105 protein-coding genes, 4 tRNA genes and 2 pseudogenes are annotated in these 107,428 nt (G+C 71.4%); 83 read left to right on the plus strand and 28 right to left on the minus strand.

Features of this window, described 5'->3' with window-relative positions:
• Nucleotides 1-53: 53 nt before the first annotated feature.
• Nucleotides 54-923: an HAD family hydrolase gene (locus VGE38_RS06115; protein WP_331141648.1), complete on the minus strand. Its 870-nt coding sequence runs from the start codon at nt 921-923 to the stop codon at nt 54-56.
• Nucleotides 924-1,030: 107 nt separating this feature from the next.
• Between VGE38_RS06115 and VGE38_RS06120 the strand changes: the two genes are divergently transcribed.
• The 7 genes from VGE38_RS06120 to hemB all read left to right on the plus strand — a co-directional run bounded on the left by VGE38_RS06120 (nt 1,031) and on the right by hemB (nt 8,771).
• Nucleotides 1,031-2,647, plus strand: a complete 1,617-nt coding sequence (locus tag VGE38_RS06120) for a class I adenylate-forming enzyme family protein (protein ID WP_331141649.1) — start codon at nt 1,031-1,033, stop codon at nt 2,645-2,647.
• Nucleotides 2,644-2,889: a glutaredoxin family protein gene (locus tag VGE38_RS06125; protein WP_331141650.1), complete on the plus strand. Its 246-nt coding sequence runs from the start codon at nt 2,644-2,646 to the stop codon at nt 2,887-2,889. The genes VGE38_RS06120 and VGE38_RS06125 overlap by 4 nt, the downstream gene beginning before the upstream one ends.
• 122 nt (nt 2,890-3,011) lie before the next feature.
• Nucleotides 3,012-3,677 carry a redox-sensing transcriptional repressor Rex gene (locus VGE38_RS06130; RefSeq protein ID WP_331141651.1) on the plus strand — a complete coding sequence of 222 codons (666 nt, stop codon included), beginning with the start codon at nt 3,012-3,014 and terminating at the stop codon, nt 3,675-3,677.
• A 67-nt stretch (nt 3,678-3,744) separates the two neighbouring features.
• On the plus strand, nt 3,745-5,046 hold the full coding sequence (locus VGE38_RS06135) for a glutamyl-tRNA reductase (RefSeq protein WP_331141652.1): 1,302 nt from the start codon (nt 3,745-3,747) through the stop codon (nt 5,044-5,046).
• Nucleotides 5,043-6,071, plus strand: coding sequence for a hydroxymethylbilane synthase (hemC, locus tag VGE38_RS06140; protein WP_331141653.1), 1,029 nt, complete (start codon nt 5,043-5,045; stop codon nt 6,069-6,071). Before VGE38_RS06135 ends, hemC begins: the two co-directional genes overlap by 4 nt.
• 3 nt (nt 6,072-6,074) lie before the next feature.
• Nucleotides 6,075-7,718: a bifunctional uroporphyrinogen-III C-methyltransferase/uroporphyrinogen-III synthase gene (locus VGE38_RS06145; protein ID WP_331141654.1), complete on the plus strand. Its 1,644-nt coding sequence runs from the start codon at nt 6,075-6,077 to the stop codon at nt 7,716-7,718.
• Nucleotides 7,719-7,793: 75 nt separating this feature from the next.
• The gene (gene hemB, locus VGE38_RS06150; RefSeq protein ID WP_414690894.1) at nt 7,794-8,771 is read left to right on the plus strand and encodes a porphobilinogen synthase; all 978 of its coding nucleotides are present in this window, start codon (nt 7,794-7,796) and stop codon (nt 8,769-8,771) included.
• A 216-nt stretch (nt 8,772-8,987) separates the two neighbouring features.
• Here hemB and VGE38_RS06155 read toward each other — a convergent pair whose 3' ends face one another.
• Nucleotides 8,988-10,256, minus strand: coding sequence for a lytic transglycosylase domain-containing protein (locus VGE38_RS06155; RefSeq protein ID WP_331141656.1), 1,269 nt, complete (start codon nt 10,254-10,256; stop codon nt 8,988-8,990).
• 182 nt (nt 10,257-10,438) lie between these two features.
• On the opposite strand from VGE38_RS06155, the gene hemL reads away from it, so the two are divergent.
• The 6 genes from hemL to ccsB are packed head-to-tail and all read left to right on the plus strand — an operon-like array spanning nt 10,439 to nt 16,432.
• Nucleotides 10,439-11,803 (plus strand): glutamate-1-semialdehyde 2,1-aminomutase, encoded by a 1,365-nt coding sequence (hemL, locus tag VGE38_RS06160; RefSeq protein WP_331141657.1) that lies wholly within the window; start codon nt 10,439-10,441, stop codon nt 11,801-11,803.
• Nucleotides 11,800-12,471, plus strand: a complete 672-nt coding sequence (locus tag VGE38_RS06165) for a histidine phosphatase family protein (RefSeq protein ID WP_331141658.1) — start codon at nt 11,800-11,802, stop codon at nt 12,469-12,471. The genes hemL and VGE38_RS06165 overlap by 4 nt, the downstream gene beginning before the upstream one ends.
• Nucleotides 12,472-12,473: 2 nt before the next feature.
• A complete protein-coding gene (locus tag VGE38_RS06170; protein ID WP_331141659.1) occupies nt 12,474-13,070 on the plus strand; it encodes a TlpA family protein disulfide reductase in 597 nt (198 codons plus the stop codon).
• Nucleotides 13,063-13,818: a cytochrome c biogenesis CcdA family protein gene (locus VGE38_RS06175; RefSeq protein WP_331141660.1), complete on the plus strand. Its 756-nt coding sequence runs from the start codon at nt 13,063-13,065 to the stop codon at nt 13,816-13,818. The genes VGE38_RS06170 and VGE38_RS06175 overlap by 8 nt, the downstream gene beginning before the upstream one ends.
• The gene (gene resB, locus VGE38_RS06180) at nt 13,815-15,440 is read left to right on the plus strand and encodes a cytochrome c biogenesis protein ResB (protein WP_331141661.1); all 1,626 of its coding nucleotides are present in this window, start codon (nt 13,815-13,817) and stop codon (nt 15,438-15,440) included. Before VGE38_RS06175 ends, resB begins: the two co-directional genes overlap by 4 nt.
• Complete coding sequence (gene ccsB / locus VGE38_RS06185; RefSeq protein ID WP_331141662.1) at nt 15,437-16,432, plus strand: c-type cytochrome biogenesis protein CcsB; 996 nt, start codon at nt 15,437-15,439, stop codon at nt 16,430-16,432. Before resB ends, ccsB begins: the two co-directional genes overlap by 4 nt.
• Before the next feature lie 81 nt (nt 16,433-16,513).
• Here ccsB and VGE38_RS06190 read toward each other — a convergent pair whose 3' ends face one another.
• Nucleotides 16,514-16,750, minus strand: a complete 237-nt coding sequence (locus VGE38_RS06190) for a hypothetical protein (RefSeq protein WP_331141663.1) — start codon at nt 16,748-16,750, stop codon at nt 16,514-16,516.
• Nucleotides 16,751-16,798: 48 nt separating this feature from the next.
• On the opposite strand from VGE38_RS06190, the gene VGE38_RS06195 reads away from it, so the two are divergent.
• The 3 genes and pseudogenes from VGE38_RS06195 (at nt 16,799) to VGE38_RS06205 (ending at nt 18,954) form a co-directional block, all read left to right on the plus strand.
• On the plus strand, nt 16,799-17,053 hold the full coding sequence (locus tag VGE38_RS06195; protein ID WP_331141664.1) for a DUF4229 domain-containing protein: 255 nt from the start codon (nt 16,799-16,801) through the stop codon (nt 17,051-17,053).
• 70 nt (nt 17,054-17,123) lie between these two features.
• Nucleotides 17,124-17,375, plus strand: a pseudogene (locus tag VGE38_RS06200) (Na+/H+ antiporter NhaA); the annotation flags it as partial.
• A gap of 73 nt (nt 17,376-17,448) precedes the next feature.
• Complete coding sequence (locus tag VGE38_RS06205) at nt 17,449-18,954, plus strand: Na+/H+ antiporter NhaA (RefSeq protein WP_331141665.1); 1,506 nt, start codon at nt 17,449-17,451, stop codon at nt 18,952-18,954.
• Between the two features lie 114 nt (nt 18,955-19,068).
• Here the strand turns inward: VGE38_RS06205 and VGE38_RS06210 are convergent, their stop codons facing one another.
• The 3 genes from VGE38_RS06210 to VGE38_RS06220 form a co-directional block, all read right to left on the minus strand.
• Nucleotides 19,069-19,941, minus strand: coding sequence for a 1,4-dihydroxy-2-naphthoate polyprenyltransferase (locus VGE38_RS06210; protein WP_331141666.1), 873 nt, complete (start codon nt 19,939-19,941; stop codon nt 19,069-19,071).
• 79 nt (nt 19,942-20,020) lie between these two features.
• Nucleotides 20,021-21,274 (minus strand): MFS transporter, encoded by a 1,254-nt coding sequence (locus VGE38_RS06215; RefSeq protein WP_331141667.1) that lies wholly within the window; start codon nt 21,272-21,274, stop codon nt 20,021-20,023.
• Between the two features lie 66 nt (nt 21,275-21,340).
• Complete coding sequence (locus VGE38_RS06220; protein ID WP_331141668.1) at nt 21,341-22,705, minus strand: MFS transporter; 1,365 nt, start codon at nt 22,703-22,705, stop codon at nt 21,341-21,343.
• A 37-nt stretch (nt 22,706-22,742) separates the two neighbouring features.
• Here VGE38_RS06220 and VGE38_RS06225 point away from each other — a divergent pair, with 37 nt between their 5' ends.
• The 3 genes from VGE38_RS06225 to menD are packed head-to-tail and all read left to right on the plus strand — an operon-like array spanning nt 22,743 to nt 26,397.
• Nucleotides 22,743-23,837: an AMP-binding protein gene (locus tag VGE38_RS06225; protein ID WP_331141669.1), complete on the plus strand. Its 1,095-nt coding sequence runs from the start codon at nt 22,743-22,745 to the stop codon at nt 23,835-23,837.
• Nucleotides 23,834-24,799 carry an o-succinylbenzoate synthase gene (locus tag VGE38_RS06230; protein WP_331141670.1) on the plus strand — a complete coding sequence of 322 codons (966 nt, stop codon included), beginning with the start codon at nt 23,834-23,836 and terminating at the stop codon, nt 24,797-24,799. The genes VGE38_RS06225 and VGE38_RS06230 overlap by 4 nt, the downstream gene beginning before the upstream one ends.
• Nucleotides 24,796-26,397, plus strand: a complete 1,602-nt coding sequence (gene menD, locus VGE38_RS06235; protein WP_331141671.1) for a 2-succinyl-5-enolpyruvyl-6-hydroxy-3-cyclohexene-1-carboxylic-acid synthase — start codon at nt 24,796-24,798, stop codon at nt 26,395-26,397. Before VGE38_RS06230 ends, menD begins: the two co-directional genes overlap by 4 nt.
• Before the next feature lie 12 nt (nt 26,398-26,409).
• On the opposite strand, the gene VGE38_RS06240 is transcribed toward menD, so the two are convergent.
• The 3 genes from VGE38_RS06240 to VGE38_RS06250 are packed head-to-tail and all read right to left on the minus strand — an operon-like array spanning nt 26,410 to nt 27,838.
• Nucleotides 26,410-26,961: a TIGR03086 family metal-binding protein gene (locus VGE38_RS06240; RefSeq protein WP_331141672.1), complete on the minus strand. Its 552-nt coding sequence runs from the start codon at nt 26,959-26,961 to the stop codon at nt 26,410-26,412.
• On the minus strand, nt 26,958-27,458 hold the full coding sequence (locus tag VGE38_RS06245; RefSeq protein ID WP_331141673.1) for an SRPBCC family protein: 501 nt from the start codon (nt 27,456-27,458) through the stop codon (nt 26,958-26,960). The genes VGE38_RS06240 and VGE38_RS06245 overlap by 4 nt, the downstream gene beginning before the upstream one ends.
• Entirely contained in the window at nt 27,455-27,838 is a 384-nt protein-coding gene (locus VGE38_RS06250; protein WP_331141674.1) for an ArsR/SmtB family transcription factor, read from the minus strand. The genes VGE38_RS06245 and VGE38_RS06250 overlap by 4 nt, the downstream gene beginning before the upstream one ends.
• Nucleotides 27,839-28,037: 199 nt before the next feature.
• Between VGE38_RS06250 and VGE38_RS06255 the strand changes: the two genes are divergently transcribed.
• Nucleotides 28,038-28,676: an MBL fold metallo-hydrolase gene (locus VGE38_RS06255; protein WP_331141675.1), complete on the plus strand. Its 639-nt coding sequence runs from the start codon at nt 28,038-28,040 to the stop codon at nt 28,674-28,676.
• Nucleotides 28,676-28,957 carry a YciI family protein gene (locus tag VGE38_RS06260; protein WP_331141676.1) on the plus strand — a complete coding sequence of 94 codons (282 nt, stop codon included), beginning with the start codon at nt 28,676-28,678 and terminating at the stop codon, nt 28,955-28,957. Before VGE38_RS06255 ends, VGE38_RS06260 begins: the two co-directional genes overlap by 1 nt.
• Nucleotides 28,958-28,971: 14 nt before the next feature.
• Here the strand turns inward: VGE38_RS06260 and VGE38_RS06265 are convergent, their stop codons facing one another.
• Entirely contained in the window at nt 28,972-30,213 is a 1,242-nt protein-coding gene (locus tag VGE38_RS06265; protein ID WP_331141677.1) for an isochorismate synthase, read from the minus strand.
• Nucleotides 30,214-30,285: 72 nt separating this feature from the next.
• On the opposite strand from VGE38_RS06265, the gene VGE38_RS06270 reads away from it, so the two are divergent.
• Complete coding sequence (locus VGE38_RS06270; protein WP_331141678.1) at nt 30,286-30,897, plus strand: hypothetical protein; 612 nt, start codon at nt 30,286-30,288, stop codon at nt 30,895-30,897.
• A 5-nt stretch (nt 30,898-30,902) separates the two neighbouring features.
• Nucleotides 30,903-31,592 carry a demethylmenaquinone methyltransferase gene (locus VGE38_RS06275; protein WP_331141679.1) on the plus strand — a complete coding sequence of 230 codons (690 nt, stop codon included), beginning with the start codon at nt 30,903-30,905 and terminating at the stop codon, nt 31,590-31,592.
• A 128-nt stretch (nt 31,593-31,720) separates the two neighbouring features.
• Here the strand turns inward: VGE38_RS06275 and VGE38_RS06280 are convergent, their stop codons facing one another.
• Nucleotides 31,721-33,913 (minus strand): Ig-like domain-containing protein, encoded by a 2,193-nt coding sequence (locus VGE38_RS06280; protein WP_331141680.1) that lies wholly within the window; start codon nt 33,911-33,913, stop codon nt 31,721-31,723.
• A 393-nt stretch (nt 33,914-34,306) separates the two neighbouring features.
• On the opposite strand from VGE38_RS06280, the gene VGE38_RS06285 reads away from it, so the two are divergent.
• The 16 genes from VGE38_RS06285 (at nt 34,307) to rarD (ending at nt 51,996) form a co-directional block, all read left to right on the plus strand.
• Complete coding sequence (locus tag VGE38_RS06285; protein ID WP_331141681.1) at nt 34,307-34,666, plus strand: NADH-quinone oxidoreductase subunit A; 360 nt, start codon at nt 34,307-34,309, stop codon at nt 34,664-34,666.
• A 10-nt stretch (nt 34,667-34,676) separates the two neighbouring features.
• Nucleotides 34,677-35,231 (plus strand): NuoB/complex I 20 kDa subunit family protein, encoded by a 555-nt coding sequence (locus VGE38_RS06290; RefSeq protein WP_331141682.1) that lies wholly within the window; start codon nt 34,677-34,679, stop codon nt 35,229-35,231.
• The gene (locus tag VGE38_RS06295; protein WP_331141683.1) at nt 35,228-35,941 is read left to right on the plus strand and encodes an NADH-quinone oxidoreductase subunit C; all 714 of its coding nucleotides are present in this window, start codon (nt 35,228-35,230) and stop codon (nt 35,939-35,941) included. Before VGE38_RS06290 ends, VGE38_RS06295 begins: the two co-directional genes overlap by 4 nt.
• The gene (locus tag VGE38_RS06300; RefSeq protein ID WP_331141684.1) at nt 35,938-37,284 is read left to right on the plus strand and encodes an NADH-quinone oxidoreductase subunit D; all 1,347 of its coding nucleotides are present in this window, start codon (nt 35,938-35,940) and stop codon (nt 37,282-37,284) included. The genes VGE38_RS06295 and VGE38_RS06300 overlap by 4 nt, the downstream gene beginning before the upstream one ends.
• Nucleotides 37,281-38,105: an NADH-quinone oxidoreductase subunit NuoE gene (gene nuoE / locus VGE38_RS06305; RefSeq protein ID WP_331141685.1), complete on the plus strand. Its 825-nt coding sequence runs from the start codon at nt 37,281-37,283 to the stop codon at nt 38,103-38,105. The genes VGE38_RS06300 and nuoE overlap by 4 nt, the downstream gene beginning before the upstream one ends.
• Nucleotides 38,106-38,113: 8 nt before the next feature.
• The gene (gene nuoF / locus VGE38_RS06310) at nt 38,114-39,439 is read left to right on the plus strand and encodes an NADH-quinone oxidoreductase subunit NuoF (protein WP_331141751.1); all 1,326 of its coding nucleotides are present in this window, start codon (nt 38,114-38,116) and stop codon (nt 39,437-39,439) included.
• Nucleotides 39,436-41,754, plus strand: coding sequence for an NADH-quinone oxidoreductase subunit G (locus VGE38_RS06315; protein ID WP_331141686.1), 2,319 nt, complete (start codon nt 39,436-39,438; stop codon nt 41,752-41,754). The genes nuoF and VGE38_RS06315 overlap by 4 nt, the downstream gene beginning before the upstream one ends.
• Nucleotides 41,747-43,051 (plus strand): NADH-quinone oxidoreductase subunit NuoH, encoded by a 1,305-nt coding sequence (nuoH, locus tag VGE38_RS06320; protein ID WP_331141687.1) that lies wholly within the window; start codon nt 41,747-41,749, stop codon nt 43,049-43,051. Before VGE38_RS06315 ends, nuoH begins: the two co-directional genes overlap by 8 nt.
• Entirely contained in the window at nt 43,048-43,674 is a 627-nt protein-coding gene (nuoI, locus tag VGE38_RS06325; RefSeq protein ID WP_331141688.1) for an NADH-quinone oxidoreductase subunit NuoI, read from the plus strand. Before nuoH ends, nuoI begins: the two co-directional genes overlap by 4 nt.
• Complete coding sequence (locus VGE38_RS06330; RefSeq protein WP_331141689.1) at nt 43,674-44,456, plus strand: NADH-quinone oxidoreductase subunit J; 783 nt, start codon at nt 43,674-43,676, stop codon at nt 44,454-44,456. The genes nuoI and VGE38_RS06330 overlap by 1 nt, the downstream gene beginning before the upstream one ends.
• Complete coding sequence (gene nuoK, locus VGE38_RS06335; protein WP_331141690.1) at nt 44,456-44,758, plus strand: NADH-quinone oxidoreductase subunit NuoK; 303 nt, start codon at nt 44,456-44,458, stop codon at nt 44,756-44,758. Before VGE38_RS06330 ends, nuoK begins: the two co-directional genes overlap by 1 nt.
• Nucleotides 44,759-44,768: 10 nt before the next feature.
• Nucleotides 44,769-46,682, plus strand: coding sequence for an NADH-quinone oxidoreductase subunit L (nuoL, locus tag VGE38_RS06340; protein WP_331141691.1), 1,914 nt, complete (start codon nt 44,769-44,771; stop codon nt 46,680-46,682).
• Nucleotides 46,679-48,283: an NADH-quinone oxidoreductase subunit M gene (locus tag VGE38_RS06345; RefSeq protein ID WP_331141692.1), complete on the plus strand. Its 1,605-nt coding sequence runs from the start codon at nt 46,679-46,681 to the stop codon at nt 48,281-48,283. The genes nuoL and VGE38_RS06345 overlap by 4 nt, the downstream gene beginning before the upstream one ends.
• Nucleotides 48,283-49,890 carry an NADH-quinone oxidoreductase subunit NuoN gene (gene nuoN / locus VGE38_RS06350; RefSeq protein WP_331141693.1) on the plus strand — a complete coding sequence of 536 codons (1,608 nt, stop codon included), beginning with the start codon at nt 48,283-48,285 and terminating at the stop codon, nt 49,888-49,890. The genes VGE38_RS06345 and nuoN overlap by 1 nt, the downstream gene beginning before the upstream one ends.
• Entirely contained in the window at nt 49,887-50,897 is a 1,011-nt protein-coding gene (locus tag VGE38_RS06355; RefSeq protein WP_331141694.1) for a polyprenyl synthetase family protein, read from the plus strand. Before nuoN ends, VGE38_RS06355 begins: the two co-directional genes overlap by 4 nt.
• 190 nt (nt 50,898-51,087) lie before the next feature.
• Nucleotides 51,088-51,996 (plus strand): EamA family transporter RarD, encoded by a 909-nt coding sequence (gene rarD, locus VGE38_RS06360; RefSeq protein ID WP_331141695.1) that lies wholly within the window; start codon nt 51,088-51,090, stop codon nt 51,994-51,996.
• Between the two features lie 41 nt (nt 51,997-52,037).
• Here the strand turns inward: rarD and VGE38_RS06365 are convergent, their stop codons facing one another.
• Both VGE38_RS06365 and VGE38_RS06370 read right to left on the minus strand, forming a co-directional pair.
• Nucleotides 52,038-53,120: a 2-oxoacid:ferredoxin oxidoreductase subunit beta gene (locus VGE38_RS06365; protein WP_331141696.1), complete on the minus strand. Its 1,083-nt coding sequence runs from the start codon at nt 53,118-53,120 to the stop codon at nt 52,038-52,040.
• Nucleotides 53,120-55,045, minus strand: a complete 1,926-nt coding sequence (locus VGE38_RS06370) for a 2-oxoacid:acceptor oxidoreductase subunit alpha (protein ID WP_331141697.1) — start codon at nt 55,043-55,045, stop codon at nt 53,120-53,122. Before VGE38_RS06370 ends, VGE38_RS06365 begins: the two co-directional genes overlap by 1 nt.
• A 228-nt stretch (nt 55,046-55,273) precedes the next feature.
• Here VGE38_RS06370 and VGE38_RS06375 point away from each other — a divergent pair, with 228 nt between their 5' ends.
• From VGE38_RS06375 to VGE38_RS06390, 4 genes are read left to right on the plus strand one after another with little or no spacing between them, the layout of a single operon-like run.
• Nucleotides 55,274-56,365 (plus strand): sulfate ABC transporter substrate-binding protein, encoded by a 1,092-nt coding sequence (locus VGE38_RS06375; protein ID WP_331141698.1) that lies wholly within the window; start codon nt 55,274-55,276, stop codon nt 56,363-56,365.
• 25 nt (nt 56,366-56,390) lie between these two features.
• Nucleotides 56,391-57,227, plus strand: a complete 837-nt coding sequence (cysT, locus tag VGE38_RS06380; protein ID WP_331141699.1) for a sulfate ABC transporter permease subunit CysT — start codon at nt 56,391-56,393, stop codon at nt 57,225-57,227.
• Entirely contained in the window at nt 57,220-58,059 is an 840-nt protein-coding gene (locus VGE38_RS06385) for a sulfate ABC transporter permease (RefSeq protein WP_331141700.1), read from the plus strand. The genes cysT and VGE38_RS06385 overlap by 8 nt, the downstream gene beginning before the upstream one ends.
• The gene (locus VGE38_RS06390; protein ID WP_331141701.1) at nt 58,056-59,009 is read left to right on the plus strand and encodes a sulfate/molybdate ABC transporter ATP-binding protein; all 954 of its coding nucleotides are present in this window, start codon (nt 58,056-58,058) and stop codon (nt 59,007-59,009) included. The genes VGE38_RS06385 and VGE38_RS06390 overlap by 4 nt, the downstream gene beginning before the upstream one ends.
• Nucleotides 59,010-59,178: 169 nt before the next feature.
• On the opposite strand, the gene VGE38_RS06395 is transcribed toward VGE38_RS06390, so the two are convergent.
• Both VGE38_RS06395 and VGE38_RS06400 read right to left on the minus strand, forming a co-directional pair.
• Complete coding sequence (locus VGE38_RS06395; protein ID WP_331141702.1) at nt 59,179-59,637, minus strand: RrF2 family transcriptional regulator; 459 nt, start codon at nt 59,635-59,637, stop codon at nt 59,179-59,181.
• A gap of 143 nt (nt 59,638-59,780) precedes the next feature.
• The gene (locus tag VGE38_RS06400; protein WP_331141703.1) at nt 59,781-60,272 is read right to left on the minus strand and encodes a YajQ family cyclic di-GMP-binding protein; all 492 of its coding nucleotides are present in this window, start codon (nt 60,270-60,272) and stop codon (nt 59,781-59,783) included.
• 117 nt (nt 60,273-60,389) lie between these two features.
• Between VGE38_RS06400 and VGE38_RS06405 the strand changes: the two genes are divergently transcribed.
• A tRNA-Tyr gene (locus VGE38_RS06405) sits at nt 60,390-60,470 on the plus strand.
• Nucleotides 60,471-60,714: 244 nt separating this feature from the next.
• On the plus strand, nt 60,715-61,338 hold the full coding sequence (locus VGE38_RS06410; protein WP_331141704.1) for an antibiotic biosynthesis monooxygenase: 624 nt from the start codon (nt 60,715-60,717) through the stop codon (nt 61,336-61,338).
• Between the two features lie 20 nt (nt 61,339-61,358).
• Here VGE38_RS06410 and VGE38_RS06415 read toward each other — a convergent pair whose 3' ends face one another.
• The gene (locus VGE38_RS06415) at nt 61,359-64,184 is read right to left on the minus strand and encodes an FAD-binding and (Fe-S)-binding domain-containing protein (protein ID WP_331141705.1); all 2,826 of its coding nucleotides are present in this window, start codon (nt 64,182-64,184) and stop codon (nt 61,359-61,361) included.
• Nucleotides 64,185-64,200: 16 nt separating this feature from the next.
• On the opposite strand from VGE38_RS06415, the gene VGE38_RS06420 reads away from it, so the two are divergent.
• The 9 genes from VGE38_RS06420 (at nt 64,201) to VGE38_RS06460 (ending at nt 71,823) form a co-directional block, all read left to right on the plus strand.
• Nucleotides 64,201-64,866 (plus strand): GntR family transcriptional regulator, encoded by a 666-nt coding sequence (locus VGE38_RS06420; RefSeq protein ID WP_331141706.1) that lies wholly within the window; start codon nt 64,201-64,203, stop codon nt 64,864-64,866.
• A 60-nt stretch (nt 64,867-64,926) separates the two neighbouring features.
• A complete protein-coding gene (locus tag VGE38_RS06425; protein ID WP_331141707.1) occupies nt 64,927-65,697 on the plus strand; it encodes an IclR family transcriptional regulator in 771 nt (256 codons plus the stop codon).
• Nucleotides 65,698-65,805: 108 nt separating this feature from the next.
• Entirely contained in the window at nt 65,806-66,453 is a 648-nt protein-coding gene (locus VGE38_RS06430; protein WP_331141708.1) for an ABC transporter permease, read from the plus strand.
• Nucleotides 66,446-67,432, plus strand: a complete 987-nt coding sequence (locus VGE38_RS06435) for an ABC transporter ATP-binding protein (protein ID WP_331141709.1) — start codon at nt 66,446-66,448, stop codon at nt 67,430-67,432. The genes VGE38_RS06430 and VGE38_RS06435 overlap by 8 nt, the downstream gene beginning before the upstream one ends.
• Nucleotides 67,429-68,187, plus strand: a complete 759-nt coding sequence (locus tag VGE38_RS06440; protein ID WP_331141710.1) for an ABC transporter permease — start codon at nt 67,429-67,431, stop codon at nt 68,185-68,187. Before VGE38_RS06435 ends, VGE38_RS06440 begins: the two co-directional genes overlap by 4 nt.
• Before the next feature lie 3 nt (nt 68,188-68,190).
• A complete protein-coding gene (locus VGE38_RS06445; RefSeq protein WP_331141711.1) occupies nt 68,191-69,174 on the plus strand; it encodes a glycine betaine ABC transporter substrate-binding protein in 984 nt (327 codons plus the stop codon).
• Nucleotides 69,167-70,006 carry a carbon-nitrogen hydrolase family protein gene (locus VGE38_RS06450; protein WP_331141712.1) on the plus strand — a complete coding sequence of 280 codons (840 nt, stop codon included), beginning with the start codon at nt 69,167-69,169 and terminating at the stop codon, nt 70,004-70,006. Before VGE38_RS06445 ends, VGE38_RS06450 begins: the two co-directional genes overlap by 8 nt.
• A gap of 1 nt (nt 70,007) precedes the next feature.
• Nucleotides 70,008-70,835: a DUF6282 family protein gene (locus tag VGE38_RS06455; RefSeq protein ID WP_331141713.1), complete on the plus strand. Its 828-nt coding sequence runs from the start codon at nt 70,008-70,010 to the stop codon at nt 70,833-70,835.
• Nucleotides 70,836-70,902: 67 nt separating this feature from the next.
• A complete protein-coding gene (locus VGE38_RS06460) occupies nt 70,903-71,823 on the plus strand; it encodes an alpha/beta hydrolase family protein (RefSeq protein ID WP_331141714.1) in 921 nt (306 codons plus the stop codon).
• A 67-nt stretch (nt 71,824-71,890) separates the two neighbouring features.
• Here the strand turns inward: VGE38_RS06460 and VGE38_RS06465 are convergent, their stop codons facing one another.
• From VGE38_RS06465 to VGE38_RS06485, 5 genes are all read right to left on the minus strand, one after another.
• Nucleotides 71,891-72,724, minus strand: a complete 834-nt coding sequence (locus VGE38_RS06465) for an HTTM domain-containing protein (RefSeq protein WP_331141715.1) — start codon at nt 72,722-72,724, stop codon at nt 71,891-71,893.
• Nucleotides 72,721-73,257, minus strand: a complete 537-nt coding sequence (locus tag VGE38_RS06470) for a hypothetical protein (protein ID WP_331141716.1) — start codon at nt 73,255-73,257, stop codon at nt 72,721-72,723. The genes VGE38_RS06465 and VGE38_RS06470 overlap by 4 nt, the downstream gene beginning before the upstream one ends.
• A 21-nt stretch (nt 73,258-73,278) precedes the next feature.
• The gene (locus tag VGE38_RS06475) at nt 73,279-73,662 is read right to left on the minus strand and encodes a hypothetical protein (protein ID WP_331141717.1); all 384 of its coding nucleotides are present in this window, start codon (nt 73,660-73,662) and stop codon (nt 73,279-73,281) included.
• Between the two features lie 176 nt (nt 73,663-73,838).
• The gene (locus VGE38_RS06480; RefSeq protein WP_331141718.1) at nt 73,839-75,071 is read right to left on the minus strand and encodes an EAL domain-containing protein; all 1,233 of its coding nucleotides are present in this window, start codon (nt 75,069-75,071) and stop codon (nt 73,839-73,841) included.
• An 83-nt stretch (nt 75,072-75,154) separates the two neighbouring features.
• On the minus strand, nt 75,155-75,991 hold the full coding sequence (locus VGE38_RS06485; protein WP_331141719.1) for a hypothetical protein: 837 nt from the start codon (nt 75,989-75,991) through the stop codon (nt 75,155-75,157).
• A gap of 60 nt (nt 75,992-76,051) precedes the next feature.
• Here VGE38_RS06485 and VGE38_RS06490 point away from each other — a divergent pair, with 60 nt between their 5' ends.
• Both VGE38_RS06490 and VGE38_RS06495 read left to right on the plus strand, forming a co-directional pair.
• Entirely contained in the window at nt 76,052-77,050 is a 999-nt protein-coding gene (locus tag VGE38_RS06490; RefSeq protein ID WP_331141720.1) for a pirin family protein, read from the plus strand.
• An 8-nt stretch (nt 77,051-77,058) separates the two neighbouring features.
• Nucleotides 77,059-77,619, plus strand: coding sequence for a DNA-3-methyladenine glycosylase I (locus VGE38_RS06495; protein WP_414690895.1), 561 nt, complete (start codon nt 77,059-77,061; stop codon nt 77,617-77,619).
• Between the two features lie 94 nt (nt 77,620-77,713).
• On the opposite strand, the gene VGE38_RS06500 is transcribed toward VGE38_RS06495, so the two are convergent.
• The 3 genes from VGE38_RS06500 to zwf are packed head-to-tail and all read right to left on the minus strand — an operon-like array spanning nt 77,714 to nt 81,733.
• Nucleotides 77,714-78,331, minus strand: a complete 618-nt coding sequence (locus VGE38_RS06500; protein ID WP_331141722.1) for a bifunctional 4-hydroxy-2-oxoglutarate aldolase/2-dehydro-3-deoxy-phosphogluconate aldolase — start codon at nt 78,329-78,331, stop codon at nt 77,714-77,716.
• Nucleotides 78,321-80,225, minus strand: coding sequence for a phosphogluconate dehydratase (edd, locus tag VGE38_RS06505; protein WP_331141723.1), 1,905 nt, complete (start codon nt 80,223-80,225; stop codon nt 78,321-78,323). Before edd ends, VGE38_RS06500 begins: the two co-directional genes overlap by 11 nt.
• The gene (gene zwf / locus VGE38_RS06510; protein WP_331141724.1) at nt 80,222-81,733 is read right to left on the minus strand and encodes a glucose-6-phosphate dehydrogenase; all 1,512 of its coding nucleotides are present in this window, start codon (nt 81,731-81,733) and stop codon (nt 80,222-80,224) included. The genes edd and zwf overlap by 4 nt, the downstream gene beginning before the upstream one ends.
• An 82-nt stretch (nt 81,734-81,815) precedes the next feature.
• On the opposite strand from zwf, the gene VGE38_RS06515 reads away from it, so the two are divergent.
• The 8 genes from VGE38_RS06515 (at nt 81,816) to VGE38_RS06550 (ending at nt 86,847) form a co-directional block, all read left to right on the plus strand.
• Nucleotides 81,816-82,991 carry an ROK family protein gene (locus VGE38_RS06515; RefSeq protein ID WP_331141725.1) on the plus strand — a complete coding sequence of 392 codons (1,176 nt, stop codon included), beginning with the start codon at nt 81,816-81,818 and terminating at the stop codon, nt 82,989-82,991.
• 42 nt (nt 82,992-83,033) lie between these two features.
• Entirely contained in the window at nt 83,034-84,425 is a 1,392-nt protein-coding gene (locus tag VGE38_RS06520; RefSeq protein ID WP_331141726.1) for an amidase, read from the plus strand.
• A gap of 72 nt (nt 84,426-84,497) precedes the next feature.
• Nucleotides 84,498-84,570: transfer RNA gene (locus VGE38_RS06525), tRNA-Thr, on the plus strand.
• Nucleotides 84,571-84,622: 52 nt separating this feature from the next.
• Nucleotides 84,623-84,696 (plus strand) — tRNA-Met (locus VGE38_RS06530).
• A 37-nt stretch (nt 84,697-84,733) separates the two neighbouring features.
• Nucleotides 84,734-84,904 carry a 50S ribosomal protein L33 gene (gene rpmG, locus VGE38_RS06535; protein ID WP_017932999.1) on the plus strand — a complete coding sequence of 57 codons (171 nt, stop codon included), beginning with the start codon at nt 84,734-84,736 and terminating at the stop codon, nt 84,902-84,904.
• 113 nt (nt 84,905-85,017) lie between these two features.
• Complete coding sequence (locus VGE38_RS06540; protein WP_331141727.1) at nt 85,018-85,407, plus strand: FAS1-like dehydratase domain-containing protein; 390 nt, start codon at nt 85,018-85,020, stop codon at nt 85,405-85,407.
• Nucleotides 85,404-85,799 (plus strand): MaoC/PaaZ C-terminal domain-containing protein, encoded by a 396-nt coding sequence (locus tag VGE38_RS06545; protein ID WP_331141728.1) that lies wholly within the window; start codon nt 85,404-85,406, stop codon nt 85,797-85,799. Before VGE38_RS06540 ends, VGE38_RS06545 begins: the two co-directional genes overlap by 4 nt.
• Nucleotides 85,792-86,847 (plus strand): UDP-N-acetylmuramate dehydrogenase, encoded by a 1,056-nt coding sequence (locus VGE38_RS06550; RefSeq protein WP_331141729.1) that lies wholly within the window; start codon nt 85,792-85,794, stop codon nt 86,845-86,847. The genes VGE38_RS06545 and VGE38_RS06550 overlap by 8 nt, the downstream gene beginning before the upstream one ends.
• Before the next feature lie 83 nt (nt 86,848-86,930).
• Here the strand turns inward: VGE38_RS06550 and rlmC are convergent, their stop codons facing one another.
• Genes rlmC through VGE38_RS06570 form a run of 4 tightly spaced genes read right to left on the minus strand, consistent with a single transcriptional unit; the run spans nt 86,931 to nt 90,835 of the window.
• Nucleotides 86,931-88,037, minus strand: a complete 1,107-nt coding sequence (gene rlmC, locus VGE38_RS06555) for a 23S rRNA (uracil(747)-C(5))-methyltransferase RlmC (protein WP_331141730.1) — start codon at nt 88,035-88,037, stop codon at nt 86,931-86,933.
• Nucleotides 88,038-88,041: 4 nt separating this feature from the next.
• Nucleotides 88,042-88,563: a DUF4190 domain-containing protein gene (locus tag VGE38_RS06560; RefSeq protein WP_331141731.1), complete on the minus strand. Its 522-nt coding sequence runs from the start codon at nt 88,561-88,563 to the stop codon at nt 88,042-88,044.
• A 34-nt stretch (nt 88,564-88,597) separates the two neighbouring features.
• Nucleotides 88,598-89,620 (minus strand): adenosine deaminase, encoded by a 1,023-nt coding sequence (locus VGE38_RS06565; protein ID WP_331141732.1) that lies wholly within the window; start codon nt 89,618-89,620, stop codon nt 88,598-88,600.
• Nucleotides 89,621-90,835, minus strand: coding sequence for a pyridoxal phosphate-dependent aminotransferase (locus VGE38_RS06570; protein ID WP_331141733.1), 1,215 nt, complete (start codon nt 90,833-90,835; stop codon nt 89,621-89,623).
• A gap of 143 nt (nt 90,836-90,978) precedes the next feature.
• On the opposite strand from VGE38_RS06570, the gene VGE38_RS06575 reads away from it, so the two are divergent.
• From VGE38_RS06575 to VGE38_RS06665, 19 genes and pseudogenes are all read left to right on the plus strand, one after another.
• A tRNA-Trp gene (locus VGE38_RS06575) sits at nt 90,979-91,051 on the plus strand.
• 30 nt (nt 91,052-91,081) lie between these two features.
• Nucleotides 91,082-91,327 (plus strand): preprotein translocase subunit SecE, encoded by a 246-nt coding sequence (gene secE, locus VGE38_RS06580; RefSeq protein WP_331141734.1) that lies wholly within the window; start codon nt 91,082-91,084, stop codon nt 91,325-91,327.
• A 22-nt stretch (nt 91,328-91,349) separates the two neighbouring features.
• Nucleotides 91,350-92,168 carry a transcription termination/antitermination protein NusG gene (nusG, locus tag VGE38_RS06585; RefSeq protein ID WP_414690896.1) on the plus strand — a complete coding sequence of 273 codons (819 nt, stop codon included), beginning with the start codon at nt 91,350-91,352 and terminating at the stop codon, nt 92,166-92,168.
• A 227-nt stretch (nt 92,169-92,395) separates the two neighbouring features.
• Entirely contained in the window at nt 92,396-92,824 is a 429-nt protein-coding gene (rplK, locus tag VGE38_RS06590) for a 50S ribosomal protein L11 (protein WP_331141736.1), read from the plus strand.
• Nucleotides 92,825-92,885: 61 nt separating this feature from the next.
• Entirely contained in the window at nt 92,886-93,602 is a 717-nt protein-coding gene (gene rplA, locus VGE38_RS06595) for a 50S ribosomal protein L1 (RefSeq protein ID WP_331141737.1), read from the plus strand.
• 255 nt (nt 93,603-93,857) lie between these two features.
• Nucleotides 93,858-94,505 (plus strand): 50S ribosomal protein L10, encoded by a 648-nt coding sequence (gene rplJ / locus VGE38_RS06600; RefSeq protein ID WP_331141738.1) that lies wholly within the window; start codon nt 93,858-93,860, stop codon nt 94,503-94,505.
• Between the two features lie 74 nt (nt 94,506-94,579).
• Nucleotides 94,580-94,972, plus strand: a complete 393-nt coding sequence (gene rplL / locus VGE38_RS06605; RefSeq protein WP_331141739.1) for a 50S ribosomal protein L7/L12 — start codon at nt 94,580-94,582, stop codon at nt 94,970-94,972.
• 271 nt (nt 94,973-95,243) lie between these two features.
• Nucleotides 95,244-96,206, plus strand: coding sequence for an ABC transporter ATP-binding protein (locus VGE38_RS06610; RefSeq protein WP_331141740.1), 963 nt, complete (start codon nt 95,244-95,246; stop codon nt 96,204-96,206).
• An 8-nt stretch (nt 96,207-96,214) separates the two neighbouring features.
• Entirely contained in the window at nt 96,215-97,000 is a 786-nt protein-coding gene (locus VGE38_RS06615) for an MlaE family ABC transporter permease (RefSeq protein WP_331141741.1), read from the plus strand.
• 5 nt (nt 97,001-97,005) lie between these two features.
• Nucleotides 97,006-97,842, plus strand: coding sequence for an MlaE family ABC transporter permease (locus VGE38_RS06620; RefSeq protein WP_331141742.1), 837 nt, complete (start codon nt 97,006-97,008; stop codon nt 97,840-97,842).
• 7 nt (nt 97,843-97,849) lie between these two features.
• Nucleotides 97,850-99,133, plus strand: coding sequence for an MCE family protein (locus tag VGE38_RS06625; protein WP_331141743.1), 1,284 nt, complete (start codon nt 97,850-97,852; stop codon nt 99,131-99,133).
• Nucleotides 99,130-100,167, plus strand: a complete 1,038-nt coding sequence (locus tag VGE38_RS06630; RefSeq protein WP_331141744.1) for an MCE family protein — start codon at nt 99,130-99,132, stop codon at nt 100,165-100,167. Before VGE38_RS06625 ends, VGE38_RS06630 begins: the two co-directional genes overlap by 4 nt.
• A complete protein-coding gene (locus VGE38_RS06635) occupies nt 100,164-101,126 on the plus strand; it encodes an MCE family protein (RefSeq protein WP_331141745.1) in 963 nt (320 codons plus the stop codon). The genes VGE38_RS06630 and VGE38_RS06635 overlap by 4 nt, the downstream gene beginning before the upstream one ends.
• The gene (locus VGE38_RS06640; protein WP_331141746.1) at nt 101,126-102,268 is read left to right on the plus strand and encodes an MCE family protein; all 1,143 of its coding nucleotides are present in this window, start codon (nt 101,126-101,128) and stop codon (nt 102,266-102,268) included. Before VGE38_RS06635 ends, VGE38_RS06640 begins: the two co-directional genes overlap by 1 nt.
• The gene (locus tag VGE38_RS06645; protein ID WP_331141747.1) at nt 102,265-103,752 is read left to right on the plus strand and encodes an MCE family protein; all 1,488 of its coding nucleotides are present in this window, start codon (nt 102,265-102,267) and stop codon (nt 103,750-103,752) included. The genes VGE38_RS06640 and VGE38_RS06645 overlap by 4 nt, the downstream gene beginning before the upstream one ends.
• On the plus strand, nt 103,749-105,044 hold the full coding sequence (locus tag VGE38_RS06650) for an MCE family protein (protein WP_331141748.1): 1,296 nt from the start codon (nt 103,749-103,751) through the stop codon (nt 105,042-105,044). Before VGE38_RS06645 ends, VGE38_RS06650 begins: the two co-directional genes overlap by 4 nt.
• On the plus strand, nt 105,005-105,676 hold the full coding sequence (locus tag VGE38_RS06655) for a hypothetical protein (protein ID WP_331141749.1): 672 nt from the start codon (nt 105,005-105,007) through the stop codon (nt 105,674-105,676). Before VGE38_RS06650 ends, VGE38_RS06655 begins: the two co-directional genes overlap by 40 nt.
• Nucleotides 105,673-106,416, plus strand: a complete 744-nt coding sequence (locus VGE38_RS06660) for a J domain-containing protein (protein WP_331141750.1) — start codon at nt 105,673-105,675, stop codon at nt 106,414-106,416. Before VGE38_RS06655 ends, VGE38_RS06660 begins: the two co-directional genes overlap by 4 nt.
• A gap of 274 nt (nt 106,417-106,690) precedes the next feature.
• Nucleotides 106,691-107,428 (plus strand): annotated as a pseudogene (locus VGE38_RS06665) (DNA-directed RNA polymerase subunit beta); the annotation flags it as partial.

The following is a 107,428-nucleotide window of genomic DNA, read 5'->3' on the forward strand; positions in this document are numbered from 1 at the left end:
CCGGTCACACCCCCGTGGGAACGAAACCGTCCAAGAGAGGTCCAGACCGGCCCTCAGCGACGGCGGGCGCGGAGCGCGACCCCGGCGGCGACGGTGCCGGTCGCCGCGCCGGTCACCGCGCCCAGGAGGAGGCCGGCCCGGGCGGCCTTGCGGCCGGTGCGGTAGTCGCGGATCCGCCAGCCCTGCTCGCGGGCATGGGCCCGCAGCCTGGCATCGGGGTTGACCGCGCATGGGTCACCCACCAGCGCCAGCATCGGCAGGTCGTTGTAGGAGTCGGAGTACGCCGAACAGGCCAGCAGGTCCAGCGACTCCCGCTCCGCGAGCGCCTTGACCGCCACCGCCTTGGCCGGCCCGTGGAGCATCTCGCCGACCAGCTTGCCGGTGTAGACGCCGTCGACGTGCTCGGCGACGGTGCCCATCGCGCCGGTCAGACCCAGCCGGCGCGCGATGATCTCGGCGATCTCGACCGGGGCGGCGGTGACGAGCCAGACGCGCTGCCCCTGGTCGAGGTGGAGCTGGGCCAACGCGCGGGTGCCCGGCCAGATGCGATGGGCCATGGCCTCGTCGAAGATCTCCTCGGCGAGCGCCTGCAGCTCGCTGACGGTGTGCCCGGCGATGAAGCTGAGCGCAGAGTTGCGGGCATCGGCGACGTGCTCGGGGTCCTCCACCCCGGCGATGCGGAAGTAGGCCTGCTTCCAGGCCGCGCCGAGGATCTCGCGTGTGGTGAAGAACTGCCGGCGGTGCAGACCGCGCGCGAAGTGGAAGATGCTCGCGCCCTGCATGATCGTGTTGTCGACGTCAAAGAACGCCGCGGCCTCACGCTGGGCGGGCGTCGCCAGCGCGGACTCCACCTCGGCGGCCGCGGCCGCCGCCTCGCCGGCCAGCGTGGAGCGGCGTTGGAGGTTCTTGCGAGGCGCGGCCACGCGCTCAATCTAGGGGCACTGTGGTCATCGCGAAAGCGTCGGCCGGGTCTCCCGAACCTCTCCCGAACCCTGGGGACGCGCGGCGCCGCTGTGCGAAGATCGCGCACATGTCCCCACGCCCGCTCGGCATCGCCGACCTGCTCACCGCGGCCGCTGCCGAGAGCCCGGAGCGGCTCGCGCTGGTCGAGGCCGGCGGTCGGAGCCTGACCTGGGCGGGACTCGAGACGGAGGTCGCCCGAGTGGCGACCGGGCTGGGCCATGCCGGCGTCGTGGCCGGGCACCGGGTCGCGGTCGCGGTCACCAATCGGCTCGAGTTCGTGACGGCGTACCTCGCCGCCCTGCGGGTGCAGGCCGTCGCCGTCCCGGTGAACCCCCGGGCGACCGGCACCGAGATCGCCCGGATGCTCGCTGACTCCGGGGCCCGCCTGGTCGTCGCCGACGACGTCGCGGTGGACGCGGTCCGGGAGGCGCTGGGGTACGTCGACCGGGCGCTCGCGGGCGAGCTCGACCTGGGCCGCCTCGACGCGGAGCTGCTCACGCGCACCGTCCGTCCGCTGCTGTACGTGGTCGGCACGCCGGCCGCCGGCGAGCGCTCGTACGACGACCTGCGCGCCGCCGAGCCGCGCGAGCTGCCCCCGCTGCTGGATCCCGAGCGGCTGGCGGTGCTGCTCTACACCAGCGGCACCAGCGGTCGCCCGCGTGGCGCGATGCTGACCCACCGCGCCCTGGTCGCCAACATCGAGCAGGTGGCCCAGGTGGACCCGCCGATGATCCACGGGGACGACGTCGTGCTCGGCGTCCTCCCGCTCTTCCACGTCTACGGCCTCAACGCGGTGCTCGGCGCCGCGCTCCGCAGCCGCGCCAAGGTGCTGCTGGTCGATCGGTTCGACCCGCAGGGCACACTCGACCTGATCGAGGACGAGGCGTGCAGCGTCGTGCCGGTCGCCCCGCCCGTGGTCGCCTACTGGATGCGGGAGCCGGCGCTGGAGGAGCGGCTCGGTCCGGTGCGGCTGCTGCTGTCGGGCTCGGCCCCGCTCGACCCGGCACTGGTGGTGGCCTTCACCGAGCGCACCGGCATCCCCGTGCACCAGGGCTACGGCCTCACCGAGGCGGCCCCCGCCGTGACCTCGACACTGTGCTCGCGGGCGCTCGAGCCAGGCTCGGTCGGTGCCGCACTGCCGGGCATCGAGGTGAGGGTGGTCGACGACGACGGCCTGCCGGCCGAGCCCGGCGACCCCGGTGAGGTCCACGTGCGGGGCGCCAACCTCTTCAGCGGCTACTGGCCCGACGGTGCCGACGGCCCCGACGCCGATGGCTGGTGGGCCACCGGCGACGTCGGGCTGCTCTCGCCGGCCGGCGACCTCACGCTGGTCGACCGGCGCAAGGAGCTGGTGATCGTGTCCGGCTTCAACGTCTACCCGGTCGAGGTCGAGGACACCATCGCCGAGGTCGACGGCGTCGCGGACGTGGCGGTCATCGGCGTGCCCGACGAGACGAGCGGCGAGGCGGTCGTCGCCTACGTCGTACCCACCGCCGACGCCGACCCCGAGAAGCTGGCCGAGCGGGTGCGGCAGCGCTGCGCGGACCGGCTGGCGGGCTTCAAGCAGCCCTCCCGCGTCGAGATCGTCGGCGAGCTTCCCCACACGCCGACCGGCAAGGTGCAGAAGGGGCGGCTGCGGACCATCGAGCGCCGCCGGGCGCTCGGGCTGCTGGAGGAGCGGTGAGCGCGCCGCGCGTCACGCTCTACGGCCGGCCCGGCTGCCACCTGTGCGACGACGCCCGCGTGGTCATCGAGCGGGTGTGCGCCGAGCTCGGCGAGAGCTACGTCGAGATCTCGATCGACGACGACCCGGAGCTGCAGCGTCGCTTCGGCGAGGAGATCCCGGTGACGTTCGTCGACGGGCGCCAGCACGACTTCTGGCGGGTGAGCGAGCAGCGCCTCCGGACGGCGCTGACGGCTAGGTAAGGCCCGTCACACCGGCACAGTTTGTTCTCACGTTCACAAACTCCTACAGTGAAGGAGGCGTGCGGGCGTGTCCGGGCCGCGGTCGGTCCTCGCCCGACGCCGTGCACTGAGAAGAGTAGAGAGTGACCGCACGGACCCCTGCTGAGACCGTCCGGGACATCCCCGAGGCGACGGTCGCGCGGCTCCCGGTCTATCTCCGAGCCCTCACCGCGCTGGCCGAGTCCGGGATCACGACCTGCTCGAGCGAGGACCTCGCGTCGGCGGCCGGCGTCAACAGCGCCAAGCTGCGCAAGGACCTCTCCTACCTGGGCAGCTACGGCACCCGCGGCGTGGGGTATGACGTCGACTACCTGCGCTACCAGATCGCGCGCGAGATCGGCGTGACGCAGGACTGGCCCGTGGTCATCGTCGGGATCGGCAACCTCGGCCACGCGCTGGCGAACTTCTCCGGCTTCCGCAGCCGCGGCTTCCGCACCGTCGCGCTGCTCGACGCCGCCCCCCACCTCCACGGCGAGGAGGTCGCCGGCATCAAGGTGCAGCCCTTCGACGAGCTGGAGACCATCGTCCGGGAGAACTCCGTCGCGATCGGCGTCATCGCGACGCCCGCGGTGGCCGCGCAGGACGTCGCGGACCGGATGGTCGCCGCCGGCATCAGCAGCATCCTGAACTTCGCGCCGGCTGTGCTGTCGGTGCCGCCGGGGGTCGACGTGCGCAAGGTCGACCTCTCCATCGAGCTGCAGATCCTCGCCTACCACGAGCAGCGCAAGGCTCAGGGAGAGCCCGCATGAATCACCCCACTCGATTCTTCGCCTCCCCCGCTTCGCTCCGCCGTCGAACAATCGATCGGGGACCCCGATGAGCGTCCTGGTCGTCGGCATCTCCCACAACACCGCGCCGGTCGCCCTGCTCGAGCAGGTCGCCCTCGACGGTGACGGCGTGCAGAAGCTCGTCACCGAGGTCGCGTCCGGCGAGCACGTCGCCGAGGCGACGGTGATCTCCACCTGCAACCGGCTGGAGATCTACACCGAGGTGGACCGCTTCCACGGCTCGGTGGAGGCGCTCTCCAAGATGCTCATCGAGCGCGCCGGCGAGACCACCGAGGCGATGCTGCCGCACCTCTACGTCCACTACGACGACGGCGCCGTCTCCCATCTCTTCCAGGTCGCGGCCGGACTGGACTCCATGGCGGTCGGCGAGGGCCAGATCCTCGGACAGACCCGCGAGGCGCTCCGCCTCGGCCAGGAGCTCGGCACGGTCGGCCCCGCCCTGAACTCGCTGTTCCAGCAGGCGCTCCGCGTCGGCAAGCGCAGCCGCGCCGAGACCGACATCGACCGGGCCGCCCCGACGCTGGTGACCGCCGCGCTCGAGCGCGCGGTGCCCGAGGGCGTCGCCGGCCAGCGGGTCGTCGTGGTCGGCGCCGGCGCCATGGCCGGCCTGGCGACGGCCACGGTGGCCCGGGCCGGCGCGGCGGCGATCGTGGTCGTCAACCGGACCGCCGAGCGGGCCGAGCGGCTCGCCGCCGAGTACGGCGCCGTCGCCGCGCCTCTGTCCGACCTCGGCAAGGAGATCGCCGGCGCCGACGTCGTCATCACCTGCGCCGGCGCCCGGGGCGTGCTCGTCACCAGCGACATGGTCGCGGCCGCCCGCCCGGACGCGCGGCCGCTGGCGCTGGTCGACCTGGCGCTGCCCCACGACATCGACCCACAGGCCGCCGAGCTCCCCGGCGTCACGCTGGTCGGCCTGGCCGAGCTGGCGGCCTCGCTGCAGGCCACGGAGGCAGGGCAGGAGGTGGCCGCCGTACGCCGGATCGTGACGCAGGAGGTCGCCGCCTTCCTCAACGCGCGCCGCCAGGCCAGCGTCACCCCGACCGTCGTCGCACTGCGCTCGATGGCCACCAGCGTCGTCGACGCCGAGATGGCGCGCCTGGACAACCGGCTGCCCGACCTCGACCCGCGGGCACGCGCCGAGGTGCTGCAGACCGTGCGACGCGTCGCCGACAAGCTGCTGCACGAGCCCACGGTCCGGGTGCGCGAGCTGGCCAACGAGACCGGCGCGGTCTCGTACGCCGCCGCGCTCGCCGAGCTGTTCGCGCTCGACCCCGACGCCGTCGACGCGGTCACCCGCTCGACCGTCGCGCCCGAGGAGGGAGCCGAGTGAGCCCCGTGAGCCCCGTGAGCCCCGGGACGACCATCCGGGTCGGCACCCGCCGGTCCGTGCTCGCCACGACCCAGGCCGGCCACGTAGCCGACCTGATCCGCGAGCGGCTCGGCCGCGAGGTCGAGCTCGTCGAGGTGGTCACCCACGGCGACCGGACCCAGGCCGCCGGAACCCCACTGGCCAGGACCGCGCTCGCCGGGACCGGCGTGTTCGTCAGCGAGCTGCGCGACGCGCTGCTGGCCGGCGAGGTCGACGTCGCCGTGCACTCGCTCAAGGATCTGCCGACCTATCCGCATCCCGGCGTCGCGCTGGTCGCGGTGCCGCCGCGCGAGGACCCGCGCGACGTGGTCGTGGCCCGCGACGGCCTCACCCTGGGCGAGCTGCCGCCGGGTGCCAAGGTCGGCACCGGCGCGCCGCGACGGGTGGCGCAGCTGCACGCCCTCGGCCTCGGTTTGGACCTGGTGGGGCTTCGTGGAAACGTTGACACCAGGATCGGAAAGGTTCGCTCCGGGGAGTACGACGCCGTGGTGCTCGCCCGGGCCGGGCTGGCGCGGATCGGCCGCCTCGACGAGGTGACCGAGACGCTCGACCCGCTGCAGCTGCTCCCCGCCCCCGGGCAGGGAGCGCTCGGGGTGGAGTGCCGGGCCGACGACGAGCTGGCGGAGGTGCTCGCCGTACTGGAGGACCCCCGTTCCCGGGCTGCGGTCGACGCCGAGCGGGCCCTGCTCGCCACCCTCGAGGGTGGTTGTGCGGCCCCGATCGGTGCGTTGGCGGAGGTCGTCGAGGGTGAGGACGGTGAGGAGCTCTGGCTGCGGGCGGTGGCACTCTCGCCGGACGGGGCGCTCGCGGTGCGCCGCTCGGCGACGGGCTCGCCGGCGGAGGCAGCCGAGGTGGGGGTCCGGCTGGCGAAGGAGATGCTCGCCGAGGGAGCAGCAGACCTCGAGGTGCGTGCGGCCACGGGCCGAGGACAGCAAGACGAAGGTGCAGCGTCGCAGGGCGCTGACGAGCTAGATGAAGGTAAGTAGGGCATGACGCGAGCCAAGACCCCCCGGACCGACGCACCCGGCTGGGTGTCGTTCGTCGGGAGCGGACCGGGTGACCCCGATCTCCTCACCGTGCGTGCCGCCGACCTGATCCGCCAGGCCGACGTTGTCATCACCGAGGACCCCACGCACGCGCCGCTGGTGCGTGCCCTGCTCGGCCTGCCCGAGCCCGACGCGGACGCGACCGAGACCGCCGGCCCCGAGCTGGTCGACGGGGGCTTCGGCGAGGACGGCCAGCCGCTGACCCACGCCGCCCGCGCGAAGGTCGTCGTCAAGCACGCCAAGCGAGGCGGCACCGTCGTCCGGCTCATCTCCGGCGACCCCTTCCTCTACGCCTCCGGCCCCGAGGAGGCGCAGGCCTGCGCCAAGGCCGGGATCGGGTTCGAGATCGTGCCCGGCGTCTCGTCGGTCACCGCCGTCCCGGCGTACGCCGGCATCCCGCTGACCACCAAGGACCACCGCGAGGTGGCCGTGGTGACGTGCGGCGAGAAGGTCGACTGGAGCCGGTACGCCGACGACCGCACCCTGGTGCTGCTCTCCGGCGTCGGCCTGATCGGCGACATCGCCCAGCAGCTCGTCGCCGCGGGCCGCTCGCCGCAGACGCCGGTCGCGATGACGCGGGTCGGCACCACCACCGAGCAGCAGACCGTGCGCTCGACGCTGGCCGACATCGCGGCCGACGCGCGCGCCGCCCGGATGGCCCCGCCGGCCATCATCGTGGTCGGCAAGGTCGTCGACCTGCGCGAGACGCTGTCGTGGTTCGAGACCAAGCCGCTGTTCGGCTGGCGCGTGCTGGTGCCGCGCACCAAGGAGCAGGCGCCGATCCTGTCCGCGCGACTGCGCGGCTACGGCGCGGTGCCCGAGGAGGTGCCGACCATCTCGGTCGAGCCGCCGCGCAACCCGCAGCAGATGGACAAGGCCATCCGTGGTCTGGTCGAGGGTCGCTACGAGTGGGTCGCCTTCACCTCCGTGAACGCCGTGCGCGCGGTGCGGGAGAAGTTCGACGAGTACGGCCTCGACGCCCGCGCCTTCTCCGGCCTGAAGATCGCCGCCGTCGGCGACAAGACCTCCGCCTCGCTGCTCGAGTGGGGCCTGCGGCCCGACCTGGTGCCCTCGGGTGAGCAGTCCGCCGCCGGGCTGCTGGAGGACTGGCCGGAGTACGACGAGCTGCTCGACCCCATCAACCGGGTCTTCCTGCCGCGCGCCGACATCGCGACCGAGAACCTCGTCGCCGGCCTGGTCGACCTGGGCTGGGAGTGCGACGACGTCACGGCGTACCGCACCGTGCGGGCCGCGCCGCCGCCGGCGCCGACCCGCGACGCGATCAAGACCGGCAAGTTCGACGCGGTCGTCTTCACCTCGTCCTCGACGGTGCGCAACCTGGTCGGCATCGCCGGCAAGCCGCACCCCTCCACCGTGATCGCCGTCATCGGCCCGGCGACCGCCAAGACCGCCGAGGAGCACGGCCTGCGGGTCGACGTACTCGCCGCGTCGCCGTCGGTCGAGGCGCTCACCACCGCGCTCGCCGACTTCGGCGCCGCACGGCGGGCCGCGATGGTCGAGGCCGGCCAGCCGGTCACCAAGCCGTCGGAGAGGAAGCCTGCCGCCCGGAGGGCACGGGCCAAGTGAGCGCCCGGGCAGCCGCGAAGCGAAGCGAGCGGCTGTCCGGAAGGCCCAGTCGATGAGGAGATCGAGTTGAGCGAGATCGACAAGCCCCTGATCCGCCCGCGTCGGCTGCGCACCACGCCGGCGCTGCGCCGGATGGTGGCGGAGACCTCGGTGGAGCCGCGACAGCTGGTGCTGCCCGTGTTCGTGCGGGAGGGCATCACCGAGCCGGTCGCGATCTCCTCGATGCCCGGCGTGGTCCAGCACACGCGGGACTCGCTGCGCCGGGCCGTCGCGGAGGCGGCCGAGCTGGGCATCGGCGGGGTGATGCTGTTCGGCGTACCCGTGGCCAAGGACGCCACCGGCTCCGGCGCCGTCGACCCTGACGGCATCCTCAACCTCGCGATCGCCGACGTGGTCGCCGAGGTGGGCGACAGCCTCACGGTGATGGCCGACCTGTGCCTGGACGAGTTCACCGATCACGGTCACTGCGGCGTGCTCACCCCCGACGGCCGGGTCGACAACGACCGGACCCTGCGGATCTATGCCGAGATGGCGCTGGCCCAGGCCGCAGCCGGCGTCGACATGGTCGGTCCGTCCGGGATGATGGACGGCCAGGTCGCGGTGATCCGGGCCGCGCTCGACGCCGCCGACCACAGCGAGGTGTCGATCCTGGCGTACGGCGCGAAGTACGCCTCTGCCTTCTTCGGGCCGTTCCGCGAGGCGGTCGGCTCCTCGCTCGAGGGCGACCGCCGCACCTACCAGCAGGACCCGGCCAACGCGCTCGAGGGCGTCCGGGAGGCCGTGCTCGACGTCGAGCAGGGGGCCGACATCGTCATGGTGAAGCCGGCGCTGCCCTACCTCGACGTGGTGCGCGCGGTCCGCGAGGCGGTCGACGTCCCGGTGGCGGCGTACAACGTCTCCGGCGAATACGCCATGCTCGAGGCGGCCGCCGCCAACGGCTGGATCGACCGGGAGCCGGCCATCCTCGAGACCCTGCTCTCCATCCGCCGCGCCGGCGCGGACGTCATCCTGACCTACTGGGCGACCGAGGCGGCACGTCTCCTGTCCCGCTGAGGCGTCGCCTCCCGGGCCGGTCGGACCGTGGCGCGCAAACTGTCACCGTGACACTTCGCTCCTGGAGTGACCCTTCAAAGGGTCACCGGTGCCGCCAACTGTCACGGTGACCTTTTGAAGGGTCACGGTGACAGTTTGGCAACGGCACGGCGAGGGCACGGACGACGAAGGCCCGGACCGGATCGGTCCGGGCCTTCGCCACCACCCCACCGGAGGTCAGTTGCCGAACAGCCCGCCCCCCAGGCCGTCGAGGAGCCCGTTCACGAAGCCGGCGAGACCGGCGACGACGCCGCCGACGGCCGCCTGCGCCTCGGGAAGGGTCTTGCCCTGGAGCTGGTTGACGCACTTGTCGACCGCATCGCTCAGGTTCACACCCGACAGCCCGCTGTACTTCGCGGTCAGGGCATTCGTGCACACGGTCACCAGCTGCTGCGTGGTCGCCGCCACCGTCTTGACCGGCTCCGCGACGGCGGTCGAGGTCGGGATGGACGGCTTGGGCGCTGTCGGCGTCGTGGCGTCGTCGTCCTTCGGCGGCGTGGTCGCGGGCTGCTCCGGCTGCCGGGCCTGGACCGTCCCGGGAGCGCCGGCGGCGACGGTGGTCGTGCCGGGCTTCTTCTTGCCCTTCTTGGCCTTGTCCTTGGCCGGCGCGATCACGCTGTAGTCGGGGACGAAGTAGCTCGCGGCCACGGTGTAGTTCGGGACCGAGGTGAAGTCGCCGGCCTCGTAGGCGCGCATGACCGCGAGCACGGTGGCGACGTACGACGCCGAGTGGTTGTAGCGGTACACCGCGGCGGACTGGCCCTTGGTGCTCGACAGGTCGTCCTCGCCCGAGCACAGGTAGACGGCCGACGCGAGCGCGGAGTCGTTGATGTCCTGCGGGTTGCGCTGGCCGTCGCCGTCGGCGTCGACCCCGACCGCGGACCATGTGGACGGGATGAACTGCATGGGGCCGACCGCGCGGTCGAAGGCGGTGTCGCCGTCGTACTGCCCGCCGTCGGTGTCGGTCACCTGCGACGTGCCGGCCTGGCCGTCGAGCGCGGGCCCGACGATGCCGGGCCGGGCGATGCCGTCGGCGTCGAGCAGGTTGCCGTTGGCACGGCCGTGGTTGGACTCCACCCGGCCGATGGCGGCGACCAGCTGCCAGCCGAGCCGGCAGGTCGGGTCGGCGCGGTTGATGACGGTCTCGGCGCGCTGGTACGCCGCCAGCGCGGCTGCCGGGATGGAGGCGGCCGAGGCAGTGGAGACGATCTGCGTGGTGCTCTCATGCGCGCCGCCGGGGGCGGCCACCGGCGGCAGGGAGACGCTGGCGGGCGCCTCGATCGCCTGCGCGGGCACGTCGGTGCCGTCGGACAGCTGCCCGGTCGGGTCCGCCGACGCGTGCGTGAAGCCGACACCGCTGACGCTGGCCGTCGCGGCTGCCGACAGCAGCGCGAGCGGAATGAGCGCGGTGGCCTTCTGGATCCGGCCGAAGCGCGAGGCTGACATCTGTTCTCCCTGTCCCTGCTCCCATGTGACGCAGGTCCCAACGAGTCGTGTCGCACCTAAGTTACGCCGCGTCGGGCCTGAGGGGGATGAGGTACCCAGAAGAGGGTGGCGGTCAGCGTGGCCGGCGTACCACCCCTCGCCCCGAAGGGGCGTTCCTTGGTCACCTCGGAGACAATGAGCGGGTGCCCACGCTCGACACCGGTCATGTGCCTGCCTCCGAGGAGCTGTTCGCGCGCGCCAAGGCAGTGACGCCGGGCGGCGTCAACAGCCCCGTGCGCGCGTTCAACGCCGTCGGCGGCACGCCGCGCTTCATCCGCGAGGCGAAGGGCGCCTGGCTGACCGACGTGGACGGCAACTCCTACGTCGACCTGATCTGCTCCTGGGGCCCGATGCTGCTCGGCCACGCCCACCCCGAGGTGCAGGCCGCGGTCCAGGCCGCGGTGGCGCGCGGGACGTCGTACGGCACGCCGACCGAGCCCGAGGTCGAGCTCGCCGAGGAGATCGTCGCGCGCACCAGCGTGGAGGAGGTCCGCTTCGTCAGCAGCGGCACGGAGGCCACGATGAGCGCCATCCGGCTCGCGCGCGGCTTCACCGGCCGCGACGTGGTCATCAAGTTCGCCGGCTGCTACCACGGCCACGTCGACGCGCTGCTCGCCTCGGCCGGCTCCGGTCTGGCGACCTTCGCGGTGCCCGGTACGCCGGGCGTCCCGGCCAGCAGCACCGAGCTCACCGTGGTGCTGCCGTACAACGACCGGGCGGCGGTCACGCAGGCCTTCGCCGAGTACGGCGACCGGGTCGCCTGCCTGATCACCGAGGCGGCCCCCGGCAACATGGGCGTGGTCCCGCCCGAGACCCAGCACGGCCAGAGCTTCAACGCCTTCCTCGCGGACACCTGCCGGCAGCACGGTGCGCTGTTCATCTCCGACGAGGTGATGACCGGATTCCGTGTCACCCGCCAGGGTCAGTGGGGTCTCGACGGGGCCGTGGAGGGCTGGACCCCCGACCTGGTCACGTTCGGCAAGGTGATGGGCGGTGGCTTCCCGGCCGCGGCGTTCGGCGGCCGCGCCGACGTCATGCGCCGGCTCTCGCCGGAGGGCCCGGTCTACCAGGCCGGCACGCTGAGCGGGAACCCGGTCGCCACCACCGCCGGCCTGGCCACCCTGCGGCTCGCGACGCAGGAGGTCTACGACCACATCGGCGCCGCCGCCGAGACCGTGAAGGCGGCCGCGTCCGACGCCCTCACCAAGGCCGGCGTCGCCCACGTGGTGCAGGAGAGCGGGACGATGTTCTCGGTCTTCTTCACCGACCGGCCGGTGCGCGACTTCACCGATGCCTCGACGACCGACGTGGCGGCGTACGCCGCGTTCTTCCACTCCATGCTGCGCGACGGCGTCTACCTGCCGCCGAGCGCGTTCGAGGCGTGGTTCCTCTCCAGTGCTCACGACGACGCGGCCGTGCAGCGGATCGTCGACGCGCTGCCCGCCGCGGCGGACGCGGCTGCGCGGGTCTCGACAAGCTCGACCAACGAACAGGCGGAGATCCGATGACCGAGACGATCGTCCACCTGCTGCGGCACGGCGAGGTCCACAACCCCGCCGGTGTGCTGTACGGCCGGATGGAGGGCTTCCACCTCTCCGAGCGCGGCCAGGCCATGGCGCAGCGGGTCGCCGACGTCGCCGGCGAGCGCGACATCACCCACCTGGTGTCCAGCCCGCTCGAGCGGGCCCGCGAGACCATCGCGCCCCTCGCGGCGGTCAAGGGACTTGAGGTCACGCTCGACGAGCGCGTCATCGAGTCGGAGAACTGGTTCCAGGGCAAGACCTTCGCCCCCGGCGACAACGCGCTCTCGCACCCGTCGGCGTGGCTGAAGCTGTGGAACCCGTTCCGGCCCTCGTGGGGCGAGCCCTACAAGGAGATCGTCGCCCGGATGATGGCCGCGGTAAACGACGTCCGCGCGGCCGCCGAGGGCCACGAGGCCGTCATCGTCTCCCACCAGCTGCCGATCTGGACCACCCGGCTGCACGTCGAGGGACGGTCCTTCCTGCACGACCCGCGCAAGCGGCAGTGCACGCTGTGCTCGCTGACCTCGCTCCACTTCGACGGGGACCGGCTGGCCCGGGTGTCCTACAGCGAGCCGGCGATCGACCTGATCCCGGTCAAGGACCGCACCGCGCCGTACTCCGCCGGCGACGCCCCGCAGGAGCGGAAGCCCTGACCATGCTCCGCCGTGTCACACCCGTTGCGGTCTGCTCTGCCCTGCTGATGCTGCTCGCCCTGCTCTCAGGGTGCGGCAGCCTCTCGGGCACCAACGAGGGCGGCTACATCACCGGCGACGGCCAGGCCCTGGAGTACCCCGCCGACAAGCGAGGCGAGCCCGTCAGCCTCAGCGGCACCACCCACACCGGCGACCAGCTCGACCTCGCGGACATCACCGCCAAGGCGGTCGTCGTCAACGTCTGGTGGTCGGGCTGTGGCCCGTGCCGCACCGAGATGCCGATGCTGCAGAGGCTGTCCGGGGAACTGGCCGGGACCGCGGAGTTCGTCGGCATCAACATCCGCGACAACAGCCGCGAGAGCGGACTCGCCTTCGAGCGCGACCTCGGCGTGACCTACCCGTCGATCTACTCGCCCGACGGTCGCGCCCTGCTCGGGTTCCATCGTCGGCTGCCGGCCGCGCTGCCCGTCACCGTCGTGCTCGACGCGGAGCGCCGCATCGCGGGGATGGTGAGCGGCCCGATCCCGAGCGAGCTCACGCTGACCGACCTGGTCGAGTGCGCGGCCGACAGCAACGCCTGCGGGAGCACCGATGGGTGAGTGGTTCAGCGACACCGCGCTGTCCGGGTCGCTCGTGCTCGCCGTACCCGTGGCCGTCGTCGTCGGGCTGGTCTCCTTCTTCTCCCCGTGCGTGATCCCACTGCTGCCGGCCTACCTCTCCTACGCCACGGGCCTGTCCGGGGCCGACCTGGCGTCGGGCAACGTACGCCGGGGCCGCATGCTGCTCGGCGCCTCGCTGTTCGTGCTGGGCTTCTCCGTGGTCTTCGTGCTGCTCGGCATGGCGGGCGGGACCGTCGGCGTCTGGCTGGTCGACTACCAGCGGGAGCTGGCGGTGGTGCTCGGGCTGCTCTCGATCCTGATGGGCTTCGTCTTCCTCGGACTCGTGCCCTGGCTGCAGCGTGACCTCCGGGTCCACAAGGTCCCGGCGGTCGGCGTGGCCGCCGCCCCCCTGCTCGGGGTGCTCTTCGGTGTCGGCTGGACGCCGTGCATGGGCCCGACGCTCGGGGTGATGTTCACCCTGGCGAGCAACGAGGGCACCACGGCGCGGGGCGGGCTGCTGCTGGGCTTCTACGCCCTGGGCCTGGGCGTGCCGTTCCTCCTCGTCGCGGTGGCGTGGCGCCGGGCGCTGCGGGCGCTGTCCGTGATCCGCCGTCACCAGGCGGCCGTGACCCGCGTCGGCGGCGCGCTCTTCGTGCTGATCGGGATCGCGCTGCTCACCGGCTGGTGGGACTACGCCGTGCAGTGGTTGCAGATCAACCTTGTGAGTGACTGGAAGGTCGCCGTATGACCCGGCCGGGGCAGCTGCCTGACATCTCCGACGACGCCGCCGTGGGGGAGCGGTCGGAGGCGCCAGGTGGCCGCCGCTCCGGTGAGCTCACCGCGCGCGAGCTGCTGCGCTGGGCGTGGCGGCAGCTGACCTCGATGCGGACGGCGCTGGTGCTGCTGCTGCTCCTGGCGTTGGCCAGCGTGCCGGGATCGGTGATCCCGCAGTCCGGCGTCGACTCCCTCGGCGTCTCGCAGTGGCAGGACGACCACCCGAAGCTCACTCCGGTCTACGAGCGGCTCGGCCTCTTCGACGTCTACTCCTCGCCGTGGTTCGCCGCGATCTACCTGCTGCTGATGGTCTCGCTCGTCGGCTGCATCCTGCCCCGGCTCGCGGTCTACTGGCGCGCGATGTGCGCGCAGCCGCCGGCCGCGCCCCGCAACCTGACCCGGCTGCCGGACTCCGCCTCCTACCTCACCGACGAGGCGCCGGAGGTGGTGCTCGCGCGGGCCCGCGGGATCTTGCGCGGGCACCGGCTGCGCGACGGCGAGCGCGCCGACGCGGTCTCCGCGGAGCGCGGCCACCTGCGGGAGGCCGGGAACCTGCTGTTCCACCTCTCGCTGATCATCGTGCTGGTCGGCTTCGCGATGGGCAGCATGCTGGGCTACAAGGGCGGCGTCATCGTCGTGGTGGGCAAGGACTACGGCTTCACCAACACCCTCAACCAGTACGACGACTTCGACCCGGGCAGCCTGTTCCGCGCCGACGATCTCGACCCGTTCACGTTCAACATCGCCGACTTCAACGTCGAGTGGCTGATGGACGGCCCGCGCCAGGGCATGGCCCGCGGCTTCGAGTCGACCCTGGACTACTGCCAGAAGTGCGACGGCACCGACGACCGGACCTACGACCTGAAGGTCAACCACCCGCTGGACATCGGCGGCACCGAGGTCTTCCTCATCGGCCACGGCTACGCCCCGGTCATCACGATCCGCGACGGCGAAGGCAACATCGCCTACTCCGGGCCCACGGTCTTCCTGCCCGAGAACCAGACCTTCTTCTCCTTCGGCGTCGTCAAGGCGCCGACCGCGAAGCCGCAGCAGATCGGCCTGGACGGCGTCTTCTACCCCACCTTCATCCTTGACGACCGGGGCAACCCGGCCACGCTGATGGGGCAGGCCAACAACCCGCTGATCTCGATGCTGGTGCACACCGGCGACCTGAACCTCGACGCCGGCCCGCAGTCGGTCTACTACCTCGACAAGTCCAAGACGCAGCAGGTGATGACGCCCGGAGAGCGCGAGAAGCCGCTGCGCCTCGATCTCAGCCTCGGGGAGTCCGCGACGCTGCCCGACGGGCTCGGCACGGTCTCCTTCGACGGCGTCGAGCGCTGGAACAAGCTGCAGATCAGCCAGTCGCCGGGCAAGCGCATCGCGCTGGCCGGGGTCGTCCTGGCACTGCTGGGCCTGCTCGGGTCGCTGTTCATCCGGCCGCGGCGGGTCTGGGTTCGCGCCCGGCGTACCGACGACGGCACACTGGTCGAGGTCGCCGCACTCGACCGCTCCGGCGGCGGGGACACCGCCGCGGTCGTGACCGAGCTGGTCGCGGCGCTCCGCGGCCCCGACGACACGAAGGATCAGCCATGACCGACACCAGCTGGGAGACGCTCTCCAACCAGGCCGTGGCGGCCGCGGGGGTGGTCTACTTCCTCGCGCTCATCGCGCACCTGGTCGAGTGGTCGGCAATCTCCGCGAAGAAGCGGGTCGCCGTCGAGGCGCTCGTCGGTGCCGGTGGCCCCGAGACGACGGCCGACCTGCCGGCGGAGCAGCACCAGCGCGGGGCGTTCTTCGCTCGCCTCGGGGTGCTGCTGACGGGCATCGCCGCCGCGTGCCACCTGGTCGCCCTGGTCGCCCGCGGACTCGCCGCCGACCCGGACCGGGTGCCGTGGGGCAACATGTACGAGTTCACGCTGTCGGGCACCTTCGTGGTGACGGCGGCGTACCTGCTGCTGTTGCGCCGGTTCCGGCTCGGCTGGATGGCGCCGCTCGTCGTCGGCTTCGTCGTGGTCTGCCTGATGGTCGCGGTGATCTGGCTCTACGAGCCGGTCGCCCCGCTGACCGAGGCGCTCAACTCGTACTGGCTGGTCATCCACGTCATCTCGGCCATCCTCGCCACGGGCGCGTTCACCCTCGCCGGCATCGCGTCGATCGTCTACCTCGTGAAGGCCCGCAAGCCCGAGGTCACCACCGGCTGGCTGGGCCGGGTGCCGTCGCTCGACGTGCTCGACCGGGTGGCCTACCGCATCCACGCGTTCGCCTTCCCGGTGTGGACCTTCGCGGTGCTCATCACCGGCCCGATCTGGGCGCACGAGGCCTGGGCGTCGTACTGGAACTGGGACCCTAAGGAGGTCTGGGCGTTCATCACCTGGGTCGTCTACGCGGGCTACCTCCACGCCCGCGCGACCGCCGGCTGGAAGGGCCGCAATGCCGCCATCCTGGCGCTGGTCGGCCTCGCGACGCTGTGGTTCAACTTCATCGGGATCAACTACTTCTCCAGCTCGACGCAGCACGGCTACGCCGCCCCGGCGCTGGTGAGCCCGGATCTGTCGGCGAGCGCGGAATCACCGGTTAACCGGTGAAACTCGGACTTCGGGGGCGTTGCAACGCCCCCGAAGTCGCGGAATCCCCGGTTAACCGGGGATTCCGCGCCGGACCGCCGATCACCCCTCCGGGTCGTCGGGGAAGAGCCGCTTGCGGTCGAGGTCGCGGAGGAACTCCTCGTCGTCGTCGGGCCCGAGGGGGCCGCGCGTGGGGCGGGGGCGGCGCGCCGTACGTCCGGGCGGTGGGACGCGGAACTGCGGGCGCCCCGGCTGGACGACACCGCGACGCTGGATGACTCGGAGGGTCAGGTACGTCACGGCTGCGATCAGCATCACGACCAGCAGCAGCTTAAGCACACCTCCACGATAGAACGGATGTGGTGAGACGCGCCTAGGCTGAGAGCCGTGAAGGAGTTCCTGGTCTACACCGCGCTGCGTCTGCTGCTGCTCGTCGCCACGTTCGCGATCCTCGCCGGCGCCTGGATCCTCGTCGCGGACACCCTCGCATGGTTCCCCGTGCTGCTCGCCTCGTTCATCGTCAGCGGCATCGCGTCGTACTTCCTCCTCAACCCGCAGCGGGCCGCGTTCGCCCGCCGGGTGGAGCAGCGCGCGCAGGCCGCGTCGCAGAGGTTCGACGAGATGCGGTCCAAGGAGGACTGAGCGCGCCGGGCCAGCGCCGTACGCTGACGGCGTGGCCCGTGACCGCACCGATTGTCGCCGCGACGAGGATGTGAGCGGCCAGCTCGGATCCTCGCTGCGGCACTTCATCCACACCGAGACTGCCGGCGCCGGCCTGCTCGTCGCCGCGACGCTGCTCGCGCTGGTCTGGGCGAACTCCTCCTGGTCGGAGAGCTACGTCGAGCTGTGGCACACCCACCTGCAGCTCTCGCTCGGGTCGATGTCGCTCGACATGGACCTGCACCATTGGGTCAACGACGGGCTGATGGTGGTGTTCTTCTTCGTCATCGGCCTGGAGGTACGCCGTGAGTTCGCGGTCGGTGAGCTCACCGACCGGCGACGCATCGTCGTGCCGGTCGTCGCCGGCATCGGCGGCGATGGTTGTGCCGGCGCTGCTCTACCTCGCGCTCAACCCCACCGGCGAGGCAGCCCGCGGCTGGGGCGCGGTGATCGGCACCGACACGGCCTTCCTGCTCGGCATGCTCGCCCTGGTCGGGCCCGCCGTCTCGACCCAGCTGAGGATCTTCCTGCTCACCCTGACCGTCATCGACGACATCGTCGCGGTCAGCGTCATCGGCCTCGCCTACACCGATCAGGTCGACCTGGGCCCGCTGCTGGTGGCGCTCGCCGCCCTCGCGGGCATCGCGGTGCTGGACCGGCTGGCGATGTGGCGCTCCGCGCCGTACGTCGCTCTGGTGGTCGTGGCCTGGCTGGCGACCGTCTCGTCCGGGCTGCACGCCGCCATCGCCGGCATGCTCGCCGGCCTCCTGGTGCCCGCCGCCGAGCCCAGCCGGGCGCGCATGCAGGCGGCGGCCGCGCAGTTCCGGGCGTTCCGGCAGTCGCCGCTGCCGGGCCTGCAGCGGGAGACCCGGGACCACCTGACCCGCACCATCAGCGTCAACGAGCGGATGCAGGAGGCCCTGCACGGCCCGACCAGCTTCGTGGTGGTGCCCGTCTTCGCGCTCGCCAACGCCGGCGTGGACCTGCGCGGCGGCGTGCTGGCCGAGGCGCTCGGCTCGCCGGTCACCTGGGGCATCGTGCTGGCGCTGGTGGTGGGCAAGCTGGCCGGCATCGGCCTCGGTGGCTGGCTGGCGGTCCGCACGGGGATGGGCCGGCTGCCGCAGGGCGTCGGCGGCGGCCACCTGGCCGGCGGGGCGGCGCTCTCGGGCATCGGCTTCACCGTCTCGCTGCTGATCCTGGGACTGGCCTTCGAGGACCCCGCACTGCAGCGGCAGGCGGTGGTCGGCGTACTCCTCTCCGTGGTGCTGGCCAGCGCCGTCGGCTGGCTGCTGTTCGCGGGTGCCGCGCGATTCCTCGGCCAGCGCGACGCGGCCCTTCCGACGGTGCTCAGCGAGCCGGTCGACCCGGCCCGCGACCACATCCGAGGGCCGGTCGACGCGCCGATCACGCTGGTGGAGTACCTCGACTTCGAGTGCCCGTTCTGCGGCAAGGCGACCGGCGCCGCCCGCGAGGTGCGCGAGCACTTCGGCGACCGGCTGCGCTACGTCGCACGCCACCTGCCGCTGCCGGTCCACCCGCACGCCCCGCAGGCCGCCCTGGCAGCGGAGGCCGCGGGCCGGCAGGGCCGCTACTGGGAGATGCACGACCTGCTCTTCGCCCACCAGGACGAGCTCGAGCACGAGGACCTCGCCGGTTACGCCGGCACCCTCGGCCTCGACATCGAGCAGTTCCTCCGCGACCTGCAGGACGAGGCGCTCGCCCGGCACGTGCGCGACGACATGGAGAGCGCCGCGGCGAGCGGTGTGCGTAGCACCCCCACCTTCTTCGTCGGCGAGACCCGCCACCAGGGGCAGTGGGACGCGCCGACCCTCATCGCCGCCCTGGAGCGCTCGGTGCTCTCCGGGACACGTTCGAGGCGGTGAGGGCGTCGGTCGCGGAATCCCCGGTTACCGGGGGATTCCGCGACTTCGGGGGCGTTGCAACGCCCCCGGAGTTCAAGAACCGGCCCCGGAGTGTGACCGCCGGGACTGCTGGGGTCAGGCCACCAGCAGCGGTACGGCGACCAGCACCGCCCAGGCCAGCTCGGCCTTCCCCGTCGACTGCAGCACGGGGATGAGCGCCGGCCCCGAGGCGCCGCCGCTGACCGCCCGGACCGACGGCGCGGCCACCGCCAGGAAGCCGAGGCCGACCAACGCGACCCACGTCGTGACGCTGGCGACCGCGACGACGGCGGCCGCCGCGGCGAGGACGAGCAGGGCGAAGAGCGCCCGGGTGCGGCCGTCGCCCAGTCGCACCGCCAGGGTGCGCTTGCCGGCGACGGTGTCGGTGGGGATGTCGCGCAGGTTGTTGGCGACCAGGATCGCGCAGGCCAGCGCGCCGATGCCCACGGCGGCGTAGAGCGCCGGCCACTCCCACGACTCGGTCTGCACGTAGGTGGTGCCCACGACCGCCACCAGTCCGAAGAAGACGAACACCATGACCTCGCCGAGCCCGGCGTAGCCGTACGGTCGCGTGCCGCCGGTGTAGAACCACGCCGCGACGATGCACAGCAGTCCGACGGCGAGCAGCCACCAGGCGGTGGTCGCGGCGAGCGCCAGGCCCGCGACGCCCGCGACACCGAGGGCGAGGAACGCCGCGCGCTTGACCGCACCCGGGGCGGCGAGCCGCGAGCCGGTCAGCCGCAGCGGTCCGACCCGCTCGTCGTCGGTGCCGCGGATGCCGTCGGAGTAGTCGTTGGCGTAGTTGACCCCCACCTGGAGCGCGAGGGCGACCAGGAGGCACAGCAGGGCCTTCCACCACACCGCCTCACCGGCGTACGCCGCGACGGCGGTGCCGGCCAGGACCGGCGAGACGGCTGCGGGGAGGGTCTTCGGGCGTGCGCCCTGGAGCCATTCGGAAGGTGTCGCCACGAGGCGCCAGTCTGCCGTGTGAAGCAGTCCCCGCGGGCGTTGGGTCGCTCCCGCTTCACACAGCGACTCACACAGCGACTCACACGGCGACGCGGGCCAGGTGGCGCTCGGCCGCACGGGAGGCGGGGCCGATGGCGACGGCGGCCGCGACCACGATCAGGGCGATGATCACCCAGCCGGGGGCGCCCAGCGTCATGGCGAGGAAGGTGTAGAGGGCCGGCGACCAGACCTCGCTGAGCGTGTAGCCGAGGGAGGAGACGCCCTGGTAGTCGCCGAGCCGGTCGGGGTCGGAGAGCTCCGAGACCAGACCCCACATGCCGGCGGACTGGAACAGCTCCGACCCGGTCACCGTCACGTGGCCCACCCAGACGAGCACGATCGTCACCCAGCCGGTGGTGTCGTGGGTGACCAGGACGATGCCGCAGGAGAGCACGAAGCAGGCGGCGCCGCGGTACTGCGCGCGCAGCGACTGCGCCACCGTGGTGACCCCGCGCGCCGCGGCGACCTGGAGGAACACCGCCATCACCGTGTTGGTCCCGAACAGCCAGGCCAGCAGCACCCGCGGCGCGTCGGTCTCGTCCACCAGCCACAGCGGGATGACGACGTTGAGCAGGACCCCGTGGGTGCTGAGCACGCCGTTCGCGATCGACATCAGCAGGAAGCCGCGGTTGCGCAGGGCGCTGCCCTTCTCGCCGGCGTGCTCCACCGCGGTCTCCAGCGGCAGCTCGGGCACCCGGTCCACGGCCGGGGCGAGGCCGGGGAGCCGCGCGACCCAGGCAGTGTTGCCGACGAGCAGAAGGCCGGTCAGGACCGGCACCAGCTCCATGGCGTGGTCGGACTCCAGCGCCAGCGCCATGCCGGCGAGCAGGGCGCCCAGCGTGTAGCCGACATTGCGGGCGGCCCGCAGGTAAGCCTGGCTGGCGACCCGCTTCTCACGCGGGAACACCGCGATCGTGTACGCGTTGCGGCCCGAACGCATCGCGGACTCGACGACGCTCATCGCCGCCATGACGGCGAGGAAGAGCGCGAAGCCGTCGATGAGGGGCCACAGCAGGTACAGCGCCGCCTGGAGCGCGGCCATCGCGACCCACGCCCGCTGGGCGCCGGCCCGGTCGACCCAGCGCCCGGTCGGCACCGAGGCGAGGAACTGCACGCCGGCGGCCACGGAGAGGCCGATGCCGACCTCCTGGGCCGACAACCCGACCAGCTGGGTGAAGTAGAACGCCGATCCGGTCAGGAACGCGCCCTCACCGAAGGCGGAGAGGACCGACTGGAATGCGAGCCGGCGGACGAGGGGATCGGGTCCGAGGATCCGCTGGGCCAGTCCGAGCACCGTCGCCCGCCTTCCTGGGTCTCTTGATGTCGAGATGTTTACCTTCGCAGGCAGATTATCTTGATGTCAAGATACTGCGGGCGGAGGTGGCGGAGTCGCCGCCTGGACGATCCCGACGTCTTGGCCGGCGTCGACACCGGCGTCGGCGAGCACCTCCTGCGGCGTCTCCGCGACCGGCTCGAAGTGCTCACGCGCGAACCGCTCCGCGCTGCGCACCGCCGGCCCCAGGCCGAGCGCCGCGGCGACGATGATGCCGGCGATCACCAGCCAGCCCTGGTTGCCCCACTCGAGCGCGAGGAAGGTGAACAGTGCCGGCGCCCAGCGCGAGCCGAGCGCACCGAAGACGTCCTGGACGCCCTGGTACTCGCCGCGCCGGGTCGGCTCCATCAGCTCGGCCTGGAAGGACCAGCTCGACGCCGAGATGAAGAGCTCGGCGCCCGTCACCGCGACGTGACCCAGCCAGACCAGGAAGATCGTGAGCAGACCGGAGGTGGAGTGGGTGGCCATCGTGATGACGCAGGCGCCCACGAAGAACGCCGTGGACACCCACACGCAGCGCAGCGCGGTGCGCAGGTCGCGCACGAAGTGAGCGGTGTACGGCGGGAGGAAGATGCACAGCACCGTGTTGGTGGCGAACAGCCAGGCCAGGACCCACTTCGGGGCGTCGGTGGCGTCGATCAGCCACAGCGGGATGACGGTGTGCAGCAGGACCTGGTTGGTCCACATGGTGCCGGTGAAGAACGACACGACCATCCAGCCGCGGTTGCGCAGCGGCCCGGGGCCGGTGTGGACGACCGGCGCCGCCCGCTCGGCGACCCGCACGTCGTGCGACGCCCGCGGCAGCCGGGTGATCCAGTAGGCGTTGCACGCCAGCATCGCCGCCGTGAACACCGGGACCCACCGCAGCGGCCCCTCGCCCGGGAACACCAGCGCGATCGCGCCCAGGCCGGCGCCGAGCGTGAAGCCGACGTTGAGCGAGGAGTACATGTAGGCCTGCGTCCGCACCCGCTCCTCGGGCGAGAGGATGTCGAGCACGTAGGCGTTGCGGCCCGCACTGCCGGCCGCCTCCATCGAGCCGAGGAAGATCGTGAGGGCGGCGTACTGCCAGAACTCGCTGATCAGCGGCAGCGCTGCGAAGCTCGAGGCCTGGCCGAACGCCGTCAGCGCCCACATCCGCTTCGGCCCGACGTGGTCGACCAGGCGGCCGGCGGGGTAGGCGACGAGGAACTCCGCCACGCCGCCGATGGTCAGCGCCAGACCCACCTGGGCCGGCGTCAGCCCGGCGACATGGAGGAAGAACGCCGCGCTGACGGTCAGGAACGTGCCCTCGCCGGAGGAGAACAGGATCGACTGCGTCGCGAGCCGCCGAGACATCGGAGTCGGCGGGAGCAGGCGCGCCAGGAAACCCGGCACCGGGAGGCGGGAGGGCATGGACCACATCGGATCACGGGCGGCTAGCGTTCGTCACATGGTTAACAGCGGCCTCCCGGCGGCGGGTGTGATCGACGCCGCAGCGCGCTGGCTGGCCGCTCCCGAGGAGCCCGATCCCTGGGTCGTCGAGACGTCCGGATCGACCGGTCGGCCCAAGCGGGTGCTGCTGCCACGGCAGGCCGTCCTCGCCTCGGCGCGCGCCTCCGCGAGCCGCCTCGGAGCGAGCGGTGCCTGGCTGTTGGCCCTGCCGCCGACGTACGTCGCCGGGCTGAACGTCGTGGTCCGCTCGCTGCTCGCCGGTCACCGGCCGGTGGTGGCCGAGGACCATGGGTCCTTCGCTCGAGCGGTCGAGGCGCTGCCCGACGGGCCGCGGTTCGTCTCGCTCGTGCCCACCCAGCTGCGCCGCCTGCTCGAGACCGATGCGGCGACCACGGCGGCACTGGCGTCCTTCTCCACGGTGCTGCTCGGCGGCGGCCCGATCGACCCCGCGCTGCGACGCCGGGCTGCCGATGCCGGCGTGCGGGCGGTGGCGACCTACGGGTCCGCGGAGACCTGTGGCGGCTGCGTCTACGACGGTGTCCCGCTGGACGGTGTCGCCGTCGCGCTCGGCGAGGCGGGGCGGGTGCGGATCGCGGGGCCGACGCTCTTCGCGGGGTACGACGGAGATCCGGGCCTGACCGCCGAGGTGCTGGTCCACCCTTCGACAGGCTCAGGAGGGACCGCCTGGTTCCTGACCTCCGACGCCGGCCGCCTCGACGAGGACGGCCGGCTGCACCTGCTGGGCCGTCTCGACGACGTCGTGGTGACCGGCGGCGTCAACGTGCCCGCCCCGGCGGTGGCCGCCCGGCTGCGCGAGCACGTGGCGGTGGCCGAGGCCGAGGTGCTCGGCGTGCCCGACGAGGAGTGGGGCAACCGGCTGGTGGCGTTCGTGGTGCCCGAGTCGGGTGTCGCTGGTCGAGTGGGGAGCGCCAGCGACCGTAGCGAGACCCACGGCCTCCTCGAGGACCTGCGCGACTGGGTCGCCGCCGAGCGCCCCCGCAGCTGGGCGCCCCGGCAGCTGGTCGTCCTCGACGCGCTCCCGCTGCTGCCCAACGGCAAGCCGGACCGGGTCGCACTGCGAGGCCTGGCATGAGGCTCCACGTCTGGTCGATCCCGATGCGGACGCGCTTCCGCGGCATCACGGTCCGCGAGGGCGCGCTGATCCGGACCGAGGCCGGCTGGGGGGAGTGGAGCCCGTTCCTGGACTACACCGACCCGGCGGTGGCCGAGCCGTGGCTCCGCGCCGCCGAGGAGGCCGCGGCCGGTGACTGGCCGGCGCCGGTGCGCGACCGCGTGCCCGTCAACGTGACGGTGCCGGCCGTCGGGCCCGAGCAGGCCCATCGCATCGCGGCGGCCGGCGGCTGCACGACCGCGAAGGTGAAGGTCGCCGAACCCGGCCAGACGCTCGCCGACGACCAGGCCCGGCTCGAGGCGGTCCGCGACGCGCTCGGCGGGACCGGCCGGATCCGCGTCGACGCCAACGGTGCCTGGTCGGTCGAGGAGGCGGTCGCCGCGATCCCGGTGCTGGACCGCGCGGCCGGCGGCCTGGAGTACGTCGAGCAGCCCTGCGCCACGGTCGAGGAGCTCGCCGCGGTGCGCCGGCGTGTCGACGTGCCGATCGCCGCCGACGAGTCGATCCGCCGCGCGGCCGACCCCTACCGGGTCCGCGACCTGGCCGCAGCCGACGTGGCCGTCCTCAAGGTGCAGCCGCTCGGCGGCGTACGTGCCTGCCTCCGCATCGCCGAGGACATCGGGCTGCCGGTGGTGGTCTCCTCGGCGCTGGAGTCCAGCGTCGGGATCGCGGCCGGTGTGGCGCTGGCGGCGGCGCTGCCGGAGCTGCCCTACGCCTGCGGGCTGGCGACCGTGCCGCTGCTCACCGACGACCTGGTCGTGGAGTCGCTGCTGCCGGTGGCCGGGACGCTGCCGGTGATCTCGACAGGCTCGATCGACGACGGATGGGTCGACCCCGAGCGGCTGGCCCGACTGGCCGCCGCCCCGGACCGTGCCGCCCATTGGCAGGAGCGGTTGGCGGCGGTGAGAGAGTTCCGGTCGTGACCGCCTCGACCCTGCTCGCCCGCGCCGTCGTGACGGCGCTGGTGGAGGCGGGGGTGCGCGAGGTGGTGGTCTCGCCCGGCTCGCGCAACGCGCCGCTGGCGTTCGCGGCGTACGACGCCGCCCGCGCCGGACTGCTCCGACTCCACACGCGCGTCGACGAGCGGTCGGGCGGCTTCACGGCGCTGGGCCTGACCAAGACGGGCTCGCGTGCCGCGGTCCTGTGCACGTCGGGCACGGCGGTGGCCAACCTCCATCCCGCCGTGCTGGAGGCCGCCCACGCGGGCGTCCCGTTCGTCGTCCTGACGGCCGACCGGCCCGCCCGGCTCTACGGCACCGGCGCGAACCAGACCACCGACCAGCGCGGCATCTTCGGCGCCCTGGTGCCGACCCGGGTCCTGGAGCGGGTCGAGGACGTGACGCCGGACGCGCTCGACGAGGCGTGGCGGGCCACCGGACCGCTGCACTGGAACGTCCACCTCGACGACCCGCTCGTCCCCGACGAGCCGTGGCAGCCACCCGCGATCGCGGCGCGCCCGCTCGTGCGCCCGGTTCCGGAGCTCCACGAGACCATCGACGCCGGTCCCGGCAGCCCGCTCACCGTCGTGGTCGCCGGCGACGACGCCGGCCCGCCCGCCCGGGTGCTGGCCGAGCAGGCCGGCTGGCCGCTGCTCGCCGAGCCCTCGAGCGGGTCGCGCACGGGCGACAACGCCATCCGCACCTACCGGGTGCTGCTCGGCTCCCGGCTCGCCGACCGGATCCAACGCGTGGTCGTTTACGGCCATCCGACGCTGTCGCGGCCGGTCGGCCGGCTGCTCGCCCGGCCCGACGTGGAGGTCGTCGCCGCGCCGGGGCGCGGCGTGTGGGCCGAGCGTCCCTTCGCGGTGGCGCGCACGCTCGGTGCCGCGCTGCACCCCGAGGGCGGCGCCGACCCGGCCTGGCTGGAGGAGTGGCGCGCCGCCGACCGCGCCGTCGGGCGGCAGTTGGACCGGCTGGTTGCGCAGGAGAGCGCGCTGTCGCCGTACGCCGTGGCGGGAGCCGTGGCCCGGGCCCTGCCGCCGGGCGGGCAGCTCGTGGTCGGTCCGTCCAGCCCGGTGCGCGACCTGGACCTGATGGTGCCGCGCTATGACGCCGGCGCGCGCCGCAAGGTGCTCGCGAACCGTGGCCTGGCCGGGATCGACGGCATCGTGTCGACCGCGATCGGCGCGGCGCTGGGCCGCGACAGCTCGCGCAACCTGGCGCTGATGGGCGACGTGACGTTCCTGCACGACGCCAATGGCCTGGTGCTCGGCCCGGACGAGCCGCGACCCGACCTGACCATCGTCGTCGTCAACGACGACGGCGGCTCGATCTTCGCGACCCTCGAGCAGGGCGCGCCGGCGTTGGCGGACCGGTTCGAGCGGCTCTTCGGCACCCCGCACGGCGTGTCGATCGAGTCGCTGTGCGCGGCCACCCGGACGGCGTACACGCGTGTCGGCAGCCTCCCCGCCCTCGAGCAGGCGCTGAGCTCGCCCAACGGCGGCATCGAGGTCGTGGAGGCGGTCGTCTCGCGGGCCGAGCGTCGCGTGATCGACGAGCGGATCCACGCGCTGCGCCCCTGACCGTCCGGGCGGCTAGGGCCGCCAGGAGGGGTCGCGGCCGATGAAGGCGACGAACCGGTCCTGGGCCGACGCCGTCTCGGGCACCGGCACCTTCGGGCCGAACGGGCCGCTGCTGCGCAGCAGCTCGTCGATCGGCGCCATGCCCTCCAGGGCCGCGGCGCACCGCTCCTCGCCGAGGTCGACCTCCTGGCCGAGCGCGCGGCCGAGGTCCCAGGAGTGCATCCAGATGTCGGCGGTGTAGAACCGGTCGATCGCGGCCGCCAGCGGCATGTCGTCGAACATCCGGCTCCGGAACACCGTGTCGCCGCGCTCCTCGAGCAGCCGCTGTACGTCGGCCGTGCGCTGCCGCCAGGCGGCGACCGGGTCCCCGGTCGCGTCGATGGGCGGCAGCGTCACGTCGGCCTGGGTCAGGAACCCGGGCAGCCACTCCAGGAGGTGGCCGACCACGTCCCGCGCCGTCCATTCCGGCACCGGGGACGGGCGCGACCAGTCCTGCGGCTGGGCACTGGCCGCGATCGCGGCGAACCGCTCGGCGTCGTACGCGTGCTGCTCGGTGGGGCTCACCGCGAGGTCTCCAGGGTCTCCAACAGCTCGTCGAGCTGCTCGAAGCCCTCGATCACGCCGGTGTCCATGCCGCTGGACAGGATCGCGTCGCGGACCTCGAAGGAGTCGACCACCGAGACGCCGACGCAGCGGGTGCGCCCGCCGGGCAGCTCCTCGAGCGTCATCGTCTCCAGGCTGACGCTGTCGGGCGCGCCCTCCCAGGTGAAGGTCTGCACCAGCCGCTCGGGAGCGCGGACGTCGTGGAAGGAGCCGTAGAAGGTGGCGAAGCCGTCCTCGCCCTCGCGGCCGGCGGAGTAGGCCCACGACCCGCCGCGGCGGCAGTCCCACTGCGTGATGTTCATCGTGACGCTGCGCGGGCCCATCCACCGGGCCACCAGGTCCGGCTCGGTCCAGGCCCGGAACACCAGCTCGCGCGGAGCGTCGAACTCGCGGGTGATGGTGATCGTGGGGACGTCGGGGGAGGCGGCGATCTCCGTCTCGTGCTGGGTCGTGGTCATGACGCGTCCTCTCGTTGCTGGTCGGTCTCTGTCTCTGTCCGTGTCTCTGTCTGCTGGTGCTGCATCCGGTCGAGCAGGTCGTCGAGGCGGCGGAACCGCTCCTCGGCCTGCTGGCGGTAGCGCTCGATCCACTTCGTCATCAGGTCGAACACCTCCGCCTCCAGGTGGACGGGACGGCGCTGGGCGTCGCGGCTGCGGCTGACCAGCCCGGCGTCCTCGAGCACCTTCAGATGCTTGGAGACCGCCTGCAGGCTGACGTCGTACGGCGCCGCCAGCTCGCCCACCGTGGCGTCCGCCGCGGCGAGCCGGGCCACCAGGTCCCGCCGGGTCGGGTCGGCCAGTGCCGCGAAGACCCGGGAGAGCCGGTCCTGCTCGTCCATCCATCCACTCCTCAACCGTTTGGTTGATAATGACGCTAGACCGTCAATCCTCGGTGGTCAACCATCTGGTTGAGTGATGGGAGGCGCGGAATCCCCGGTTAACCGGGGAAATTCGAACTTCGGGGGCGTTGCAACGCCCCCGAAGTCGCGGAATCACCGGTGAACCGGGGATTCCGCGGCCGAGCAATAGGCTGACGCCATGCGGATCACCAAGTTCGGCCACGCCTGCGTTCGCATCGAGCACGAAGGGACGACGATCGTCCTCGACCCCGGTGTCTTCACCGACGTGGCGGCCCTCGACGGCGCTGACGCCGTGCTCATCACCCACGAGCACCCCGACCACTACCTGCCCGCGCACCTGCAGGCCAGCGACGCCCCGGTCTTCACCATCGACGCGGTCGCGGCCAAGATCCGCGTGGACGCCCCCGACGTCGCCGAGAGGCTCGCCGTCGTCGCTCCCGGCGAGGAGTTCCAGGTCGGCTCGATCCCCGTGCGCGCCGTCGGCGAGCTGCACGCCGTCATCCACCCGGAGCTGCCGCGGTTCCACAACAGCGGCTACCTGATGATGGCCGGCGCCGAGAAGGTGTTCCACCCCGGCGACGCCCTCACCGGGCCGGGCGAGGAGGTCGACGTACTCTTCCTCCCGGTCTCCGCACCCTGGGCGCGGGCCCACGAGCTGGTCGACTTCGCCCGCGAGGTGAAGGCGCCCCGCAACGTCGCGATCCACGACCGCGTCTACTCCGACGCCGGCGCCGGCATCTTCGACACCCAGATCAACCTGTTCCTGCCCAAGGAGGGGCTGGACTACAAGCGACTGAAGGACGGCGAGGATCTCTGATGGCCATCTATGCGGTGACCTACGGCTACACCCCCGACGAGGAGGCCCGCGACCAGCTCCGCCCGGAGCACCGGGCGTTCCTCGCCGGGCTCGGTGAGCTGCTCCTCAGCGGTCCCACCGATGACGACGGCGCGCTGCTGCTGTTCGAGGCGAAGTCGGCCGCCGAGCTGGAGGAGGTCCTCGACGAGGACCCGTTCTGGGCCGAGGGCCTGGTCGCCGAGCGGACGGTCGTGGAGTGGAGCCCGGTCCTCGGTCCGTGGCGGGAGACGCTCGGACTCTGACGGTCCGAGGACGGTCAGCCCTCGAGGGCGTCGCGGACCGGCACGAGCTTGGCCTGCGACTCGGCCAGCTCGGCGGCGGGGTCGGAGGAGCCGACGACGCCGCAGCCGGCGTACAGATGCACCGTGCTGCCGTCGATGCGCCCCGAGCGCAGGGCGAGGCCCCACTCGCCGTCGCCACTGGCGTCGAGCCAGCCGACGGGCGCGGCGTAGCGGCCCCGGTCCATGCCCTCGATCTCCTCGATCACCGCGAGCGCGGTCTCCCGCGGCGTGCCCCCCACCGCGGCGGACGGGTGCAGTGCCGCGGCGAGCTCGAGGGAGGTGACGCCGTCGCGGACGACGCCGGTGACGTCGGTGGCCAGGTGCATGACGTTCGGCAGGTGCAGGACGTACGGCGCCTCGGGCACGTTCATCGACGAGCAGTGCGGCTCCAGTGCGTCGGCCACCGACCGGACGGCGTACTCGTGCTCCTCGAGGTCCTTGCTCGACCGAGCCAGCGCACCGGCGAGCGCGGCGTCGCGCGCCTCGTCCGCCGTACGGCGGATCGTGCCGGCCAGCACACGCGAGGTCACCAGGCCCCGCTCACGGCGCACCAGCAGCTCGGGTGTGGCGCCGAAGAGCCCGTCGACGTGGAAGGTCCAGCACATCGGATAGGCCTCGGCCAGCCGCGCGAGGGGCCAACGGACGTCCACCGGCTCGGTCGCCGTCGCCACCAGCTCGCGGGCGAGCACGACCTTCTCCAGCTCGCCGCCGTTGATCCGGTCCACCGCCTCGGCGACGACCGACATCCAGCGCTCCCCGTCGACCGCCCCGTCCGCGAACGTCACTCCCCCCGGCCGTCGAGCCCCGGGTTCCCGCGCGTCGAGACCCGAGTTCCCGAGGGTCGAGTCGCGGGTTCCCGTGGTCGTGATCCAGGCGAGGTCGCCGCGCCGGCCGACGACGACGGACGGTACGACGAGCACGGAGTCGCCCGGCGCGTCCGCGAACCCGAACGACCCGAACGCCACCAGCCCGCTGCCGGGCTCGCCGACGGGGTCGTCGACCTCCGTGCGGGCGACCAGCTCGCTCCACCACTTCGAGGCGTCGGCGAACCGGGTCGGCCCCGACGTCGTCACGGCGGCCGCCCGGCCCCAGCCGACCAGTCCCTCGCCACGGCGCACCCAGGAGAACGGCGAGTCCTCCGGCAGCAACGCGATGAGGTCGTCGGCCGCGGACGCCGGCAGCAGCGACGTGCGCACCACGAGCGGCTCGGTCCTCACCGGACCAGCCTAGAGGTTCAGCGGATGGCCCCGATTCCGGGCGGCCACGCCCAGCCGGTAGCGTCGTACTCCGTGAGCGCGCCCGCGAAGAACTCCCGCACCGTCGTCATCGGCCTCCTGCTGGGAGTCCTCCTGCTCGGAGCCGTGGCCGCGTTCGCCATCGCCCTGCCCAAGGCCAGCGGCGACGCGGGCGGCGCCATCGAGCTGCCCGACACCCTGCCCGGCGGCTACGTCGCCACCGACCTGCCCGAGGCGTTCGCCGGCGCCCCCGCCGGCAGCGAGGACCAGGTCGACGCGGCGGTGCGCAACGAGAAGGCCGCCCGCGAGTATGGCGACCAGGTGCTCGCCGACTCCGGCGCGACCGCCGCCACCCGCACCTACCTGGGCGAGGACATGCAGACCGCCGTCGTCGTGCAGGCGTTCCGAGCCGCCGGTGGCGCGTTCGCCCCGTTCCAGTTCACCGACCCGTCCCGCGCCGAGGCCGGCCAGGAGGTCGAGCGGCTGGTCCGCGCGGGCGACGCGGTGTGCATCCAGAAGGGCTCCGCGACCGGCAGCGGCGAGATCGAGGGCGGCTACGTGCAGTGCCAGCGCAGCGAGGGCGACCTGACCATCCAGGTCACCACCCCGCTGCCGTTGGAGGAGGCGGCGGAGATGGTCGACACCGTCTGGACGCAGGTCTCCTGACCGCGATGACGCGCGCCGACCTCGACAAGCAGCCGACCGACGTCCGTCGGATGTTCGACGCGGTCGCGCGCCGCTACGACCTCACCAACGACGTCCTCTCCCTCGGGCAGGACCGCCGCTGGCGCACGGAGGTCGTGGCCGCGGTCGCCCCGCAGCCGGGGGAGCTGGTCCTCGACCTGGCCGCCGGCACCGGGACGTCCTCCGAGCCCTTCGCCGAGGCGGGCGCCACCGTCGTACCCTGCGACTTCTCCCTCGGCATGCTGAGGGTGGGCAAGTCGGCCAGGCCGGCGCTGCCGTTCACGGCCGGCGACGGCACCCGGCTGCCGTTCGCCGACGCCACGTTCGACGCCGTCACGATCTCGTTCGGACTGCGCAACATCGTCGACCCGCTGGCCGGGCTCGCCGAGCTGCGCCGGGTCACCAAGCCCGGCGGCCGGCTCGTGGTCTGCGAATTCAGCCACCCGACGAACGCGCCGTTCCGCAAGGTCTACCTGGAGTACCTCATGAAGGCGCTCCCGGCCATCGCCCGGGCCGTCTCGTCCTCGCCCGACGCCTACGTCTACCTGGCCGAGTCGATCCGGGCCTGGCCCGACCAGGAGGGGCTGGCCCGGCTGATCCGGGAGGCCGGCTGGACCCGGCCGCAGTGGCGCAACCTCTCCGGCGGCATCGTCGCGCTGCACCGCGCCACGGCCTGACACCGGCCCTGGGTGTGCCCCGGAGGTGACCGACCCGCCGGGCACCTGACCCTTCTCGCCTCGACACGCCGCAGCGGTGTCGAGCAGGTCAGGTACGCCGGCGGGCCGGTGTCAGCGAGCGGCGCAGATCAGCGCACCCGCACCGTCCAGGTCCGCTGGGTGCCGGCGACGGTGCCCGAGCCGAGGTAGGCGACGGTGATGCGGTGCTTGCCCTTGCGCAGCTTCTTGAGGGTGAGGGCGACGCGACCGCCGCGCAGCCCGACGGTGCGGACCAGCCGCTTGCCGTCGCGGATCTGCAGCACGCCGGTGGCCGGCACCGCCGCGGAGACCTTCAGCGTGAGCGTGGCCTTGCCGCGCTTGCCCACGACCTTCCCGGTGAGCGACGAGGCGGCCTTGACGGTGCCGGGTCCGGTCGACGGGGGCGTCACTGTCGGGGCCGTGACCACGACCGTCGCGGCCTCCGACTCCGAGCTCTGGTGGGTGACGCTGCCGCGGTACACCGCCTGCAGCTGGTGGCTGCCGGGCGCGAGCGTCGCCGGCAACACGAGGTGGGCCACGCCGTCGACGGCGGTGCCGGTGGCCAGCGGCGCGGGGGCGAGCGCGGCGGGTGCCCGGAAGACGATGTCGTCCGGGACCCGGAACAGGTAGACCGGCCCGTTCGGCAGCCCACTGGCCGACGTGACCTTCACGGTGAGCGTGCCACCGACCGGGACCCCGGCGGCCGGCACGACGACCGCGGTCGCGGTCGCGATTCGCGCGGCGGGGTCGACGACGACCACGGTCACGGGCTCCGACTCCGACGGGGCGTGGGTCTCGGTGCCGAGGAAGGCCGCGGTGAGCTCCCACGTGCCCGCGCCGACCGCGGGCTGCAGCGTGACCGTGGCGACGCCGTCCACCGCGGTGCCGTCCGCGACCTCGTCGTGGTCGGCGTCGTAGACCGCCACGGGGCCGCTGACCGGTGCCCCGCCGGAGGTGCGCACCTGCACCTCGAGCTGGCCGCCGAGCGGCACGGGTGCCTGCGGCGCCACGATCTCGACGATGGTGGCCGTGCGGAAGGGGACCACGGTCACCGACGTGGTGGCCGAGGTGGACGCCTGGTGCGCGCTGCTGCCCGCGTACGCCGCACGGAACTGGTGGACGCCGGGCACGATCGAGCCCGGGAGGGTCAGGCGGGCGACGCCGTCGGTCGCCGTGCCCGAGGTGACCACGGTGTCGGTGCCGGTGAGCAGCACGACCGCGCCCGACGGGCTGCCGGTCGCGGAGCTGACCCGTACGACGAGCTCGCCGCCGGCCATCACGCCGCCGGCAGGGGACTCGATCACCGTCGTGGTGGCCGGGCGCTGGTCGGCCGGGCCGACGGTCAGGGTGGCCACGTCGGAGGTGGCGGGGTAGACGTAGATGTTGCCGGCGTACTCCAGCTTGAGCGTCCAGGTCCCCTCGTTGGTCCGTGCCCACTCGGTCATGTCGACGGTCAGCGCCCCGGTGCCGCTGTAGTTCCCGCTGGCGACGGTGAGCAGGTGGGTGCTGCCCGACTGGCCCGCGAACAGCTTCCAGGCGCCGTTCGGCAGGCCCTCGCCGGTGTCGCCGGTGTCGATGGTCAGATCGATCGAGACCTCGTCGCCAGCGGCGATGACCTGGCGCGACAGCGTGCCGGACAGGGTGGCGCGGTAGCCGCTGACCTGCACCTCGGTGGTCCCGGTGCTCGCGGCGTAGGTCGAGCTGCCCTGGTAGGCGGCCGTCATCGACCGCGTGCCGACCGGCGGTCGGGACAGCGTGGCCACGCCCTCGGAGTCGGTGCTCACCGTCGTGGTCACCATGCCGTGCGCGCTGAAGACGACGCTGCCGGTGGGCACGAACCCCGTCCCCTCCGAGCTGACCCGCACCTTGATGTCGCCCTGCGGCTCCGCGGTCGCGTTGACGAAGGTGACGAAGGTGGGTCGCTTCGTGATGGTGGCGGTGCGCTCGAGCGACCTCTTCTCCACGCCCTCCTTGATCGCGGTGGCGACCAGCTGGTGCGATCCCGGCGCCAGATGGGTCCGCGTGTCGACGGTGACCTTGCCCTCCGTGTCGGTCGTGAGCAGGTCGGTGAGACTGCCGTTCGGCTCCACCCGACTCAGGATGAGGACCCCCTCGGTGGCCGGGTAGTTGGTGGTCATCGTGACCTCGAGCGCGTCGCCCCAGGCGGGGCTGTTCGCGATGGAGAGCGCCACGTTCAGGTTCGTCGGCGCCGCGGTGGCGGCGCCCGACGAGAGGCCGAGCAGCCCGGCGACGAGGGCGAGCACGCCGAGGAGTACGGCGGCGTGCCGGTGGAGGACGGTCATGCTGGTTCCTTCCGAGGGTGGAGCCGAGCGGCTCACGGGGGTGATGTGAGGACGTGGAAGGGGGCGTCGCGTCCTGTCGGTCCACGAGCCACCCGGCGCCGGTTCTCGGTCGACCGGCACTGACAGGCCTGTCGCAACGAGAGGCCCGATCGGTTCACGCCCCTCCCGGCGGGCGGCCGCAGCCGCGGCCGTCGGGCGCTCTATCGGGGCCCGGCGAGGCGCCGGGCAGCCGTTATCCCCGGGTGGTGCGTGCACTGCGTGCCGTCGAGTGATAGGAATGGGGCCGAAGGCCCTTTGTGATCCAGTTCACAAGATCACGAACTGATCGGCAGAGGGCCGGACGGACCTCGACGAGAGCGGGCCGGGTCCCCCCGGACCCTGGGAGGAGGAGCAGTGCAGCTCTACACGCCGGTGCTGGTGCTGCTCGCGCTCGCCACGGTGTTCGCGGTCGGCTCCGTGGTGATGAGCAGCCTCGTCGGGCCGAAGCGCTACAACCGGGCCAAGCTGGACTCCTACGAGTGCGGCATCGACCCGACGCCGCGCGCGGTGGGCGGCGGCCGCATCCCGGTCAAGTACTTCGTCACCGCGATGCTCTTCATCATCTTCGACATCGAGATCATCTTCCTCTACCCGTGGGCCGTGCACTTCGACCAGCTGAAGCTCTTCGGCCTGGTCGAGATGGTCATCTTCATCGCCACCGTCTTCGTGGCCTACGCGTATGTCTGGAAGCGCGGCGGACTGGACTGGGACTGAGGCGAGCGACATGGGTATCGAAGAGAAGCTGCCGTCCGGCGTACTGCTGACCACCGTCGAGGGCGTCGCCGGCTACATGCGCAAGGCGAGCTTCTGGCCGGCGACGTTCGGCCTGGCCTGCTGCGCCATCGAGATGATGACGACCGGCGGCCCGAAGTACGACCTCGCCCGGTTCGGCATGGAGGTCTTCCGCGCCAGCCCGCGGCAGGCCGACCTGATGATCGTGGCCGGCCGCGTCAGCCAGAAGATGGCGCCGGTGCTGCGGCAGATCTACGACCAGATGCCCGACCCGAAGTGGGTGCTCGCGATGGGCGTGTGCGCCTCCTCGGGCGGCATGTTCAACAACTACGCCATCGTGCAGGGCGTCGACCACATCGTGCCGGTCGACATGTACCTGCCCGGCTGCCCGCCGCGCCCCGAGATGCTCATCGACGCGATCCTCAAGCTGCATGACCAGGTGCAGCACGCCAAGCTCGGCAGCAACCGCGCCAAGGAGATCGAGCAGCTCGAGAACGACGCGCTCAAGGCGCTGCCGACCAGCCGGATGAAGGGGCTGCTCCGATGACGGAGAACAACGTCCCCGACAACGTCTCCCCGGAGCCGGGCGAGCTCGCCGAGGTCGAGCAGGAGCAGATCGGCGTCCGCAAGGGGATGTTCGGCCCGAGCGCCGGCGGAGACACCTCCGGGTACGGCGGCCTGGTCCGCCCGATCCTGATGCCGCCGCCGGCCCGCCGTCCCTACGGCGGCTGGTACGACGAGGTCGCCGACGCGATCCGTGACGCGGCCGCCACCGGCGCCGAGGTCGAGGCCGCCGAGCCGACGGTCGTCATCGACCGCGGCGAGATCACCTTCCACGTCCGTCGGGAGGACCTGCCGGCGGTGGCCCGGGTGCTCCGCGACGAACTGCGCTTCGAGATGTGCCTCGGCGTCAGCGGCGTCCACTACCCCGAGGACGCCGGTCGCGAGCTGCACGCGGTCTACCACCTGCTCTCGATGACCCACAACCGCAGGATCCGGCTCGAGGTCACCGCGCCCGACGCGGACCCGCACGTCCCGAGCCTCGTCGGCGTCTACCCGACGCTGGACTGGCACGAGCGGGAGACCTACGACATGTTCGGCCTGGTCTTCGACGGCCACCCGGCGCTGACGCGGATCCTGATGCCGGACGACTGGCCCGGCTACCCCCAGCGCAAGGACTACCCGCTCGGCGGCATCCCGGTGGAGTACAAGGGCGCCACCATCGCCCCGCCGGACACCCGGAGGTCGTACTCATGACGCAGGACATCTACGCCGGCAGCGCCGACACGAGCGAGGGCCGGGTCTTCACCGTGTCCGGCCAGGACTGGGACACGATCACCTCCGCGATCGCCGGTGACCTCGACGCGCCCGCCGACGAGCGGGTCGTCGTCAACATGGGCCCGCAGCACCCCTCGACGCACGGCGTGCTGCGCCTGATCCTCGAGCTCGAGGGCGAGACGGTCACCGAGGCCCGCTGCGGCATCGGGTACCTCCACACCGGCATCGAGAAGAACATGGAGTTCCGCTCCTGGGTGCAGGGCGTCACCTTCTGCACCCGGATGGACTACCTCTCGCCGTTCTACAACGAGGCGACGTACTGCCTCGGCGTGGAGCGGCTGCTGGGCATCGAGGACGACATCCCCGAGAAGGCCCAGGTCATGCGGGTGCTCCTCATGGAGCTCAACCGCATCTCCTCCCACCTGGTCGCCATCGCGACCGGTGGCATGGAGATCGGCGCGCTGACCGTCATGACGATCGGCTTCCGAGAGCGGGAGCTGGTGCTGGACCTGTTCGAGCTCATCACCGGCCTGCGGATGAACCACGCCTTCATCCGTCCCGGCGGGGTCGCCCAGGACCTGCCTCCGGGCGCGCTCGACGAGATCCGCGCCTTCATCGCCCTGATGCGCAAGCGGCTGCCGGAGTACGCCGCCCTGTGCAACGCCAACCCGATCTTCAAGGGCCGGCTGGAGGGCGTCGGGGTGCTCGACCTCGAGGGCTGCCTGGCACTCGGCATCACCGGCCCGGTCCTGCGCTCGACCGGCTACCCGTGGGACCTGCGCAAGACCCAGCCCTACAGCGGCTACCAGGACTACGACTTCGACGTCATCACCTGGGACACCTGCGACTCCTACGGCCGGTTCCGCATCCGGCTCGCCGAGATGGAGGAGTCGCTGCGCATCGTCGAGCAGGCCGCCGACCGGCTGGCCCGGCTCGAGGGGGCGCCGGTCATGGTCGCCGACAAGAAGATCGCCTGGCCCTCCCAGCTCGCGATCGGGTCCGACGGCATGGGCAACTCCCTCGACCACATCCGCCACATCATGGGCGAGTCGATGGAGGCCCTCATCCACCACTTCAAGCTGGTCACCGAGGGCTTCCGGGTCCCGCCGGGCCAGGCGTACGTGCCGGTCGAGGGACCGCGCGGCGAGCTCGGGGCCCACGTCGTCAGCGACGGCGGCACCCGCCCGTCCCGGGTCCACTTCCGAGACCCGTCGTTCACCAACCTCCAGGCCACGAGCGTGATGAGCGAGGGCGGCATGGTCGCCGACGTCATCGTCGCCATCGCGTCCATCGACCCCGTGATGGGAGGAGTCGACCGGTGATCGACGAGACCACGTACGCCGAGCTGCGAGAGATCGCCGGCCGCTACCCCCAGGCCCGCAGCGGCCTGCTCCCGATGCTGCACCTCGTGCAGAGCGCCCAGGGCAGGGTCACGCCGGAGGGCATCGAGGCATGCGCCGAGATCCTCGGCATCAGCGCGGCCGAGGTCAGCGGCGTGGCGACGTTCTACACGATGTACAAGCGCCGGCCCGTCGGCGACTACCTCGTCGGCGTCTGCACCAACACCCTGTGCGCGGTGATGGGCGGCGACGCCATCTTCGAGCGACTCAAGGAGCATCTCGACGTCGGCAACGACGAGACCACGGCCGACGGGAAGATCACGCTCGAGCACATCGAGTGCAACGCCGCCTGCGACTACGCGCCGGTGATGATGGTCAACTGGGAGTTCGTCGACAACCAGACCCCGGCCAGCGCCGTGGAGCTCGTCGACGACCTGCGCAACGGCGTCCAGCGCCACTCGACCCGCGGTCCGGCCCTGTGCACCTGGCGCGAGGCCGAGCGCGTCCTGGCGGGCTTCAACGACGGCCTCGCCGACGAGGGTCCCTCCGCCGGTCCGGCCTCGCTCGCAGGCCTGACGATCGCGAACGAGAACGGCTGGTCGGCACCCTCCGCTGGTCGAGTAGCGAGCGCCAGCGACGACTCCGCTGGTCGAGCAGCGAGCGCCAGCGAGCGTGTCGAGACCAAGGAGGAGGCGGCGGCGACCGCCGACACCTCCCGTGCCGAGACCGAGACGGTCGTCGAGGAGGACGTCACCGAGGCCAAGCCCGGTGCGCCCACCCGTGAGGAGGACGACGCCAAGTGAACAGCACCGTGACTGACACCCTCACCCCGGTCCTGACGGCGAACTGGGCCGACGAGCGCAGCTGGACGCTGGCGTCGTACGCCGCGTCGGGCGGCTACCAGGCCCTCGACACGGCGCTCGGGATGACGCCCGACGAGGTCATCGCGGCCGTGAAGGACTCCGGCCTGCGCGGCCGCGGCGGCGCCGGCTTCCCGACCGGCATGAAGTGGTCCTTCATCCCCCAGGACAACCCCAACCCGAAGTACCTCGTGGTCAACGCCGACGAGTCCGAGCCGGGCACCTGCAAGGACATCCCGCTGATGATGGCCAGCCCCCACACGCTGGTCGAGGGCGTCATCATCAGCTCCTACGCCATCCGGGCCAACCGGGCGTTCATCTACGTCCGCGGGGAGGTGCTGCACGTCATCCGCCGGCTGCAGGCGGCGGTCGCGGAGGCGTACGCCGCGGGTCATCTCGGCACGAACATCCACGGGTCCGGCTACGACCTCGACCTGGTCGTCCACGCCGGTGCGGGTGCCTACATCTGCGGCGAGGAGACGGCGCTGCTCGACTCCCTCGAGGGCCGGCGCGGTCAGCCCCGGCTGCGGCCGCCGTTCCCCGCCGTCGCGGGTCTGTACGCCAGCCCCACCGTGATCAACAACGCCGAGTCGATCGCCTCGGTGCCCTCCATCATCAAGAACGGGCCGGCGTGGTTCGCCGGCATGGGCACCGAGAAGTCGCAGGGCTTCGGCATCTTCTCGCTGTCGGGGCACGTGCGGCGGCCGGGCCAGTACGAAGCGCCGCTCGGCATCACGCTGCGCCAGCTGATCGAGCTGGCGGGCGGCATGCGAGAGGCCCCCAACGGCCAGGCCCGGGAGCTGAAGTTCTGGACCCCGGGTGGGTCCTCGACGCCGTTGTTCACCGCCGAGCACCTCGACGTGCCGCTCGACTTCGAGTCGGTCGCCGCCGCCGGGTCGATGCTCGGCACCCGCGCCCTGCAGATCTTCGACGAGACCGTCTGCGTCGTGCGGGCCGTGCTGCGCTGGACGGAGTTCTACAAGCACGAGTCCTGCGGCAAGTGCACGCCGTGTCGCGAGGGCACGTGGTGGCTGGTGCAGGTGCTGTCCCGGCTCGAGCGCGGGCAGGGCAGCGCCCACGACCTCGACCTGCTGCTCGACCAGTGCGACAACATCCTGGGCCGCTCGTTCTGTGCGCTCGGCGATGGCGCCACCAGCCCGATCACCAGCTCGATCCAGCACTTCCGCGACGAGTACCTCGCCCACCTGACGCACGGCGGGTGCCCGTTCGACCCCGCGAAGTCCACGCTCTTCGCCGAGGAGGCGGTCCTCTCATGACGGTCGAGAAGAGCCCCGAGAAGGTCGCGCAGGACCTGGTGACCCTCACCATCGACGGCATCGAGGTCAGCGTGCCCGCCGGCACCCTGGTCATCCGGGCGGCCGAGCAGGTCGGCGTCCAGATCCCCCGGTTCTGCGACCACCCGCTGCTGGCGCCGGTCGGTGCCTGCCGGCAGTGTCTGGTCGACGTCCCCGACGCCGGCAACGGTCGCGGCTTCCCCAAGCCGCAGGCGTCGTGCACCATCCCCGTCGCCGAGGGCATGGTCGTCGAGACCGCCAACGCGACCGCCGAGAAGGCGCAGCGCGGGATCATGGAGTTCCTCCTGGTCAACCACCCGCTGGACTGCCCGGTCTGCGACAAGGGCGGCGAGTGCCCGCTGCAGAACCAGGCGATGTCCAACGGCCCGGCCGAGTCGCGCTTCTCCGTCTCGGGCGGCATCAAGCGCACCTACCCCAAGCCGATCAACATCTCCGCGAACGTGCTCCTCGACCGGGAGCGCTGCGTGCTGTGCGCCCGCTGCACCCGGTTCTCCGAGCAGATCGCCGGTGACCCGTTCATCGCGCTCATCGAGCGCGGCGCCCTGCAGCAGGTCGGGATCTACGAGAAGGAGCCCTTCTCGTCGTACTTCTCCGGCAACACCGTCCAGATCTGCCCCGTCGGCGCCCTCACCTCCGCGCAGTACCGCTTCCGCGCCCGGCCCTTCGACCTGGTCTCCACGCCGGGCGTCGCCGAGCACGACGCGTGCGGCGCGGCCATCCGGGTCGACCACCGGCGCGGCAAGGTGATGCGCCGCCTGGCCGGCGAGGACCCCGACGTCAACGAGGAGTGGATCACCGACAAGGACCGGTTCGCGTTCCGCTACGTCCACGCCGCCGACCGGATCACCTACCCCCAGATCCGGGAGGACGGCGCGCTGCGCCCCGCCTCGTGGCTGGAGGCGTTCGCCGTCGCGGCCCGCGGACTCGCGGCCGCCGGCCCGGTGGGTGTGCTGCCCGGCGGCCGGCTCACGCTGGAGGACGCCGCGGCGTACGCCGGCTTCGCCCGCGAGACGCTGCGCACCCAGGACATCGACTTCCGCGCCCGGCCGCTCTCGGCCGAGGAGACCGGCTTCCTGCGCGAGCACGTCGCCGGGCGCTTCGACGTGACGTACGCCGACCTGGAGGCCGCCCGCACCGTCGTGCTCGCCGGCCTGGAGCCCGAGGACGAGGCCGGCACGATCTTCCTGCGGCTGCGCAAGGCCGCCCTGAAGGGCACCCGCGTGGTCTCCATCGCGCCGTTCACCTCCCGCGGGCTGGCCAAGCTGCGCGGCCAGCTGGTCCGCACCGCCCCGGGCGAGGAGGCCGCGGCGATCGCGTCGCTGCTGGGCCATGGCGACTACGGGCTGGGCGCGGACGCGGTGATCCTGGTCGGCGAGCGGCTCGCCACGTCGCCGGGGGCGCTGACGGCCGCGGCCGAGCTCGCCGCGAAGACCGGTGCCCGCCTGGCGTGGGTCCCGCGTCGTGCGGGCGACCGCGGTGCTCTCGAGGCCGGCTGCCTGCCGGGCGAGGACGGCCGCGACGCGGACGCGATCGTCGCCGGCGTGCTGGCCGGTGCGCTCGGCGGCCTGGTCGTCGGTGGAGTCGACCCGCTCGACACCGCCGACCCGGCGGCGTTCCTCGCGGCGCTCGACGCGGCGTCGTTCGTCGTGAGCCTGGAGATCCGGGAGAGCGAGGTCACCCGCCGGGCCGACGTGGTGCTGCCGGTCGCGCCGGTGACCGACAAGGCCGGAACCTTCGTGAACTGGGAGGGCCGCCGTCGGCCGTTCGAGGCCGTCTTCAGCACGCCGGGGATCATGTCCGACGCCCGCGTGCTCAAGGGGATCGCGGACGAGCTCGCGGCCCAGGGCCGCCGCCAGGAAGTGGCGCCGGCCAACCAGTCCTCCGCGGAGTCGGCGCTCGTTCCTCGCGCCACCTCCGCTCCGGACGGCCAGGCCCATCCACGGCCGGCGCCACAACCTGGCGACGACCGCAGGTCCGCGGGCTCGTTCACGCTGGCGACCTGGAAGCTGCTCATCGACAACGGCCGGCTGCAGGACGGCGACAAGGCGTACGCCGCCACGGCCCGCCCGGCGGTGGCGCTGCTGTCGGCGGCGACCCTCGAACGGCTCGGCACGACGGTGACGGTCACGGGCGACCGCGGCAGCGTGACGCTGCCGGCCGTCGCCGCGGCCGACCTTGCCGACGACGTCGTCTGGTTGCCGTCCAACAGCTTCGGTCGCGGCGTGCTGGCCGAGGTCGCATCGCCGAACTCGCGCGTGGAGGTGTCCGGTGCTTGAGCAGTTCGGGCGTGACCCCTGGTGGGTCATCGGCCTCAAGGTGCTGCTGGTCTTCGTCGTCCTGGTGCTGCTCACGCTCTTCAACATCTGGTGGGAGCGCCGGGTCGTCGCCCGGATGCAGCACCGCATCGGCCCCAACGTGCACGGGCCGTTCGGCCTGCTGCAGTCGCTGGCCGACGGTGTGAAGCTGGCGTTGAAGGAGGACATCATCCCGAAGGCGGCCGACAAGGTCGTCTTCCTGCTGGCCCCGGTGATCGCCGTCGTCCCGGCATTCGTGACGTTCTCGGTCATCCCGTTCGGGCCCGAGGTGAACTTCTTCGGCCACCGGACGCCGCTGCAGCTGACCGACATGCCGGTGGCGGTGCTGTTCGTGATGGCGATCGCGAGCATCGGCATCTACGGCATCGTGCTCGGCGGCTGGGCCAGCGGCTCGACGTACTCCCTGCTCGGGGGACTGCGCTCCAGCGCCCAGATGATCTCCTACGAGGTCGCGATGGGTCTCGCGCTCGTCGCGGTCTTCCTGTACGCCGGCAGCCTCTCGACCTCCGAGATCGTCGCCGCCCAGGACGACCTGTGGTTCGGCCTGATCCTGTTCCCGAGCTTCGCGATCTACTGCATCGCGATGGTGGGCGAGACCAACCGGGCGCCGTTCGACCTCCCCGAGGCCGAGGGCGAGCTGGTCGGCGGCTTCCACACCGAGTACTCCAGCCTGAAGTTCGCCCTGTTCTTCCTCGCCGAGTACATCAACATGGCGACGGTCTCCGCGCTGGCCACCACGCTCTTCCTGGGCGGTTGGCACGCGCCGTTCTGGCTGGACAGGGTCTGGGAGGGCGCGCACGAGGGCTACTGGCCGGTGCTGTGGTTCTTCGGCAAGGTCCTGTTCTTCATCTTCGTCTTCATCTGGCTGCGGGGATCGCTGCCGCGGATGCGCTACGACCAGTTCATGGCGCTGGGCTGGAAGCGGCTCATCCCGCTCTCGCTGGCCTGGATCGTGCTCGTCGCGACCGTCCGCGCCATCGACCTGGAGGGCGGGATCGAGCGGGAGTACCTCCTCGCCGCCCTCGGCGTGCTGATCGCGCTGACGCTCGTCCTCGCGTTCTGGCCGTCAGGCAAGGCCGGGGAGGCCGACGAGCTCGCCGGTCGAGTGGGGGGCCCTGCGACAGGCAGCGACCGTAGCGAGACCGAGGGTCGCGCCGGCTTCCCGACCCCGCCCATGCCCGCGGGCGGCCCGGTGCGCGGCGCGGCGAAGCCGCTCGTCTACGAGTCGACCCGCGTGACACGAGAGGAGGGCCGATGAGCGAGAACCCGGACGACAAGCCCACGCTCAAGGAGCAGCTCTGGGACCCCATCGCCGGCTTCGGGGTGACCTTCCGGACGATGTTCAAGAAGGTCGTCACCGAGCAGTACCCCTTCGAGAAGCAGCCGACCGCGCCCCGGTTCCACGGACGGCACCAGCTCAACCGCTGGCCCGACGGGCTGGAGAAGTGCGTCGGCTGCGAGCTGTGCGCCTGGGCCTGCCCGGCCGACGCGATCTACGTCGAGGGCGGGGACAACAGCGACGACCTCGACGAGGCGGGCAACAGCCAGCGGTTCAGTCCGGGTGAGCGCTACGGCCGCGTCTACCAGATCAACTACCTGCGCTGCATCCTGTGCGGGCTGTGCATCGAGGCCTGCCCGACGCGGGCGCTGACGATGACCAACGAGTACGAGCTGGCCGACGACAACCGCGCCGACCTGATCTACGAGAAGTCCGACCTGCTGGCGCCGCTGCTGCCCGGCATGGAGCAGCCGCCGCATCCGATGCTGCTCTCCGACGACGAGGGCGACTACTACCGCGGCACGTTCGCCGCGCCGCCGCCGGCCCGGGCCACCTCAGCGTCGGCCACCTCAGCGCCGGCCACCTCGGGGGCGGTGGACTGATGGCCGCGTTCTGGACCCTCGCGCCCGTGATGGTGCTGGCCGCCCTCGGGCTCCTGTTCGTCCGCAAGGCCGTGCACGCCGCGCTCCTGCTGGCCGTGGTGATGATCAGCCTCGCGGTCCTGTACGCCGGCCTGGACGCCCCGTTCCTCTTCGCGGTGCAGATCGTCGTCTACACCGGCGCGATCCTGATGCTCTTCCTGTTCGTGCTCATGCTCGTGGGCGTCGACGCCTCCGACTCGGTGGTCGAGACCATCCGGGGGCAGCGGCTGCTCGCGGTGCTCGCCGGGCTGCTGCTCGGCGTGACGCTCGTGCTCGGCATCGGTCAGGTCACGCTCGGCGCGACCGTGGGACTCGGCGAGGCGAACGAGGGCGGCAACATCCCGGCGCTCGCGAACCTGCTGTTCTCCCGCCACGTGGTGGCGTTCGAGGTCACCAGCGCGCTGCTCATCACGGCCGCCATCGGTGCCATGGTGCTGGCCCACCGGGAGCGGCTGGACCCGAAGGCCACGCAGGCCGACCTCGCTGCGCAGCGGGTGCGCGACTTCAGCGCCAAGGGCACGCACCTGGGGCCGCTGCCGGCGCCGGGCACCTACGCCCGGCACAACGCCGTCGACACGCCGGCCCTGCTCCCCGACGGCTCGCCCGCCGCGCTCTCGATCAGCCGGGTGCTCGCCGCCCGCGGCTCGGTGCGCCCGGTGAGCCCGACCGAGGTCGCGCCCGTCGACGGGGCCCAGGGCGACGGTCCGGTGCCGGAGTCGTCCGAGACCGAGGGAGGCCGCTGATGGACTCGGTGACGCCGTACGTCGTCCTCAGCTCGATCCTGTTCACGATCGGGTGCGTGGGCGTGCTGACCCGCCGCAACGCCATCGTCGTGTTCATGTGCGTCGAGCTGATGCTCAACGCCGCCAACCTCGCCCTGGTGGCCTTCGCCCACCAGCACGGTGACCTCGACGGCCAGGTGGCGGCGTTCTTCGTCATGGTCGTCGCGGCCGCCGAGGTCGTCGTCGGGCTGGCGATCATCATGACCATCTTCCGGACCCGGCGCTCGGCCTCGGTCGACGACGCCAGCCTGCTGAAGCTGTAAGGGGCCTAGAGTGCACGAGATCCCGGTGGTCGACCCTGCCAGCGCCGGCGGCGTCTTCAGCCTGCTGTGGCTGGTGATCGCCCTGCCCGCCCTGGGCGCGGCGCTGCTCCTGGTCGGCGGACGGCTGACCGACCGGTGGGGGCCGTACGTCGCCACCGCGCTGCCGATCGGCTCGTTCCTGGTCAGCCTGGTGCTGTTCTTCAGCCTGCTCGGCCGTGGCGAGGACGAGCGTCAGGTCGTCCAGCACCTCTACACGTGGTTCGAGACCGGTCGCCTCGACGTCGGCATGGACCTGCTCTACGACCCGCTGGCGAGCCTGTTCCTGCTGCTCATCACCGGTGTCGGCTCGCTCATCCACGTCTACTCGCTGGGCTACATGGCCCACGACGAGCGCCGTCGGCGGTTCTTCGGCTACCTGAACCTCTTCCTGGCAGCGATGCTCGTGCTGGTGCTCGCCGAGAACTACATCGTGCTGTTCCTCGGCTGGGAGGGAGTCGGCCTGGCGTCGTACCTCCTGATCGGGTTCTGGCAGCACAAGCCGTCCGCCGCCGCGGCCGCCAAGAAGGCGTTCGTGATGAACCGGGTCGGTGACATGGGGCTGAGCCTGGCGATCATGCTCGCCTTCGTCACGTTCGGCACCACGAGCTTCACGGCCATCAGCCACAGCGCCGCCGGGGCCACCGAGGCGACGATGACCGCGCTGGGCCTGCTGCTCCTGCTGGGTGCCTGCGGCAAGTCCGCGCAGGTGCCGCTGCAGGGCTGGCTGCTCGACGCCATGGAGGGCCCGACGCCGGTCTCGGCGCTGATCCACGCGGCGACGATGGTGACCGCGGGCGTCTACCTCATCGTGCGGTCCAACTTCGTCTTCGAGCACGCGCCCGACGCGCAGACGGTGGTGGTCGTGGTCGCGGTCGTCACGCTGCTGTGGGGTGCGGTGATCGGAACCGCGAAGGACGACATCAAGAAGGTGCTGGCCGGCTCCACGATGAGCCAGATCGGCTACATGATGCTCGGCGCCGGCCTCGGTGTCGCCGGTTACGCGTTCGCGATCTTCCACCTGCTGACCCACGGCTTCTTCAAGGCCAACATGTTCCTGGGCGCCGGCTCGGTGATGCACGGGATGAACGACGACGTCGACATGCGCCACTACGGCGCCCTGCGCACGGCCATGCCCGTCACGTTCGCGACCTTCGCGATGGGCTATCTCGCGATCATCGGGTTCCCGGGCTTCTCCGGCTTCTGGTCCAAGGACAAGCTCATCGAGACGGCGCTCGCCGAGAACTGGCTGGTCGGCGTGCTGGCGCTGCTCGGGGCCGGGATCACCGGCTTCTACATGACCCGGCTGATGCTGATGACCTTCTTCACCGACAAGCGCTGGCTGGAGGGGGTGCATCCCCACGAGTCGCCGAAGATCATGACCGGCCCGCTCGTGGCGCTCGCCGCGCTGTCGGTGTTCGGCGGCCTGCTGCTGCTCGGCAACTGGATCTCCGACTACCTCACCCCGGTCGTCGGACACGTCGAGCATCACGAGGGCGGCCTGGCGCCGATCGTCGTCTCGCTGCTGACCGTGCTGGTCGTGGCGGCGGGGGTGGCGCTCGCCTGGCTGCTCGTCGGTCGCAGGGACGTCCCGGCCGTCGCCCCGGAGCGGGTGGCCTGGCCGGTCGTGGCCGCGCGCCAGGACCTCTACGGCGACGCCATCAACGACACCCTCGTGGTCCGCCCGAGCGCCCGGTTGACCCGCGCCCTGGTCGACACCGACCGGTACGTCGTCGACGGGGTGCTCACCGGAGGACCGGTCGCGGTCGGTGCGCTCGCCGGCGTACTGCGCCGGGTCCAGAACGGCTACGTCCGCTCCTACGCCCTCTCGCTCCTCGGCGGCTCGCTCGTCGTGGTCCTGGCCCTGCTGGCGGTGAACCTGTCATGACACTGACCCTCCTCTGGCTGCTGCCGCTCGTCGGGGCGGTCGTGACGGCCTTCACCACACCGGTGCTGCGCGCCAAGCAGGTGGCGCTGGCCTTCGCGGTGCTGACCCTGGTCCAGGGCGTCGTCGCGGCGTTCCGGTTCGACACCGGGGCCGACGGATTCCAGCTCACCGAGACCCACGAGTGGATCTCGGCCTTCGGCGCCCACTACGCGCTGGGGCTCGACGGCCTCGGCCTGCTCATGGTGCTGCTCACCGTGGTGCTGGTGCCGATCGTCCTGGTGGCGGCCTGGCACGACACCACCAAGCCGTCGTTCTTCGCCTGGGCGCTCGCCCTCGAGGCGTTCTCGCTGGTCGTGTTCGCGGCCACCGACGTGTTCCTCTTCTACGTCGTCTTCGAGGCCACGCTGATCCCGGCGTACTTCCTCATCGGCGGCTTCGGCGGGCCCCGTCGGTCCTTCGCGGCGCTGAAGTTCCTGATGTACCAGCTCGGCGGTGGCCTGGTGCTGCTCGCCGGCGTCATCGCCCTCTACGTCGTCTCGGCCCGGGCCGGGGAGCCGTCCTACCTCCTCACCGACCTGCAGCAGCTCGACATCGGGACCACCGTCGAGCGGTGGATCTTCGTGGCGTTCATCGTCGCGTTCGCCGTGAAGGCGCCGCTGTTCCCGCTGCACACCTGGCTGGCCGACACCACCGAGAACGCCACCCCGCCCACGAGCGTGCTGCTGGTCTGCATCCTCGACAAGATCGGCACCTTCGGGATGCTGCGCTTCTGCCTGGGTCTGTTCCCGGAGGCGAGCGAGTGGGCCACCCCGGTGGTGGTCGCGCTGGCGGTCGTCTCGATCGTGTACGGCGCCTTCCTGGCCATCGGCCAGGACGACCTGCTGCGCCTGATCGGCCTGACGTCGCTGTCCCACTTCGGGTTCATCACCCTGGGCATCTTCGCGCTCAGCAGCCAGGGCGGCGCCGGCGCGATCCTCTACATGGTGAACCACGGCGTCGCCACCGCGGCGCTGTTCCTGGCGGCCGGCTTCCTCATCAAGCGCAAGGGCACCGCCTCGATCGGTGCGATGCGGAGCATGGAGCGGAGCACTCCGGTGCTCGCCGGGCTGTTCCTGGTCGCGGGGCTGGCGACCGCCGGCCTGCCCGGGCTCTCGCAGTTCGTCTCCGAGATCCTCGTGCTGATCTCGGCCTTCGACTATCACTGGGTGGTCGGCGCCGTGAGCGTCACCGGCATCGTGCTGGCGGCCGTCTACGTGCTGTGGGCCTACCAGCGGATCTTCACCGGTGAGGGCTCCGCTGGTCCCGCTGGTCGAGTAGCGAGCGTCGGCGACGGTTCCGCTGGTCGAGTATCGAGCGCCAGCGACGGTTCCGCTGGTCGAGTAGCGAGCGCCAGCGAGCGTATCGAGACCCCACCGGCTCGCGATCTCGACCGCCGCGAGGTCGGCGTCCTGGCGCCGCTGACCCTCGCCCTGGTCCTGTTCGGCTTCGTGCCCGGCCCGCTGCTGGAGCTCGCCAACCCCACGGTGTCGACGGTGTTCGAGCACGCCGGCTTCACCGACGACGAGCCCACCGTGCCGATCGCTGAAGGGAGCGCCCACTGATGCCCCCCGAGTTCACCAAGCCCACGATCGAGTACGCCGAGCTCTGGCCGCTCCTCGTCGTCCTGGGCGTCGCCTGCGTCGGCGTCGTCCTGGAGGCCTTCCTCCCGCGCGAGCGGCGGTTCGGTGTGCAGGCCGGTCTGGCGGTCCTCGGGCTGCTGGTCGCGTTCGGCGGGACGATCGCCGTCGGCGTGGGTCTCGACGCGGTCGGCGGCACCCAGGGTGACGCGACCGCCCGCGGCGGGATCGCCGCGGAGGGCGCGCTCGCGATCGACGGCCCCGGTGTCTACCTGTGGGGTCTGGTGCTGCTGTTCGCGATCGCCGGCGCACTGCTGTTCGCCGAGCGCCGGCTCGAGAGCGGCGTCTCGGTCTTCGCCGGCCAGGCGGCCGCGCTCCCGGGCACCACGGCCGAGCGGGAGGCCTCCACCCGGGGCCTGGAGCACACCGAGGTGTACCCGCTGCTGATGTTCGCGGTCGGCGGCATGATGCTCTTCCCGGCGGCCAACGACCTGCTGATGCTCTTCGTGGCGCTCGAGGTCCTCAGCCTGCCGCTCTATCTGCTCTGCGGGCTGGCGCGTCGGCGCCGGCTGCTGAGCCAGGAGGCGGCGCTGAAGTACTTCCTGCTGGGCGCCTTCTCGTCGGGGTTCTTCCTCTACGGCCTCGCGCTGGTCTACGGGTACGCCGGCACGATGACCTTCGCCGGCATCAGCGACGCGGTCCAGGCCGGCTCGGGCGACCACACCCTGCTGCTGCTCGGCATCGGGCTGATGTCGGTCGGGCTGCTGTTCAAGGTCGGCGCCGTGCCGTTCCACAACTGGACCCCGGACGTCTACCAGGGCGCCCCGACGGCGGTTACCGCCTTCATGTCGGCCTGCACCAAGATCGCGGCGTTCGGCGCGATGCTCCGGCTCTTCTACGTCGCCTTCGGCGCCGACCGGTGGAGCTGGGAGCCGATGCTGTGGACCGTCGCGATCCTGACCATGGTCGTCGGCTCCGTGCTGGCCGTGGTCCAGACCGACGTGAAGCGGATGCTGGCCTACTCCTCGATCGCACACACGGGCTTCCTGCTCACCGGCGTGCTGGGGGTGCAGCCGGCCGTCGAGCTCGCCGACGGCCAGATCAGCTCGCTGCAGGCGGTGCTGTTCTACCTGACGACGTACGGCTTCTCGCTGGTCGGCTCGTTCGCCATCGTCACGATGGTGCGCGACGCCGGTGGTGAGGCCACCCGGTTCTCCGGCTGGACCGGGCTGGGCAAGGGCGCGCCGCTGCTCGCCGGCGCGTTCACGCTGTTCCTGCTGTCGATGGCCGGTCTCCCGCTCACGTCCGGCTTCGTCGGGAAGTGGGCGGTGTTCTCCGCCGCCCTCTCCGCCGGTGCCTGGCCGGTGGTGGTCATCGCGGTGGCGTCCAGCATCGTCGCGGTGTTCTTCTACGTCCGCTTCGTGCTGCTGCTCTACTTCACCGAGCCCGACGAGCGGACCGCCGCCGTGACCAGCCCGTCCCTGCTGACCTCCGGAACGATCGCGGTCTGCGCCGTCGTGACGCTGCTGCTGGGGGTCGTGCCGGGGCCCGTTCTCGATCTGATCGGTGATGCGGGATCATTCCTCAGGTGAGCACTCCCGACCTCGCGCTCCCGGTCACCGACCCTGACCTCGAGCAGCGTCTGCGCAGCCGGCTCGCCCTGGTGGAGAAGGAGCTGGCCGGGCATGTCGTGGGCCGCGCCCCGTTCATCACCGAGGCAGCCGCCCACCTGTTGGAGGCGGGAGGGAAGCGGTTCCGGCCCCTGCTGGTGCTGCTGGCCGCCGAGTGCGGTGACCGCTCCGACAGCCAGGAGGTCATCACCGCCGCGTGCGTCGTGGAGCTCACCCACCTCGCCTCGCTCTACCACGACGACGTGATGGACGAGGCCGCGCTGCGGCGCGGCGTCGACACCGCGCACGCCCGGTGGGACAACCACGTCGCCATCCTCACCGGCGACTTCCTCTTCTCCCGCTCCTCCGAGCTCACCGCCGAGCTGGGTCCCGAGGCGGTGCGGATCCAGGCGCAGACCTTCACCCGGCTCGTCGAGGGCCAGATCATGGAGACCCAGGCACCCGGCCCCGGCGACGACCCGATCGCGCACCACCTCGACGTGGTCGCGGGCAAGACCGGCATCCTCATCGCCACCTCCGCGCGCTACGGCGCGATGTTCGGCGGCGCGAGCCCCGAGGTCGTGCAGGCGCTGACGGCGTACGGCGACATCGTCGGTGCCGCCTTCCAGATCTCCGACGACATCCTCGACATCGCCTCGGAGTCGGCCGAGTCCGGCAAGACACCGGGCACCGACCTGCGCGAGGGCGTCCCCACGCTGCCGGTGCTCTTCGCGCGACGCGACGCGGCCGGGTCCACCGACCCGGCCGACGTACGGCTGCTCGAGCTGCTCGACGCCGACCTCGCTGACGACGCCCTGCACGCCGAGTGCCTGGCGCTGCTCCGCGGCCACCGCGCGCTCGACGAGGCCCGTGCCTACGTCGTCGCCGAGGCCGAGAAGGCCAAGCGGCTCCTGGACGCCCTCCCGCAGGGGCCGGTCCGCGAGGCGCTGGAGAAGTTCGCCGACATCGTCGCCGTCCGCTCCCGCTGAGTCCGGCCGCCGGCACGGGGCTCGCGCGGCTGCCGCCGCATGCTCGTCGAGGTATGCAGGTCGATGTGCACCTCCCGTGCGGAGTTCCGCACGGGGAGTGCCAGTTGGTCTGCATACCTCGATGAACAAGCAGGAGCCCGACCCGAAACCCGGTGGCGGGTCGCCCGGAAACAGCGGCTAGCCTGCAGTGGTGAGTGACCAGCGTCGGGGCATGATCTTCGGCGTCGCGGCCTACGTCATGTGGGGCGCCTTCCCGCTCTACTTCCCGTTGCTGGAGCCGGCCGACCCGTTCGAGATCCTGGCCCACCGCATCGTCTGGTCGGCGCTGACGCTGTTGGTCGTCGTGGTCCTGCTGCGCCGCGTCGGCCGGGTCCGGGCGCTGGTCGCGGACCGCCGCAGGCTGGCGTTCCTCGCGATCGCGGGGGTGACGATCTGCTTCAACTGGGGCGGCTACATCTGGGGCGTCAACAACGGGTACGTCGTCGAGACCTCGCTGGGCTACTTCATCAACCCCCTGGTCACCGTGATGTTCGGGGTGCTGCTCCTCGGCGAGCGGCTCCGCGCCCTGCAGTGGGCCTCGCTGGCGCTCGCCGGGCTCGCCGTGGTCGTGCTGACCCTCGACTACGGCCGGCTGCCCTGGATCGCCCTGCTGCTGGCGTTCTCGTTCGGCACCTACGGGCTGCTGAAGAAGCAGGCCAACGCGGGGGCCATCGAGTCGCTGACGGTCGAGACGGGCGTCGTGGCACCCGTCGCGGCGGCGTACGCCGTCTGGCTGGCCGCCACCGGAGCGAGCCACTTCAGCACCGAGGGTCCCGGTCATACCGCGCTGATGCTGTCGGCGGGGCTGGTGACGGTGGTGCCGTTGGTGTGCTTCGGCGCGGCGGCGACCCGGGTGCCGCTGGTGACGATCGGGCTGCTGCAGTACCTCGCGCCCGTGCTGCAGTTCCTGCTCGGCGTGCTCTACTTCGACGAGGACATGCCGCCGGTGCGCTGGATCGGCTTCGGGCTGGTCTGGCTCGCGCTGGTGCTGCTCACCGTCGAGGCGCTGCGCCACCGGCGCCGGCAGCTGCGCGACGCGGCCGAGGCCGCCGCGCTCTGATGAGCCGAGCGCCGAGCGCCGAGCGCCGGGCGGCGGACCGGTCAGACCGTCCAGGTGTCGCCGGCGTTGAGCAGCGCGGTCAGCCGGTCGGACGGCGAGGCCGGCGCGGCGGCCGCAGCGGTGGCGACCTGCTCGCGCGCCTGGTCGTCGTACGTCGGCCGGGCGACCTGACGGAAGATGCCGATCGGCGCCTGGTGGAGGTAGTCGGCGGCCGTGAGGCGCGAGATCGCGAAGGCGGTCGAGGGGTCCTCGGCCTGTGCGTCGTGCGTCAGGATCGCGTCGAGGCCGACCTCCTCGACCAGCGCCACCTCGACGCCGCCGCTGGCGGAGCGGACGACGCCCTTGGTGCCGCCGGCGAAGAGGATCTTCTCGCCGTGCACCAGCGGGATGATCGCCTCCTCGCGGGTGTCGGGCGACTTGATGGCGTCGAACGCGCCGTCGTTGAAGATCGGGCAGTTCTGGTAGATCTCCACCAGCGACGTGCCGCGGTGGGCAGCGGCCGCCGAGAGCACCGAGGTGAGGTGCTTGCGATCGGAGTCGACCGTGCGCGCCACGAACGTCGCCTCCGCGCCCAGCGCCAGCGAGACCGGGTTGAACGGGTGGTCGATCGAGCCGGCGGGGGTCGACTTGGTGACCTTGCCGGCCTCGGAGGTGGGGGAGTACTGGCCCTTGGTGAGGCCGTAGATCCGGTTGTTGAACAGCAGGATCGTCATGTTGACGTTGCGGCGCAGCGCGTGGATCAGGTGGTTGCCGCCGATCGACAGCGCGTCGCCGTCACCGGTGACGACCCACACCGACAGGTCCTCGCGCGCTGTGGCGATGCCGGTCGCGATCGACGGCGCCCGGCCGTGGATCGAGTGCATGCCGAACGTGTCGAGGTAGTACGGGAACCGCGAGGAGCACCCGATGCCGGAGACGAACACGATGTTCTCGCGACGTAGGCCGAGGTCGGGCAGGAACGACTGCACGGCCTTGAGCACGGCGTAGTCGCCGCAGCCGGGGCACCAGCGGACCTCCTGGTCGGAGGTGAAGTCCTTGCCGTTCTGAGGCGCGTCGGTGGTCGGGACCAGGTCGGTGCCGGATCGGTGGATCGGGAGGCCGATGTGGGTGGGCTCGGCGGTCATCACAGCTCCTCGTCGGAGGTGCCCGAAAGCACGGAGAGATCCACGGTCACGCCCTCCGCCTCGGCCACCAGCGAGCCGATCGCGTCGGCCAGCTCGGCGGCCTTGAGCGGAAGTCCGCGGACGATGTTGAGGCCGACGGCGTCGACCAGGTACTTCGCGCGCAGCAGCATCGAGAGCTGGCCGAGGTTCATCTCGGGGACCAGCACCTTGTCGTAGCGCTTCAGCACCTCGCCCAGGTCCTTGGGGAACGGGTTGAGGTGGCGCAGGTGCACCTGCGCGACGTTGAAGCCGGCCTTGCGGACCCGGCGCACGCCCGCGCCGATGGGACCGTACGTCGATCCCCAGCCGATCACGAGGACCTTGGCCTCGCCCGACGGGTCGTCGACGACCAGCGGCGGGAGCGAGTCCGCGATCCGCTCCACCTTCGCGGCGCGGGTGCGGACCATCAGGTCGTGGTTGGCCGGGTCGTAGGAGATGTTGCCGTGGCCGTCGGCCTTCTCCAGGCCGCCGATGCGGTGCTCGAGACCGGCCGTGCCCGGGACCGCCCACGGGCGGGCCAGGGTCTCCTCGTCCCGGGTGTAGGGCCAGAAGACGTCCTTCTCGCCGACCGTGTGGTTCGGCTCGGTCGCGAACGCCGGGTCGATGGCGGGCAGCTCGTCGACGACGGGGATGCGCCACGGCTCCGAGCCGTTCGCGAGGTAGCCGTCGGAGAGCAGCATGACCGGCGTGCGGTAGGTGACCGCGATGCGCGCGGCCTCCAGGGCGGCGTCGAAGCAGTCCCCCGGCGAGGCCGGCGCGACGACGGGGACCGGCGCCTCGCCGTTGCGGCCGAACATCGCCTGCAGCAGGTCGGCCTGCTCGGTCTTGGTCGGCAGACCGGTCGACGGGCCGCCGCGCTGCACGTTGACGATGACGAGCGGCAGCTCGGTCATCACGGCCAGCCCGATCGCCTCGCTCTTGAGCGCGACGCCGGGGCCCGAGGTCGACGTGACACCCAGGCTGCCGGCGTACGACGCCCCGATGGCCGCGCCGATGCCCGCGATCTCGTCCTCCGCCTGGAAGGTGGTGACGCCGAACGCCTTGTGCTTCGAGAGCTCGTGGAGGATGTCGGACGCCGGGGTGATCGGGTAGGTGCCGAGGAAGACCGGCAGCCCGGAGCGCACCCCGGCGGCGACCAGGCCGTAGGCCAGCGCCAGGTTGCCGGTGATGTTGCGGTAGGTGCCGCTCGAGACCGGCGCCGGCTTGATCTCGTAGGAGACGGCGAAGGACTCGGTGGTCTCGCCGAAGTTCCAGCCGGTCTTGAAGGCCGTGATGTTCGCGTCGCGGATGTCGGGGACCTTGGCGAAGCGGCGCTCGAGGAAGGCGACCGTCGACTCGGTCGGGCGGCCGTACATCCACGACAGCAGGCCGAGGGCGAACATGTTCTTGGCCCGGGCGGCGTCCTTGCGCGAGAGGCCGAACTCCTTGACCGCCTCGACCGTCATGCCGGTCAGGTCGACGGCGTGCAGCTGGAAGTCGGCCAGCGGGCCGGCCGGGGAGTCGTCCTCGAGCGGGTTGGTCTCGTAGCCGGCCTTGGCCAGGTTGCGCGAGGTGAAGTCGTGGGTGTCGACGATGACGGTGGCGCCCTTGGGCAGGTCGCCCAGGTTGGCCCGCAGCGCGGCCGGGTTCATGGCCACCAGCACGTCGGGAGCGTCGCCCGCGGTGAGGATGTCGTGGTCGGCGAAGTGGACCTGGAACGACGAGACGCCGGGGATCGTGCCCTGGGGGGCGCGGATCTCGGCCGGGAAGTTCGGCAGCGTCATCAGGTCGTTGCCGAAGACGGCCGACTCCTGCGTGAACCGGTCTCCCGTCAGCTGCATGCCGTCGCCGGAGTCGCCGGCGAACCGGATGATGACGCGGTCGAGCTGCTTGACCTGCTTGGACACCCTGGGTCTCTTCCTGTGCGTGGCGCGTGCTTGCGCGACTTCCCAGCGTAGTCGGCGCTCGGACGCTGCCCCATGCGTCTCCGCCACCGGGACAGTGAAGAGCGTCACGCCTCTCTGTCGACACGCCCATATTCCGGACGGAGTAACCCAACTCGGTTAAGTCGCCTAAACTCCTCAACATTGAACGGCTCACCACGGGCCGTGCCGACCACCGAGGGGTGCACACTCATGAAGATCCGGAATGCCTGGGCCAGGACCGCCGTCCTCGCGCTGAGCGGCGCGCTCGCGCTGCCGGTGCTGGCGGCCTGCGGCGGCGGCAGCTCGGCCGACGATGGCGAGACGATCTCGATCGTCGGGTTCGCCGTCCCCGAGGCGGCCAACAAGGCCATCGCCGAGAAGTTCAACGAGACCGAGGCCGGCAAGGGGGTGCGGTTCAAGACGTCGTACGGCGCCTCCGGCGACCAGAGCCGTGCCGTCGAGGGCGGCCTCGAGGCCGACTACGTCCACCTGTCCGTCGGCTCCGACGTCGACCGGCTCGAGAAGGCCGGCCTGGTCGACCCGAGCTGGGACCAGGGCCCGAACAAGGGCATCGTCTCCACGTCCGTCGTGGTCCTGGGCGTCCGGGACGGCAACCCCAAGAACATCCAGGGGTGGGACGACCTGATCAAGCCGGGTGTCGGCATCGTGACCGCCAACCCCGCCTCGTCGGGCGCTGCCCGCTGGAACGCGCTCGCGGCCTGGGGCCACGTCACCCAGAACGGCGGCACCGAGGCGGAGGCGACCGACTTCGTGACGAAGCTATTCGGCAACGTCGTCTCGCTGACCAACTCCGGCCGCGACGCGACCACCGCGTTCCTCGGCGGCACCGGCGACGTGCTGCTCGCCTACGAGAACGAGGCTATCCTCGCGGCGCAGAACGGCCAGGGCTTCGAGTACGTCATCCCGGAGACCACCCTGCTCATCGAGAACCCGGGCGCGATCCTCAAGGACGCGACTCCGGCCGCGGAGCCGTGGCTGGACTTCGTGCTCGGTGAGGAGGGTCAGCGACAGTTCGCCCTCACCGGCTTCCGCCCGCTGAACCCGGCCGAGCCCGGCGTTGTCGACTTCGCCTCCCTGGGGCTTGAGCCGTCCGACATCGAGGGCGCACCGGACCCCGAGGACCCGTTCCCGGCGGTCAAGCATCTGCTGACGCTGGAGAAGGACTTCGGCGGCCCCGGCTGGGACGGCGTCAAGGACAAGCTCTTCGGCGACGGCCAGGACGGCAACCCGCTCGGCATCGTCACCGACGCCATCGCCAAGTCCGGCAAGGCGACCGAGTGACCGACCGCATCCTCCGGGGCCGACCATGACTGCCCTGACGCAGAGCCGGCCGGTGTCCATCCGGCCGGCTCTCCGGCACGACCTGACCCGGACCTCGGGCGTGGGCCTGGGGATCACGATGCTCTGGTTCAGCCTGCTCGTGCTGATCCCGCTCGCCGCGGTCGTGGTGACGGCGACGGCGGGCGGCTGGGCGGAGTTCTGGCGCACCATCACCAACGACCAGACCGCCTCGGCGATCCGGCTCACCGTCACCGCCGCGGCCGCGGTCACCGCGGTCAACGTGGTGATGGGTACGACGATCGCCTGGGTGCTCGTGCGGGACCGGTTCGTCGGCAAGCAGCTCCTCGAGCTCGTCATCGACATCCCGTTCGCGCTGCCCACGATCGTGGCGGGCTTGGTGCTGCTCTCCCTCTACGGGGCCGACAGTCCGCTCGGGCTGCACCTGGCGAACACGTCCTGGTCGGTCTACCTGGCCTTCCTCTTCGTGACGCTGCCGTTCGTGGTGCGGATGGTCCAGCCGGTGCTGGAGGAGCTCGACGCCGACGTCGAGGAGGCGGCGGCGTCCCTGGGCGCGAGCCGCGCCGTCATCTTCCGGCGGATCGTGCTGCCGAGCCTGGCGCCGGCCATCGCCGCCGGCGCGGCGCTCTCCTTCGCGCGAGCTGTGGGGGAGTACGGCTCGCTGGTCCTGCTCTCGGGCAACCTGCCGTTCGAGTCGGAGGTCACCTCGGTGCGCATCCTCGGCGCGATCGAGAACGACAACCGCGGCGGCGCGGCCGCGATCGCGACGCTGCTGCTGGTGATCTCACTGCTCGTGATCGTCGTCCTCGACGTCCTGCAGCGCAGGGTGGCGCGCCGTGGCTGAGACTCGTCGTCGCCCCGCGGGGCCGCTCGCCTACACGCTGCGCATCCTCGTGACGGCGTACCTGCTGCTGCTCGTCGCCTGGCCGGTCGCGCTCGTCGTGACGCACACCTTCGACAACGGCCTGGAGGCGCTGCGCGCCGTCTTCGGGGATCCGGACCTCGTGCTGGCGCTCCGGCTGTCGGCGTACGCCGCCGTGGTGGCCACGGCGCTCAACACGGTGTTCGGCGTCGCGGTCTCGCTGCTGCTGGTGCGCAACGAGTTCCCGGGCAAGCGGGTGCTCTCGGCGCTGCTGGACCTGCCGCTCTCGGTCTCGCCCATCGTGGTCGGGCTGGCGCTGATGCTCGTGTACGGCGGCCGCAACGGCTGGTTCGGGCCGACCCTGGAGGGCTGGGGCTTCCGCGTCATCTTCTCGACGCCGGGGATCGTGATGGCCACCGCCTTCGTGTCGCTGCCGCTGGTGATCCGCGAGGTGGTGCCCGTTCTCAAGGAGATCGGCACCGACCAGGAGCAGGCCGCCCGGAGCCTCGGGGCCAGCGGCTGGCAGACGTTCTGGCGGATCACCCTGCCGAGCATCAAGTGGGCCGTCGTGTACGGCGTCGTGCTGACCCTCGCCCGCTCGTTGGGCGAGTTCGGGGCGGTCAAGGTCGTGTCGGGCAACGTGCTCGGCGAGACCCGCACCGCCACGCTCGCGGTCGAGGAGAAGTACCTCAACTTCGACCAGCAGGGCGCCTACGCGATCGCGTTCCTGCTCGCCAGCGTCTCCGTCCTCTCCATCCTCATCGTCTTCGTGCTGCGCGCACGGAGCGGTCGTCACCACAGGGAAGTGTCATGAGTATCGAAGTGACCGGCGTCAACAAGCGCTACGGCGACTTCGTCGCGCTGGACGACGTCACCCTCAAGATCCCGACCGGCCAGCTCACCGCCCTGCTGGGGCCGAGCGGCGGCGGCAAGACCACGCTGCTGCGGATCATCGCCGGGCTGGAGGAGGCCGACTCCGGGACCGTCGTCATCGAGGGCACCGACGCCACCCGGTTGCCGGTGCAGAAGCGGAACGTCGGCTTCGTGTTCCAGCACTACGCGGCCTTCAAGCACCTCTCGGTGGCCAGGAACGTCGCGTTCGGACTGGAGATCCGCAAGCGGCCCAAGCCGGAGATCAAGGCGAAGGTCGACGAGCTGCTGGAGCTGGTCCACCTCGGCCAGTTCGCCGACCGGCTGCCCTCGCAGCTCTCCGGCGGCCAGCGGCAGCGGATGGCGCTGGCCCGGGCGCTCGCCATCGAGCCCAGCGTGCTGCTCCTCGACGAGCCGTTCGGCGCCCTCGACGCCAAGGTCCGCAAGGAGCTGCGCGACTGGCTGCGCCGGCTGCACGACGAGGTGCACGTGACGACGGTGTTCGTCACCCACGACCAGGAGGAGGCCCTCGAGGTCGCCGACGAGATCGTCGTGATCAACGGCGGCCGCGTCGAGCAGGTCGGCGCGCCCGACGACCTCTACGACACCCCCGCCAACGACTTCGTCATGAGCTTCCTCGGCGAGGTCACCCGGCTCGACGGGGTCCTCGTACGGCCCCACGACGTCGACGCGTCTCCCACGCCGGTCTCCGGCGGCATCGAAGGCACGGTGTCGCGCTCCCTGCGGATCGGCTTCGAGGTGCGGCTCACCGTCCTCACCGTCGCCGGCGAGGACGTCACCGTCGAGCTGACCCGGACCCACGCCCGCGCGCTCGGCCTCGACGTCGGCAGCACCGTGTGGCTCACCGCCGTCCCCGGAGCGACGACCGTCTGAATCCTCGGGCTCGCCTGTCTCCTCGCAAACTGTCACGGTGACACTTCAAACTGTCACCGTGACAGTTGGCGTCAGGGGTGACGCTTTGAAGTGTCACTCTCAGCGCGAACTGTCACGGTGACACTTTGCGGCGGCGGCGCCATCGGCTGGGTCGCCCGCCGGCCATCGATCAGTGCGGCTGCCAGGCGTCGTCGCGCGCCGTACGGGTGGTGACGTTGTCGGGGAGCTCGCGGCTGGCGAGCTGCTCGATCGAGACGAACTCGAAGACCTCGCGCAGCGAGTCGCGCGCCGCGATCCAGACGTGCTGGAGTACGTCGGCGCGCTCGTTGTAGCTCACCGACTCCGGGCGCAGCCCGTAGACCGACACCAGCGGACCGTCCACCGCGCGGATGACGTCGGCGACGGACACCCCGGACGCCGGCCGGGCCAGTTTCCAGCCACCGGACTGACCGCGCTGGGAGATCACGATGCCGGCCTTGCGCAGGTCGGCCAGGATCGCCTGCAGGAAGCCGTGCGGGATGTCCTGCAGCCGCCCCAGCTCCTCGGCGCTGACCGCCCGGTCCTCGACGCGGACGGCCATCTCGATGAGGGCGCGCAGGGCGTAGTCGGACTTCGCGGAGACTCGCACGAGACCAGTCTGTCAGACGACTCGACCAGAAATGTCGACGTACGCGACTACGGCCCGTGGCTTCCCGAACCGGGCACCTGACGTCCTCAACGCGACACGCCGCAGGGCGGTTGGCAGCGTCAGGTGCCCGGGGATGCCGGGGGTCAGCGGTAGTTGGTGAACTGCACCGCGAACTCGAAGTCCTGCTCCTTGACCAGGCGCTGCACGGCCTGCAGGTCGTCGCGGCTCTTGGAGGAGACCCGCAGCTCGTCGCCCTGGATCTGTGCCTTGACGCCCTTGGGGCCCTCGTCGCGGATCAGCTTCGCGACCTTCTTGGCGTCCTCCGAGGAGATGCCCTCCTTGAGCGCGATCGTGATCTTGCTCTGCTGGCCGGACTGGCGCGGCTCGGAGGCGTCCAGGATCTTCAGGCTCTGGTCACGCTTGATCAGTTTGCCCTTGAAGACGTCGAGCACCGCGTTGGCACGGTCGTCGGCGGAGGCCGTGATCTCGATGGCGTTCTCGCCCTGCCACTCGATGGTCGCGCCGGTGCCCTTGAAGTCGAAGCGCGTCGCGATCTCGCGCGCGGTCTGCCCCAGGGCGTTGTCGACCTCCTGCCGGTCGAACTTGCTGACGATGTCGAACGAGCTGTCGGCCATGTGCTTCTCCTCAACGCCTGGGTCCGTCGGCGGCGCCGGCGGTTTTCGTGACGACTGGTGCCTGCGCTATTCTTCCGTTCCGTTGCGCCTCCCTCCAAGCGGGGGTGCGGCACTCCAGGCAGGTTGCCCGAGCGGCCAATGGGAGCGGACTGTAAATCCGTCGCGAAAGCTTCGAAGGTTCGAATCCTTCACCTGCCACCGGAGTAACAAGAGGGGCCCTGACCAGCGGAAACGCCGGTCAGGGCCTCTTCTCGTCTGTGCGGCCGCGTCCAGGCCGTAGGAGCAAGCCCGCCCCTGCGTCTGCCAGGGCCGTCGTCAGGACCCCCAGGCACACGAGCTCGCGTCCCCAACCTTGTGCATTGACGCCTCCCCTCGACGGGCGGAACGTGATTCGAGGGGCAGCGCCGCCGGGACGCTGCCGCGAGCTGAGAGGTGACGGGTCATGTTCGTGCGCACTACCGAAGTCCAGGCAGATCCAGCCCGGGTCGACGACGGCATCGCCGTCGTCAGCAATGAGATCTTCCCTGCCGTGTCCGAGATGGACGGCTGCGTCGGGATGTCGTTGCTCGTGAACCGCGAGTCCGGTCGTGCCATCGCGACCACTGCGTGGCAGTCCGAGGAGGCCATGATGGCCACCGCCGACAAGGTCATGCCGCTCCGCAGTCGTGCGGAGGAGAGCCTGGACAGCAGCGGCAGCGAGGTGCACCAGTGGGAGGTCGCCGTCGTACACCGCGACCATGCCACGCCCCAGGGCGCCTGCGCGCGTCTGACCTGGCTCAGCGGCGACCCGACGACGGCGGATCAGGCGATCGACACCTACCGGATGGCTGTTCTCCCACGGCTGCGGGAGATGGACGGGTTCTGCAGCGCCAGCCTGATGATCGACCGTGACGCCGGTCGGGTCGTCGGCACCGTGGTGTTCGACAGCCGGGAGGCCATGGATGCCACCAGGGGCGACGCCCGGACCATCCGCGAGCGCGTCGCCACCGAGCTCGGCGCCACGGTCGACCGCGTCGACGAGATGGAGATGGCCTTCGCGCACCTGCACGTTCCCGAGATGGCCTGAGGGCCGCCCGCTGTCCCGCCCTACGTCCGCGTTGCCCCAGCCAGGAGCTGCGCCAGATGGACCGACGGGCGCTCCCGGAGGTCGGCGACCTGCGTACGGCAGGAGAAGCCGTCGGCCAGCACCAGTGCGTCCGGGGCGGCGTCCAGGGCGGGCAGCAGGTTCTGCTCGGCGACCTTGACCGAGACGTCGTAGTGGCCGATCTCGACGCCGAAGTTGCCGGCCAGTCCGCAGCAGCCGGCCAGCGTGGTCACCGTGGCGCCGGTGCGCTCGAGCAGGGCCTTGTCGGCGTGCCACCCCAGGACGGCGTGGTGGTGGCAATGCGGCTGGGCGATCACGGTCTGCCCGGCGAGGTCGGGCGGGGTCCACCCGTCGGTCTCGGCGAGCAGCTCCGCCAGCGTGCGTGTGCTCGCGGCGACCAGGTGGGCGTCGGTCGCATGCTCGGTGCCGCCGAACAGCTCGATCGCATCGGAGCGCAGTACGGCGGTGCAGGAGGGCTCGATCCCGACGATCGGCACCCCGTCGCGCGCGGCCGCGGCGAGCTGGGTGACGGTCCGGCCGAGGATCCGCTTCGCGGCGTCGAGCTGGCCGGTGGTGATCCATGTCAGCCCACAGCAGGTGCCGGCCTCGGGCAGCGTGGGCTCGTAACCGGCGCTGCGCAGCACCTGCACGGTGGCCTCCGCGACCGCGGGGGAGAAGGCGTCGGAGAAGGAGTCGACGAAGAGGATGACCGGCTTCCTGGCCGGGTCGACGGCACCCTGGGACGCATCCTGGGACCGGTCGAACCAGCGCCGGAACGACGTACGCGCGAAGGCGGGCACGGACCGGCGGTGGTCGACGCCGGCGAGCAGCAGCGCGATCCGGCGCAGGCCGGGCACGCGCGTCATGAGGTTCGCGAGGCGCGGCGTGCGACCCGCGAGACGGGCCCACCGCGGCAGCCAGCCGAGCGTGTAGTGCGAGCGCGGGCGCAGGCGGCGTCGGTAGGTCTGGTGCAGCGCCTCGGACTTGTAGGTCGCCATGTCGATGCCGGTGGGGCAGTCCGACGCGCATCCCTTGCACGACAGGCACAGGTCGAGCGCGTCGTGGACCGCCGGGTCCTTCCAGTCCAGCGCACCTCGTACGACGTCCTGCAGCACGCGGGCACGGCCCCGGGTGGAGTCCTTCTCCTCCCGGGTGGCGAGGTACGACGGGCACATCACGCCGCCGGACGCGCTGTTGTCGGCCCGGCACTTCCCGACGCCGGTGCAGCGGTGGACCGCCTCGGCGATGTCGCCGCGGTCGTGCTCGTAGGCGAACGCGAGGTTCTTGCGGTAGCTCACGCCGGCGGCGCGCACGTCGGCGTCGAACGAGTCGGGGTCGACCAGGACGCCGGGGTTGAGCAGGTTGGTGGGGTCGAAGGCGTGCTTGATCTCGCCGAACAGGGCGATCGCGTCCGGGCTGTACATCAGTGGCAGCAGCTCACCGCGCGCCCGGCCGTCCCCGTGCTCGCCCGAGATCGACCCGCCGAACTCGCCCACCAGCGCCGCCGCGTCGGTGAGGAAGCGGCGCAGCACGGTCAGCCCGTCGGGACGGTCGAGCGGGTAGTCGAGCCGGACGTGCATGCAGCCGTCACCGAAGTGGCCGTAGGGCGCGCTCGTCATGCCGTGGTGGGAGACCAGCTCGTCGAACCGGGCCAGGTAGGCGCCGAGCCGCTCGGGGGGTACGGCGGCGTCCTCGAGTCCGGGCCAGGCCGGCCGGCCGCTCGGGGCACGGCCGGCGAGCCCGGCGCCGTCCTCACGGATCCGCCACAGCCGGGCCTGGGTGGCCGGGTCCTCGATCACCTGCGCCTCGAGCCCGAGGCCCGCGCGGCTCAGCGCCGTCGCGCGGTCGAGGACCTCGGTGCGGTCGTCGCCGGCGATCTCCACGAACAGCCACGCCCCGCCCCGGGGCATCGGTGGGATGGCGGAGTCGCCGCGACGGCTCCGCAGCACCTGGACCAGGCGGTCGTCCATGCCCTCGCAGGCGGTGGGCCGGTAGGTGACCACGGTGGGGGCGGCGTCGCCGGCCGCCACGATGTCCTCGAACCCGATCGCGACCACGACGCGGTGGTCGGGGTCCTTGACCAGCCGGACGGTCGCCTCGGTCAGCACGCCGAGGGTGCCCTCGGAGCCGACGAGGAGCTGGCCGAGGTCGAAGCGCTCGGGCAGCACGTGCTGCACGGAGTAGCCGCTGAGCTGGCGCCCGAACAGGTCGAACTCGGTGCGGGCGGTCTGCAGGTGACGCCCGGCCGTCTGCTGGAGCGCGGCGACGACGCCATCGGCGCCGTGGGCGAACGGCCGGCCGTCGTCGTAGCCCGTCGTGAGGGTCTCGCCGGAGGCGAGCAGGTGCGTCATGGCCAGCACGTTGTCGGAGGTGCGGCCGTAGCCGAGCGCCCGGTTGCCGCACGCGTTGTTGCCGATCATGCCGCCGATCGTGCAGCGGGGGTGGCTCGAGGGATCGGGGCCGAACCGGACACCGTGGGGCAGGGCGGCCTTCTGCAGCACGGCGTGGACGGTGCCGGGCTCGACGACCGCCGTGCGGGCCTCCGGGTCCACGTGCAGCACCCGGTTGAGGTGGCGGCTGAAGTCCAGCACGATGCCGCGCCCGATGGCGTTCCCGGCGATGGAGGTGCCACCGCCGCGGGAGGTGAGGGGTACGCCGTGCTCGCGGGCGATCTCGAGCGTTCGGGCGACCTCATCGACGTGCCGGGGTCGCACGACCGCCACCGGCGGGATCCGGTAGAGCGAGGCGTCGGAGGCGTACATCGCCTTCGTGCCCGCGTCATCGCGGACCTCGAGGCCGGCTCTTCTGAGTGCGTCGGTCACCTGCATGAGTAACATGTTACTCATGACGATGGCCGACGACGTAGCCGCCGAGGTGAGAGCCGGGATCCGCGAGCGCCGGTACGTCCCGGGGACGATCTACTCCGTCTACCAGCTCTCCGACCTGCTCGGCGTCTCGCGCAGCCCCGTGCGCGAGGCGATGCTGCGACTGGCCGAGGCCGGGCTGGTCGAGATCGTCCGCAACCGCGGGTTCCGCGTGCTGCTCCCGGCCGCGCGCGACCTGGCCGAGATCTTCGCGGTGCGCCTGGCGCTGGAGGTGCCGGCGGCCGGGCGCGTCCCGGCCGCGTCCCTGCCGGACCTGCGGGCAGCGATGGCGGCGATGTCCTCCGCATCCTCGCCCGCGGACTTCTGGGCCGCGGACCGGCTGCTGCACCACACGATCCTCGTCGACGCCGGCAACGCTCGTGCCGCCCGGATCGTGGCGGGCCTGCGCGAGACCACGGCGCTGCTCGGCGACCCCACCGGCCGTACGCCGGAGGCGATCTGCGCCGAGCACGCCGCTGTCGTCGACGCCGTCGCGGAGGGGTCGCGCGAGGCGGCGGAGGACGCGATGCGCCGCCATCTCACCTCCACGGGGCTGCTGCTGATGGCGCGCGCAGCATCCCTCCCGGTGGGTGACCCGGAGCTCGTGGCACTGTGGGACGAGGTCGTCGAGGGCCGCGAAAACTAGTCGTGCATTCTGTGCACATCGGTTTTGCAGAGAACGAAGGTGACCTGCATCATCTTCGTCATGTCTGAGGCGCAGGTCACATCCGCAGGACGGCTCATCGCCGTCCTGGATGCGCTGTCCGCCCACGCCAGCGGGTCCTCCGCCGGCATGACGGTCGGCGAGCTGGCCAGGGCCGTCGACCGGGATCACTCGGTGATCTCCCGGCAGCTCAAGTCGCTGGTCGAGCTGGGGCTGGTGGACAAGGACGAGCAGAACCTCCACCGGCTCGGGTGGCGGCTGTACGCCCTCGCCGCACGCGCCGGCGACCAGCGGCTGCTCCAGGTCGCGCCACGCGTGATGCGCACCCTGGCGACGCGGCTCAACGAGCGGGTCCACCTCTCGTTGCGACGCAACGGCTCGGTGCTCACGATCATGACCGAGGGGTCCGAGCACACCCTGCAGGCCGCCAGCTGGGTCGGGCGTCTGGCGCCCATCGTCACCTCGTCTTCGGGCCGGGCGCTGCTGTTCGACCACAGCCCCGAGGAGCTCGCGGACCTGTTCGACTCCACGCCCGCCGTCGCCGGCGGCCCCAACGCGTCGAGGACGGCGGAGGAGTTCGTCCGCAGGGTCCTGGCCGCTCGCGACGCCGGGTACGCTCAAGTGGTCGACGAGTTCGAGCACGGACTCTCCGCCGTCGCCGCACCCATCCGCGACGGAGCCGGACGCATCGTCGCAGCGATCAACGTCTCCGCACCGAGCTTCCGGCTCGAGGGCCGCATGGACGAAGCCGTCCAACAGATCCTCGCGGCGACCAAGTACCTCGGGAAGGCACTCGAGGCGCCCCCGTCCTGACACCGCCCTCACCGATACCCCCCACCACCCACGCTCCCCGCCCGAGCGACGCCGTGCACGAGCAGCGAACAGCGTCCGCTCGTCTCAGCCTGCCCGGAGGAAGGCCCCATGGAGTTCTTCACCTACGTCTCGGAGAACTGGTCACGGATCTCGTTCCTGGCCATGCAGCACGTGCAGCTCGTGCTCATCTCCGTCCTGCTGGCCGGCGCCGTGAGCCTCGGTCTCGTCGCGGCCACCGAGCGGCTGCCGCGCGCCCGCTCGGCCATGCTCTCGATCAGCGGCACCCTGCTGACCATCCCGTCGTTCGCGCTGTTCGCGCTCCTCATCCCGATCCTCGGGCTGGGCGTGGCACCCACGATCCTGGCGCTCACGACGTACGCCGTCTTCCCCATCGCCCGTAACGCCGTCACGGGCCTCGAGGGCGTCGACCCCAGCGTGGTCGACGCCGCCCGGGGGATGGGGATGAGCTCGGCTCGCCGGCTGTTCCTCGTGCGCCTGCCGCTGGCGTGGCCGGTGATCCTCAACGGCTTCCGGGTGGCCACGATCATGGTCGTGGCCACGGCCGCCATCGGCGCCGCGGTCAACGGCCCGGGCCTGGGCGAGCTGATCTTCCGCGGGCTCTCCCGCATCGGCGGCGCGAACGCGATGAACGAGGCCCTGAGCGGAGTCATCGCCATCGCCGCGGTCGCCGCCGTCCTCGATCTGCTCTTCGTCGTCATCGGCAAGCTCACCACCTCGAGAGGTCTTCATGTCTGACCACGCAACGCCAGAGACCATGATCCGTCTGGTCGACGTCGCCAAGCGCTACCCGAACACCGAACAGGACGCCGTCCGGCCGCTGTCGATGGACATCAAGCGCGGTGAGTTCGTCGTCTTCGTCGGCCCCTCGGGCTGCGGCAAGACCACCACCCTGCGGATGATCAACCGCCTCATCGAGCCCACCGCCGGCGAGATCTGGATCGACGGCAAGAACGTCACCCACGTCGACCCCGACGAGCTGCGCCGCCACATCGGCTACGTCATCCAGCAGGTCGGCCTGCTGCCGCACATGACCATCGCGCAGAACATCTCGCTCGTCCCCTCCATGCTGGGCTGGGACAAGCGCAAGACCGCAGCGCGGGTCGACGAGCTGCTCGAGCTGGTCGGCCTGGCGCCCACCACCTTCCGCTCGCGCTACCCCAAGCAGCTCTCCGGTGGACAGCAGCAGCGGGTCGGCGTGGCTCGGGCCCTCGCCGCCGACCCGCCGCTGATGCTGATGGACGAGCCGTTCGGCGCCATCGACCCCATCGCCCGTGATCGCCTCCAGGACGAGTTCCTCGACCTCCAGGAGCGGATCCGCAAGACGATCGTGTTCGTCACCCACGACATCGACGAGGCGCTCAAGCTCGGAGACCGCATCGCAATCTTCGCCGAGGGGTCCCGGCTGGCGCAGTTCGACACCCCGCGCGAGATCCTGAGCCGCCCCGCGGACGACTTCGTGCGCTCCTTCATCGGCGAGCGCGCGGCGATCCGGCGGCTGTCGCTGATCACGATCGGCGAGGTGGTGGAGCGCGCCAAGCCGACCGAGGACACCGGTCCCGCGCTGACCGCCGACGCGGGGGAGACCCTCTCCGCGGTGATCGACCGGATGCTCACCCACGACCTCCCCATCGTCGAGGTCGGCTCCAAGCGGGTGCTCGCCCAGGACATCCTGTTCGCGAGCTCGCCCCGGCAGGACCCAGGAGCGTCCGCGTGAGCACCGTCGCGGTCACGCAGGTCCCCGTCGACGACGGGCGCTCGGCCAGCCGCTGGGTGCTCCCCGCCATCGTCGTGCTGCTGGTGGCCGGGACCGCGGCGTACGTGTCGGTCGCCGACCTCGACTCGATCGAGGCGCGGGCGCTGGAGCCGTCGAACCTGCTCGAGAAGCTCTGGGAGCACGTCCGGCTGGTCCTCGTCTCGACCGTCGCCGTCATCGCGATCGGAGCGCCGCTCGGCATCGCGCTGAGCCGACGCTGGGCCCGGTTCGTCCGGCCGCCCATCCTCCTCGTCGCGAACGCCGGCCAGGCCATCCCTTCGGTCGGGATCCTCGTCCTGCTGGCCATCGCCGTGGGCGTGGGCTTCAAGATGGCCGTCGTCGCGCTCGTGCTGTACGCGCTGCTTCCCATCCTGCGGAACACACTCGTCGGGCTCCAGCAGGTCGACCCGTTCGTGGTCGACGCCGCACGCGGCATGGGCATGGGGCCCCTGCGCGTGCTGTGGACCGTCGAGCTTCCGCTCGCAGTGCCGGTGATGCTCGCGGGCATCCGGGTGGCACTCATCTTGAACGTCGGTGTAGCGACCCTCGCGACCTACACCAACGCAGGAGGCCTAGGAGATCTGATCGAGGGAGGCATCGCGACGTACCGCATGCCCATCCTCTCGGTCGGCTGCGTCCTGACCATCGCTCTCGCCCTGCTCGTCGACTGGCTGGCGGGAATCGCGGAGCGCACGTTGAGTCCGAAGGGAATCTGAAGAATGACGAAGAACCAACGCCTGCGACGGGTCTCCGGGGTCGTCGCACTCGGGGCCGCACTGGCGACACTCAGCGCGTGTTCGCTGGGCGAGGAACAGTCCAGCGGGGTCAGCTCCGGATCGCTCGGCGCCGCCGACGAGCTGGACGGCGTGTCGGTGACCGTCGCCGGCAAGGAGTTCACCGAGCAGCTCATCCTGTGTGAGCTCACCGCCCAGGCGCTGGAGTCCACGGGCGCCGAGGTGAAGCGCCAGTGCGGGATGTCGGGCTCCAACACCGTCCGCTCCGCGCTCGTCAGCGGCAAGGTCGACGTGTACTGGGAGTACACCGGCACCGGCTGGATCACCCACCTCGGTGAGACCGAGCCGCTGTCGGACCCGGCCGAGCTGTACGCCGCGGTCGCCGAGCGCGACAAGGCCGAGAACGGCATCACCTGGCTGGAGCCGGCGCCCGCCAACAACACCTACGCGGTCGCCACGTCGAACGAGAACGCCGAGAAGCTCGGTGTGACGACGCTGTCCGACTACGCCGAGCTGGTCAGGAAGGACCCGTCCCAGGCGACGTTCTGCGCCGCGGCCGAGTTCCTCGCCCGTGACGACGGCTGGCCGGGCCTGCAGGAGGCCTACGGCTTCAGCCTGCCCTCGAAGAGCACCTCCGAGGTCGCGGCCGGTGTCGTGTACAACTCCGTCGACAAGGGCGCGCCCTGCGTCTTCGGCGAGGTGTTCGCCACCGACGGCCGGATCGCCGCGCTGGGGCTGACGCAGCTGGAGGACGACCAGCAGTTCTTCACGCCGTACAACCCGTCGGCGAACGTTCGCGACGCCGTCCTGGAGGAGAACCCGAAGGTCGCCGATGTGCTCGCCCCGATCTCCGAGGCGCTCACCGACGAGACGCTGCAGTCGCTCAACGCCAAGGTCGACGCCGACGGCGAGACCCCGGAGCAGGTCGCGACCGACTGGCTGGTCGAGAAGGGCTTCGTCGGTGACTGAGTCGGTCCCCTCCGACCGCCTGCTCGTCCGGCTGCTGCAGACCGACCCCGTCCTCGGTGACGTCGACGGGAACCTGCAGCGGCTGGGCGAGCAGGTCGCCCAGGCGTCGTCGTGCGACCTGGTGGTCACACCGGAGCTCGCGACGCACGGGTACCACCTCGGCCACCTCGACGAGGTGCCTGACGACCTCGCCGCCGACGACGCCCGGCTCGCTGCGCTGGGCGGTCACGGCCCCGCCGTGGTCGTCGGGTTCGCGGAGAGGTCCTCCCACCACCGGTACAACAGCGCCGCGCTGGTGACCGCCGACGGCGTACGGGTCCAGCGCAAGCTGTTCCTCCCGAACTACCGGGCCTGGGAGGAGCGCAAGCACTTCCGGCCGGGAGGTCGCCTGGACGTCGAGGACGTCGCCGGCACCCGCACCGCGACCCTGATCTGCAACGACGCCTGGCAGCCCCCGCTGCCCTGGGCGGCGGCACACGACGGGGCGGAGGTGCTCGTCGTCCCCGCCAACAGCGTGGTCAGCGACATCGGCACCCCCACCTCGACCGCCTGGGACGTGATCCTGCGGCACGCCGCCGTGGCACTGCAGTCCTTCGTCGTGTTCGTGAACCGCGCGGGCGACGAGAGCGGCCAGCACTTCTGGGGTGGGTCCAAGGTGTTCGGTCCCACCGGTGACGTCCTGGGCGAGCTCGGCGAGGAGGCCGGCGCCCTCGACGTCGAGCTCGACCTCGCCGAGCTGCGACGCGTACGCCGTCAGTGGCCGCTGCTGCAGGAGACCCGCGAGGGCCTCATCGCCCGGACCGTGGCGCGTCTGGGGGAGGACGAACGCTGACATGTTCGACTCCCACGTCCACGCCGGGCCGGACATCGTCGACCGCTTCGGCGACGACGTCGTCGTGGTCGACGCCTACGGGGCGGCCGACTTCGACGGCTTCGTCCTCAAGGCCCACTACGAGTCGACCGTCGCCCGGGCGCATCTGGCCAGCAAGCGCCTGGGCAAGCCGGTGCTCGGTGGCATCGCGCTGAACCAGCACTGCGGTGGGGTGAACCCCGGCGCCGTGGCGGCCGCGCTCTCCGCGGGAGGTCGGGTCGTGTGGCTGCCGACCGCGGACTCGCACACGCAGCACGCCGCGGGCCTGCCGAGGCTGTGTCACGTGGAGCCGCGGGTGGGCGAGCACACCTACGCCGTCCCTCCCGTGGACCCCTCCGCAGCGGAGGCCACCGACCTCGTCCTGGCGCTGGTCGCCGACCACGACGCCGTCCTGGCCACCGGTCACATCGGCCCTGAGGAGTGCCGCTGGATCCGGGACCGTGCGGCCCACCACGGGATCCGGCGGCTGCTCTTCACGCACCCGTCGTACACCGTGCCCGGCATGGACCCCGCGCTCGTCGCCGAGCTCGCGGCCGGCGGCGGGTACATCGAGATCACCGCCTTCCAGCTCCTCCACCAGCCGGGGTGCACGCCCGCGTTCCTCGCCAAGGTCGCGGAGGCCGCCGGCGATCGGCTCATCCTGTCCTCCGACGCCGGCCAGCCGGACTCGCCCGCGCCGCCCGAGGCCCTCGGCCAGCTCATCGACGCGTTGGCGGGCGAGGGGCTGGACCGCGGCTGGCTCGAGGCGGCGGCCCAGGACGCCCCCACCGACCTGTTCCTCGCGAGGTGACGCGAACCTCGACGACCGACGCCCCGCCTTCAGCACTCGAAGCCCGACAGACCCAAGGAAACGCACCATGAACGAGACCAAGACCCACTTCTACAGCGACGGCCTGCGCCTCGAGGCGAGCATCTACCGCCCCGACGACCTGCAGGGCGACGGCCCCCACCCCACCGTCATCGTCAACTCCGGCTACCAGGGGTTCAACGAGTTCTACCCGAAGATGTTCGCCGCCTCGCTCACCGAGCTCGGCTACATCTGCATCGGCTTCGACTACCGCGGCATGGCCGACAGCGAGGGTGAGAAGGGCCGGGTCCTCATCGAGGAGCAGGTCTCCGACATCCGCCACGCGATCTCGTTCGCGCGCGCCCAGGACGACGTCGACAACGACCGTCTGGCCCTCATCGGCTGGGGCATGGGCGCCGCGAACGTCGTCCTCGCCGCCGAGCGGTCCAAGCAGGTCGCCGCCACGGTCGCGCTCAACGGCTTCTACGACGGCGTCCGCTGGCTCCAGTCCATCCACACCTACGACGAGTGGACGCGCATCGTCGACGAGATCGAGGTCGACCGCCTGCAGCGCGCCACCAAGGGCGAGTCCAAGCTGGCCGACACCTTCGAGCACTACCCCCTCGACCCGGCCACCAAGGACTACGTCGGCGCCGAGCTGGAGAGCGTCTACGGCTTCGGCCACCCGACCCGCCTGCAGTTCACCGAGTCGATCATGGACCTCAAGGTGGAGCGCGTCGTGCCGCACCTGGACGGCATCCCGCTGTTCATCGGCCACGGCGTGAACAACACCCTGCACCCGATCGCCGAGGCCGACGCGCTCTACGCCGCGGCCAAGTCCCCGAAGACGTACTACAAGATCGCCGGCCGCCACAACGACTTCATGTACGGCGACCACCCCGTCTTCGTCGAGCTCATCACGCAGGTCGACGCGTTCCTCACCGACGCGTTCGAGAAGAGCGCCCACCCCAGTCCGCTGCGCTCGGAGTGACGTCGAGGCCGGGCCCTGGTCCCCACGGCCAGGGCCCGGCCCCGTCCGGCGCAGCCCCTAGGGCTGTTCAGAGCTGGCTCGTCACGAGCAGCGACGAGTACAGCATCGCGGGATAGGTACTGAGGAAGGCGGGCAGGAAGTTGTTCAGGCCCATCACCAACGCGATGGACGCATGGAACGTCGCGCCCACGGCCAGCGGCACCATCACCCAGGGCCAGGGGAGGAACACCATCGCCACGAACGACACCTCGAACACGATCACCGCCCACGTCAGCAGGTAGCCGAGCCCCGGCCATCGCCGGAGGACCGCGCCTGCCTGTCGGCTCCCGTAGGTCGCGGTATCCACGACGAGGCCGACGGCGCGCCCGCTGCGCCAGACGGGGGAGACCACCTTGGCGATCCCTGCGCTCGCATACGACAGCACCAGCTGAGCTGCGATGAACGCGAGGCCGATCCGCAGCGCGGTGTCGGACTGGAACGGGCCGACCGTCAACACGAGCGCCACCGACACGATGAGGTTCATCTGGTCGGCTCCGTCCTCCCCGTAGCGCTGCCGGAAGGCGAGCAGGCCCAGGCACGTGCTCGAGACGAGCAGTGCCAGCCACTGTCCCATCGTCCGCATGGGAAGAAGCGCGGCGGCGAGGACGGCGGCGACCTGGACCGCCAGCAGGACCACCGAGCCCGTACGGCGGAACAGCGCCGCCTGGATGCGACGCAGTGCCGGCGGGAGCCGCGACCCGCCACGTGCCGTGCGGAAGACGCTCCATGCGAAAGCGCCGCGCTCACCGAAGTCGGCGCTCACCCTCAGATACTCGAGCGTGGCGACGACCACGGACACGACATGTATCCAGATGACGACCCGGGTGACCTCGACGAGGTCGAGTGCCGGCGGCTCCATCACGGACCGAGCCGATGGAACGGCGACAGCAGGAGAACGGTCGGGTTCGCCGCCTGGCCGAAGCTGCTGCGCTCGACGAGCGCGAACTGGGACGTGGCGGCGCCCGGTGCGTGCTCGACGCAATGGACCACCATGTTGAGCACGACGAGATACGGGCTGGTGATGAGCAGGACCCGGCCCCTTCTCTCAGGCGGAATGCCTCGCTGGCTGCTGGGTGCGCACAGCTCCGCCAGCGAGGACACCGCATCGACGAGGACCTTCTGCTGGCGCTTCTTGGGATTCCAGAGCCAGCTGGTGACCGTTTGGGCTGGTATCGGCATGGCGTCCCGCCACTCGGTCAGCGTCCCGTCGCCACATCGATCGCGCACGATCACGTGGTAGTCGCTGCTGCCGGGGTTCGGAGCGAAGAAGGTCCAGATGGGCAGCAGCTGCAGCACGTCGTACCGGCGGAGCGCGTCCGTCTTCGGCGCTTGGAACTGTCCGATCACCGACAGTGCGAGCCAAGCGCCGAAGATGCAGGCCAAGGCGACGTCCACGGTCCGCTCGGTCGCTGCCGGCTAGTCGGCGGACCCTTGCGCCTCTTGTGCCCTCGTCACCGCCTCGCGGAGCGCGAGCAGCTCCTCCAGCGTCGTCTCGCCGTCTCCTCCGGCCTCGCCCGAGGCGTCCAGCTCATCGGCCATGACGCGCTCCGCCATGGCCCGTGACTTGGCGTCGAGTCCGACGAGGTCGGTCGCCGCCGTGACCAGCGCGACCAGCTTCTTGCGGTGCTTCCAGGCCCACTTCCCGATGCCGACCCAGATCCCCAACGGCTCCGTCGGCTCGAACACCACGACCTCCTCACGCCGGCCGGAGCGGGCTTCCTCCTCCAGCGCGATCAGAGCATCCAGGTACTGCAACTCAGCCCTGGAGAGCGACACCGACGTGCGTGATTCATCCTCCATGATCCGAACTCCTCCCGAGTGGTGCTCGGCCGCAATCACGGTCGATAGGGACAAGTTACGAACGCCTCAGGTGACTGGCATCCCCTGAATGGAGCATCTGCCGGCGAACGGCGCGCCGGGCGGCAACCGGGTGGTCCGGCCGCCGTCCGCCTTCGTGAGGGGCACCTGCCGACGGCCTACCTGACCTGCGACGACCCGCTGAGGGTGGCGTCGATCGCGTCTGCGGTCGTCGGGTTGCCCAGCAGGAATCCCTGCGCCATCGGCACTCCGACCTCGCGGAGGAGCGCGAGCTGGTCCTCGAACTCGACCCCCTCGGCGACGACCGCGAGGCTGAGCAGGTCGCACAGCTGGAGGACGCCCCTGAGCAGGCATCGGCTGCGGTCGTCGAGCGTCGCGGCCGTCACGATGCTGCGATCGAGCTTGACCACGTCGACGGGGAAGTGCTGGAGGTAGTTGAGCGAGGCCTGACCGGATCCGAAGTCGTCGATCGCCACGCGGATCCCCAGCGCGCGCAGCGCCTCGACCTGCTGGATGGCGGCCGGCACGTCGTGGATGAGCGCCGACTCCGTGAGCTCCAGCTGCAGCCGCTCCGGCGGGAAGCCCTCGTCCTGTAGGACACGGGTGATCGTCGCGACGATGCCTGTCTGCATCAGCGTCGTGGCCGAGAGGTTGACGGAGACCGCGAGCGACGGTGCCACCGCCGTCCACCCCCGCGCGGTCGCGACCGCCCGACCCAGCACGTACTCGTCCAGCCGGGTGATCGCTCCCGTCCTCTCGGCCATCGGGATGAAGCTGGCGGCGCTGGCGTACCGGTCGGGTGAGCGCCGCCAGCGCGCCAGCGCCTCGACCGCCACGAGCTCGTCGCCATGGTGATCGGTGTCGCCATGGCGATCGGAGTCGCCGGACAGCCGGTAGATCGGCTGGTAGAAGACGTCGATGTCACCGTTGTTGATGGCACGCAACAGTCGCGCGGAGGCGACCGCGTCGCCGAGTCGACTCCGAAGCGTGATCTCGGGGGTTCTCACGAGGAGCGCGATGAACACCCCGATGGCGGTGAAGATCGCCATGCGCAGCAGCCAGGAGCTGGGCTGTTGCGCCAGCTGTGCCGAGACGTCGGCGGGCAGCAAGGGTCCCGCCAACAGGCCCGCGGCGCACGCCGTCACGACCGCGGCCGGCCAGGTGAAACGTACGGCGGCCAGCGCGATGGCGACGTAGAACAGGTGCGGTCCCGGGGTGCGCGACCCGCCCATCAGGAGGCACGCCGCCCACGCGCCGCCGAGCGCGAGCGCGATCGCCCCCAGGGCCAAGAAGGGGTCGGCCTGCGAGTAGGCCAGGTACCAGCGCATGCTGCCCTTGCCGGGTCGCCCGGCTGACGTCGACCTCGAGTCCCTGAGCGCGATGAGCGGCATACCAGGACCGTACGGCGACCGACCGCCCGAGCTGAGGGAGCCGGCGCGTAAAGGATTCCGTCAGACCACCCGGACGGGTGCGCTCAGGCTGCGACCGGCTGGCCCGTCAGCTTCTTGTAGGTGTAGGCGGTGCCGAGCACTACGACCGGCACGGAGACCAGTGCACCGACGCCGCACAGGCAGAAGCCGACCATCGCCACGATGCCGCCGACGATGTACCAGACGATGGTCTCGCCGAGGTGCTCCTTGGTGAAGGTGAACGATGCCTTGATGGCGTCGACCGCCGAGAGGTCCTGGTCGATCAGGAAGTAGAGCGTGTACGAAGCCAGGAATCCGACGATGATGCCGGGGATGTAGCAGAGCGCCGTCCCGACGGCGACCAGCACGGCGACGAGCACGGACGCGACGACGACGTTGCCCAGGTTCAGACGGGAGAAGAGGCTGCCGAACTCGAGCGGCCGACCGTCCGCGACGTCCAGGGCGCCGCGCACGATCACGGCTCCCAGGATCCAGACGACGCAGGACACCACGAAGCCTGCCAGCGTCTGGGCGAGCGTGCGGGTGAGGAAGTTGCTGCCGCCCTCGATCTCGCCGGTCTCCAGGTTGAGCGTGCTGCTCGTCGTGAGCGCGCTCACGAGGGCGACCGCGATGCCCAGGGCGATCGCCACGCCGAGCAGGAACACGATGGCGGCGACGAGGATCTGGCCGAGGTTGGCCGTGAACTTCGTCCAGCCGTAGCTCAGCGCATCACCCAGGCTCCACGGCTGGCTCTGCGGACCGCCGAAACCGGCCGGCGGCGGGGGCGGCGGAGGCGTGCCGTAGCCGCCGTAGGGGGTGCCGTAGCCCGGCGGAGTCGGGGGCGAGCTCGGGGTCTCCGGGGTCTCGGGCGAGTCGGGCCCGTCCGGCGGTGTCGTCGACATGGCGGCAACGTAGCGCCTGCGACAGCGCCCTGACAGCGGGACACGGGGGACAATGGTCCTGTGAGCAACACCGAGACCCGTCCCGCCGAGGTGACCTGCGCCGACCGCGACGGCGGCGTCGCGCAGGTGATCGACCCGCGCGACGTCCCGTTGGGCGGGCCGCGGGCGATGACCGTACGCCGTACCCTCCCCTCGCGCGGGCGCTCCCTGATCGGCGCCTGGTGCTTCGTCGACCACTACGGCCCCGACGACGTCGCCGAGACGGGTGGCATGAAGGTCGCGCCGCACCCCCATACCGGGCTGCAGACGGTGTCGTGGCTGTTCACCGGCCAGATCGAGCACCGCGACAGCGCCGGCAACCACGCCATGGTCCGCCCGGGCGAGGTCAACCTGATGACGGGCGGGCACGGCATCAGCCACTCCGAGATCTCCTGCGACGACCACCCGGTGCTGCACGGTGCCCAGCTGTGGGTCGCGCTGCCCGCGGCCCATCGCGACACCGCACCGGGCTTCGCGCACCACGCGCCGACGGCGGTCACCGGACCGGGCTGGGAGGCGCGGGTCTTCCTCGGCTCGCTGCTGGGCGACACCTCGCCGGTGGCGACCTTCACGCCCCTGCTCGGTGTCGAGATCCTGCTCGAGGCCGGCGCGACGATGACCTTCGACGTGGATGCGTCCTTCGAGCACGGCGTCCTGGTCGACGCCGGCTCCGTGACCGCCGACGGCGTCACGGTCCCGCGGGACCGGCTCGGGTACCTGCCGCCCGGCGCCACGTCGCTCACGCTGACGGCCGGCCCGGAGTGGACGCGGCTGCTGCTGCTCGGCGGGCCGCCGTTCGGGGAGTCGATCGTGATGTGGTGGAACTTCATCGGCCGCGACCACGACGAGATCGTCGGCTACCGCGACGCGTGGCAGGCGCAGATCACCGGCGCCGACGGCGGGCTCGTGCCCGACTCCCAGCAGGTGGCCGCCGGCCGGTTCGGGGTCGTCGTCGGCGACCACCTGCCGCCGATCCCGGCACCGCCCCTGCCCAACGCCCGGCTGAGGCCACGTCAGTGACCCCCGTGATGAGTCCCGTCCTCGGTGAGGACGGCGTCGGGCGCTGCCCGTGGGCCGGCGGTCCAGGCCCGATGCGCGACTACCACGACACCGAGTGGGGCGAGCGCGTCCACGGCGAGGCGGCCCACCTGGAGCGGCTCACGCTGGAGGCGTTCCAGTCGGGGCTGTCGTGGTCGACGATCCTGGCCAAGCGGCCGGCGTTTCGCGAGGTGTTCCGCGGCTTCGACGCCGACGCCGTCGCGGCGTTCACCGACGCGGACCAGGCACGGCTGATGCAGGACGCGCGGATCGTGCGCAACCGCCTCAAGGTCGCGGCCGCGGTCACCAACGCCCGCGCCACCGTCGCGCTGCGTGACGCCGGTGGGTTGGAGGAGTTCGTCCTCGGCTTCGCGCCGGAGTCGGCGCCGGCGTACGGCGCCACCGTGTCAGCGGAGTCGGTCGCCCTCTCCAAGGCGCTCAAGAAGCAGGGGTTCGTCTTCGTCGGTCCGACGACGATGTTCGCCCTCATGCAGGCGATCGGGCTCTTCGACCCGCACCCGCCGGGGTGCTTCCGGCACGGCGCCGGCTGACTGTTCGTCAAGGTATGCAGCCGAATGCGCACTCCCCGTGCGGAGTTCCGCCCGGGGAGTGCAGTTCCGTCTGCATACCTTGCTGAACAGGCGCTCAGCGCAGCGCGGCCGCCTCGGCGGCGAGCGCGGTGATGCGGTCCCAGTCGCCGGAGGCCAGGGCGTCGCGGGGGGTCAGCCAGGAGCCGCCGACGCAGCCGACGTTCGGCAGGGCGAGGTACGCCGGCGCGGTGCCCAGGCCGATCCCGCCGGTGGGGCAGAACCGGGCGTCGGGGAGGACCGTGGTGAGCGACCCGAGATAGCCGGTCCCGCCCGAGGCCTCGGCCGGGAAGAACTTCATCTCGCTGTAGCCCGCCTCCAGGACGGCGAGGGCCTCCGACACGGTGGCCGTGCCGGGCAGGAACGGCAGCCCGGTGTCGCCCATCGCGGCCAGCAGCGACGGCGTCGCGCCGGGGGAGACGAGGAACTGCGCGCCCGCCTGCGCCGCCTGCCGCGCGCGGGCCGGCGTGGTCACGGTGCCGGCGCCGACGACGACCTCGGGCACCTCGGCGGCGATGGCGCGGATCGCGTCGAGGCCGGCCTCGGTGCGCAGCGTCAGCTCGACGATGCCGATCCCGCCGGCCGCGAGCGCGCGGGCGAGTGGCACGGCCTGGTCGACGGCATCGACGACCACGACCGGGATGACCGGGGACAGTGAGAGCAGGTCACGCGACAACGGGGGCCTCCTGGGCCGCGATGAGGGGAAAGACGGACGCGCCGGTGTCGGCGGACCCCACACTGGCACGGAACGCGGCGAACAGCTCCCGACCCGTGCCGGTCCACTCTCCGCCGAGCGGCGCGCGGCCGGTCGACGGCCGGCGGTCGAGCTCGGCCGGGTCCACGGCGATCGACAGCGTGCCCGCCACCGCGTCCACCGTCACGACGTCGCCCGAGCGCACCCGCGCCAGCGGACCACCCAGGGCGGCCTCGGGGGTGACGTGGATGGCGGCGGGCACCTTTCCGGACGCGCCCGACATCCGGCCGTCGGTGACGATCGCGACCCGTTGGCCACGGTCCTGCAGCGCGCCGAGGGCCGGGGTGAGCTTGTGCAGCTCGGGCATCCCGTTCGCGGCCGGCCCCTGGTAGCGCACCACGGCCACGAAGTCGCGACCGTCGAGCGCGCCGTCGGCGAAGGCGGCCAGCAGGTCGGCCTGGTCGTCGAAGACCAGCGCCGGCGCCGTGACGACCTGATGTTGGGGCTTGACCGCCGAGGTCTTGATGACGGCGGTCCCGAGCGGCCCGTGCAGCACCCGCAGCCCGCCGTCGGGGGAGAAGGGAGCCTCCACGGGCCGCAGCACCTCGAGGTCACCCGACATGGCGGGGCCGTCCACCCACACCACTCCCGGCTGGGTCGCGGTGGCGCCGAGTCCGGCCCCCGGCTCGGAGGCCAGTCGCGGCTCGGTCATGTAGCGCGAGAGCCCGCGCCCCATCACCGTCAGCACGTCCTCGTGCAGCAGCCCCGCTGACAGCAGGGTCCGGACCAGGAAGCCCACGCCGCCCGCGGCGTGGAAGTGGTTCACGTCGGCCTCGCCGTTGGGATAGATCCGCGCCAGCAGCGGAACCGCGGCCGAGAGGTCGGCGAAGTCCGCCCAGGTCAGCGCGATGCCCGCCGCCCGGGCGATGGCGACCAGGTGCAGGGTGTGGTTGGTGGAGCCGCCGCTGGCGAGCAGCGCGACGCAGGCGTTGACGACCGCCCTCTCGTCGACGAGCTCCCCGATCGGGACCGCCTCCTGCGCCAGCGCCAGCTCGGTGACCCGGGCCGCCGCCGCGCGGCTCAGCGCGTCGCGCAGGTCGGTGTCGGGGTTGGTGAACGACGCGCCCGGCAGGTGCAGCCCGAGCACCTCCATCACCAGCTGGTTGGAGTTGGCGGTGCCGTAGAAGGTGCAGGTGCCGGCGGAGTGGTACGACGCCGCCTCGGCTGCCAGCAGCTCCTCGCGGTCGGCCCTGCCCTCGGCGTACCGCTGCCGCACGCGGGCCTTCTCGCCGTTCGGCAGGCCCGAGCGCATGGGGCCGGCCGGGACGAACACGGTCGGCAGGTGGCCGAACGACAGCGCGCCGATCATCAGGCCGGGCACGATCTTGTCGCACACCCCGAGCATGAGGACGCCGTCGAACATGTCGTGGGAGAGCGCGACGGCCGCGGACATCGCGATGACGTCGCGGCTGAACAGCGAGAGCTGCATGCCGTCGCGGCCCTGGGTGATGCCGTCGCACATCGCGGGCACGCCACCGGCGACCTGCGCCAGGCCGCCGGCGCGGACCACCGCCTGCTTGAGCAGCGGCGGGTAGGCGCCGTACGGCTGGTGGGCCGAGAGCATGTCGTTGTAGCTGGTCACGATCGCGACGTTGGGCTTGGCCTGCCGGCCGAGCACCTGCAGCTCGCGCTTGACCTCCGGCTCGGCGGCGGCGAAGCCGTGGGCGAGGTTGCCGCACGCCAGCCCGGCGCGGGCCGGCCCGGTGAGCGCCTGCTCCCGGGCGGTGCGGATCCGGGCGAGGTAGGCCGCCCGGGTGGGGGCGCTGCGCTCGACCAGGCGGTCGGTGACGGCCTGGATGACGGGGTGGGTGCTCACTGTTCGGTCTCCTGCCAGGAGCGGCCGTCGCGCTCGATGAGCGTGAAGGCGGCGGTGGGGCCGGCGGCGCCGGCGGGGTAGCGCTTGGGCGGTAGGCCGCTCTCGGCCCAGTGCGCCAGGATCGGCTCGCACCACGCCCACGCGGCCTCGACCTCGTCACGTCGCATGAACAGCGTGGGGTTGCCGCGCATCACGTCCATCAGCAGCCGCTCGTAGGCGTCCGGCGAGCGCTGCCCGAACGCCGCGGCGTAGTTGAGGTCCAGCGACACCGGCCGCAGCCGGTAGCCGCCGGGTCCCGGCTCCTTGGCGGTCAGGTGCAGTCGCATGCCCTCGTCGGGCTGGACCTGGATGTGCAGCCGGTTCGGTGCGGTCACGCCGCCGCGCGGCACGGCCTGCGGGAAGACATTGTGCGGCGGCTCCTTGAACACCACCACGATCTCCGAGGAGCGACGGTCCATCCGCTTGCCGGTGCGCAGGTAGAACGGCACGCCGGCCCACCGCCAGTTCTGCACCTCGGTGCGCAGAGCGACGAAGGTCTCGGTGAGGCTGTCGCTGGTGACCTCCTGGTCGTACGACGGCACCGGCTCGCCCTCGACCAGGCCGGCGCCGTACCGGCCCCGCACGGTGTCGCGGTCGACGTCGGCCGCCGTCATGGGCCGCAGCGCCTGGAGCACCTTGAGCTTCTCGTCGCGGACGTCCTCCTGGGCGACCTGGATCGGCGGCTCCATCGCGACCAGGCACAGCAGCTGCAGCAGGTGGTTCTGCACCATGTCCCGCAGCGCGCCGGCGCGGTCGTAGTAGCCACCCCGACTGCCGACGCCGATCGTCTCGGCGACGGTGATCTGGACGTGGTCGATCCAGTGCGAGTTCCAGACCGGCTCCAGCAGCGTGTTGGCGAACCGCGTGACCAGCAGGTTCTGCACGCTCTCCTTGCCGAGGTAGTGGTCGATCCGGAAGATCTGCGACTCGTCGAAGACCTCGCCGACCGCGTCGTTCACCGCACGCGCCGAGGCCACGTCGTGGCCGATCGGCTTCTCGAGCACGACCCGGGCGGGGTGGGCCGTCAACCCGCCCTCGGCCAGCCGTCGGCAGATCGTGCCGAACAGCGTCGGCGCGACCGCGAGGTAGTGGACCCGCACGGTGGCGTCGACGTGGGGACGGTCCTTCAGCAGGCCGTGCAGCGCGTGCCAGCCGGTCGGGTCGGTGAGGTCGAGGCTGACGTGGTGGAGCCGGCCGAGCAAGCGGCGCAGGACGCCAGCGTCCAGCTCGGCCCCCACGTCGACGATGTGGGTCTCCAGCGCGCGGGCGACCTCGTCGCGGTACCCCTGGTCGTCGAGGTCGGCCAGCGAGACGCCGATGATCCGGCAGTCCGCCGGCAGCCGGCCGTCCCGGCCGCAGTGGTAGAGCGCGGGCAGCAGCTTGCGCAGGGCGAGGTCGCCGGTGCCGCCGAAGACGACGAAGTCGCAGCTCTCGGGAAGCTGGACGGCCGTGGCGGAAGGAGAAGCCATGCCACAACGCTGTCATCTTCTTTGGATCGTTACAAGCCGTACTTGCGTCTTTTCTGGACCTAAGCACTCCTAGACTGGCGTCATGCCCGACCTCTCCACCGCCGGTGATCTGCTCGAGCTCGTCCGCTCCGGCAGGGCGCACACCCGCAGCGATCTCCAGCGCCTCACCGGCCTGTCCCGCACCGCGGTGGTCTCGCGCGTGCACGCCCTCGTCGAGGCCGGCCTGCTGCTGTACGGCGAGGAGCTGGCCTCGACCGGCGGTCGACCGCCCGGCGCGCTGGTCTTCAACCAGGACGCCGGGATCGTGCTCGCCGTCGCCATCGGCCGCAGTCGCAGCCAGCTGGCGGTCTTCGACCTCGACGGCCGCGAGCTGGCCGGTGACACCCGGGACCACGTCGTCGGCCTCGGCGCGGAGGACCTGATGGCGCAGGTCGTCGAGCGGTTCCGCGCCATGCTGGCCGGCCTCGGCGCGGTGCCGCGGGTGGTCGGCGTCGGGCTGAGCCTGCCGGGCATCGTCGACCCGGTCCGGCTGGTCAGCGTGGACTCCCCGGTCATGGGTGGCTGGGACGGGGTCGAGCTGGCGCCGTACTTCGCCGAGCTGCCCGGCTGTGAGCACGCGCCGGTCTTCCTCGCCAACGACGCCGACGTGCTGGCGCGCTCGGAGCTGTTCGGCACCGGCGTCACGCTCCGTGACGCGCTCGTCGTCAAGGCGTCGACCGGCCTCGGCATGGGCGTCATCGCCGACGGCAAGATCCTCGCCGGCCACCTCGGCGCCGCCGGCGAGATCGGCCACACCCGCATCGACGGCAACGACCGGCCGTGCCGCTGCGGATCGGTGGGGTGCCTGGAGACGCTGGCCGGCGGCTGGGCCCTGGTGAACCGGCTCAACGCCTCGGGCGTGGAGGCCGGCCACGTCCGCGACCTGGTGGCCTTCGCGCTCCAGGGCGACGCGATCGCCCGCAAGCTGCTGCGCGAGAGTGGCCGTCACCTGGGCGAGCTGCTCGCCGTCGCCATCAACCTGCTCAACCCGCAGGCGGTCGTCATCGGTGGCGACATGGGCGCCGCCTTCGAGATCTACACCGCCGGCGTGCGCGAGAGCGTCTACGCCCGCTCCACCGCGCTGGCCACCCGCGACCTGCAGTTCCTGCCGGCGGCGCACGGCGACTCCGCCGGCCTGGTCGGCTGTGCCGCCCTGGCCATCGACAACGTGCTCAGCCCGGCGGCGGTCGACGCCCACCTCGCCACGCTCTCGGCGTGAGGCCTCCCGCGGCGGGGCTGCCGCACGCCCTACGGTTGCCGCATGAGCCGAGTGAACGCCTTCGCCGACGACGCCCTGGGTGACGACGACGCGGTCGGGCTGGCCCGGCGGCTGGCCGCCCGTGAGGTCTCGGCGGCCGAGCTGCTCGAGGCCGCCATCGCGCGCATCGAGCGAGTGGACCCCGAGCTGAACGCCGTCGCGGTCCGCGACTACGACCGGGCGCGGCGCGCCGTCCCCGCCGCCGGGGCGTTCCGCGGCGTCCCGACCCTGATCAAGGACAACGTCGACGTCGCCGGTCTGCCGACCCAGCAGGGTGCGGACGCCTTCGTCGCCCGGCCCGCCCGCGGCAACGGCGACATGGCGCGTCTGTTCACGGCGAGCGGGCTCGTGCCGCTCGGCAAGACGCGGCTCTCGGAGTACGGCTTCTCCGCCGCCGCCGAGCATCCCCGCCTCGGCGCCGTCCGCAGTCCCTGGGACACCGACCGGATCGCCGGGGCCTCCTCCTCGGGCGCCGGCGCCCTCGTCGGTGCCGGGGCGGTCCCGCTCGCCCACGGCAACGACGGCGGCGGCTCGATCCGGATCCCGTCCAGCGTCAACGGCCTGGTCGGCCTGAAGCCCTCCCGCGGTCGGCTGCCGCTGGACCCGATGAACCGCCGCATGCCGTTGCGCATCGTCGTGGACGGCGTGCTCACCCGAAGCGTGCGCGACACCGTCGCCTTCTACCGCGAGGCCGAGCGGATCGCACCGGCGGCCGGCCTCCCGCCGATCGGCGAGGTGTCCGGTCCACTCGGCCGACGGCTGCGGATCGCGGTCGTGACCGAGGCGGCCGGGCGCAGCGCCAGCCCCGAGGTCACCGAGCTGACGCTCAAGACGGCCGGCCTCCTGGAGGGCCTCGGCCACACCGTGGAGCGGACCCCGCCGCCGGTGCCCGAGACCATGCGCGACGACTTCGTCCTGTACTGGTCCTTCCTCGCGCTGATGATCGTGCGCACCGGCCGCCTGCTCGGCCCGACGTGGGACTCCCGCCGGCTGGACAACCTCACGCTCGGCCTGGCCCGGCACGCCGGCCGGAACCTGCACCGGCTGCCGACGGCGCTGCGCCGGCTGCGGCGTACGACCGCCCTCTCGGCCGAGTTCCATGCGACGTACGACGTCGTGCTGATGCCGACCGTCGCCCACGAGACCCCGCTGGTCGGGCACCTGGACCCCACCCAGGACTACGCGACGATCATGGACCGGCTGATGGACTGGGTGGCGTTCACGCCGTGGCAGAACGTCACCGGCGACCCCGCGATCTCGCTGCCGCTGGCGACCACCGCCGGCGGGCTGCCGCAGGGCATGATGCTGGGGGCGGGACTGGGGCAGGAGGCCCTGCTGCTCGGCCTCGCGCTGGAGCTCGAGGAGGCCGTCCCGCCCGCCTCGATCCGAGGCTGAGGCCGGCTTGCGAGCGACGAGACGACCTCGATTTCGCGTTCCGCGCCGGGATCTGTAATGTTCTCGCTCGTTGCCCCCTTAGCTCAGTCGGCAGAGCGACTCCATGGTAAGGAGTAGGTCTACGGTTCGATTCCGTAAGGGGGCTCTGATGGCGAGAGCTCAGGCCCCGGACACGGGACCCGAGCACCTCGTCACGAGGCGGGGTAGCTCAGGCGGTTAGAGCGCACGACTCATAATCGTGAGGTCGCGGGTTCGATCCCCGCCCCCGCTACCGCGCATCAACTCAGACCAGCAATAAAGGACTTCCCGTGGCCAGCAAGAGCAGCGACGTTCGCCCGAAGATCACTCTCGCCTGCGTTGAGTGCAAGGAGCGGAACTACATCACGAAGAAGAACCGTCGGAACGACCCCGACCGGCTCGAGCTCGCGAAGTTCTGCCCGCGCTGCCGCAAGCACCAGGCGCACCGCGAGACCCGCTGACACCAGCACCCGACTTCTGCCGTCGACCCGCCCGGATCTCCGGGCGGGTCGACTGCATTTCCCGCGGGTCTGCCGGTTCGGCGGACCGGGCGGTAACCGTTAGCGTCGCCGGCATGGACGCCTCCGTCGTCGACCGCGCCTTCGCGCCGGTCGGGCCCTACGTCGTCAGTGCCGCCAAGGTCGCGGAGTTCGCCGCCGCCACGCGGTGGCCGGGCGAGGGCGTGCCGCCGACCTTCCCCATCCTGTTGCTCAACGACGCCATGCTGGCGTTCCTCGCCGACGTCGGCGCCTCCCTGGAGCGCATCGTCCACGGCGAGCAGCGCTTCGCCTACCGTCGGCCGCTGGCGGTCGGTGACGAGCTGACCGCGACGCTCCGGGTGGCCTCGCTGCGCACGCTCGGCGGCGCCGACGTCGTCGGCACGGTGTCGACGATCACCGACGCCGCCGGCGAGGTCGTGTGCGAGGCCAAGGCGACGCTGGTGCACGGCGGAGGTGCGGCATGAGCGGCCCGGTCGAGGGCCTTGAGCCGCAGCGGTTCACCCTCACCCGCGCCGACCTGGTCCGGTACGCCGGCGCGTCGGGTGACCTCAACCCGATCCACTGGTCCGACCGCGTGGCCGGCGCGGTCGGCCTTCCCGGCGTCATCGCCCACGGCATGCTGACGCTCGGCCTGGTCGGCTCGGCGGTCGCCACCTGGACCGGTCGGGCGGAGGTCGTCGAGCTCGGCGCGAAGTTCACCGCGCCGGTCGTCGTACCCGACGACGACGAGGGGGTCGTGGTCGAGGTCGCGGCCACCAAGGTGACCCGGGACAATGGACTCATGACGATCGCGATGGAGGTCCGCTGCGGCGACGCCAAGGTGCTCGGCATGCCCAAGGCGGTCGTGCGTGCCTGACGGGACCATCCGGCTCGCCGACCACACGACGCTCCGGCTCGGTGGACCCGCCCGACGCTGGGTGACGGCCGTGTCGGCCGAGGAGCTGACCGCCGCGGTCGCCGAGGCCGACGCGGCCGGCGAGCCGGTGCTGGTCCTCGGAGGCGGCAGCAACCTCGTCGTCGCCGACGAGGGGTTCGCCGGGACGGTCGTCGAGGTCGCCACCACCGGTGTCCGGGCCGATCACGACAGTGACCATGGGGCGGACCCGACCTGCGGCGGTGCGATGGTCACCGTCGCCGCGGGGGAGACCTGGGACGACCTGGTGGCGCGCGCCGTCGAGCACGGCTGGGTGGGCGTGGAGGCGCTCTCCGGCATCCCCGGCACGGTCGGCGCGACGCCGATCCAGAACGTCGGCGCCTACGGCCAGGAGGTGTCGCAGACCATCGCCCAGGTCCGCGTGTGGGACCGGGTCCTGCGCGGCGTGCGCACGTTCGCCAACGCCGACTGCCGGTTCGGCTACCGGACCTCTCGCTTCAAGCAGGACCCCGCCCGCCACGTCGTCCTCGACGTCACCTTCCAGTTCCGCATCGGGACGCTCTCGGCCCCGGTCGCCTACGCCGAGCTGGCGCGCGCCCTCGACGTCGAGGTCGGGCAGCGGGCGCCGCTGGCCGACGTCCGCGAGGCCGTGCTCGGGCTGCGCCGCGCCAAGGGCATGGTCCTCGATCCTGTCGACCACGACACCTGGAGCGCCGGCTCGTTCTTCACCAACCCGGTGGTCGAGCCCGACCGCGTGCCGGTCGGCGCGCCGGCGTACCCGCAGGCCGACGGCACGGTGAAGACCTCCGCCGCCTGGCTCATCGAGCGCGCCGGATTCGGCAAGGGCTACCCCCATGACGCAGCGGGCCCGGTCACCCTGTCGACCAAGCACACCCTGGCGCTGACCAACCGCGGCGGGGCCCGCACGGCCGACCTGCTCGCGCTGGCCCGGGAGATCCGCGCCGGGGTCGAGAAGGAGTTCGGGATCCGGCTGGAGAACGAGCCGGTCCTGCTCGGCGTCGACCTCTGAGTCCCGCCTCCGGCCCGGACGTCATGGGCCCGGACGTCATACGGTCCGGCTGCTGGGGCCACCACCTCGTATGACGCCCCCGCTCACCGGGCGAGCAGCAGCAGGACCTCGTGGTGGTCGGTGTGGGGGAACATGTCGAGCAGCCGGCCCGAGACCGGCCGCAGCGACGGCATGGCGGCGAGGTCGCGCGCCAGCGAGTCGACGTTGCACGAGGAGTAGACGACGTGGCTCACCCCCGACGCCTCCAGCCAGCCGGCCAGCTCGGGACCGATGCCGCGACGCGGCGGGTTCACGACGACCAGGTCCGGAGCCTCGCCCCTCGCCAGCGCGTACGCCGTCGCGTCGCCCGCCAGGAACTCCGCCTCGGACAGCCCCAGCTCGCCCGCGGTGATGGTCGCGCTCTCGACCGCCTGCTCGCTGCTCTCCACGCCGACGACGCGGACGCCCTCGCGCGCGAGGTGGAGCCCGAAGCCGCCGACGCCGCAGTAAAGGTCCCACGCGCTCGTCGCGCCGACCGAGCCGGCCAGGTCGACGGCGTGCCGGTAGAGCGCGGCAGCGACGTCGGTGTTGGTCTGGAAGAACGACTGCGGCCGCAGGTGCAGGCCCAGTCCGTTGACCTGCATCGTCAGGGTGTCGCCGTGCAGCGGGACCTCCTCGGGCCCCTCGAGCACGGCCTTGTGGTCGGGCTGCAGGTTCGCCGAGGCGACCGCCACCGGCAGCTCGCCCAGCAGCACCGGGAGGTGCTTGCGGAGCCGGGGCAGCGCCTCGCTCGAGCGCAGCACGAACCGAACCATCAGCTCGCCGTCCGGCGACTCCGTGACCAGCAGGTGCTTGAGCTCGCCGCGTCGCTCCGGCACCGAGTACGGCGTCAGGCCGGCCGCTCCGATGAACCGGGCGAGCGCCGGCAGGGCCGCGGTCAGGCCCGGAGCGTGCAAGGGGCACTCGCGGAGGTCGACCCCGCCCCCACGCGGGTCGAGGATTCCCAGCGTGGGCTCGGCCGTCGTCCCGGCGACGACCATCTTCGCCTTGTTGCGGAACCGCTCCTGCGCGCTGGCGACCGGCGGACGCCACGGCAGGGCCGGTAGGGCGGTCGCGACCCGCTCCTGCTTCGCGGTCAGCTGGTCGGCGTACGGCCGCTCCAGCCAGCGGCAGGAGCGGCAGACCGCGGCGTCGTAGTAGTGGCAGTCCACCCGCTCAGGCGGCGGTGCCGTCGAGCTCGTAGGTGTCGAAGCTGGCCTCGTTGGCGATGCCGACGACGACGAACACGATGATCGCGATCATCACCAGCAGCGCGAGCGCGAGCAGCACGGTGCCGACGATGCCGAGGATCATGCCGGCCTGGGCGTTGCCCCGGCCACCGAGCCGACCCTGGGCCTGGTCGATGCGGCGCTTCGCGCGGGCGCCCATCACCCAGGCGACCGGCGAGCCGAGGAAGCCGATGCCGCACAGCATGCCGACCCCGAGGGCGACGATGCCGACGATGAGCGAGGTCTGGGCGCCCGGGTCGTCCGGCACCCGGTAGCCGCCGTAGGGCTGGCCGCCGTAGGGCTGCTGGTACTGGTCCGGCTGCGGCACGTAGGGCTGCTGCCCGTAGGGATTGGTGGGCTCGGTGGGCTGCTCGTGCGGCGGGACGTGCCCGGGCGGGGGCGGCCAGCCGGACTCGTGGGTCGGCGGCTGCTGCGGCTCGGGCTGCTCGGGCCCGCCGGGGTGGGTCATGGCGCCCATTGTGTCAGGCGGTGTCAGGGCGCGGTCAGTCGGCGAGCCAGGCGTCGATCGCGGCGCAGATCTCAGCCTTCGTCGACTCCGGCGCCGCGGAGGCCCGCACCGACATCCGCGCCAGCTCGGCGAGCCGGTCGTCGCCCAGGTCGTGCGCGGCCCGCATGGCGGCGTACTGGCCGTGCAGACGCGACCCGAACAGCAGCGGGTCGTCGGCGCCCAGCGCGACCGTCACCCCGGCCTCCAGCAGGAGGGGGAGCGGGACCTCGCTCAGGGAGGAGTAGACGCCGAGCGCGACGTTCGAGGTGGGGCAGACCTCGAGCGCCACGCCGGCCGCCGCGACCCGCGCCAGGACGGCGGGGTCCTCGGTGCTGCGGACGCCGTGCCCGAGCCGCTGCGCGTGCAGCGCATCCAGACAGGTCCGCACGTGGTCGGGACCGCGCAGCTCCCCGCCGTGCGGCGCCAGCAGCAGGCCGGCCCGCTCGGCGATCCGGAACGCCGGGGCGAAGTCGGCCGTGGTGCCGCGCCGCTCGTCGTTGGACAGGCCGAAGCCGACCACTCCCTTTCCTGGGCCCAGTCCGGCGTACTGGGCGGCCAGCCGGGCCAGCGTCCGGGCGTCCATGGGGTGGCGGGTGCGGTTGGCGGCGATGACGACCGCCATCCCCAACCCGGTCGCCCGCGAGGCGTCGGCGACCGCGTCGAGCACGAGCTCGGTGACCGCCGTGATGCCGCCGAAGCGGGCGGCGTAGCCCGACGGGTCGACCTGGATCTCGAGCCAACGGCCGCCGTCGGCCACGTCGTCCTCGGCGGCCTCGCGCACCAGCCGGCGTACGTCGGCCTCGGTCCGCAGCACCGACCGCGCGACGTCGTAGAGCCGCTGGAACCGGAACCAGCCCTTCTCGTCGGCCGCGCTCAGCTGCGGCGGCCACTCGGCCACGAGCTGCTCGGGCAGCCGGATCCCGTCGCGCTCGGCGAGCTCGAGCAGGGTGGCGTGGCGCATCGACCCCGTGAAGTGCAGGTGGAGATGCGCCTTCGGCAGCGCGCGGAGATCACGCACTCAGGCGAACAGCTTCTGCAGCCGCGTGATGCCTTCGACCAGGTCGTCGTCGCCCAGGGCGTAGGAGAGTCGCAGGTAGCCGGGGGAGCCGAACGCCTCGCCGGGCACGACGGCGACCTCGGCCTTCTCGAGGATGTACTCGGCCAGGTCGGCCGAGCTGTCGATCCTGCGGCCGTCGTACTCCTTGCCGAGCAGGCCCTTGACCGACGGGTAGGCGTAGAACGCGCCCTGCGGCGTCGGGCAGTAGACGCTGGCGATCTCGTTGAGCATGCCGACGATCAGCTTGCGCCGGCGGTCGAAGGCGGCGTGCATCTCCTGCACCGCGGAGAGGTCGCCCTCGAGCGCGGCGATGGCCGCGCGCTGCGAGACGTTGGCGACGTTGGAGGTCGCGTGCGACTGCAGGTTCGTGGCGGCCTTGACGATGTCGGCGGGGCCGATCATCCAGCCGACCCGCCAGCCGGTCATGGCGTACGTCTTCGCGACGCCGTTGAGGACGACAGTGTGGTCGGCGAGCTCGGGGCACAGCACGGGCAGCGAGCCGGTCTCGACGCCGTCGTAGAGCAGGTGCTCGTAGATCTCGTCGGTGACGACCCACAGGCCGTGCTCGGCGACCCAGGCGCCGATCGCGCGGATCTCGTCGGCGGTGTAGACCGAGCCGGTCGGGTTGGACGGCGAGACGAACAGCAGGATCTTGGTCTTGTCCGTGCGCGCCGCCTCGAGCTGCTCCACGGTGACCTTGTAGTCCTGGGTCTCGTCGGCGAACACCTCGACGGGCACGCCGCCGGCGAGCCGGATGCACTCGGGGTACGTCGTCCAGTACGGCGCGGGCAGCAGCACCTCGTCGCCCGGGTCGAGCATCGCGGCGAAGGCCTCGTAGACGGCCTGCTTGCCGCCGTTGGTCACGAGCACCTCGGCGGGGGTGACCTCCAGGCCGGAGTCGCGCTTGGTCTTCGCGACGATCGCGGCCTTTAGCTCCGGCAGCCCACCTGCGGGGGTGTAGCGGTGGTTATTCACGTCATAGCACGCGGCGGCCGCCGCCTCGACGACGTAGTCCGGCGTCGGGAAGTCCGGCTCGCCGGCGCCGAACCCGATGACGGGACGCCCTTCGGCCTTGAGTGCCTTGGCCTTCGCATCGACCTTCAGCGTCGCCGACTCGGCGATCGCTCCGATGCGCTGGGACACACGACGGTCACGGGGGCCACGGGGGGACGTCATGGTCCCAACTGTATCGGCCGCCGACCGAGGTCACGGATCGGTTTTGGCGCGGGGGCGTGGGACCCGTAGACTCCATCACTGGTGGATTTCCCACATGATGTCGTGCGCCCTGAATCGGGTCCATGGAGTCATGAGTCCATCGGAGGGCACTAGCTCAACTGGCAGAGCATCGGTCTCCAAAACCGAAGGTTGGGGGTTCAAGTCCCTCGTGCCCTGCAAGACGAAGAACGAGGAGAGGCACCGACCATGTCGGACAGCAAGGCGGCCCCCGCGCCCAAGCGGGAACCCCAGCGCCCCGCGCGCACCGGCCCGGCCACGTTCTACCGGCAGGTCATCGCTGAGCTGCGCAAGGTCGTCTGGCCGACCCAGCAGCAGCTGACCACCTACTTCATCGTCGTGCTCGTGTTCGTCCTCGTCGTGATGGCGATCGTCTCGCTCCTGGACCTGGGACTGGGCCGGCTGTTCTTCGAGATCTTCGGCGGACGCGACTGACGACGACGGGGCCCGGCCCCGTCTGACAACTGATTCTTCGAAGGTATGGAGCGCAAGCGTGTCTGAGCAGGACTACTCGGCCCAGGTCGAGGTCGACGAGACCCTCGACGAGCCGGTCACCGGCGACGTGGCTGACAACCTGGATGCCGCCCTGGACGCCGACACCGGCGAGGCCGGCGAGGTCGAGGCCGCCGACGCCACCGACGAGAACGACCCGCTCGAGGCGTTCCGCCGCGAGCTGTTGACCAAGCCTGGTGACTGGTTCGTCGTGCACACCTACTCCGGCATGGAGAACCGGGTGAAGTCGAACCTCGAGAACCGCATCATCTCCCTCAACATGGAGGACTACATCCACGAGATCGTGGTCCCCACCGAGGAGGTCGCGGAGATCAAGAACGGCCAGCGCAAGCTGGTCAAGCGCACCGTGCTGCCCGGCTACGTCCTGGTCCGCATGGACCTCACCGACGAGTCCTGGGCGGCGGTGCGTCACACCCCGTCCGTCACCGGCTTCGTCGGCCACAGCCACCAGCCGGTGCCGCTCTCGCTCTCCGAGGTCGAGTCGATGCTGGCGCCCGCGGTCCTGGCCAAGGCCGAGGCGGAGGCCGCCGCCGCCGGTACGCCGGTCGCCGCCGGCACCGCCACCGCGACGGCGAAGAAGCCGGTCGAGGTCGCCGACTTCTCCGTGGGCGACTCCGTCATGGTCGTCGACGGCCCGTTCGCGACGCTGCACGCCACGATCACCGAGATCAACGGCGAGTCGCAGCGCCTCAAGGCGCTGGTCGAGATCTTCGGCCGCGAGACCCCGGTCGAGCTCAGCTTCAGCCAGGTTCAGCGCGTCTGAGCGGCCGGCGCTTGCGCCGGCCGGTCAGAAGTCCGCGCGAGGTCGAGTAGCGCCACGGCTGAGGAACGAAGCCGTGACGCGCGTATCGAGACCAGAGGAGTCGCGCGATTTCGACAGTCCGCGGTGAAACCCGGACAATAGCCAGGTTGCTCGGCTCCACAGAGCAGCACACAGGTGGCAGAGGCCGTCGTACGTCCTCGTCATGACCACGGAAGGAAAGAGAAGGAATGCCTCCCAAGAAGAAGATCGCAGCGCTCGTCAAGGTGCAGCTGCAGGCCGGCGCGGCGACGCCGGCGCCGCCGGTCGGTACCGCCCTCGGTCCGCACGGCGTCAACATCATGGACTTCTGCAAGGCGTACAACGCCCAGACCGAGTCCATGCGCGGCAACGTCATCCCGGTCGAGATCACGATCTACGAGGACCGGTCCTTCACCTTCATCACGAAGACCCCGCCGGCCGCTGAGCTGATCAAGAAGGCCGCGGGCCTGTCGAAGGGCTCCTCGACCCCGCACAGCGACAAGGTCGGCAAGCTGACCAAGGACCAGCTGCGCGAGATCGCGACCACCAAGCTCCCCGACCTCAACGCGAACGACATCGACGCCGCGATGAAGATCGTCGAGGGCACTGCCCGCTCCATGGGCGTCACTGTCGACTGACAACGTGGGAGGGCCGCGCTGGCCCGCTGACCACATCTCCTGAAAGACGAAGAGGACCATCATGCAGCGCAGCAAGACCTACCGCGCGGCGAGCGAGACGTTCGACAAGAACACCGTCTACGCCCCGCTCGAGGCGATCAAGATCGCCAAGACCGCCAGCAAGAAGAAGTTCGACGAGACCGTGGACGTCGTCATGCGGCTCGGCGTCGACCCCCGCAAGGCCGACCAGATGGTGCGCGGCACCGTCAACCTCCCGCACGGCACCGGCAAGACCGCTCGCGTCCTCGTGTTCGCGAACGCGGACAAGGCCGAGGCCGCCCGTGAGGCCGGCGCCGACTTCGTCGGTGGCGACGAGCTCATCGAGAAGGTCGCCGGCGGCTGGCTCGACTTCGACGCCGTCGTCGCGACCCCGGACATGATGGGCAAGGTCGGCCGCCTCGGCCGCGTGCTCGGTCCGCGCTCGCTCATGCCGAACCCGAAGACCGGCACCGTGACGCCGGACGTGGCCAAGGCCGTGTCCGACATCAAGGGCGGCAAGATCGAGTTCCGCGTGGACCGTCACGCCAACCTCCACTTCATCATCGGCAAGGCCTCGTTCTCCGAGACCCAGCTCGCCGAGAACTACGCCGCGGCGCTGGAGGAGGTGCTCCGTCTCAAGCCGGCCAGCTCCAAGGGCCGCTACGTCAAGAAGGTCACCGTCTCCACGACTATGGGCCCCGGCGTCCAGGTCGACCCCAACCGCACGCGCAACGTCGCGAGCGAGGACGACCAGGCCTGACCCGCTCAACGGACCGCACACCGGGGCCCCTGCCGATTTGGCAGGGGCCCGGTGCGTCCGTAGAGTTCTCCACGAACCAGAGACCGCCGGTTGTGACTCCGCCAGGAGTGACCGAAGGTGCCGCGGAAGCGGACGGCCAGCGCAGGTGTCAGAGCAGCGACGTACGTCGCGATCCACGCCCTGAGCCCTGCGCTCGGGGCGTTCGTCATTTCGTGGCCGAGCGCGGGGGTCTCGCCCCACGGAAGAAGGAGACCCATGGCGCGGGCAGACAAGCAGGCCGCCGTCGCCGAGATCGCTGACGAGTTCAGCGCCTCGGTCGGTGCCGTGCTGACCGAGTACCGCGGTCTCACCGTCAAGGAGCTGAAGGACCTCCGACGCTCCCTCGGTGCGAACGCCGACTACGCCGTGGTCAAGAACACGCTGGCCAAGATCGCCGCCAAGAACGTCGGCATCGAGAGCTTCGACGACCTGCTGACCGGCCCGACCGCGATCGCCTTCATCAAGGGCGACGTCGTCGAGGCGGCCAAGGGTCTGCGTGACTTTGCCAAGGCGAACCCGAACCTTGTCATCAAGGGCGGGGTCTACGAGGGCAAGCACCTCGACGCTTCCGAGGTGGCCAAGCTGGCCGACCTCGAGTCGCGCGAGGTGCTCCTGGCCAAGCTGGCCGGCGCGATGACCGCGTCGCTCTCGCAGGCGCTCTACGTCTTCAACGCCCTCCCCTCGAAGGCCGCGCAGCTCGCTGCCGCCCTGCAGGAGAAGGCCGCGAACGACCCCACGATCCTCGCAGGTGGTGCTGGCACGCCGGCTGCCGCCGAGGAGGCTGCAACCGAGGCCCCTGCCGAGGTTGAGGCGACCGAGACCGAGGCGCAGGCCCCGGCCGAGGAGACCACGACCGAGGCCTGACGGCTGAGGCTCACCACCTGAAACCCCGGTCGGCCGGCATGTGCCGGCCAGCCACACTGAAAGGACAAGCCATCATGGCGAAGCTCACCACCGACGAGCTGCTCGACGCGTTCAAGGAGCTCACCCTCATCGAGCTCTCCGAGTTCGTGAAGGCCTTCGAGGAGACCTTCGGCGTCACCGCCGCCGCTCCGGTCGCCGTTGCCGCCGCCCCCGCCGCCGGCGGTGCCGCTGGCGACGCCGCCGGCGACGCTGCCCAGGACGAGTTCGACGTCGTCCTCGAGAACGCCGGTGACAAGAAGATCAACGTCATCAAGGAGGTGCGCGCGCTCACCAGCCTGGGTCTCAAGGAGGCCAAGGACCTGGTCGAGGCCGCCCCGAAGACCCTCCTCGAGAAGGTCAACAAGGAGACCGCGGACAAGGCGAAGGAGGCCCTCGAGGCCGCCGGCGCCACCGTCACGCTCAAGTGAGACGCGCCGGGGTGAGCCCGGCGCAGCTTCTCCGCCCAGGGGCGGCCACCGACACGGTGGCCGCCCCTGGCGCATTTGCTGGCGGAAGTTCCCCAACATTGGCACGATGCCCGCACGCATGAAGTCGGGCGTACGGGGAACCGGTGGCGGCTCCACGTGACGCGCGCCTCATCAGGGCCGTAACTTCTCCTCCGGGAGGCCGTTGTAACCCATCGGATGGGAGCGCATCACGTCGGTGATCGTCTCGGCAACGGACAGGGGAGCAGGCCGCATGGGTGTGGACATCAAGATCGAGCACCTCACGAAGAGCTTCGGCAAGCAGCTCATCTGGGGCGACGTCTCCCTGACGATTCCCGCGGGCGAGATCTGCGTGATGCTGGGTCCGTCCGGGACGGGCAAGTCGGTGTTGCTGAAGACGTTGATCGGGTTGCTGAAGCCGGATGCGGGCTCGGTGATCATCGAGGGCACGGATCTGGTGTCGTGCTCGGAGAAGGATCTCTATGAGATCCGCAAGCTGTTCGGGGTGCTGTTCCAGGACGGCGCGATGTTCGGGTCGATGAACCTCTACGACAACGTGGCGTTCCCGTTGCGGGAGCACACGAAGAAGTCGGAGTCGCAGATCCGCGACATCGTGATGGAGAAGATGGACCTGGTCGGTCTGCTGGGTGCGGAGGACAAGCTGCCCGGTGAGATCTCGGGCGGGATGCGCAAGCGCGCGGGGCTGGCTCGGGCGCTGGTGCTCGATCCCGAGATCGTGCTCTTCGACGAGCCCGACTCCGGCCTGGATCCGGTCCGCACGGCGTTCCTGAACCAGCTGATCGTCGACCTCAACGCCCAGATCGACGCGACGTTCCTGATCGTCACCCATGACATCAACACGGCGCGGACGGTGCCGGACAACATCGGGCTGCTCTATCACAAGCATCTGGCGATGTTCGGTCCCCGGGAGATGCTGCTGTCGTCGGAGGAGCCGGTGGTGCGGCAGTTCCTCAACGCTCAGCGGGTGGGTCCGATCGGGATGAGCGAGGAGAAGGACGCCGACCAGCTGGCTGCGGAGAAGGACATGGACCTGCCGCCGCTGCCGCCCATCCCGCTGCAGCTCGAGCCCTCCAACGGCATCCCGCGCCGCAGCCAGCGGCCGCCCGGCGAGTGGTGCCGGCAGCACGGAGTCACGCCGCCTCCGGGCTCGTTCGTGCCCGACTCCGTGCTCGTCGGGGGAGCCAGGGGGGTCTGAGCCGAGCCATGGCAACCCTCACTCCCGCCAGAGCGCTCGCGCCCGTCGGCGCCGCAGGCAAGTTCTTCGCCTTCGGCCTCGACGTCGGTCGCGGCCTGTTCCGACGCCCGTTCCAGTTCCGCGAGTTCATCCAGCAGGCCTGGTTCATCGCGTCGGTCACCATCGTCCCGACGGCGCTGGTCGCCATCCCGTTCGGCGCGGTCATCGCCCTCCAGGTCGGTGGGCTGATCAAGCAGTTCGGCGCGCAGTCGTTCGTGGGCTCGGCCTCGGTCCTGGCCGTCGTACGCGAGGCCGGGCCGATCGCCACGGCGCTGCTGATCGCCGGCGCCGGCGGCTCGGCGATCGCGGCTGACCTCGGCGCCCGCAAGATCCGCGAGGAGCTGGACGCCATGATGGTGCTGGGCATCGACCCGATCCAGCGCCTCGTCGTCCCGCGGGTGCTCGCCTGCATGCTCGTCTCGGTCTTCCTCAACGGCCTGGTGAGCGTGGTCGGCGTGGCCGGTGGCTACGTCTTCAACGTGCTCATGCAGGACGGCACACCGGGCGCCTACCTAGCGAGCTTCACCGCGCTGGCCCAACTGCCCGACGTGTGGCAGGGCCTGGCCAAGGCGCTCGTGTTCGGGATGATCGCCGCCGTCGTCGCCTCCTACAAGGGGATGAACGCCGGCGGCGGACCCAAGGGGGTCGGTGACGCGGTCAACGAGTCCGTCGTCATCACCTTCATGCTCCTGTTCGTCGTCAACTTCGTGATGAGCGCGATCTACTTCCAGCTCGTCCCACCGAAGACAGGATGAGGGCGATGGCTGGACTGGACTCCGTCAAGGCTGCCTACGAGAAGCCGCTGCGCTCCCTGGACCGACTGGGCGAGCAGCTCTCGTTCTACCTGCGTGCCATCGCCTGGACGCCGCGCACCGTGCGGCGCTACAAGAAGGAGATCGCCCGGCTGCTGGCCGAGGTCACGCTCGGTTCCGGCGCCCTCGCGGTCATCGGCGGCACGGTCGGCGTCATCGTCGCGATGACGTTCTTCACCGGCACCGAGGTCGGGCTGCAGGGGTACGCCGCGCTCAACCAGCTCGGCACCGCCGCGTTCTCCGGCTTCGTGTCGGCCTACTTCAACACCCGCGAGATCGCGCCGCTGGTCTCCGGCATCGCGCTCGCCGCGACCGTCGGCTGCGGCTTCACCGCCCAGCTCGGCGCGATGCGGATCTCCGAGGAGGTCGACGCGCTCGAGGTCATGGCGGTCCCGTCGCTGCCGTTCCTGGTGACGACCCGGATCATCGCCGGCCTCATCGCGATCGTGCCGCTCTACGTGCTGGGCCTGCTGTCGTCGTACTTCGCGACCCGGCTCACCGTCACCGGGGTCTTCGGCCAGAGCCCCGGCACCTACGACCACTACTTCAACGCCTTCCTGCCGCCGGGCGACGTGCTGTGGTCCTTCGGCAAGGTGCTGGTCTTCGCGGTCGTCGTGATCCTCATCCACTGCTACTACGGCTACACCGCCACGGGCGGTCCCGCGGGGGTCGGCGTCGCGGTGGGTCGCGCGGTGCGCACCAGCATCGTGGTCATCAACGTCCTCGACCTGTTCCTGTCGATGGCCATCTGGGGCACGACGGCGACCGTCAGGCTGGCGGGGTGATCCGACGATGCCGATGACGTCAATGATGACCGTGCTGCGACACCGCGCCCTCGGCGTGGTCTTCCTCGTCCTGATCCTGCTGGGCGTCTGGCTGACCTACGCCGTGTTCACCAAGCAGTTCACCCAGTACGACCAGGTGACCCTGCAGACCAGCAACGTCGGCCTGCAGCTGCCCACCCGCGCCGACGTCAAGGTGCGCGGGGTGCTCGTGGGCGAGGTGCTCGAGGCGAAGGCAACCGCCGGCGGCGCGGAGCTCACCCTCGGGCTCGACCCCGACAAGATCGACACGATCCCGGCCGAGGTCACCGGCTCGATCCTGCCCAAGACGCTCTTCGGCGAGAAGTACGTCTCCCTCGTCGTGCCGGACCAGCCCTCCGACGGGTCGCTGCGCGCCGGCGCCACGATCACCCGCACCGAGGTCGCCACCGAGGTCGAGACCGTGCTCTCCGACCTCTACCCGCTGCTGCGCGCCGTCCAGCCGGCCGACCTCAACATGACCCTCAACGCGCTCGCGACCGCGCTCGAGGGGCGCGGTGAGCGACTCGGTCAGACGCTCCAGACCGCCGACGGCTACCTCAAGCGGCTCAACCCGCAGATCCCCGCGCTGGTGGAGGATCTCCGGCTCACCGCGACCGTCGCCGACACCTACGGCGACATCCTCCCGCAGGTCGCCCAGATCCTGCGCGACACCATCACCACGACCGGCACGCTGGAGGACAACAGCGCCGAGCTGAAGACGCTGTTCACCAACGTCACGGCGTTCTCGGGGACCGCGCGGGAGTTCCTCGCCGAGAACGAGGACAACCTGATCCGGCTGGCGGTCCTCAACGACGGCCTGCTGGAGGCCGCCGCACGCTACGCGCCGGAGTACCCCTGCCTGCTGGGCGGCCTGGAGAGCCTCGGGCAGCGGGTCGCGGAGTCGTTCCGCGGCCACATGCTGCACATCAACCTCGAGACCCTCCCTCGCCAGCCCCGCAAGTACACCCCGGCCGACAAGCCGATCATCGCGGAGGACCGCGGGCCCGCCTGCGGCAACCTGCCGAACCCGCCGTGGTCGCAGAAGAACCCGCTGCGGGTGGTGCCGCCGGTCAACGACGGCGTCGACGGCCCGGTGCGCCGGGCGCCCCTCGGCTTCGGGTACGCCGGCTCCCCGACCGAGGCGGCCCTGCTCGACCAGCTGCTGGCCCCCGAGCTCGGGGTCGATCCCGAGCGGGTGCCCGACCTGGGCGGGCTGCTGCTCGGCCCGATGGCGCGCGGCGCCACCGTCAGCCTCGAGGAGGTGGACCGATGAAGCTCGCCCTCGACAAGCGAACCCGCGGCGACCTCGTGCGCCTGGTGGTGTTCGTCGTGGTGACCACGCTGGCCACCGGCCTGCTGGTGATCACCATCGGCAACCTCTCCTTCGGCGGCACCAAGGAGTACCGCGCCGTCTTCTCCGACGCCACCGGCGTCACGAAGGGCGACGACATCCGGGTCGCCGGGGTGAAGGTCGGCAGCGTGAGCGGGGTCGAGATCCACGACCGCACCCGCGCCCTGGTCACCTTCGAGGTCAAGGACGAGACCCCGGTGACCGAGGCGACCCACGCCGCGATCCGGTACCGCAACCTGGTCGGTCAGCGCTACATCTCGCTCTCCGAGCGGATCGGCGAAGGCGACGAGCTGCGCGACGGCGGCACGATCCCGGTGTCCCAGACCTCCCCGGCCCTCGACCTGACGGTGCTCTTCAACGGTTTCAAGCCGCTCTTCCAGGCCATGTCGCCCGGCGAGATCAACAAGCTCTCCTACGAGATCGTCCAGGTCTTCCAGGGAGAGGGCGGCACCCTCGACAGCCTGCTCGCCCACACCGCGGGCGTCACCCAGACGCTGGCCGACCGCGACCAGGTCATCGACTCGCTCATCGAGAACCTCAACGACGTGCTGGACCACGTCGCCGACCGCGACCAGCAGCTGTCCCAGCTGATCACCACCTTCCGCACGTTCGTGTCCGGGCTGGCCCAGGACCGCGAGGCCATCCTCGGCTCGCTGGACCAGATCTCGGCGCTCTCGGGCCAGACGGCCGACCTGGTCAAGGGCATCCGCTCACCGCTCGTGGAGGACATCAAGCAGCTGCGCCGGGTCGCCGGCAACGTCGACCGCAACAAGGCGGAGCTCGACCGGGCGCTGCAGGTGCTGCCGATCAAGCTCAACAAGATCGGTACGACGGCGACGTACGGCTCGTTCTTCAACTTCTACCTGTGCGAGTTCACCGGCCGGGTGCTGCTGCCGGGCAACCAGGCCCTGCCCGTGACCTACCCCGTGAACACCGGAAGGTGTGATCTCGGATGAAGCCGTTCCGTGAGCGCAACCCGATCCGCATCGGAGCCGTCAGCCTCGCCGTGCTGGTGCTGCTGGTGCTGGCCGCCTTCAAGGCGCAGGACCTGCCGCTGATCGGCGGCGGCGACACCTACTACGCGAACTTCAGCGAGGCGGGCGGGATCAAGGCCGACGACGAGGTCCGCATCGCCGGGGTCCGGGTCGGCAAGGTGCACAGCGTCGAGCTCGACGGCGACCACGTGAAGGTCGGCTTCAAGATCAAGGGCGACGCCAAGTTCGGCGAGCAGACCCGCGCGGCGATCAAGGTGAAGACCCTGCTGGGCTCGATGTTCCTCGCGCTCGAGCCGGCCGGTGCCGGGCAGCTTCCCGAGGGCGAGACGATTCCCGTGGAGCGGACCACGTCGCCGTACGACGTCGTCGAGGCGTTCACCGGACTGGCCGACACCGCGGGCGACATCGACACCGACCAGCTCGCCTCGGCCCTCACGACGCTCGCCGACCTGACGCGCACGACGCCGGACTCGTTCAAGGCCGCACTCGACGGTGTCTCCGCGCTGTCGCGCAACGTCGCGGCGAAGAACGACCGGATCAACTCGCTGCTGGTCAACCTCAAGCGGGTCTCCGCCGTGCTCGACGAGCGTGACGCGGACATCGTGGCCCTGATGCAGGACGCCGACGTGCTCTTCCGCGCCCTGGTGGCGCGCCGCGAGGCGGTGCACCAGCTGTTCACCTCGACCGCCACGCTGTCGAAGGAGCTGAGCGCCCTGATCGACCAGAGCCGCGCCGACCTCAAGCCCGCCCTGACGCACCTGCAGAACGTCCTGGCCGTGCTCAACAAGAACGAGGACAACCTGGACGCGAGCCTGCGGCTGATGGCGCCGTTCTACCGCGTCTTCGCGAGCACGCTCGGCAACGGGCCGTGGTTCGACACCTTCATCCAGAACATGCCGCCCGTACCGGAGGAGCTGTGATGCGCGCCGCAGGACTGCTCCGCTGGCTCCCGGCGGTCGCGATCGCCCTGGTCGTCGTCGCGGCCGGGCTCAGCATGCTCACCGGCAACGGCGAGAAGACCCTGGTCGCCCACTTCCCGCGCACGGTCTCGGTCTACGAGGGCAGCGACGTGCGGGTGCTCGGGGTCCCGGTCGGGGAGGTCTCCGAGGTGACGCCGAACGGCACCGACGTGAAGGTCACGATGACCTACGACGACGAGGTCCGGGTGCCCGAGGACGCCGAGGCGGTGATCGTGGCGCCCTCGGTGGTCGGCGACCGCTACGTCCAGCTCACGCCGGCGTACACCGAGGGTCCGCTGCTGGCCGACGGCGCCGTGCTCGACACCAGCCGCACCGCCGTACCTCTCGAGCTCGACGACATCTACGGCAGCCTCGACAAGCTGGTGGTGGCGCTGGGTCCCGACGGTGCCAACAAGGACGGTGCGCTGACCGACCTGCTCGAGCAGACGGCGGCGAACTTCGGCGGCGAGGGCGCGCAGTTCAACCAGACCATCAAGGACTTCTCCGCGCTCGGGTCGACGTTGGAGGACAACAAGGACGAGCTGTTCTCCTCGGCCGCGGAGCTGCAGAGCTTCATCAGCACGCTGGCCGAGAACGACGCCACGGTCCGGCAGTTCAACGCCTCGCTCGGCCAGGTCTCCGACATGCTCGCCGGCGAGCGTCAGGACCTCGCCGCCTCGCTCAAGCACCTCTCGACGGCGCTCGGCGACGTCTCGACCTTCGTCCAGGAGAACAAGGACGTGCTGCGCACCAACATCAGCGGCCTCAACCGCGTGGCCAAGGTGCTCGTCCGCCGGCGCGACGAGCTCGCCGAGACCCTCGACAACGCTCCGCTGGCGCTGAACAACCTGTTCCGCACCTACAACCCCGACACCGGCACCCTGGACACCAGCGCCAACTTCCAGGAGCTCGGCCACCAGGTCTCCAGCGACCCCGACCGGTTGCTGTGCACCTTCGTGAACTCCGCCGACAAGAGCGGGACGCTGTGCGACCTGCTCGGGTCGGTGCTGCCGCGGGCGACCGTCTTCGGCGCCGGCACCGGGTCGGCGATCGACAAGCACAGCGACCGGACCCTCGGTGGGCTCGTGGAGGTGGAGCGATGAAGGCCGTACGCCGCAGCCGCCTGGCGGCCGCCCTGGTCGGCTGCCTCGCGGGCTCGCTGGTGCTGACCGGCTGTGACTTCGAGGTCAGCGACCTCCCACTGCCCGGCGGTCCCGACACGGGTGAGGACCCGATCACGGTCACCGTCGCGTTCTCCGACGTCTTGGACCTGGTGCCGAACTCCACCGTCAAGGTCAACGAGGTCAACGTCGGCAAGGTGACCGACGTCGAGCTGGCCGGCGACCACGCCGAGGTGACCCTGGAGCTGCGCGCCGACACCGAGCTGCCGGCCAACGCGGTCGCCGAGATCCGGCAGACCAGCCTGCTCGGCGAGAAGTTCGTGTCGCTGGCCGCCCCGACCGCCGACGCCAGCGCCGCCGAGCTCGGCGACGGCGACAGCATCCCGCTCGAGCGCAGCGGCCGGAACCCTGAGGTCGAGGAGGTCCTCGGCGCGCTGAGCCTGGTCCTCAACGGCGGCGGCGTCGCCCAGCTCAAGACCATCTCGACGGAGCTCAACAAGGCCCTCGACGGCAACGAGGACTCCGCCCGGTCGGTCCTGACCGAGGTCAACACGTTGATGGGCACCCTCGACGACAACAAGGCCGCCATCGTGCGGGCGATCGAGGCCGTCGACCGGCTCGCGGCGTCGGCGCGGGCCCAGGAGGACACCATCGATGCGGCGCTGGAGGAGCTGCCCAGCGCGCTGACCAGCATCGACGCCCAGCGTGCCGACCTGGTCCGCATGCTGCGGGCGCTCGACGGCCTCGGGGACGTCGGCGTGCGTGTCATCCGTGCCTCGAAGCAGGCCACCATCAACGTGATCCGCAACCTCGAGCCGACGCTGACCCAGCTGGCCGACGCGGGGGACAACCTCGTCAACGCCATCGACACCGGGCTGACCTATCCCTTCACCGACGACGTCGTCGGCCGGGATCCGCAGGCCGCCCGCAACCTCCACATGGGCGACTACGTCAACCTGTCGATCAACCTGGACATCAACCTGCGCGACGCCTTCAACGCCGGCTCCAGCGGCTCGGTGCTGCCGAGTGCGGTCAACCCGACGCAGACCGTGAACGACCTCCTGCAGTGCATCGCCAGCGGCCGGCTGAACAGCCCCGCCTGCCAGCGGGTGCTCGCGACGGTCAACGGCCTGGCCAACCTGCTCAACGAGTGCAAGAAGGCCGCCAACCGCGACGCCGCGCTGTGCCAGACGCTCAACCAGGTCCCCGGCCTGCCGGGTGCGCCGGACCTCGGGGCCCTGCTCGGCGGCGCCTCCTCCGGCGGCGCGGGCACGAACGGCTCCGGCGGCCTCGGCGGCCTGCTGGGTGGCGGGCTGGGTCGCGCTGCTCCCGGCGAGCTCAGCATCCCGCTCCGTACGCCGGCGCGGGGGTTCACCTACGAGCAGCTGGCCACGATCTACGACCCCTCGCTGGTCCGGCTGATGCTGCCCGGCCTCGACGGCGCACCGGCAGGAGGTGGCCGATGATCACCGGACGCACCAAGGTCCAGCTCGCGATCTTCGTCGTGATCACGCTGCTGGGCGTGAGCTTCGTCGGCGCGCGATACGCCCGCCTGGACCGGTTCTTCTTCGACGACCACTACACCGTGGTCGCGCACTTCACCCAGTCCGGCGGCATCTACGTCGGCGGCGAGGTCTCGTACCGCGGCGTGAAGGTCGGGCAGGTCGGCGACATGAGGCTCACCCGCGACGGCGTCGACGTCTATCTCGACATCGACAACTCCTTCGACTCCATCCCGGCCGACACGCTCGCGGTCGTCGGCAACCGCTCCGCCGTGGGTGAGCAGTACGTCGAGCTGCAGCCGCAGACCGACCAGCAGCCCTACCTGAGCGACGGCACCGAGGTGGCCCAGGCCGACACCCGCACCCCGCTGCCGACCGAGCAGCTGCTCGAGAACGCCTCCCGGACGGTCTCGTCGGTCGACCAGGACGCGCTGCGCACCACGGTCGCCGAGCTCGGCGCCGCGTTCGCCGGCACGGGGCAGGACCTGCAGCAGATCTTCGACACGAGCATGTCCTTCATCGAGACCGCCAACGACAACTTCGATGTGACCACGGCCCTCATCCGCGACGGCAACACGGTGCTGAACGGCCAGGTCGCCAGCGAGAGCGCACTGCGCGGCTTCGCGGCCAACCTGTCGCTGTTCAGCGGCACCCTCGCGGGCAACGACGACGACCTGCGCAAGCTCATCCACAACGGCGCCGCCGGCGCCGCGGCCTTCAAGACGTTCCTCGACGAGAACCGCGTCGAGCTGACCGAGCTGCTCCGCGACTCGGTCACCACCGGCGAGATCGTCTACCGGCACCTGCCGGGCCTCAAGCAGGTCCTGGTGCTCTACCCCTACGTCGTCGAGGGCGGCTTCACGGTGACCTCGAAGGACCCGCAGAGCGGTCTGTACAACGCCCACTTCGGACTCGTCATGACCTCGGCGGAGCTGTGCCACCGCGGTTACGAGGGCACCCGCACCCGCCCGCCCCAGCAGCTGAAGACCCAGGCGATGAACGAGGACGCCCGCTGCACCGAGCCCGCCTCGCAGAGCAACCCGCGCGGTGCGCAGAACCTCAACCGCGCCGCCCCCGCCGGCGCCGCCGGCGCCGACGTGGTGGCCGACTACGACCCGGAGACCAGCGCGCTCACCTGGCGCACCGGCACCACGACACTGGCCCCGACCGGTAGCGTGGCCGCGCCCGGCGACGAGCCGGCACGTGGGAGGAGCTCATGGACGTGGTTGTACGCACCGACGGCGACAGGGGAGTGACGGACTCCCCGACGCGCCCGCCTGCGCACCGGACCGCCCGCTGGGGCGTCCTCGGAGTGCTCGTGGCGCTCATCGCCGGCTCGCTCCTCACGCTCGGCTACCTCGGGGCCGACCGCGGCGGCAACCCGTTCTCGAGCCGTGACGAGGAGCAGGCGCAGCGCGAGCGGGTGATGTCGCAGGCGCGGCAGTTCATGCTGCGCGTCAACACCTACGGCCCGGATCTGCTCGAGGGTGAGCAGATGCCGACGTACCGCAAGCTGGTCTCCGAGGTCGTCACCGCCAAGTTCGCCGCCGACTTCGAGCAGAACGTGCCGTACGCCGAGGCCACCGTCGCCCAGGCGGGCGTCGCCCGGATCACCGAGGTCTACGCGGTCGGCGTCGCCGACCTCGACCTCGACGCCGGTACGGCCACCGCGCTGGTCGCCGGCTCGTTCACGAACTCCTTCACCGATCCCAAGGACGCCGGCCAGCGGGTGAACGCCGAGCCGCAGCCCTACCGCGTCGAGGTCGAGCTGGTCCGGCAGCGCGGCACCTGGAAGGTGGACGACTTCTCGCCGGTCGGCGCCGAGGGCCAGCAGCAGGCGCCGAGTGCTCCGGCACCGAGTCCGTCGGTCGAAGGGGGAGCGCAGTGAGTCCCACGTGGTACGACCTGCTCGGGGTCGAGCGTGACGCGACCGCTGACGAGATCCGCGCGGCCTGGAAGGCGCAGGTCGCTGACCTCGATCCCACGGACCGCCGCTTCGGCGCCCTGTCGGAGGCGGCCGCCGTCCTGCTCGACGCCGAGCGGCGTCGCCAGTACGACGCGACGTTGCCGGCCGAGCCCGTTGGTCGAGCAGCGAGCGCCAGCGAGCGTGTCGAGACCCCCGCAGCCCCCGGCCGCCGCCCGCCCGCGGGGTGGCTGCTGGCGGTGCTGGCCGTCGTGGCCGTGCTGTCGGTCGCGCTGGCGGCGTACGCCTGGAGCCGGCCCAACCCGAAGGCGATCGAGGACGACGCCCGTGACGCGCAGGCCGCCGCCGAGTCCGCCGTGGTCGACGTGCTCTCCTACGACTACCGGACGCTGGCCGACGACGAGCGGGACGCGACCGCGCGGCTGACCGAGCGGTACCGCAAGGACGCCTACGACAAGGTCTGGGACACCATCGCGCGCAACGCGCCCGGCACGCAGAGCGTCGTCACCACCACCGTGGTGGGCTCGAGCCTGGTGCGGGCCGCCGAGGGCCGGGTCGAGGTGCTGGTGCTGGTCGACCGGCCGACGACGAACAAGGAGATCGCCGCCGATGGCGGGCAGCCGGTCGTCTACGAGGACCACGTCACCGTGACCCTGGTGCGCTCCTCCGACGGTGACTGGCTCATCGACGACATGACGACCTGACCGTTCGTCACAGCTGCCGACAGGTTTCTCCCCACCGGGCCGCCGGGGTGCTTGACCTCGACGCGGGATCGGCGCATCATCGTCGCCCAAGGGCAGGCATTGCATCTGGCAGTGCGTCTGGCCGGCGCTCGCGAGCGTCCGACATTGTGACGCGCCCGCGATTCCTGTATCGTTGCGCTTTGCGCATGCCCTCAGATGCCCGTCAGCCTGCCCGGTGGCCGATGGAGTGGTGGGCGGCGCGACTCCACCTGCGAACCTTGTCGAAGGATTCCTCTTGGCCGCGCGCAGCACCTCCGGTTCCAACCCTCGCCGCATCTCTTTCGCAAAGATCACCGAGCCCCTCGAGGTTCCCCAGCTCCTCGCCCTCCAGACCGAAAGCTTCGACTGGCTGATCGGCAACGAGGCCCACGCCGAGCGCATCGCCGCCCGCAAGGCCGCCGGCGAGGACGTCTCCGAGAAGTCCGGTCTGCAGGAGATCTTCGAGGAGATCTCCCCGATCGAGGACTTCTCCGAGACGATGTCGCTCTCGTTCGAGAACCCTGTCTTCTACGACCCCAAGTACACCGTCGACGAGTGCAAGGAGAAGGACCTCACCTACGCGGCCCAGCTCTACGTCTCCGCGGAGTTCACCAACAACGAGACCGGCGAGATCAAGGGCCAGACGGTCTTCATGGGCGACTTCCCGCTCATGACCGACAAGGGCACCTTCGTCATCAACGGCACCGAGCGCGTCGTGGTCTCCCAGCTCGTCCGCTCGCCGGGCGTCTACTTCGAGCGCTCCGCCGACAAGACGTCCGACAAGGACATCTACACCGCCAAGCTGATCCCCAGCCGTGGCGCGTGGCTGGAGTTCGAGATCGACAAGCGCGACATGGTCGGCGTCCGCCTCGACCGCAAGCGCAAGCAGAACGTCACCGTGCTGCTCAAGGCCCTCGGCTGGACCAACGAGCAGATCCGCGAGGAGTTCGGCGAGTACGAGTCGATGATGCTGACCCTGGAGAAGGACCACACC

The organism is Nocardioides sp., assembly GCF_036405735.1.
Classification (GTDB): Bacteria; Actinomycetota; Actinomycetes; order Propionibacteriales; family Nocardioidaceae; genus Nocardioides.

Bases quoted from the DNA above. Each gene is read 5' to 3' on its own strand.
- VGE38_RS06435 (WP_331141709.1), top strand. From the start codon at position 66,446: ATGTCTGACCACGCAACGCCAGAGACCATGATCCGTCTGGTCGACGTC.
- nuoI (WP_331141688.1), top strand. From the start codon at position 43,048: ATGAGCGAGAACCCGGACGACAAGCCCACGCTCAAGGAGCAGCTCTGG.
- VGE38_RS06330 (WP_331141689.1), top strand. From the start codon at position 43,674: ATGGCCGCGTTCTGGACCCTCGCGCCCGTGATGGTGCTGGCCGCCCTC.
- VGE38_RS06135 (WP_331141652.1), top strand. From the start codon at position 3,745: ATGAGCGTCCTGGTCGTCGGCATCTCCCACAACACCGCGCCGGTCGCC.
- VGE38_RS06280 (WP_331141680.1), bottom strand. From the start codon at position 33,913: ATGACCGTCCTCCACCGGCACGCCGCCGTACTCCTCGGCGTGCTCGCC.
- VGE38_RS06635 (WP_331141745.1), top strand. From the start codon at position 100,164: ATGAAGCCGTTCCGTGAGCGCAACCCGATCCGCATCGGAGCCGTCAGC.
- VGE38_RS06205 (WP_331141665.1), top strand. From the start codon at position 17,449: ATGGTTGTGCCGGCGCTGCTCTACCTCGCGCTCAACCCCACCGGCGAG.
- VGE38_RS06650 (WP_331141748.1), top strand. From the start codon at position 103,749: ATGATCACCGGACGCACCAAGGTCCAGCTCGCGATCTTCGTCGTGATC.
- VGE38_RS06540 (WP_331141727.1), top strand. From the start codon at position 85,018: ATGGACGCCTCCGTCGTCGACCGCGCCTTCGCGCCGGTCGGGCCCTAC.
- VGE38_RS06250 (WP_331141674.1), bottom strand. From the start codon at position 27,838: ATGGACGAGCAGGACCGGCTCTCCCGGGTCTTCGCGGCACTGGCCGAC.
- VGE38_RS06445 (WP_331141711.1), top strand. From the start codon at position 68,191: ATGACGAAGAACCAACGCCTGCGACGGGTCTCCGGGGTCGTCGCACTC.
- VGE38_RS06570 (WP_331141733.1), bottom strand. From the start codon at position 90,835: ATGACGTCCCCCCGTGGCCCCCGTGACCGTCGTGTGTCCCAGCGCATC.
- VGE38_RS06390 (WP_331141701.1), top strand. From the start codon at position 58,056: ATGAGTATCGAAGTGACCGGCGTCAACAAGCGCTACGGCGACTTCGTC.
- VGE38_RS06410 (WP_331141704.1), top strand. From the start codon at position 60,715: ATGTTCGTGCGCACTACCGAAGTCCAGGCAGATCCAGCCCGGGTCGAC.
- VGE38_RS06485 (WP_331141719.1), bottom strand. From the start codon at position 75,991: ATGTCGACGACACCGCCGGACGGGCCCGACTCGCCCGAGACCCCGGAG.
- VGE38_RS06400 (WP_331141703.1), bottom strand. From the start codon at position 60,272: ATGGCCGACAGCTCGTTCGACATCGTCAGCAAGTTCGACCGGCAGGAG.
- rplJ (WP_331141738.1), top strand. From the start codon at position 93,858: ATGGCGCGGGCAGACAAGCAGGCCGCCGTCGCCGAGATCGCTGACGAG.
- VGE38_RS06460 (WP_331141714.1), top strand. From the start codon at position 70,903: ATGAACGAGACCAAGACCCACTTCTACAGCGACGGCCTGCGCCTCGAG.
- VGE38_RS06170 (WP_331141659.1), top strand. From the start codon at position 12,474: ATGCTCCGCCGTGTCACACCCGTTGCGGTCTGCTCTGCCCTGCTGATG.
- rplK (WP_331141736.1), top strand. From the start codon at position 92,396: ATGCCTCCCAAGAAGAAGATCGCAGCGCTCGTCAAGGTGCAGCTGCAG.
- VGE38_RS06245 (WP_331141673.1), bottom strand. From the start codon at position 27,458: ATGACCACGACCCAGCACGAGACGGAGATCGCCGCCTCCCCCGACGTC.
- VGE38_RS06375 (WP_331141698.1), top strand. From the start codon at position 55,274: ATGAAGATCCGGAATGCCTGGGCCAGGACCGCCGTCCTCGCGCTGAGC.
- VGE38_RS06625 (WP_331141743.1), top strand. From the start codon at position 97,850: ATGCCGATGACGTCAATGATGACCGTGCTGCGACACCGCGCCCTCGGC.
- VGE38_RS06315 (WP_331141686.1), top strand. From the start codon at position 39,436: ATGACGGTCGAGAAGAGCCCCGAGAAGGTCGCGCAGGACCTGGTGACC.
- resB (WP_331141661.1), top strand. From the start codon at position 13,815: ATGACCCGGCCGGGGCAGCTGCCTGACATCTCCGACGACGCCGCCGTG.
- VGE38_RS06610 (WP_331141740.1), top strand. From the start codon at position 95,244: ATGGGTGTGGACATCAAGATCGAGCACCTCACGAAGAGCTTCGGCAAG.
- ccsB (WP_331141662.1), top strand. From the start codon at position 15,437: ATGACCGACACCAGCTGGGAGACGCTCTCCAACCAGGCCGTGGCGGCC.
- VGE38_RS06655 (WP_331141749.1), top strand. From the start codon at position 105,005: ATGGACGTGGTTGTACGCACCGACGGCGACAGGGGAGTGACGGACTCC.
- rplL (WP_331141739.1), top strand. From the start codon at position 94,580: ATGGCGAAGCTCACCACCGACGAGCTGCTCGACGCGTTCAAGGAGCTC.
- VGE38_RS06230 (WP_331141670.1), top strand. From the start codon at position 23,834: ATGAGGCTCCACGTCTGGTCGATCCCGATGCGGACGCGCTTCCGCGGC.
- VGE38_RS06620 (WP_331141742.1), top strand. From the start codon at position 97,006: ATGGCTGGACTGGACTCCGTCAAGGCTGCCTACGAGAAGCCGCTGCGC.
- VGE38_RS06480 (WP_331141718.1), bottom strand. From the start codon at position 75,071: ATGCCGCTCATCGCGCTCAGGGACTCGAGGTCGACGTCAGCCGGGCGA.
- VGE38_RS06145 (WP_331141654.1), top strand. From the start codon at position 6,075: ATGACGCGAGCCAAGACCCCCCGGACCGACGCACCCGGCTGGGTGTCG.
- VGE38_RS06275 (WP_331141679.1), top strand. From the start codon at position 30,903: ATGACGCGCGCCGACCTCGACAAGCAGCCGACCGACGTCCGTCGGATG.
- VGE38_RS06415 (WP_331141705.1), bottom strand. From the start codon at position 64,184: ATGCAGGTGACCGACGCACTCAGAAGAGCCGGCCTCGAGGTCCGCGAT.
- VGE38_RS06560 (WP_331141731.1), bottom strand. From the start codon at position 88,563: ATGACCCACCCCGGCGGGCCCGAGCAGCCCGAGCCGCAGCAGCCGCCG.
- VGE38_RS06615 (WP_331141741.1), top strand. From the start codon at position 96,215: ATGGCAACCCTCACTCCCGCCAGAGCGCTCGCGCCCGTCGGCGCCGCA.
- VGE38_RS06645 (WP_331141747.1), top strand. From the start codon at position 102,265: ATGAAGGCCGTACGCCGCAGCCGCCTGGCGGCCGCCCTGGTCGGCTGC.
- VGE38_RS06345 (WP_331141692.1), top strand. From the start codon at position 46,679: ATGACACTGACCCTCCTCTGGCTGCTGCCGCTCGTCGGGGCGGTCGTG.
- VGE38_RS06225 (WP_331141669.1), top strand. From the start codon at position 22,743: ATGGTTAACAGCGGCCTCCCGGCGGCGGGTGTGATCGACGCCGCAGCG.
- VGE38_RS06120 (WP_331141649.1), top strand. From the start codon at position 1,031: ATGTCCCCACGCCCGCTCGGCATCGCCGACCTGCTCACCGCGGCCGCT.
- rplA (WP_331141737.1), top strand. From the start codon at position 92,886: ATGCAGCGCAGCAAGACCTACCGCGCGGCGAGCGAGACGTTCGACAAG.
- VGE38_RS06220 (WP_331141668.1), bottom strand. From the start codon at position 22,705: ATGCCCTCCCGCCTCCCGGTGCCGGGTTTCCTGGCGCGCCTGCTCCCG.
- cysT (WP_331141699.1), top strand. From the start codon at position 56,391: ATGACTGCCCTGACGCAGAGCCGGCCGGTGTCCATCCGGCCGGCTCTC.
- VGE38_RS06515 (WP_331141725.1), top strand. From the start codon at position 81,816: ATGCCCGACCTCTCCACCGCCGGTGATCTGCTCGAGCTCGTCCGCTCC.
- VGE38_RS06520 (WP_331141726.1), top strand. From the start codon at position 83,034: ATGAGCCGAGTGAACGCCTTCGCCGACGACGCCCTGGGTGACGACGAC.
- VGE38_RS06365 (WP_331141696.1), bottom strand. From the start codon at position 53,120: ATGACCGCCGAGCCCACCCACATCGGCCTCCCGATCCACCGATCCGGC.
- VGE38_RS06630 (WP_331141744.1), top strand. From the start codon at position 99,130: ATGAAGCTCGCCCTCGACAAGCGAACCCGCGGCGACCTCGTGCGCCTG.
- nuoK (WP_331141690.1), top strand. From the start codon at position 44,456: ATGGACTCGGTGACGCCGTACGTCGTCCTCAGCTCGATCCTGTTCACG.
- nuoN (WP_331141693.1), top strand. From the start codon at position 48,283: ATGCCCCCCGAGTTCACCAAGCCCACGATCGAGTACGCCGAGCTCTGG.
- VGE38_RS06545 (WP_331141728.1), top strand. From the start codon at position 85,404: ATGAGCGGCCCGGTCGAGGGCCTTGAGCCGCAGCGGTTCACCCTCACC.
- VGE38_RS06290 (WP_331141682.1), top strand. From the start codon at position 34,677: ATGGGTATCGAAGAGAAGCTGCCGTCCGGCGTACTGCTGACCACCGTC.
- VGE38_RS06175 (WP_331141660.1), top strand. From the start codon at position 13,063: ATGGGTGAGTGGTTCAGCGACACCGCGCTGTCCGGGTCGCTCGTGCTC.
- VGE38_RS06155 (WP_331141656.1), bottom strand. From the start codon at position 10,256: ATGTCAGCCTCGCGCTTCGGCCGGATCCAGAAGGCCACCGCGCTCATT.
- VGE38_RS06430 (WP_331141708.1), top strand. From the start codon at position 65,806: ATGGAGTTCTTCACCTACGTCTCGGAGAACTGGTCACGGATCTCGTTC.
- VGE38_RS06475 (WP_331141717.1), bottom strand. From the start codon at position 73,662: ATGGAGGATGAATCACGCACGTCGGTGTCGCTCTCCAGGGCTGAGTTG.
- VGE38_RS06260 (WP_331141676.1), top strand. From the start codon at position 28,676: ATGGCCATCTATGCGGTGACCTACGGCTACACCCCCGACGAGGAGGCC.
- VGE38_RS06640 (WP_331141746.1), top strand. From the start codon at position 101,126: ATGCGCGCCGCAGGACTGCTCCGCTGGCTCCCGGCGGTCGCGATCGCC.
- VGE38_RS06455 (WP_331141713.1), top strand. From the start codon at position 70,008: ATGTTCGACTCCCACGTCCACGCCGGGCCGGACATCGTCGACCGCTTC.
- secE (WP_331141734.1), top strand. From the start codon at position 91,082: ATGTCGGACAGCAAGGCGGCCCCCGCGCCCAAGCGGGAACCCCAGCGC.
- zwf (WP_331141724.1), bottom strand. From the start codon at position 81,733: ATGGCTTCTCCTTCCGCCACGGCCGTCCAGCTTCCCGAGAGCTGCGAC.
- VGE38_RS06295 (WP_331141683.1), top strand. From the start codon at position 35,228: ATGACGGAGAACAACGTCCCCGACAACGTCTCCCCGGAGCCGGGCGAG.
- VGE38_RS06300 (WP_331141684.1), top strand. From the start codon at position 35,938: ATGACGCAGGACATCTACGCCGGCAGCGCCGACACGAGCGAGGGCCGG.
- VGE38_RS06165 (WP_331141658.1), top strand. From the start codon at position 11,800: ATGACCGAGACGATCGTCCACCTGCTGCGGCACGGCGAGGTCCACAAC.
- VGE38_RS06420 (WP_331141706.1), top strand. From the start codon at position 64,201: ATGACGATGGCCGACGACGTAGCCGCCGAGGTGAGAGCCGGGATCCGC.
- VGE38_RS06255 (WP_331141675.1), top strand. From the start codon at position 28,038: ATGCGGATCACCAAGTTCGGCCACGCCTGCGTTCGCATCGAGCACGAA.
- VGE38_RS06425 (WP_331141707.1), top strand. From the start codon at position 64,927: ATGTCTGAGGCGCAGGTCACATCCGCAGGACGGCTCATCGCCGTCCTG.
- VGE38_RS06495 (WP_414690895.1), top strand. From the start codon at position 77,059: ATGAGTCCCGTCCTCGGTGAGGACGGCGTCGGGCGCTGCCCGTGGGCC.